This window comes from Adhaeribacter pallidiroseus, assembly GCF_003340495.1.
Taxonomy (GTDB): Bacteria; Bacteroidota; Bacteroidia; order Cytophagales; family Hymenobacteraceae; genus Adhaeribacter; species Adhaeribacter pallidiroseus.
Map to the genome: position 1 here is coordinate 865,069 of NZ_QASA01000001.1, position 115,343 is coordinate 980,411.

General features: G+C 42.9%; 106 protein-coding genes and 1 pseudogene (2 of these 107 only partly in view). 63 read left to right on the plus strand and 44 right to left on the minus strand.

Features of this window, described 5'->3' with window-relative positions:
* Positions 1–655, plus strand: the 3' portion of a protein-coding gene (locus tag AHMF7616_RS03225) for a 2-C-methyl-D-erythritol 4-phosphate cytidylyltransferase (RefSeq protein ID WP_115375437.1). The gene continues 29 nt to the left of window position 1, outside the view; only the last 655 of its 684 coding nucleotides appear in the window; the start codon falls outside the window, past its left edge; the stop codon is at positions 653–655.
* A gap of 37 nt (positions 656–692) precedes the next feature.
* Here the strand turns inward: AHMF7616_RS03225 and dinB are convergent, their stop codons facing one another.
* Complete coding sequence (gene dinB / locus AHMF7616_RS03230) at positions 693–1,772, minus strand: DNA polymerase IV (RefSeq protein ID WP_115371576.1); 1,080 nt, start codon at positions 1,770–1,772, stop codon at positions 693–695.
* Positions 1,773–1,980: 208 nt separating this feature from the next.
* Here dinB and AHMF7616_RS03235 point away from each other — a divergent pair, with 208 nt between their 5' ends.
* The 4 genes from AHMF7616_RS03235 to AHMF7616_RS03250 all read left to right on the plus strand — a co-directional run bounded on the left by AHMF7616_RS03235 (position 1,981) and on the right by AHMF7616_RS03250 (position 5,982).
* Complete coding sequence (locus tag AHMF7616_RS03235) at positions 1,981–3,786, plus strand: MutS-related protein (RefSeq protein WP_115371577.1); 1,806 nt, start codon at positions 1,981–1,983, stop codon at positions 3,784–3,786.
* 102 nt (positions 3,787–3,888) lie between these two features.
* Positions 3,889–4,449, plus strand: coding sequence for a hypothetical protein (locus AHMF7616_RS03240; protein WP_115371578.1), 561 nt, complete (start codon positions 3,889–3,891; stop codon positions 4,447–4,449).
* A 110-nt stretch (positions 4,450–4,559) separates the two neighbouring features.
* Positions 4,560–4,802, plus strand: coding sequence for a hypothetical protein (locus tag AHMF7616_RS03245; protein ID WP_115371579.1), 243 nt, complete (start codon positions 4,560–4,562; stop codon positions 4,800–4,802).
* Between the two features lie 85 nt (positions 4,803–4,887).
* Positions 4,888–5,982 (plus strand): SHOCT domain-containing protein, encoded by a 1,095-nt coding sequence (locus tag AHMF7616_RS03250; RefSeq protein ID WP_115371580.1) that lies wholly within the window; start codon positions 4,888–4,890, stop codon positions 5,980–5,982.
* A gap of 328 nt (positions 5,983–6,310) precedes the next feature.
* Here the strand turns inward: AHMF7616_RS03250 and AHMF7616_RS03255 are convergent, their stop codons facing one another.
* Positions 6,311–7,444, minus strand: coding sequence for a hypothetical protein (locus tag AHMF7616_RS03255; protein ID WP_233507305.1), 1,134 nt, complete (start codon positions 7,442–7,444; stop codon positions 6,311–6,313).
* A 161-nt stretch (positions 7,445–7,605) separates the two neighbouring features.
* On the opposite strand from AHMF7616_RS03255, the gene recA reads away from it, so the two are divergent.
* The 6 genes from recA to AHMF7616_RS03285 all read left to right on the plus strand — a co-directional run bounded on the left by recA (position 7,606) and on the right by AHMF7616_RS03285 (position 13,800).
* Positions 7,606–8,640: a recombinase RecA gene (recA, locus tag AHMF7616_RS03260; protein WP_115371581.1), complete on the plus strand. Its 1,035-nt coding sequence runs from the start codon at positions 7,606–7,608 to the stop codon at positions 8,638–8,640.
* Between the two features lie 159 nt (positions 8,641–8,799).
* Entirely contained in the window at positions 8,800–9,597 is a 798-nt protein-coding gene (locus tag AHMF7616_RS03265; RefSeq protein ID WP_233507306.1) for a DUF3108 domain-containing protein, read from the plus strand.
* 205 nt (positions 9,598–9,802) lie between these two features.
* Positions 9,803–10,495 (plus strand): response regulator transcription factor, encoded by a 693-nt coding sequence (locus AHMF7616_RS03270; protein WP_233507307.1) that lies wholly within the window; start codon positions 9,803–9,805, stop codon positions 10,493–10,495.
* Between the two features lie 6 nt (positions 10,496–10,501).
* Positions 10,502–11,539, plus strand: a complete 1,038-nt coding sequence (locus AHMF7616_RS03275) for a sensor histidine kinase (protein ID WP_115371582.1) — start codon at positions 10,502–10,504, stop codon at positions 11,537–11,539.
* Between the two features lie 168 nt (positions 11,540–11,707).
* The gene (locus AHMF7616_RS03280; protein WP_115371583.1) at positions 11,708–12,421 is read left to right on the plus strand and encodes an RluA family pseudouridine synthase; all 714 of its coding nucleotides are present in this window, start codon (positions 11,708–11,710) and stop codon (positions 12,419–12,421) included.
* Positions 12,422–12,729: 308 nt separating this feature from the next.
* Positions 12,730–13,800 carry an aminotransferase class I/II-fold pyridoxal phosphate-dependent enzyme gene (locus AHMF7616_RS03285; RefSeq protein ID WP_115371584.1) on the plus strand — a complete coding sequence of 357 codons (1,071 nt, stop codon included), beginning with the start codon at positions 12,730–12,732 and terminating at the stop codon, positions 13,798–13,800.
* A 24-nt stretch (positions 13,801–13,824) separates the two neighbouring features.
* Here AHMF7616_RS03285 and AHMF7616_RS03290 read toward each other — a convergent pair whose 3' ends face one another.
* Positions 13,825–15,150, minus strand: a complete 1,326-nt coding sequence (locus AHMF7616_RS03290) for a D-alanyl-D-alanine carboxypeptidase/D-alanyl-D-alanine-endopeptidase (protein ID WP_158546086.1) — start codon at positions 15,148–15,150, stop codon at positions 13,825–13,827.
* Positions 15,151–15,469: 319 nt separating this feature from the next.
* Here AHMF7616_RS03290 and AHMF7616_RS03295 point away from each other — a divergent pair, with 319 nt between their 5' ends.
* The 3 genes from AHMF7616_RS03295 to pnuC are packed head-to-tail and all read left to right on the plus strand — an operon-like array spanning position 15,470 to position 17,787.
* Positions 15,470–16,702, plus strand: coding sequence for a nucleoside recognition domain-containing protein (locus tag AHMF7616_RS03295; RefSeq protein ID WP_115371586.1), 1,233 nt, complete (start codon positions 15,470–15,472; stop codon positions 16,700–16,702).
* A 13-nt stretch (positions 16,703–16,715) separates the two neighbouring features.
* Complete coding sequence (locus AHMF7616_RS03300) at positions 16,716–17,174, plus strand: SRPBCC family protein (RefSeq protein WP_115371587.1); 459 nt, start codon at positions 16,716–16,718, stop codon at positions 17,172–17,174.
* A gap of 37 nt (positions 17,175–17,211) precedes the next feature.
* Positions 17,212–17,787: a nicotinamide riboside transporter PnuC gene (gene pnuC / locus AHMF7616_RS03305; RefSeq protein WP_115371588.1), complete on the plus strand. Its 576-nt coding sequence runs from the start codon at positions 17,212–17,214 to the stop codon at positions 17,785–17,787.
* Here the strand turns inward: pnuC and AHMF7616_RS03310 are convergent, their stop codons facing one another.
* The 3 genes from AHMF7616_RS03310 to fabG all read right to left on the minus strand — a co-directional run bounded on the left by AHMF7616_RS03310 (position 17,788) and on the right by fabG (position 21,747).
* On the minus strand, positions 17,788–18,456 hold the full coding sequence (locus AHMF7616_RS03310; protein ID WP_115371589.1) for an ABC transporter ATP-binding protein: 669 nt from the start codon (positions 18,454–18,456) through the stop codon (positions 17,788–17,790).
* 277 nt (positions 18,457–18,733) lie between these two features.
* Complete coding sequence (locus AHMF7616_RS03315) at positions 18,734–20,818, minus strand: VWA domain-containing protein (protein WP_115375441.1); 2,085 nt, start codon at positions 20,816–20,818, stop codon at positions 18,734–18,736.
* A gap of 182 nt (positions 20,819–21,000) precedes the next feature.
* Positions 21,001–21,747 carry a 3-oxoacyl-[acyl-carrier-protein] reductase gene (gene fabG / locus AHMF7616_RS03320; protein WP_115371590.1) on the minus strand — a complete coding sequence of 249 codons (747 nt, stop codon included), beginning with the start codon at positions 21,745–21,747 and terminating at the stop codon, positions 21,001–21,003.
* Between the two features lie 549 nt (positions 21,748–22,296).
* On the opposite strand from fabG, the gene AHMF7616_RS26300 reads away from it, so the two are divergent.
* Together AHMF7616_RS26300 and AHMF7616_RS03325 are read left to right on the plus strand one after the other, a co-directional pair.
* Positions 22,297–22,473 carry a hypothetical protein gene (locus tag AHMF7616_RS26300; protein WP_158546087.1) on the plus strand — a complete coding sequence of 59 codons (177 nt, stop codon included), beginning with the start codon at positions 22,297–22,299 and terminating at the stop codon, positions 22,471–22,473.
* A 1,363-nt stretch (positions 22,474–23,836) separates the two neighbouring features.
* The gene (locus AHMF7616_RS03325) at positions 23,837–25,057 is read left to right on the plus strand and encodes an alginate lyase family protein (protein ID WP_115371591.1); all 1,221 of its coding nucleotides are present in this window, start codon (positions 23,837–23,839) and stop codon (positions 25,055–25,057) included.
* Between the two features lie 266 nt (positions 25,058–25,323).
* Here the strand turns inward: AHMF7616_RS03325 and AHMF7616_RS03330 are convergent, their stop codons facing one another.
* Positions 25,324–26,031, minus strand: a complete 708-nt coding sequence (locus AHMF7616_RS03330) for a tetratricopeptide repeat protein (RefSeq protein WP_115371592.1) — start codon at positions 26,029–26,031, stop codon at positions 25,324–25,326.
* Between the two features lie 283 nt (positions 26,032–26,314).
* Between AHMF7616_RS03330 and lpdA the strand changes: the two genes are divergently transcribed.
* Positions 26,315–27,709, plus strand: coding sequence for a dihydrolipoyl dehydrogenase (gene lpdA / locus AHMF7616_RS03335; protein ID WP_115371593.1), 1,395 nt, complete (start codon positions 26,315–26,317; stop codon positions 27,707–27,709).
* A 290-nt stretch (positions 27,710–27,999) separates the two neighbouring features.
* On the opposite strand, the gene AHMF7616_RS03340 is transcribed toward lpdA, so the two are convergent.
* Positions 28,000–29,253 (minus strand): exo-beta-N-acetylmuramidase NamZ family protein, encoded by a 1,254-nt coding sequence (locus AHMF7616_RS03340; protein WP_115375442.1) that lies wholly within the window; start codon positions 29,251–29,253, stop codon positions 28,000–28,002.
* Between the two features lie 334 nt (positions 29,254–29,587).
* Here AHMF7616_RS03340 and AHMF7616_RS03345 point away from each other — a divergent pair, with 334 nt between their 5' ends.
* The 5 genes from AHMF7616_RS03345 (at position 29,588) to AHMF7616_RS03365 (ending at position 40,360) form a co-directional block, all read left to right on the plus strand.
* Complete coding sequence (locus AHMF7616_RS03345) at positions 29,588–30,859, plus strand: replication-associated recombination protein A (protein WP_199474073.1); 1,272 nt, start codon at positions 29,588–29,590, stop codon at positions 30,857–30,859.
* A 149-nt stretch (positions 30,860–31,008) separates the two neighbouring features.
* The gene (gene sppA / locus AHMF7616_RS03350; protein WP_115371594.1) at positions 31,009–32,775 is read left to right on the plus strand and encodes a signal peptide peptidase SppA; all 1,767 of its coding nucleotides are present in this window, start codon (positions 31,009–31,011) and stop codon (positions 32,773–32,775) included.
* A gap of 127 nt (positions 32,776–32,902) precedes the next feature.
* The gene (locus AHMF7616_RS03355; RefSeq protein ID WP_115371595.1) at positions 32,903–33,739 is read left to right on the plus strand and encodes a purine-nucleoside phosphorylase; all 837 of its coding nucleotides are present in this window, start codon (positions 32,903–32,905) and stop codon (positions 33,737–33,739) included.
* 593 nt (positions 33,740–34,332) lie between these two features.
* Complete coding sequence (gene gltB / locus AHMF7616_RS03360; protein ID WP_115371596.1) at positions 34,333–38,886, plus strand: glutamate synthase large subunit; 4,554 nt, start codon at positions 34,333–34,335, stop codon at positions 38,884–38,886.
* Positions 38,879–40,360, plus strand: a complete 1,482-nt coding sequence (locus tag AHMF7616_RS03365) for a glutamate synthase subunit beta (protein WP_115371597.1) — start codon at positions 38,879–38,881, stop codon at positions 40,358–40,360. Before gltB ends, AHMF7616_RS03365 begins: the two co-directional genes overlap by 8 nt.
* 286 nt (positions 40,361–40,646) lie before the next feature.
* Here the strand turns inward: AHMF7616_RS03365 and AHMF7616_RS03370 are convergent, their stop codons facing one another.
* From AHMF7616_RS03370 to AHMF7616_RS03390, 5 genes are all read right to left on the minus strand, one after another.
* On the minus strand, positions 40,647–41,507 hold the full coding sequence (locus tag AHMF7616_RS03370; protein WP_115371598.1) for an alpha/beta hydrolase family protein: 861 nt from the start codon (positions 41,505–41,507) through the stop codon (positions 40,647–40,649).
* Between the two features lie 68 nt (positions 41,508–41,575).
* Complete coding sequence (locus AHMF7616_RS03375; protein WP_115371599.1) at positions 41,576–42,145, minus strand: Crp/Fnr family transcriptional regulator; 570 nt, start codon at positions 42,143–42,145, stop codon at positions 41,576–41,578.
* Positions 42,146–42,265: 120 nt separating this feature from the next.
* Positions 42,266–43,090: a DUF4249 domain-containing protein gene (locus AHMF7616_RS03380; RefSeq protein ID WP_115371600.1), complete on the minus strand. Its 825-nt coding sequence runs from the start codon at positions 43,088–43,090 to the stop codon at positions 42,266–42,268.
* Between the two features lie 6 nt (positions 43,091–43,096).
* A complete protein-coding gene (locus AHMF7616_RS03385) occupies positions 43,097–45,409 on the minus strand; it encodes a TonB-dependent receptor (protein WP_115371601.1) in 2,313 nt (770 codons plus the stop codon).
* Positions 45,410–45,687: 278 nt separating this feature from the next.
* Positions 45,688–47,535 (minus strand): M61 family metallopeptidase, encoded by a 1,848-nt coding sequence (locus AHMF7616_RS03390; RefSeq protein WP_158546088.1) that lies wholly within the window; start codon positions 47,533–47,535, stop codon positions 45,688–45,690.
* A 317-nt stretch (positions 47,536–47,852) separates the two neighbouring features.
* Here AHMF7616_RS03390 and AHMF7616_RS03395 point away from each other — a divergent pair, with 317 nt between their 5' ends.
* Both AHMF7616_RS03395 and AHMF7616_RS03400 read left to right on the plus strand, forming a co-directional pair.
* On the plus strand, positions 47,853–48,461 hold the full coding sequence (locus AHMF7616_RS03395) for a hypothetical protein (RefSeq protein WP_115371602.1): 609 nt from the start codon (positions 47,853–47,855) through the stop codon (positions 48,459–48,461).
* A gap of 139 nt (positions 48,462–48,600) precedes the next feature.
* Positions 48,601–48,978, plus strand: coding sequence for a hypothetical protein (locus AHMF7616_RS03400; RefSeq protein ID WP_115371603.1), 378 nt, complete (start codon positions 48,601–48,603; stop codon positions 48,976–48,978).
* Positions 48,979–49,038: 60 nt separating this feature from the next.
* On the opposite strand, the gene AHMF7616_RS03405 is transcribed toward AHMF7616_RS03400, so the two are convergent.
* Positions 49,039–49,494: a tellurite resistance TerB family protein gene (locus AHMF7616_RS03405; protein WP_115371604.1), complete on the minus strand. Its 456-nt coding sequence runs from the start codon at positions 49,492–49,494 to the stop codon at positions 49,039–49,041.
* A gap of 351 nt (positions 49,495–49,845) precedes the next feature.
* On the opposite strand from AHMF7616_RS03405, the gene AHMF7616_RS26305 reads away from it, so the two are divergent.
* Positions 49,846–50,016 (plus strand): hypothetical protein, encoded by a 171-nt coding sequence (locus AHMF7616_RS26305; protein WP_158546089.1) that lies wholly within the window; start codon positions 49,846–49,848, stop codon positions 50,014–50,016.
* 59 nt (positions 50,017–50,075) lie between these two features.
* Here AHMF7616_RS26305 and AHMF7616_RS03410 read toward each other — a convergent pair whose 3' ends face one another.
* The 4 genes from AHMF7616_RS03410 to AHMF7616_RS03425 form a co-directional block, all read right to left on the minus strand.
* The gene (locus AHMF7616_RS03410) at positions 50,076–50,672 is read right to left on the minus strand and encodes a hypothetical protein (RefSeq protein WP_115371605.1); all 597 of its coding nucleotides are present in this window, start codon (positions 50,670–50,672) and stop codon (positions 50,076–50,078) included.
* Positions 50,673–50,878: 206 nt separating this feature from the next.
* Positions 50,879–51,121: a hypothetical protein gene (locus AHMF7616_RS03415; protein ID WP_115371606.1), complete on the minus strand. Its 243-nt coding sequence runs from the start codon at positions 51,119–51,121 to the stop codon at positions 50,879–50,881.
* Between the two features lie 92 nt (positions 51,122–51,213).
* A complete protein-coding gene (locus AHMF7616_RS03420) occupies positions 51,214–51,696 on the minus strand; it encodes a hypothetical protein (protein WP_115371607.1) in 483 nt (160 codons plus the stop codon).
* A 418-nt stretch (positions 51,697–52,114) separates the two neighbouring features.
* Positions 52,115–54,511: an ABC transporter permease gene (locus AHMF7616_RS03425; RefSeq protein ID WP_115371608.1), complete on the minus strand. Its 2,397-nt coding sequence runs from the start codon at positions 54,509–54,511 to the stop codon at positions 52,115–52,117.
* Between the two features lie 510 nt (positions 54,512–55,021).
* On the opposite strand from AHMF7616_RS03425, the gene AHMF7616_RS03430 reads away from it, so the two are divergent.
* Positions 55,022–56,398, plus strand: a complete 1,377-nt coding sequence (locus AHMF7616_RS03430; protein ID WP_115371609.1) for a sigma-54-dependent transcriptional regulator — start codon at positions 55,022–55,024, stop codon at positions 56,396–56,398.
* Complete coding sequence (locus AHMF7616_RS03435; RefSeq protein WP_115371610.1) at positions 56,388–57,755, plus strand: sensor histidine kinase; 1,368 nt, start codon at positions 56,388–56,390, stop codon at positions 57,753–57,755. Before AHMF7616_RS03430 ends, AHMF7616_RS03435 begins: the two co-directional genes overlap by 11 nt.
* Before the next feature lie 78 nt (positions 57,756–57,833).
* Here the strand turns inward: AHMF7616_RS03435 and AHMF7616_RS03440 are convergent, their stop codons facing one another.
* Together AHMF7616_RS03440 and AHMF7616_RS03445 are read right to left on the minus strand one after the other, a co-directional pair.
* Complete coding sequence (locus tag AHMF7616_RS03440) at positions 57,834–58,235, minus strand: response regulator (RefSeq protein ID WP_115371611.1); 402 nt, start codon at positions 58,233–58,235, stop codon at positions 57,834–57,836.
* Between the two features lie 13 nt (positions 58,236–58,248).
* On the minus strand, positions 58,249–59,595 hold the full coding sequence (locus AHMF7616_RS03445; protein ID WP_115371612.1) for a sensor histidine kinase: 1,347 nt from the start codon (positions 59,593–59,595) through the stop codon (positions 58,249–58,251).
* A 295-nt stretch (positions 59,596–59,890) separates the two neighbouring features.
* Here AHMF7616_RS03445 and AHMF7616_RS03450 point away from each other — a divergent pair, with 295 nt between their 5' ends.
* Positions 59,891–60,127, plus strand: coding sequence for a hypothetical protein (locus AHMF7616_RS03450; protein ID WP_115371613.1), 237 nt, complete (start codon positions 59,891–59,893; stop codon positions 60,125–60,127).
* A 235-nt stretch (positions 60,128–60,362) separates the two neighbouring features.
* Here the strand turns inward: AHMF7616_RS03450 and AHMF7616_RS03455 are convergent, their stop codons facing one another.
* Together AHMF7616_RS03455 and trxA are read right to left on the minus strand one after the other, a co-directional pair.
* Positions 60,363–61,262: an alpha/beta hydrolase gene (locus AHMF7616_RS03455; RefSeq protein WP_115371614.1), complete on the minus strand. Its 900-nt coding sequence runs from the start codon at positions 61,260–61,262 to the stop codon at positions 60,363–60,365.
* A gap of 331 nt (positions 61,263–61,593) precedes the next feature.
* Complete coding sequence (gene trxA / locus AHMF7616_RS03460) at positions 61,594–61,911, minus strand: thioredoxin (protein ID WP_115371615.1); 318 nt, start codon at positions 61,909–61,911, stop codon at positions 61,594–61,596.
* A gap of 215 nt (positions 61,912–62,126) precedes the next feature.
* Between trxA and AHMF7616_RS03465 the strand changes: the two genes are divergently transcribed.
* Positions 62,127–62,678 carry a SixA phosphatase family protein gene (locus AHMF7616_RS03465; RefSeq protein WP_115371616.1) on the plus strand — a complete coding sequence of 184 codons (552 nt, stop codon included), beginning with the start codon at positions 62,127–62,129 and terminating at the stop codon, positions 62,676–62,678.
* Between the two features lie 118 nt (positions 62,679–62,796).
* Here AHMF7616_RS03465 and AHMF7616_RS03470 read toward each other — a convergent pair whose 3' ends face one another.
* Together AHMF7616_RS03470 and AHMF7616_RS03475 are read right to left on the minus strand one after the other, a co-directional pair.
* On the minus strand, positions 62,797–63,489 hold the full coding sequence (locus AHMF7616_RS03470; RefSeq protein WP_115371617.1) for an MCP four helix bundle domain-containing protein: 693 nt from the start codon (positions 63,487–63,489) through the stop codon (positions 62,797–62,799).
* 221 nt (positions 63,490–63,710) lie between these two features.
* On the minus strand, positions 63,711–64,142 hold the full coding sequence (locus AHMF7616_RS03475) for an EamA family transporter (RefSeq protein WP_115371618.1): 432 nt from the start codon (positions 64,140–64,142) through the stop codon (positions 63,711–63,713).
* Positions 64,143–64,352: 210 nt separating this feature from the next.
* Between AHMF7616_RS03475 and AHMF7616_RS03480 the strand changes: the two genes are divergently transcribed.
* The 6 genes from AHMF7616_RS03480 to AHMF7616_RS03505 all read left to right on the plus strand — a co-directional run bounded on the left by AHMF7616_RS03480 (position 64,353) and on the right by AHMF7616_RS03505 (position 71,374).
* Positions 64,353–65,093 carry a DUF92 domain-containing protein gene (locus AHMF7616_RS03480; RefSeq protein ID WP_199474089.1) on the plus strand — a complete coding sequence of 247 codons (741 nt, stop codon included), beginning with the start codon at positions 64,353–64,355 and terminating at the stop codon, positions 65,091–65,093.
* Between the two features lie 235 nt (positions 65,094–65,328).
* On the plus strand, positions 65,329–66,366 hold the full coding sequence (locus tag AHMF7616_RS03485) for an LLM class flavin-dependent oxidoreductase (RefSeq protein ID WP_115371619.1): 1,038 nt from the start codon (positions 65,329–65,331) through the stop codon (positions 66,364–66,366).
* 210 nt (positions 66,367–66,576) lie between these two features.
* Positions 66,577–67,038, plus strand: a complete 462-nt coding sequence (locus tag AHMF7616_RS03490) for a RidA family protein (RefSeq protein ID WP_115375446.1) — start codon at positions 66,577–66,579, stop codon at positions 67,036–67,038.
* A 129-nt stretch (positions 67,039–67,167) separates the two neighbouring features.
* Complete coding sequence (locus tag AHMF7616_RS03495) at positions 67,168–68,289, plus strand: D-TA family PLP-dependent enzyme (protein WP_115371620.1); 1,122 nt, start codon at positions 67,168–67,170, stop codon at positions 68,287–68,289.
* Between the two features lie 328 nt (positions 68,290–68,617).
* Positions 68,618–69,691 (plus strand): dipeptidase, encoded by a 1,074-nt coding sequence (locus AHMF7616_RS03500; RefSeq protein ID WP_115371621.1) that lies wholly within the window; start codon positions 68,618–68,620, stop codon positions 69,689–69,691.
* A gap of 276 nt (positions 69,692–69,967) precedes the next feature.
* Positions 69,968–71,374 carry an APC family permease gene (locus AHMF7616_RS03505; RefSeq protein WP_115375447.1) on the plus strand — a complete coding sequence of 469 codons (1,407 nt, stop codon included), beginning with the start codon at positions 69,968–69,970 and terminating at the stop codon, positions 71,372–71,374.
* A 290-nt stretch (positions 71,375–71,664) separates the two neighbouring features.
* On the opposite strand, the gene AHMF7616_RS03510 is transcribed toward AHMF7616_RS03505, so the two are convergent.
* The 8 genes from AHMF7616_RS03510 to AHMF7616_RS03540 form a co-directional block, all read right to left on the minus strand.
* Positions 71,665–72,069, minus strand: coding sequence for a DoxX family protein (locus AHMF7616_RS03510; protein ID WP_115371622.1), 405 nt, complete (start codon positions 72,067–72,069; stop codon positions 71,665–71,667).
* A gap of 166 nt (positions 72,070–72,235) precedes the next feature.
* On the minus strand, positions 72,236–72,589 hold the full coding sequence (locus AHMF7616_RS03515) for a DoxX family protein (protein WP_115371623.1): 354 nt from the start codon (positions 72,587–72,589) through the stop codon (positions 72,236–72,238).
* 324 nt (positions 72,590–72,913) lie between these two features.
* On the minus strand, positions 72,914–73,420 hold the full coding sequence (locus AHMF7616_RS03520) for a hypothetical protein (RefSeq protein ID WP_147275598.1): 507 nt from the start codon (positions 73,418–73,420) through the stop codon (positions 72,914–72,916).
* Positions 73,417–76,011 carry a thiol protease/hemagglutinin PrtT gene (locus AHMF7616_RS03525; protein WP_115371625.1) on the minus strand — a complete coding sequence of 865 codons (2,595 nt, stop codon included), beginning with the start codon at positions 76,009–76,011 and terminating at the stop codon, positions 73,417–73,419. The genes AHMF7616_RS03520 and AHMF7616_RS03525 overlap by 4 nt, the downstream gene beginning before the upstream one ends.
* Positions 76,012–76,084: 73 nt before the next feature.
* On the minus strand, positions 76,085–76,687 hold the full coding sequence (locus AHMF7616_RS03530; protein ID WP_115371626.1) for a hypothetical protein: 603 nt from the start codon (positions 76,685–76,687) through the stop codon (positions 76,085–76,087).
* Between the two features lie 598 nt (positions 76,688–77,285).
* Positions 77,286–77,462 (minus strand): hypothetical protein, encoded by a 177-nt coding sequence (locus AHMF7616_RS26310; protein WP_158546090.1) that lies wholly within the window; start codon positions 77,460–77,462, stop codon positions 77,286–77,288.
* A gap of 608 nt (positions 77,463–78,070) precedes the next feature.
* A complete protein-coding gene (locus AHMF7616_RS03535) occupies positions 78,071–79,366 on the minus strand; it encodes an MFS transporter (RefSeq protein ID WP_115371627.1) in 1,296 nt (431 codons plus the stop codon).
* A 271-nt stretch (positions 79,367–79,637) separates the two neighbouring features.
* The gene (locus tag AHMF7616_RS03540; RefSeq protein ID WP_199474093.1) at positions 79,638–80,129 is read right to left on the minus strand and encodes a hypothetical protein; all 492 of its coding nucleotides are present in this window, start codon (positions 80,127–80,129) and stop codon (positions 79,638–79,640) included.
* Between the two features lie 382 nt (positions 80,130–80,511).
* Here AHMF7616_RS03540 and AHMF7616_RS03545 point away from each other — a divergent pair, with 382 nt between their 5' ends.
* The 7 genes from AHMF7616_RS03545 to AHMF7616_RS03575 all read left to right on the plus strand — a co-directional run bounded on the left by AHMF7616_RS03545 (position 80,512) and on the right by AHMF7616_RS03575 (position 86,455).
* The gene (locus tag AHMF7616_RS03545) at positions 80,512–81,936 is read left to right on the plus strand and encodes an MATE family efflux transporter (protein WP_115371628.1); all 1,425 of its coding nucleotides are present in this window, start codon (positions 80,512–80,514) and stop codon (positions 81,934–81,936) included.
* A 331-nt stretch (positions 81,937–82,267) separates the two neighbouring features.
* Positions 82,268–82,813, plus strand: a complete 546-nt coding sequence (locus AHMF7616_RS03550) for a YfiT family bacillithiol transferase (protein WP_115371629.1) — start codon at positions 82,268–82,270, stop codon at positions 82,811–82,813.
* Between the two features lie 188 nt (positions 82,814–83,001).
* Positions 83,002–83,370, plus strand: coding sequence for a type IIL restriction-modification enzyme MmeI (locus tag AHMF7616_RS03555; protein ID WP_199474096.1), 369 nt, complete (start codon positions 83,002–83,004; stop codon positions 83,368–83,370).
* Positions 83,371–83,569: 199 nt separating this feature from the next.
* Positions 83,570–84,715: a DNA cytosine methyltransferase gene (locus AHMF7616_RS03560; protein WP_115371630.1), complete on the plus strand. Its 1,146-nt coding sequence runs from the start codon at positions 83,570–83,572 to the stop codon at positions 84,713–84,715.
* A gap of 24 nt (positions 84,716–84,739) precedes the next feature.
* The gene (locus tag AHMF7616_RS03565) at positions 84,740–85,501 is read left to right on the plus strand and encodes a NotI family restriction endonuclease (protein WP_115371631.1); all 762 of its coding nucleotides are present in this window, start codon (positions 84,740–84,742) and stop codon (positions 85,499–85,501) included.
* Positions 85,502–85,546: 45 nt separating this feature from the next.
* Complete coding sequence (locus tag AHMF7616_RS03570; protein WP_317047635.1) at positions 85,547–85,807, plus strand: type IIL restriction-modification enzyme MmeI; 261 nt, start codon at positions 85,547–85,549, stop codon at positions 85,805–85,807.
* 246 nt (positions 85,808–86,053) lie between these two features.
* The gene (locus AHMF7616_RS03575) at positions 86,054–86,455 is read left to right on the plus strand and encodes a GxxExxY protein (RefSeq protein WP_115371633.1); all 402 of its coding nucleotides are present in this window, start codon (positions 86,054–86,056) and stop codon (positions 86,453–86,455) included.
* Positions 86,456–86,507: 52 nt separating this feature from the next.
* Here the strand turns inward: AHMF7616_RS03575 and AHMF7616_RS28015 are convergent, their stop codons facing one another.
* Positions 86,508–87,305, minus strand: a complete 798-nt coding sequence (locus tag AHMF7616_RS28015; protein ID WP_317047580.1) for an MFS transporter — start codon at positions 87,303–87,305, stop codon at positions 86,508–86,510.
* The gene (locus tag AHMF7616_RS28020; RefSeq protein WP_317047581.1) at positions 87,245–87,736 is read right to left on the minus strand and encodes an MFS transporter; all 492 of its coding nucleotides are present in this window, start codon (positions 87,734–87,736) and stop codon (positions 87,245–87,247) included. The genes AHMF7616_RS28015 and AHMF7616_RS28020 overlap by 61 nt, the downstream gene beginning before the upstream one ends.
* A 358-nt stretch (positions 87,737–88,094) precedes the next feature.
* Between AHMF7616_RS28020 and AHMF7616_RS03585 the strand changes: the two genes are divergently transcribed.
* Entirely contained in the window at positions 88,095–88,241 is a 147-nt protein-coding gene (locus tag AHMF7616_RS03585) for a DUF2256 domain-containing protein (RefSeq protein ID WP_115371634.1), read from the plus strand.
* A complete protein-coding gene (locus AHMF7616_RS03590; protein WP_115371635.1) occupies positions 88,214–89,755 on the plus strand; it encodes a cryptochrome/photolyase family protein in 1,542 nt (513 codons plus the stop codon). The genes AHMF7616_RS03585 and AHMF7616_RS03590 overlap by 28 nt, the downstream gene beginning before the upstream one ends.
* Positions 89,756–89,862: 107 nt before the next feature.
* Here the strand turns inward: AHMF7616_RS03590 and AHMF7616_RS03595 are convergent, their stop codons facing one another.
* From AHMF7616_RS03595 to AHMF7616_RS03605, 3 genes are all read right to left on the minus strand, one after another.
* On the minus strand, positions 89,863–90,354 hold the full coding sequence (locus AHMF7616_RS03595; protein ID WP_115371636.1) for a hypothetical protein: 492 nt from the start codon (positions 90,352–90,354) through the stop codon (positions 89,863–89,865).
* 30 nt (positions 90,355–90,384) lie between these two features.
* Entirely contained in the window at positions 90,385–90,648 is a 264-nt protein-coding gene (locus AHMF7616_RS03600) for a hypothetical protein (RefSeq protein WP_115371637.1), read from the minus strand.
* Between the two features lie 169 nt (positions 90,649–90,817).
* Entirely contained in the window at positions 90,818–91,090 is a 273-nt protein-coding gene (locus tag AHMF7616_RS03605; RefSeq protein ID WP_115371638.1) for a hypothetical protein, read from the minus strand.
* A gap of 214 nt (positions 91,091–91,304) precedes the next feature.
* Between AHMF7616_RS03605 and AHMF7616_RS03610 the strand changes: the two genes are divergently transcribed.
* Positions 91,305–91,799 (plus strand): DUF4126 family protein, encoded by a 495-nt coding sequence (locus AHMF7616_RS03610; RefSeq protein WP_115371639.1) that lies wholly within the window; start codon positions 91,305–91,307, stop codon positions 91,797–91,799.
* A 146-nt stretch (positions 91,800–91,945) separates the two neighbouring features.
* On the opposite strand, the pseudogene AHMF7616_RS03615 reads toward AHMF7616_RS03610, so the two are convergent.
* The 3 genes and pseudogenes from AHMF7616_RS03615 to AHMF7616_RS03625 form a co-directional block, all read right to left on the minus strand.
* Positions 91,946–92,346 (minus strand): annotated as a pseudogene (locus AHMF7616_RS03615) (GlcG/HbpS family heme-binding protein).
* Positions 92,347–92,441: 95 nt separating this feature from the next.
* Entirely contained in the window at positions 92,442–93,752 is a 1,311-nt protein-coding gene (locus tag AHMF7616_RS03620; protein WP_115371640.1) for a hemolysin family protein, read from the minus strand.
* A 203-nt stretch (positions 93,753–93,955) separates the two neighbouring features.
* Positions 93,956–94,654 carry an MBL fold metallo-hydrolase gene (locus AHMF7616_RS03625; RefSeq protein WP_115375449.1) on the minus strand — a complete coding sequence of 233 codons (699 nt, stop codon included), beginning with the start codon at positions 94,652–94,654 and terminating at the stop codon, positions 93,956–93,958.
* Positions 94,655–94,770: 116 nt separating this feature from the next.
* On the opposite strand from AHMF7616_RS03625, the gene AHMF7616_RS03630 reads away from it, so the two are divergent.
* From AHMF7616_RS03630 to AHMF7616_RS03710, 16 genes are all read left to right on the plus strand, one after another.
* Positions 94,771–95,496, plus strand: coding sequence for an endonuclease III domain-containing protein (locus AHMF7616_RS03630; RefSeq protein ID WP_115371641.1), 726 nt, complete (start codon positions 94,771–94,773; stop codon positions 95,494–95,496).
* A gap of 110 nt (positions 95,497–95,606) precedes the next feature.
* Positions 95,607–96,011, plus strand: a complete 405-nt coding sequence (locus AHMF7616_RS03635) for a hypothetical protein (protein ID WP_115371642.1) — start codon at positions 95,607–95,609, stop codon at positions 96,009–96,011.
* Positions 96,012–96,280: 269 nt separating this feature from the next.
* On the plus strand, positions 96,281–97,381 hold the full coding sequence (locus AHMF7616_RS03640) for a glycosyltransferase (protein WP_158546091.1): 1,101 nt from the start codon (positions 96,281–96,283) through the stop codon (positions 97,379–97,381).
* Positions 97,372–97,980, plus strand: coding sequence for an RNA polymerase sigma factor (locus AHMF7616_RS03645; protein WP_106929905.1), 609 nt, complete (start codon positions 97,372–97,374; stop codon positions 97,978–97,980). Before AHMF7616_RS03640 ends, AHMF7616_RS03645 begins: the two co-directional genes overlap by 10 nt.
* Positions 97,981–98,149: 169 nt before the next feature.
* Entirely contained in the window at positions 98,150–98,770 is a 621-nt protein-coding gene (gene rsmG, locus AHMF7616_RS03650; protein ID WP_199474099.1) for a 16S rRNA (guanine(527)-N(7))-methyltransferase RsmG, read from the plus strand.
* A 189-nt stretch (positions 98,771–98,959) separates the two neighbouring features.
* Positions 98,960–99,529, plus strand: a complete 570-nt coding sequence (locus AHMF7616_RS03655; protein ID WP_115371644.1) for a hypothetical protein — start codon at positions 98,960–98,962, stop codon at positions 99,527–99,529.
* A 162-nt stretch (positions 99,530–99,691) separates the two neighbouring features.
* Entirely contained in the window at positions 99,692–100,603 is a 912-nt protein-coding gene (locus AHMF7616_RS03660; protein WP_115371645.1) for an FkbM family methyltransferase, read from the plus strand.
* A gap of 151 nt (positions 100,604–100,754) precedes the next feature.
* Entirely contained in the window at positions 100,755–101,456 is a 702-nt protein-coding gene (locus tag AHMF7616_RS03665) for a formylglycine-generating enzyme family protein (protein WP_233507310.1), read from the plus strand.
* Between the two features lie 184 nt (positions 101,457–101,640).
* Positions 101,641–102,009, plus strand: coding sequence for a VOC family protein (locus AHMF7616_RS03670; protein ID WP_115371647.1), 369 nt, complete (start codon positions 101,641–101,643; stop codon positions 102,007–102,009).
* A gap of 137 nt (positions 102,010–102,146) precedes the next feature.
* A complete protein-coding gene (locus tag AHMF7616_RS03675) occupies positions 102,147–102,518 on the plus strand; it encodes a DUF1304 domain-containing protein (RefSeq protein WP_115371648.1) in 372 nt (123 codons plus the stop codon).
* A gap of 347 nt (positions 102,519–102,865) precedes the next feature.
* The gene (locus AHMF7616_RS03685; RefSeq protein WP_115371650.1) at positions 102,866–103,813 is read left to right on the plus strand and encodes a homocysteine S-methyltransferase family protein; all 948 of its coding nucleotides are present in this window, start codon (positions 102,866–102,868) and stop codon (positions 103,811–103,813) included.
* Positions 103,814–104,012: 199 nt separating this feature from the next.
* The gene (locus AHMF7616_RS03690; protein ID WP_115371651.1) at positions 104,013–104,921 is read left to right on the plus strand and encodes an arginase family protein; all 909 of its coding nucleotides are present in this window, start codon (positions 104,013–104,015) and stop codon (positions 104,919–104,921) included.
* A 3-nt stretch (positions 104,922–104,924) separates the two neighbouring features.
* Entirely contained in the window at positions 104,925–105,383 is a 459-nt protein-coding gene (aac(6'), locus tag AHMF7616_RS03695) for an aminoglycoside 6'-N-acetyltransferase (protein ID WP_115371652.1), read from the plus strand.
* Between the two features lie 395 nt (positions 105,384–105,778).
* Positions 105,779–108,775, plus strand: a complete 2,997-nt coding sequence (locus AHMF7616_RS03700; RefSeq protein WP_115371653.1) for a TonB-dependent receptor — start codon at positions 105,779–105,781, stop codon at positions 108,773–108,775.
* A 172-nt stretch (positions 108,776–108,947) separates the two neighbouring features.
* Positions 108,948–109,553 (plus strand): LbetaH domain-containing protein, encoded by a 606-nt coding sequence (locus AHMF7616_RS03705; protein WP_115371654.1) that lies wholly within the window; start codon positions 108,948–108,950, stop codon positions 109,551–109,553.
* A gap of 100 nt (positions 109,554–109,653) precedes the next feature.
* The gene (locus AHMF7616_RS03710) at positions 109,654–110,199 is read left to right on the plus strand and encodes an N-acetyltransferase (protein WP_115371655.1); all 546 of its coding nucleotides are present in this window, start codon (positions 109,654–109,656) and stop codon (positions 110,197–110,199) included.
* Positions 110,200–110,250: 51 nt separating this feature from the next.
* Here the strand turns inward: AHMF7616_RS03710 and AHMF7616_RS03715 are convergent, their stop codons facing one another.
* From AHMF7616_RS03715 to AHMF7616_RS03730, 4 genes are all read right to left on the minus strand, one after another.
* Positions 110,251–111,147: an SdiA-regulated domain-containing protein gene (locus AHMF7616_RS03715; RefSeq protein ID WP_115371656.1), complete on the minus strand. Its 897-nt coding sequence runs from the start codon at positions 111,145–111,147 to the stop codon at positions 110,251–110,253.
* A 215-nt stretch (positions 111,148–111,362) separates the two neighbouring features.
* Positions 111,363–112,157: an SDR family NAD(P)-dependent oxidoreductase gene (locus AHMF7616_RS03720; protein ID WP_115371657.1), complete on the minus strand. Its 795-nt coding sequence runs from the start codon at positions 112,155–112,157 to the stop codon at positions 111,363–111,365.
* 24 nt (positions 112,158–112,181) lie between these two features.
* The gene (locus tag AHMF7616_RS03725) at positions 112,182–112,553 is read right to left on the minus strand and encodes an SPW repeat domain-containing protein (protein WP_115371658.1); all 372 of its coding nucleotides are present in this window, start codon (positions 112,551–112,553) and stop codon (positions 112,182–112,184) included.
* A gap of 94 nt (positions 112,554–112,647) precedes the next feature.
* The gene (locus AHMF7616_RS03730; RefSeq protein WP_115371659.1) at positions 112,648–113,814 is read right to left on the minus strand and encodes an alpha/beta hydrolase; all 1,167 of its coding nucleotides are present in this window, start codon (positions 113,812–113,814) and stop codon (positions 112,648–112,650) included.
* 352 nt (positions 113,815–114,166) lie between these two features.
* Here AHMF7616_RS03730 and AHMF7616_RS03735 point away from each other — a divergent pair, with 352 nt between their 5' ends.
* Positions 114,167–114,931 (plus strand): AraC family transcriptional regulator, encoded by a 765-nt coding sequence (locus AHMF7616_RS03735; RefSeq protein WP_158546092.1) that lies wholly within the window; start codon positions 114,167–114,169, stop codon positions 114,929–114,931.
* 113 nt (positions 114,932–115,044) lie between these two features.
* A protein-coding gene (locus AHMF7616_RS03740) for a nuclear transport factor 2 family protein (RefSeq protein WP_115371661.1) crosses the window boundary here: on the plus strand, positions 115,045–115,343 show its 5' portion. Its footprint extends 130 nt past the window's final position; only the first 299 of its 429 coding nucleotides appear in the window; the start codon lies at positions 115,045–115,047; its stop codon lies beyond the right edge, outside the window.

The following is a 115,343-nucleotide window of genomic DNA, read 5'->3' on the forward strand; positions in this document are numbered from 1 at the left end:
ATTGGTAGCCGGAGGATCTGGCACGCGTATGCAAAGCCATTTGCCCAAACAATTTATTTCAATTGGCGGCTGGCCCATTTTAATGCATACTATTCAGCGATTTTTTAGCTATAATCCGCAGATAAAAGTAGTGGTGGTATTACCGGCCGATCAGATTTTATTTTGGAAGCAGCTCTGCACTGAAAACAATTTTACTTTACCGCACCAGGTAGTGGCCGGAGGCAACTCGCGGTTTGCCTCGGTCAACAATGGATTGGCCGTAATAACCGGGGAAGGAGTTGTGGCGGTACACGATGGTGTCAGGCCTTTTGCTCCGGTTAACATCATTAATGAAGCTTTTGCCGTGGCGGCTCAAAAAGGTAATGCCGTGGTAGCCGTTCCTTTAAAAGAATCTATCCGGAAAATTACGCATGATGGCAGCCAGGCACTCGACCGTGATATGTATAGACTCGTGCAAACTCCTCAATGCTTTCAACTTTCGTTGCTCCGACAGGCTTACCAGTTACCCGAAGAAGCCGCCTTCACAGATGATGCCTCGGTGCTAGAACGCTTAGGTGAAAAGATAAATCTGGTACCGGGGGCTTACGAAAATTTAAAAATTACTACTCCCGAAGACTTAATTTGGGCCGAAAGTTTTCTGCAATCCGGCAACTAATATTGCGTAATCCGTGTAAGCCGCGAAAATCCGCGATTCAGAAATCAAAAGTTAGTTGCCGCACAGCGGGCTGGTCGTGGGCAGAAAGTAGGTTAGATACAGAAATACCTAGTAGCCGGACCGGGTAGAGCGGTAAAGCCGGTGTGCGGAGCAAATCGCGGGCTACGGTAAATAATGCATCCGCTGAGTTTAAATAACTCAGTAAGGTTTTACTGCGGGTTTGGAGGGTAAAATCAAAGTATTTTAATTTTACGGTAACGGTTTTAGCCGCTGTTTGCAGGCGCACCATGTCTTCGGCTACTTCCTGGGCCAAAAATTGTAAACGCTCCAGCAAATCTTCTTCCTGAATTAGGTCAACCTCAAAAGTACGCTCTGAACCAATGGATTTCCGAAGACGGTGCGGTTGCACGGGTCTATCGTCTTGTACCCGGGCAATGCGGTAATAATACTGGCCGGTTTTACCAAACAACTTTATTAATTCTTCTTCCGGGCGCTCCCGCAATTCGGCCCCGGTATTAATGCCCAATTGCTGCATTTTAGCGGCTGTTACTTTACCAATGCCATGAAATTTCTCGATGGGTAAACTGGCTACCAGGGCATCGGCCTTATCGGGGGTTACCAGCGTAAACCCATTGGGCTTGTTCAAATCAGACGCAATTTTAGCCAGAAATTTGTTAAACGACACCCCCGCCGAAGCTGTTAAACCAGTTTCGGCTAAGATGCTGGCTTTTATTTCTTTGGCAATAATGCTCGCCGAAGGCATTCCTACTTTGTTTTCGGTTACGTCCAGGTAGGCTTCGTCCAAAGATAGCGGTTCCACTAAGTCGGTGTAGCGGTAAAATATTTCCCGGATTTGCCGCGATACAGCGCTGTACACTTCAAAGCGGGGCTTTACAAAAATCAGTTGCGGGCATTTTTGTACCGCAATCCGGGAGGCTAAGGCCGAATGTACGCCAAACTTACGAGCTTCGTAACTAGCCGCTGCCACTACGCCCCGGGCTTTTGAACCTCCCACCGCCACAGGTTTGCCGCGCAAATCCGGATGGTCGCGCTGCTCCACCGACGCGTAAAAAGCGTCCATGTCGATGTGAATAATTTTGCGGATGGCAGTGTTCAAAAAGTAAAAATTTTAAAAATTACACAGTAAATGTAATTTAGAAAAAGAGCAGATAAAAGCGGTAATTAAGTTGCCTGTGAAATATTAGCTATCGGTAAATCCCCACTTCCGATTAAATTAACTAACATTGCTGAATTTTTAAATTTTCCCTGCTTTATCTTATGGGCACTTATATATTCCTCTTAAATCTAGTCGTTATCCGATCAGCATGCAGCCAACTCCTTCCGAAATATTTCAAAAACTTACCGAAGAAAACCGGCAACAAGAACAACATTATCGCCAAAAGTGCAGCCAGGTAGGTTGGTTGCGGTTATTTATCTTTTTAGCCGGTGTAGGTAGTGTAGTTTACTTTTTCCGGCAAGATTTAACTTCGGTTGCCTGGATAGCAGTGATGGCTTTTTACGTCCTTTTTTTAGTGGTAATGCGATGGCACCAGCGTTTGCGTTATCGCCAGTTTCATCACGAATTTTTAAAAAAAATTAATGCGGACGAGACCGAACGCCTCCAGGGTAAACTTTTAAGCTTTGATAGTGGCGAACGTTATGCTAATTCGCAGCATTTATACACCTCAGATTTAGATATTTTTGGCAAACACTCCTTGTTTCAGCTACTTAACCGGGCAGTAACTTCTATCGGGAAAGATAAGTTGGCGGATTGGTTAAAACACCCGGCTCAGGAAACGGTAATATTAGAGCGACAGGAAGCTGTGGCAGAATTAACCTCGCAACTGTCGTGGCGGCAAGAGCTGCAGGCAAAAGCCATGCATTACAAACACGATAAGCAAAATTCTAACTTGTTCTTCGAGTGGCTGCACGCTCCCGACTTTTTCCGGAATAAAGCCTGGTTAAAAGTTTTGCTGTTTGTCTTGCCTATTTTAACCGTAGGCAGCATTTTTTATTGGTGGTTTGTGGAGGATGCGCCGTCTTATCCGATACTTGGTTTTATGCTGGTGCAATACATCTTAAATGCCCGTTATGCTATATTCCGGGAGCAGTATTACGAACAAAGCAGCGGCATGTACGAAGTGCTTAAAAGTTACACCGCCCTCCTGGCTCAGATTGAAACGCATTCCTTTACATCCACAAGACTTCAGGCACTACAGCAGCAACTACAAATCAAACTTAAAACGGCATCGGGTTATTTAAACGAACTCGCGGCTATTATTCAATACATTTCGGCGCGGCTCAATGTGTACATGAATATTCTCCTGAATGGTACCCTCATGTGGGATTACTACTGGATGTACCGCCTCGAAAAATGGAAAAAAAATATGGCCGCCAACCTGGAGCCTGTGTTGCTGGCCGTAGCCGAAATGGAAACGCTCGCTAGTTTAGCGGCTTTTCAATTTGCCAATCCGGATTATACTTTACCCGAAATCAGTAAACAGCCATTTGAAGTAGAGGCTACTGAACTGGGGCATCCGCTTATTTTTTTAAAAAACCGGGTAACGAATAACTTCAGGATGCAGGGCGCCGGCCAAACCTTAATCATTACGGGGTCTAACATGTCGGGTAAAAGTACTTTTTTGCGTACGGTGGCTATTAACTTGGTATTGGCTTTTGCAGGGTCGGCGGTAAGTGCCCGTCGATTGCGGGCTTACCCGGCCCAGGTATACACCGCTATGCGCACCGAAGATAACCTGGCCGAAAGTACTTCATCGTTTTACGCCGAATTAAAACGTTTAAAAATGCTGCTGGATGTTACGACTAGCGGCACGCCGGTATATTACTTTCTGGATGAAATTCTGAAAGGTACCAACTCCCGCGACCGCCATTTAGGTGCACAAGCCTTAATCCGACAATTGCACGAGCAAAGTGCTTCCGGTTTGGTATCCACCCACGACCTGGAATTAGGAAACATGGCCCAGCAAAATTCAGATTATATTCAAAATTACTCGTTTAACAGTACCATTGAAGAAGATAAAATATTGTTTGATTACAAGTTACACCCGGGCGTATGTAATAGTTTTAACGCCAGTAAATTAATGCAACTCATGGGTATCCGGATGGAGTAAGCCTTGGTTTAGTTGAATGGGTATGAAAAAGGAGGCAACCTTACTCTTGCTAATTACATCCGTTAACCAGAATGGTTAACAATAATTTTACCCGAAAACGGTATGGTTAAATTTTTACTAGTACTCGCTTTTATTTTGCCCGTTGGTGCTTTTACCTGCTTTAGCCAAACCGCAGATTCCACTCAAATAAATTCTGCTGAAAACAAAGTGCCGGCTGCTCCCAAATATTTCCTGGCGCTGGATAAACCGGGTAAAATAAGCCGTATCCGGTTTTTTACGGGCAACAAAATTACTTTTAAGCTGGTCGACGAAAAAAGAACTTACTCCGGTCAGATTACCGATATTAAAAAAAACTCGTTAGTCATGTGGGATACCGAAATTCCTTTGCGCGATATCCGGAAAATACGGTTAACGAATACCAGCCCGGTATCCTCGGGGCTGCAGTTTTTAGGACGACTTTTAAAAAGTGGTGGGCTATTGTTTACGGTAGTAGGAGGGGGTAATTATTTGTTAGACGTAGAGCCCGGCGAAAACACGCTTACCTTTTTAACCTACACGGCCAGCGCAGTGGTGGCCGGACAAATATTAACCAGCACCAGCCGTAACCGAACTTATAAAATAAACCAGCGTAACCGCCTGAAAACCATCGAGCAATTCTGGTAGAGATCAGATATCAAGTATCAGGTATTGAGTATCATGTATTACGATTTAAGTGATGCATTAATCTAATTCCGAACTTACTACCTATAACGTATAACTTAAAACAAAATACTATGCGCGTAGTTGCCGAAATTCCGCATGCAGCGGTTAAAATAACCGTTTTTGCCTGGAACGGAAAATACCTGATTAAGCTGGAACGAGGGCCATACGAACAAACCTACAAAATAAGCGAGATGGAAGTCGCTACCGATGAAGCCATCAAGCAACTATTAGACGAAACCTTTATAAACGAAGCAGTAGGCTTGTTTCAGCAGATGCATCATAATTTAATGCTGGCGCTAGAGCGGATAGAATAAGGATAACGGTTTATTATAGAGGCTAAGCACCTTTGTCTTTAGGAAATTCGTATTAGCGTATAGACCAAGCTGAAAATTTAAAAATATGGACCACGAAAATTCCACCATCCGATCCCTGCACGAACTTAAAACATTGTTGGATTCGGGCGCAATAACTTCGGAAGAGTACGAGGCTTTAAAAAAACGAATTATTTTTGGCGGCCCGGCAGCATCTGAAACGCGGACTGCCGAACCGGTAAGATCTGATTCACCCGCATCGGTAAACCCCATTGAATCCAAAATAATTTACCCAACTGGGTCGCAGATAACAGAACCAATTGTTTCAGAATCAATTGCACCTGAACCAATTACCCCGGAGCCGCCGGTAGCCGAACCACCACTAACCGACCAAAGTAACTTTTACGAAGAAGAGGAATCGGTAGCCGGCGTAAGACCCGCACCCCAAAAAGATTGGCTTTTAATTTCGTTAGCCATTCTGGGGGGGTTGTTATTGTTAGGTTTACTGGCCTACCAATTTTTAAATAAACCTACTTCCGAGCGATTAACCAGTATATCAGGTCCGCAAACCGAAGAAGAAATACCAACCGGACCTGGTGCCGAAGAAAATCCGGCGCAAACAACCGACACTTCCTTAATGCGTTCGGATCGTATTCCCATGGCGAACCCGGATTCTGTACCCACTACAAATGCGCCGGCAGCAGACCCAATCGTTACTACTGCTGAACCAAGCCCCGAAGCTTCTGGTACCGCAGCCACTAACTTAATTACCGATAAAGACGAAATTATCCGCAAAGCGCAGCAGCAGCTAAACGCCTATTACGCCGATATGGAAGCTGCTCCATTTGAAGCCGGTAATTACTTTGCCCCGCAGGTAGAACGGTACTATACCTTGTCCAATACTACTCCGGTTGCCATAAACGAGAACATTAACACGTACCATTTTCCCGAATTTATAGATGGAAAAAGCAGCATTCAGGAAGGTTCTTTAACCGTAGTGAATGCGGGCAATAACAGCTACGAACTAACCTATCTCGAAAACGGATCGGCGTTCCGGAAGTCTAAAAATCAAAAACAGGAAACTAAAGCTGCCGTGCGCGTAAAGTTTAACCCGGATTTTAAAATTACCTATTTCCGGCAAGAACAGTTATTGGAAAACCGGTTTATCACAGAGGAGCAATAGCAGATATCGTTTTAGTAAATGAAGTAAGACACCGAAGTAATTTCTGATCCATTAGAAAGTAACATCTGGATCAGTAGTTAAAATATGTAGCTCAGGAATCTTCCTGCAACCATCCTTAAGCCATGTTGAGTTTGTCAGTAAAACTAACCCGTACCCCTTGGTAAAAACCATACATGATGACGGATAATTTTTATGGCAATCTCAACATAGCTTTATTTTGGATTTCCTTATCCTAAGATTTTTGTTAATCTGGAGCTGGAAGAATTGAGTAAAGATCCTACAGCATTGATTGTTGAAACAACATCAAATTTTAGAAAATTTAAAAAAACTACTGCTTTACCTTACTAACAAACAAATCCGTGTAGTAATGAATGTAAAAACCATTCGAAAACTCGAATGCCGGATTCTGAAAATCGTAGATTGGCTCCAATCGCAAAGTCAGGAATAAATTATCCAGCAGTTTTACATCCGTCAAAAACCGTAAAATCAGCAATTTCCGATCCGGTTCCTGGTAGCCCGGGTGCAAAAACGAAGTAGTAGCCGATTGGAACAAACGCCCGCCTTTTTCGGCTACGTAATTTTTCCCTTGCCAATAGCTCAGCATTACGTTGGCTAATCTGGTTTTAACGCCAGCATTCAGGTATAAGCCGTGTCCTTGTTCAAAAGCTAATTGGGGTACGTTCGAGAATTCTTTATTAACAACGTAGTAATTTTTAGTATAAACGCCTTGCCAGAAACGCCCCGGTAATTTCTTCTCCAGGTTAAAACCTGTAGCGCCGTTAAAAACGGTTAGCAAAGGCAAGTCGCTGGAATCAATCTGGCCGCCTTTATGCTGGGCCGTAAACTGAATTGGTAAACCTAAGCGCCAGCCATTTTCGGTTTGCCAGGCCGTATGTTCAAATATTAAACCGCCGGCAATTTCCTCCCGGAAGGGATCGCGCGGGTAAATCATGCGTTCCCAGTCGATGTAGGCATCCAGTTTGGTGCGCTCGCGGGTTAACAAAAACTGCACGCCGGTTTCCAGGTTATCGTTAATTACTTTTTCAAAATCGTAAAGCGGTTCAATGTAACCGTGGTTCAGATTTCCTTCCAGGTTTCCGAACAACAAGGAATAATTCTTCTTCTGAACTTTTAAAGTAAAAGTAGGCCGTATTTGCGTGAACTGGTTATTGCCGAAATCCTGCCACAGAAAAACGCCGGCTTCCAGGCGCACAAACTCGGCCGGAAAATACACCAGTTTCGGATTCAGATGGTAACCGAATAAGGTATAACCATCGGCAATGTCGTTGAAGTACTCGTTATTGCGCGTAAAGCCAAAGGCATTCAAACCAATCCGAAAATCCTGGTTGTATTCCGGTTTAACGGTTAAGCGGTATTCCAGGGCGGTATTATCTAATTGGGCTTGTAGTTTGCTGGTAATCAGCAGGCTGAACAAGAGCGAAAATAACTGGTATTTCGGCATAAAATAACCCGGCTAAATGGCACAAAAAGCACCCGTAATCTGTTTAAATTTGACCTTATTTGTGGCGTATGAGTGGGCGTAAATACCCTTTATAATGCTTGCAAGTTGGTGCAAAAAAATGTAATTTCACCTAAAAATAAGCAATTATTAAAACCACTGACATGAGTGCAAACAACGAAAAATTAAAAGCTCTCCAGTTAACCATGGACAAGCTCGACAAAACCTATGGCAAAGGTACTGTTATGAGATTGAGCGATAATAAAGTAGAAGATATTCCGGCTATCTCCACGGGCTCGCTTGGACTGGACATTGCTTTGGGTATCGGGGGCTTGCCCCGGGGCCGCGTTGTAGAAATTTACGGCCCGGAATCGTCTGGTAAAACAACCTTAACCTTACACTGTATTGCCGAAGCGCAGAAAAAAGGTGGTTTAGCGGCTTTTATTGATGCCGAGCACGCCTTTGACCGGGCTTATGCCGAAAAACTGGGCATCGATACAACTAACCTATTAATTTCGCAACCCGACAATGGCGAGCAAGCCCTGGAGATTGCTGACCATTTAATTTCTTCCGGCGCCATTGATATTATTGTGATTGACTCCGTAGCTGCTTTGGTACCAAAAGGTGAACTGGAAGGCGATATGGGCGATAGCAAAATGGGTTTACAAGCCCGTTTAATGAGCCAGGCCTTGCGTAAATTAACCGGTACTATTAACAAAACCGGCTGCTGCTGTATTTTTATTAACCAGTTACGCGAGAAAATTGGGGTTATGTTCGGTAACCCCGAAACAACTACCGGTGGTAACGCGCTTAAATTTTATGCTTCGGTACGTTTAGATATCCGTCGGATTGGCCAGATTAAAGAAGGTGCCGATAATGTAACCGGTAACCGTACCAAAGTAAAAGTAGTTAAAAACAAAGTAGCGCCTCCGTTTAAAGTAGTGGAGTTTGACATTATGTACGGCGAAGGAATCTCTAAAGTAGGCGAAATCCTGGACTTAGGCGTGGAGTTAAGCATTATTCAGAAATCAGGTTCCTGGTTCTCCTATAATGGCGAGAAACTAGGTCAGGGCCGCGATGCCGTGAAGAATTTACTGCTGGATAACGAAGGTTTGATGGATGAAATTGAAACCAAAATCCGGAACATGATTAAAGGTGAGCCCGAGAAAGTAGCCGCCGCTTTAATGGATAATGAATAATTGTTTTAATTGTATTTAAAGTAAAAGGTGCCCGAACAGGCACCTTTTTTTATGTTTTAAGTAAGAGAACCAATACGAACATGCAAAATTCGTTATACCTTTACTTTAATTTGTTGGTACACTAGTTGATGAATACTGGTACATGATACGCTGTTTTCTATGAACAAATTTTATCTGGCCCTAGCCACCATGTTCTTGATTATCTCGGGCTTTGTGGTGCAGCAGCCTATTGAACCTTCCGCAGATCGCCCCAGTTTTGCAACGGGTGAAGTTTTAAAATATAAAGTGCATTATGGATTAATTAACGCCGCCGAAGCCGAAATAGAAATAGCGCCCGAAATTCACCGGGTAAACGACCGGCCGTGCTACCGGGCCAATGTGTTCGGTAAAACGGTAGGATCTTTTGATTTTTTCCTGCGCATTCGCGATACCTGGCGTTCGTTTATTGATACGAGCTTAGTTGTGCCGCAAAAATACCACCGGAACGTGGAAGAAGGGAAATACCGCAAAAAAGAGAATGTTACCTTTGATCATAAAAACCACATGGCTTTGGTGGAAACCAAGCAGACCTTAAATTTAAAAATTCCGGATCGGGTGCAAGATGTGGTAAGTGGTTTTTATTACCTGCGCACTATAAATTTTGATCGGTACAAGGTTGGTGATGTGATCCGGATGAAAGGTTATTTCTACAAAAAAATTTACGACATGCAGGTGGTTTATAAAGGTCGGGAAACCGTAGATACCAAAGCCGGCACCTTTAAAGCCTTTAAGCTGGTACCCAAAATGCCGGATACTGATTTGTTCGCCGGCGAAAGTTCGGTAAGCGTTTATTTATCCGATGATAGAAATAAAATTCCGGTTATGATTAAAGCCGATTTATTAGTCGGCGCCGTTAAGGTTGACTTATACGAATACAGCGGTTTAAAACACCGTTTAAACCTGGCAAAAGGATATTAACCAAAAAAGACGATCTAACGAATCGTCTTTTTTTATGTACATGCCTTCCGGAATATTAAAGCAAAGTAGAAGAACTTAACCGCTTGCTACTATAATCAGCGAATTCCTGTATCTTTGTTTTACAATCAGAGACTACTATTGTAAAATTTAAAATTATTCTCACCGCCCACTTGTTGAAATTAGTACTTACTTAACCAATAAAAACGTGCAGAATACAAATCAGTACAAGGTAATGGTAGTGGACGATGATCCGGACATAACCGAATTGTTGCAATACAATTTAGAAAAAGAAGGCTACGAGGTAACTACCGCCGAAAACGGGAAAGAAGCTTTGGAGGTAGCTATTAAATTTAACCCGGATATTATTTTGATGGACGTAATGATGCCGGTAATGGATGGTATTTCGGCGTGCCGGCAGTTACGCGAAAAACCGGAATTCCGGGAAACGTACATCTTGTTTTTAACGGCCCGCTCCGAAGAATTCTCGGAAATTGCCGCCTTTGATGCGGGCGCCGACGATTTTATCACCAAACCCATTAAACCCCGGGCTTTAATCAGTCGTTTGGCGGCTCACGTCCGGCGCGATAACCAGGCAACCGGTGAGGAGCATAAAGTGATTCAGATTGGTAATATCCGCATCGATCGCACCAGTTTTTCGGTTTTTAAGAACGACGAAAAAATTACTCTTCCGAAAAAAGAATTTGAATTACTGTCGTTCCTGGCGGCTACGCCCAACAAAGTATTTAACCGCGAAGAGTTGTTAAATAACGTTTGGGGCACCGATGTGTATGTAATTGCCCGCACTGTAGATGTGCATATCCGGAAAGTGCGCGAAAAAATTGGCGAAGATCATATTAAAACCATTAAAGGCGTCGGGTACAAGTTTAACACCGATTAATCATTTATGGGTATTTCTTCCCGCACCATTGCTATTCTTATTTCTGTAGCGGTGGCCGTTGTTATTTTGGCGGGCTTATTCTTTGGTCCTTACCTGCCTTTCCGGACGCGGGTGTTAACATTGGCCATTGCTTTTTCGGCTTGCTTTTTACTTATTTATTTTTCTTTTGAAATCTTAATTTTTAAAGAAATCAATAACATTTACGCCGGACTCGAGCACATCAAACGCAAAGAATTCCGGAAAATGAGCAATAAGTTTTTGTTTCGGCCCGATCCTTTACAACGGATTAAGGACGAAATTTTGTTTATGGCCGAACAAAAACAAAAAGAAATAGACGAGTTAAAGCGTTTACAGGTATTGCGGCGCGAATTTTTAGCCGATGTATCCCACGAGCTGAAAACGCCGATTTTTGCGGCTCAAGGCTTTATCCACACGTTGCTGGATGGAGCCATTGATGATGAACGGGTCCGCGATAAATTTTTAAAAAAAGCCGCTAAAAGTCTGGATGGCTTAGATGCCTTGGTGCAGGATTTAATTAGTATTTCGCAACTCGAAAAGGGCGTGGTTAAAATGAATAAACGCCCCATGGATATGCTGCTGCTTTGCCGCGAAGTGTTTGATGAACTGGATTTAAAAGCCCGCACCCGGAACATTACGTTGCACCTGCAGCAAAATGGCCACCAACACATTATGGTTTACGCCGACCGTAACCGGATTAAGCAAGTATTAATTAACTTAATGGATAACGCTATTAAATACGGTAGTGAAAACGGTAATATTTGGGTAGCCTTGCTAAATGGCAAACGAAAAGTATTGGTATCGGTAACCGACGATGGTCCCGGTATTGCCAAGGAACACCAAAATCGTATTTTCGAGCGTTTCTACCGCATCGATAAGAGCCGTTCCCGCGAAAGTGGCGGCTCGGGTTTAGGTTTAGCCATTTCTAAACATATCTTAGAAGCCCACCGGTCGGCCATTCTGGTAAATAGTCAATTGGGCAAGGGTACTTCATTGCAGTTTAAATTATCAAAGCCCAAGGTTTAATTATTTTTAAAATTCTACAATCCCGGCAACTTTCTTATCCTAAAATTATTAAACTGTTTGTACAGTTCTAACTGTTACTTTTGTACTTAAAATAAATTGTAACTGAAAACGCCGTAACAAAACTTGGCTGGGTGCTGTACCCCATAGTTTGTCGGTAAAATTTAAAATATGAAGTACCCGGTTTTTAAAGACTTAATTATATTTGAGAACAACGATTATATTCTGATAAATAAACCTCCTTTTCTGGCAACGCTCGAAGACCGAGCGTTGCATACCACCAATGTTTTAAAGCTGGCCCGCCAGTATAACCCCGATGTACAAGCTTGCCACCGGCTGGATAAAGAAACTTCCGGCGCTTTGGCCTTGGCTAAAAATAACGAAGCTTACCGCCATTTATCGATGCAGTTCGAACACCGGGAGGTGGCAAAATTGTACCATGCGGTAGTTTGGGGCGTGCACCAGTTCGAGGATCAATTGGTTGACCGGTCTATTCAGCCCGGCTTAAAAGGTACGGCTAAACTGGCTTACAAAGGCAAACCCGCCGAAACGTATTTCACTACCCTCGAAAAATATACCAAACACACTTTAGTAGCCTGTAAACCTATTACGGGCCGCATGCACCAGATTCGGTTACATTTGGCTTACCTGAATGCTCCTATTGTGAGCGATTTATTGTACGGCGGCGAACACGTGTATTTATCGGAGTTAAAAAGGAAGTTTAATTTGAAAAAAGACGCCGAAGAACAGCCTTTTATTAAGCGCTTTGCTTTGCACTCCACCAAACTTGGCTTTACGTTATTAAACGGCGAATTTGTAGAAGTAAATGCTCCTTACCCGAAGGATTTTCAGGTGCTGGTTAAAACCTTGCAACAGTATGCCTGAAATGGAAAAATATAATTCTGAAATTAGAAAAGCTGCTCTTAAGGCAGCCTTTCTGGTTTTTTAGCAGACAGCTTTTCTCCTTAAATGATTTACTCAGCCAACGGTACGATTAACAGACTGCTAATCCTATGAAATTTTAAAAATTTGTCAATTTGAAAGGCAGATTGCAGGCTGGCTAAACTGTTTTTTTACGAAAAAAGAATATTTTTTTTGAAGTAATTTAAAAGTGAAAAAAATAGCTACTTTCAAAAAGAAAAGCTGGTAAAAACTTACCGGCATTCTTAGTGTTACCACTGTTATTTACCAGATTGGAAAACTCATTCGTAGTTACCGAGTTGCCCGGTCGTACTTTAATCACCGAAAGTGCTACTTACCTATATTTTAGTGGTACTTCTTATCTGGGAATGGCCCGTAATAACGCCTTGCAAGATTTGGTGCAGGCGGGCTTTGCAAATTACGGTACCAACTACTCCAGTTCCCGGCTATCGAATGTACAGTTAAAGATTTACGCTGAGGTTGAAAATTACCTGGCAACCCGGACCAAAGCAGAAGCAGCTCTAACGGTTTCGTCGGGTTTACTGGCTGGGCAGATGGTTGTAAAATCCTTGGATGGAACGGGAGCATATTTTTATAGTCCGCGGGTGCATCCGGCATTATGGCGCACTGCCACAGATTGTTACCAAGGCCATTATACAGATTGGGCCGAAAGAATAGCAACCCTAACTAGTGAAGTACCGGATTCAAACATAGTTATATTAACTAATTCGCTCGATGCCTTAACTGCCCAGGCGTATTCTTTTGCCTGGATTACGCAACTATCGGCTGCTAAAACCTACACCATTGTTATTGATGATTCGCATGGTTTTGGTTTAACCGGAGTGAACGGCACCGGAATAATAACCATGCTGCCGCCCTTGCCAGACTACGTGCAGGTTGTAGTGGTAAGTTCGTTTGGCAAAGCGTTGGGTATTCCGGGAGGAGTTATTTTGAGCAATGCTCGATTATTGGAAAATTTAAAAAAACAGGCATTTTTCGGCGGCGGATCACCGGCTATTCCGGCTTATTTAACGGCATTTATACAAGGAGAACACCTCTACCAGCTAGCCCGCCAGCGCTTACAGGAAAATATTGGCTATTTCACCAGCTTATTGCACCAGCCTGCTTTGTTTTCGTTTTTTCCCGGTTACCCCATTTTTTATACGAAGCAAAATCAACTGTATTATTTTCTCCTGGAGCAGAAAATCCTGATCTCGCATTTCTCTTATCCCACACCCACCGATTCCCCCATAACCCGGATTGTCCTTAACAGTTTGCACACCCCGGAAGACTTGAAAGAACTTGCCGGAGCTATAAATGATTATTGTTCTTCTGTTAGTTAGAAAAACAGTAAAATTTTAAATTTTTTAAAAATTCAGGTGAATTTGCGTCACGATGCGCTCCATTTCCAGTTGGATCTCTGCTGATGGCCGGGTATAGTTGTTATTCATTAAAGCAAAAATGTACGTTTTACCACTTTTACTTGTAATAAATCCACTTTGGCTATAATTGTTACTCAGCGAACCGGTTTTACCAAATACAAAAGGTATCTCGGATTGATAAAATCTTTTCAGGGTGCCGGTTTTACCCCCAATGGTTAACAACGAAAATAGCCGTTCGCGGGGCACTTCCTGGTAAATTTTTAACCACAAAGCTACCAGACTACGCGGCGTACATAAATTAAACCGCGACAAACCCGAGCCATCTACCCAATTTGGCGGATCAGGCAAATCCGTTAAGTACGTTTTCTTAACATGGTTTATAATCAGCGAAGTATTCAGAGAATCAAAAATTGTGGCTGAACAAAGAAGTAATAGATGTTCGGCAAACATGTTGTCACTTTCCTGCATCATGCGTTTGTAAAGCGTATCTACGGGGGTAACGTACAATGTGCGTGCCGTTAGCGGCAACCGTTTGTTAATTAATTTTACGGTTTTTTGTAATGTATCGCTTAACAATCTGGTAGTTAGCTCCGGCGAAAGCTTGATAGGCACATCCACTATAAAATCTTTGGTTACCCGTTTCGGGAAAAAAGTAAACTGATTTTTATCAGGTTGCCGCAGTACAATATTGTTCTTTGATTCAACTAATAGGCTGTTTTTTACTTGCTTATGAAAATACCGGGGTTGTACTTGTACCTGCGAAGAACCTAACTTACCGGTAAAACGCACAATGTTGCCGTAAACCGGTAGCGCCGCTCTTTCCGCAGAATAATAATCATTATAATCGTCCCAGGACCAACCCGGCCCCAAAGGTTCTACGGCAAAATTAGCCGCGGAGAAAAACAATTTTTCCCGTCTGGCTTTTAAAAATTGCCATACGCGGTTATTTTGTAAATCCGGGTGCAGCAGGGTAGGGTCGCCGGTTCCCCAAAAAAACAACGAATCGTGTTGCACCTGGTAGCGCAAGGCCGGAATAGAATCTTTTAAAATTTTTAAGCCGGCGAAAAAAGTTAAAATTTTAGTATTTGAGGCAGGCGTAAAATATTTATGCGCATTATGCTCCACTACCATCTTACCAGAGTCCACGTCGAACAAAGCAAAACCGGTAAAATGCTGGGCAAAAACCGGTGATTGCTCCACTTGCGCTTTTATCTGATTCCAGGTTGGATTAGCCGACGCGGTTGGTATTGCCGCTTTAGGGGCAGAAGTAGCTACGGGCTTAGTTGTTTGGCAAGCACCTGTTAAAAGCAATAAGAAAAATAGACAGTGAGATACAACATAAAATGAGGATGATTTAAGGTTATGTAAATTAAATATAAGTTGTATCATGAAAGTTTTGGAATGCAAGTGTAAGCGCGAAGTAAAAGCATTATGCTTTAAATTAGCTGAAAATTTAAAAAAACAGCCTAAAGCTGAGTGCCTAGCACCTTATTTTTAAATTTTTAGGAAGCTATACTCTAATTATGGTGGTAAATTATGACCAGTATAAACTTCTCATCTAGTACCTCAACTTTACAGCATAAGCTGTATATTGGCTCGTATTCTGTAAGTCTTACCGGATTGCCCGTATATGGTTTTAAATTACCTCTGGATTGCTTTTTTTCTTATTGCCTTTGCGATTGCCCTTTTTAAATTAATTTTTTTCCAGGATACGGAAATTTTTGCCGCTTTGGTAACCAGCATGTTCGATATGGCCAAAACCGGTTTCGAAATTTCGCTGGGTTTAACGGGCGTCATGACTTTATTTTTGGGCTTGATGAAAATAGGCGAAAATGCCGGCGTAATTGCCATCTTTGCCCGCCTGGTAGGTCCATTCTTTAACCGGCTTTTTCCGGATTTACCGAAAAATCACCCGGTGTTCGGTTCCATTCTCATGAACTTTTCGGCGACTATGCTGGGTCTGGATAATGCGGCTACTCCCTTAGGCCTCAAAGCCATGAAGGAATTGCAGGAGTTAAACTCGGTAAAAGATACGGCCAGCAACCCGCAGATTATGTTTCTGGTGCTAAACACCGCCGGATTAACGATTATTCCTATTAGCGTAATGGTGTTCCGGGCGCAAATGGGCGCTAAAGATCCCTCCGATATTTTTTTACCTGCGCTAATTACTACTTTTTTGGGTGCCTTAATTGGGTTGATTACGGTGGCCATTTACCAACGCATTAATTTATTCGATAAAGTTATTTTTGCTTACATCGGTACCATCAGCTTTTTTCTGGGCGCGCTTATTTATTACTTCTCTACCATCCCGCAGGAGCAAATTGCAATAATCTCGCGGGTAGCCAGTAATTTAATCTTGTTCGGGCTGTTCGTGGCTTTTATAACGCTGGCGTTAATTAGAAAAATAAACGTGTACGATGCTTTTATTGAAGGCGCCAAGGAAGGGTTTCAGGTGGCCATTAATATTATTCCGTATTTGGTTGCTATTCTGGTGGCCATCGGCGTTTTCCGGGCTTCGGGCGCTTTGGATATGCTGGTAAACGGCATAGCCTGGATTTTTGCGCAGCTTGGCTTTAACACCGAATTTGTGCCCGCTTTGCCCGTAGCTTTTATGAAACCCCTCAGCGGCAGCGGCGCCCGCGGCCTGATGCTGGACGTTATGAAAACCTATGGCGCCGATTCCTTTGTAGGCCGGGTAGCCTGCACCATTCAAGGAGGCACCGAAACTACTTTTTATATCCTGGCGGTTTATTTTGGTTCAGTAGGAATCCGGAAAACCCGTTACGCTGCCGCATGCGGATTACTGGCCGATTTGGCCGGCGTTATAATTGCCATTTTAATGAGCTACTTGTTTTTTCATTAAAGAATAGGAGAAAATGCCAATAATCCAACTGCAAACAAATATTCAAGCACCAAAAGAGGTTTGTTTTAATCTGTCACGCAGCATTGACTTACACATTAAATCAACAGAACATACGAGGGAAAAAGCTGTTGCTGGCAGAACCAGCGGCCTTATAGAATTAAATGAGACGGTGACCTGGAGAGCTAAACACTTATGCGTCTGGCAAAATTTAACCACTAAAATTACCGAGTTTAAATACCCGGAATATTTTGTAGATGAAATGGTTGCCGGTGCATTTCGTTTCTTTCGGCACGAACACTATTTTGAAACGGCTGATGAAGGTACAATAATGAAAGATATATTCCATTTTGAATCACCTTTAAGTATTCTTGGAAGGCTGGCGAATACTTTGTTTCTAACTCGCTACATGCATAATTTGTTGATAAAGCGCAATCAGGTAATAAAAGAAACTGCTGAAAGCCAATTACCATAATATTTAAAAAAGGGGTATTTCCGGTACTAATAGAAAAATGACTTTTTACGAAATTGTAGGAACAGTAACCGGAGTGGCGGGCGTGTGGTTGGCGGCACGGGAAAATATCTGGACCTGGCCGATGGGCATGCTCAGTACCCTTATGTTAATATACGTGTGTTACGATGCCCGTTTGTACGCCGATGTGGGGTTAAATATTTTTTACTTTATTACCAGTGGCTACGGGTGGTACGCCTGGCTTTATGCCAACCCGGATAATACCCGCGAAGAGTTGCCGGTTACCCGTACCCAGCCGTTGCAATGGCTAAGTTTGCTGGCTTTTTCCTTATTTTTTACCGGAGCTTTGGGCTACTTTTTAACCCATTTCACGAATGCCGATCTTTCGTACACCGATTCAGCTACTACTGGGATAAGTTTGGCCGGTTACTGGATGATGGCGCGCAAAAAATTAGAAAATTGGCTGGTATGGCTCCTCGTGGATTCGGTTTACGTGGGCATTTATCTGTACAAAGAACTTTACTTGCTAGCCGGTTTATATTTTGTATTTCTGATTTTGGCTACCGATGGTTATATAAAATGGCGGCGGGCCTTTCGAGTGGCCCAGCCTGCCTGATTAACTATTTTGTTCGATACGGCCATCTAATAAATTCAAAATTCGGGTGCCGTAGGTCGCATTTTTTTCGGAGTGCGTTACCTGAATAATGGTGGTACCTTCCTGGTTTAACCGTTTAAAAAGCTCCATTATTTCTTCGCCTTGCCGCGAGTTTAAATTACCGGTAGGTTCATCGGCTAAAATTAGTTTGGGTGTGGCTACTACGGCCCGGGCAATACCCACCAACTGCTGCTGCCCACCCGAAAGCTGGTGCGGAAACAAATCTTTTTTACCCACAATTTGAAAACGGTCCAGAATATCGGCTACCAGCGATTTGCGCTCCGACGATTTCATGTTTTTGTATAACAGCGGCGTTTCGATGTTTTCGTACACCGTTAACTCATCGATAAGGTGATAACTCTGAAAAACAAAACCAATAAAATTTTTATGCAGCTCGCTTTTCTCCGAATCTTTAATTTTATGCACCGGTTTGTCCAGGAAAAAATATTCGCCGTCGGAGGGTTGCTCCAGTAACCCGATAATATTTAGCAAAGTAGATTTGCCCGACCCGGATGGACCCATAATAGAAATAAATTCGCCTTCCTGTACTTCTAAATTGATGTGCCGAAGCACGTACGCACGGGAAAAACCGGAAGTGTAATACTTTTCAATATTGCGTAAGGATATCATAATTGGCGTTAGTTTTAGCGGGTCTTAAGGTACAGATATTTTTGAAATGTATTAATACTAAAAGAAGAAGGCAGCCTATAAATTAGAAAGTTCTGCCTCTTACCGTAATTCCTCTAAATTAAACCAGTTTAGAAGCATTTTTTAAATTTTTTAATTTTACGAAGCCTAATATGCCGCAATGCAGCATAATAAACTTTTACTGCGTCGCTACTAGGCGCCTATCAAAAGGAAGAATTTAGTTTTGGAGTAAATATTAAAAGAAAACGAAGGGTGAATATCAAACAGCGCCGTTATACTTCCTAATCAGCCATTCGACGGTTATAAAAGCCAGCAGAATAAAGAAAAGCCATTTTTGATTAATTAACTCCTGAATGTTCTCCGAAGAGTAAATCACGTTTTTAAAGTCGGCTTTTAAAATATCTTTTTCCAGCTGATCAATTTGATGGGGATAATATACCCGGGAATCGGATTTTTGAGCAGCCTGGTGCAATAAGTTTAAATCGGCTAAAGAGGCTACGGCTTCCAGTTGCACATCTTGTACTACAAACTCACCGCGGTCGCGGTACAAACGGCCATCGTGGGTAGCGGAGCCTTCGTATTTATATACGCCACCGGGTAAATTGCCAATGTTTAAACCCGAAAAGCCTTCGCCGTTTTCGAAAGAAAAAGACCGCACTTTGTTTTTCTCGTCGGTTAACTTTAACGTTATTTTTTGCCCGTAAATTTTCTCGTAAATAGAATTATAAGTTTCAGCTTCAAAGCGGATGTCGTCGTGCACCAAATATTCATCTTGCACCGGGTATACATTCAGGCGTTTCTTATCGCTGGCCGAAGTTAAAAGCTGGGCGGTGCTCACGATGATTTTATCGAAAACATCTGGTTTGTCGTAATTAGCGGCTTCGGTTAAACGCCACTGCCAGGAGCCATCGGCCAGAAGAGTAGCCGAGCGCGTTTCGCCGGAAACTTGCGCAATCAGTAAAGGACGGGTAGTTTTTAATTTTCCAATTTGCTGCGACAAAATTACTTCGGCGTTTGGCGCTAGCTTAATATCAGCAAAAGGAGCTTCAGCCGGCGGGTATTTAGAAAGTCGTTCCGGAGCCGAGGCATCAACCTTAAATTTAGTAAAACTCACATTAAATACCGGCACTACTTCATCTACCTGGTTGCTTTTGCGGGTAATGGCTAACCCGGCATTTTGGTGGTTAAAGCCCGCTAAATCGCTTTGAGCTCCTATAATGTAAAAAGCCGGTACTTTCTGTTGTTTGATTAATGCTAAAACTTCGTTACCGGTACCTAACCGGGAAGGTAATTGGTGCAAGATTACTAAATCGTATTTAGTAGCAGCCTTTAACGGAAAAACGCCCGGAATATAAAGTTCGGTTTGAAAATTCTCGTTGGTTTCAATGGCGCTTTTAATGGCTTTAATATCGGGGTGTGGGGTTGCTGCGGCCAGCAAAATTTTTAATTTTCCTTTTACAATATCCAAATAAGCGTGCTTCAGGTTATTAAGTTTGGTGAACTCACCGTTTTTGGCTTCCAGTACAACTTCGTAATGTTTTTTACCAGGTTGGGCCGCTGTTACTGCAAATTCTACGTTGGCGGGTTTATCAGTAAGTTTAACTGTTTTCCGCTCTAACGTTTTGTTATTTTCGCGCAGCAGCACGGTGGCGGTTTGGCCCGTAAAGCCTTGGTTACTAACTTCAGCAATTATAGGAAAGCGGTTGCCGCTATAGGCTACTTTATTATACGATAAAGCCGGAATACTTAAATCTTTCTTTGGAATGGTATCGCCCACTGCCACCGGAAACAACCGAAAATTATAATCCGAAAAAGCAGGAGACTTGCCTTGATTTATGATCCCATCTGATAGTAACACCACCCCAGCCAGGTTACGGCTTTCGTATTCTTCCTGCACCCCGGATAGCAGTTGATCCAGGTTGGTAGCCGGTGCGGTAAAAGCCAGTTTGGCTAAATTATCGTTGGTGTTAGAGCGACCACTTAACGTACGAACCGCAATTTGCAAATCTTTATCGCCTAAGGAGGCTTTTAACTGATCTAAACGATCGAGTAAAGAATTGAGTAGAGTAGGTTGGGTAAATAGTTTAACCGATTCTGAGTTATCAATGGCCAGCACCAAAGTTGGTTTCTGAGTTGTATTGGTGATAGCCCGCACAAAAGGTCCCAGCAGCAAAAATGTTAGAAAAGAGACTACTACAAACCTAAGTCCCGCCAGTAAATAATTTATGGATTTTGGCCAGGTAGCTGTTTTTGAATACAACAGCCAAGCATAAATCGCCCCCAGTAGCAGGCAAACAACAATAAGCCAGGGCGAATAGGTTAGCGAAAGTTTAAATTGATTCAAAATTTGGTTGTTAGTTATTCGTGGCTCGTTGCATGCTACCAACGAGTAGGTCTATTTATTATCTTAAACGCAGAAAATTAGTTTTAATTGATAATAAACCTTGAAATTAGGTAGTAAGATAAAAAATAAATTTTATCTCCAGCAACAAATCCCCAATAACTAACAACCAAATAAGTATAAACCTAGGTCAGTAAACCGCCATCTACCTGCAATACTTGTCCGGTAATGTAGGCCGATTGGTCGGAGCCCAGGAAAACAGCGCAATTAGCAACCTCTTCGGGGGAGCCGCCACGTTTAAGCGGGATTGCTTTTTTCCATTCTTCTATCACCGCTACCCCAAGTTCGCCCGTCATTTCGGTTTCAATAAAACCGGGAGCAATGGCGTTGCAGCGAATATTGCGAGAGCCCAGTTCCAGCGCTACCGATTTAGTAAATCCAATTATTCCCGCTTTAGAAGCCGCGTAGTTAGCTTGGCCCGCATTGCCTTTAATTCCTACTACGGAGGTCATGTTTATAATAGAACCATACTTTTGGCGCATCATTACCTTTGTGGCTGCCTTGGTAAGATTGAAAACCGATTTTAAATTCACGTTTAACACCGAATCCCATTGTTCTTCGGTCATGCGCATGAGTAAACCATCCTTGGTAATACCGGCATTGTTAATCAATATATCCAGGCGGCCAAAATCAGCTACTACATTATCAATCAGTTTTTCAGCTTCGGTAAAAACCGAGGCGTCGGAGCGATAGCCTTTTACTTTGGCGCCGCTGGCAGCTAACTCCTGTTCCAGCGCTTGTCCTTTTTCTACGCTGGATAAATAGGTAAATGCCACTTGAGCACCCATTTCGGTAAATTTTTGAGCAATAGCGCGGCCAATACCTTTAGAGGCACCTGTAATCAAAGCTGTTTTTCCTTCCAGTAATTTCATAGTAAATCATTTGCCATTAAAACGTCGGTAAGAAATGAGTAAATGCTTACTCATGGTTTTCAATAGTGTTTTAAAGATTAAAGGGGTTATTACTTAAACTTAACTTTATTTCTGGCTACTCACAGAAACTAAAATGCAAATTAAAGCAAATCTAATTAATTGTTTGCATCCGAATTAAAAAGCGACCGAATGGCAATAGCTCCTTAGCAGAATATGCAAAGACAAATTTTTTTAAATAAACTATGATAACTACACTTAATTTAACCTTATCGTGAGGCAAAACTCTAATGAAACAAGGTGTTTATCTGGTAAGACAGTGCTACGCATTCTGGTACTTTATTGGTAATGCGGAAATGCTGCTTAAGAGCTTTTTTGCTGTTTAAACTGCTCTTATAGGTTCGGATTTCGTTTGCTGGTTACTAAAATTTTAAATTTATAAAGATAAGTATTGCCTTTATTTGTTGAAACCTCATATTTTAATAAATAGGACAAAATGCTAGAACGATAAAGTTTAGATTTGTTGTATCAGAATTATAAATATAAAAATATATGGAATCAAAGTTTTACACAATCACAAAAGAAGCTGAATACGACGCGATGGATGAGCGATTAAACTTATTAGCGGAGGCCTTAGTTAATGTACACCCAGGTGCTAATTTTTTAAACATAAAATCCCGGAAAAACCCCAAAAGAGAAGTTCTGCAATTTTTGAAACGCTTTAAATAATTAAAAAGCCCCTTCTTAGGGCATTTTAATTATTTGTTTTTTTTCTGAAAACAGTCTTATTGCATGCTTAAACCGGAAAAAAGCTAATTATACTTATTGCATACAGTTTTTCAGAAGCAATTAAAGTCAAATATAAAAATTTTAAGTTTTGTAAATAGTTTAAAATCAGGTTAATTAATAACTAAAATATTAGTGTGCTTATTTGGCAAAATTAAATAGGATAATAATAATGGCGAAATATTGTTTCAGTCTGGAGTTTAATTGTATATATAAGTTAATTAAAGCTATTTGCTGTTTTAGTTTCTAAAGATTAGATGTAACTAATTTAGAAACTAGGTACAAGTCCAGACTAATCAATTTTATTTGCCGTTACAATTTGTTTTCACCCGCTGTTTGCCTAGAGGAAGAGGCTACTTTATTCTATTAAATTACCAAACTAGAACTAGAATTTTCTTTCGATTACAACCATTCATTAATTTTTAACTTCTTTTTCTCGCTACACCTCTAATAGGTTGGTATAAATACGTGGTTAAGCCGTATGGGCGTAAGGCTTTCTTTTATATTTCGTTGTATTTCCTACGTTTTCCTGCTTTTATTCTTCCTCGTTGCTTTATCCATTCGTACACTGCCCGTACTGCCCCTGCTACAAAAATGAGCGTTAAAGGCCATTGCAACCATTCCATAATATAGTCTATTTAATTTTGGTGGTTGTGGATATTTAAGCAAAAATTTGGTAGCTTATTAGTCTGCCATTTTCTTGTTAATTTCTTATTAGTAGTTGTTTTACCGCTTACTTGTTTGGATAAGTAGGTGTTGAAGAAAAATAAAATTCTACTAAGAATACTTATGTTCCCCTTTGTTAACAATTTGCCTCGTTCTATAACCGAGTTATTAACTTGTATGGAATAATCCAGTTGGTAATTGGTTGAGTTCATTATGAAAATTCGATGTTAATATTATATATTATATATATAATATTGTGCCATTTTTCAATAAACCTAAATAGATACTTTTTAGAACAAACCAAAACTTCTTGCATCAAGGAGCTAGCAGGCCTATAAATGGGTAGCCGATAACTAGCATTAGAATGGAAAAACTGATCAAATACGCATAAGAATGGTAATTGAGTTTATAAAGCAGGTTTGTAGAATTGACTTTTACTGACATTGATTTAAAGTGCTGTGGGATGTCGTGCTGTGATTAGTGATAAATAAAATTGTTAAATAATGGCTAAAAGGGTAATAATAGGCAATTTGTGCATTTGATTTTACTTTAAAGTACAATTTTACCTACATAATTTATTTTGATGATATATGATTTAATTTGTATTTTTGCATTGTCATTCAGGTTTTAATAATTAGTTATGAAGAAACTTTTACAATTTATTTCTCTTTCACTAGCATTTACTTTAGCTTTCTCATCTCACATTATAGCTCAAGTAAGGCCAAATACCTTTATTTTGAATGGGGATGTTTTGATGGAGAATAAGTATAAAATTAATGCAGGTAATGAGCAATGTTTAGCCGCTCTTAAAGTACTTATCTCCTCTGCAGGCCCTTCGCTTACCAGAATCCCTACTTCGGTGGTTACAAAATCCCTTACTCCGCCTAGTGGAGATAAAAATGATTATACCAGCTTAGCTCCTTATTGGTGGCCGAACCCTAATACTTCTAATAAATTACCTTATATCCGGAAGGATGGGCAGCCAAACCCGGAAGCAAATGCTATAAAAGATAATACTTATTTACGGGACCTCTGTAAGGATATTCGTTTGTTGGGACTTTGTTATTACTTTACCAATGATGAAAAATATGCTCAGAAGGCAGCCGAATTATTAAAAGTATTTTTCCTGAACAGCGCTACTCGTATGAATCCTCACTTAAAATATGCCCAGATGATTAGAGGAGACAATAAAGTATATGGCACCGGTACGATTGATACCGAACAATTACCTGAGTTACTGGATGGGGTACAGTTACTAGCGGGTTCTAGCTCCTGGACTTCTGATAACCAAGCAGCTCTACAAGGTTGGTTCAGTCAATACTTAAACTGGCTGATAACAAGTGCGGGCGGTATAGAAGCGAGTTTGGCTCCAAACAATATTGGCACCTATTATAATCTTCAGATTGTGACCTACGCTCTTTTTGTCGGTAACAGAACATTGGCAAAATCATTACTAGAAACGCAGGCTTACAATCGTCTGGATGCCCAATTAAAGGTAACCGGAGAACAAATTTACGAGCTAGCCCGAACTAAGTCTTGGACTTACTGCAATAAAAACTTAAAAGGATGGTTTAATCTAGCGAGTGTAGCCGAGAGTGCAGGAATTAACTTGTGGGAGTATACTTCGCCTAGTGGTAAGAGCTTAAAAAAAGCATTTCAGTGGATGGTGCCTTATGGTGCTAAAATAAAGCCTTGGTCTTTCGATCAGATAGGAGAATTTAAGGAAGAATACTTTACTCCGGCAGCCAGAACAGGTTCTGCTATTTACAAAGATTTAAATTTAGAGTCAGTTCTTTCTAGTGACCACGCTCGTTTTATGGCGGGCTCTTATTCAGAAATGTTAACCTCTCGTTACTACTAAAAATAAGTAATGTTTCTGAAGGAAAAAATTCTTTAGAATCTTATAATCCAATAGATGAATCATTAAAAAATGTTTTTATGCTCAACTATTGCAGTATTGCTTCCTCTCTTCCATAGTCTTTAATAAAGTTAAAAGGGTTACCGTTAGTAACCCTTTTAACTTTATTAAAGACTATCTTGGTTTTAAATTTTTTGAAATCTAAGAGGTTGTTTATTAATATTTAAAGCACTATAAACCAAATGCGCCGTATTTGTTTAGTTTTTTTATCATTTACAATAGCGCTTCCGATAATCTCCAGCCTTAGGAACTCCTAATTCTTCCGCTTTAGCCCAATCCCGGCAGGCATCCTGATTTTGCTTTAAAGTTATATTAATCAGGGCACGGTTAAAATATGCTTCGGGCAAGTTACTGTTGTAGTTTAACGCTTTATTGTAGTCTTCCAGCGCTTCGCGATAAGCTTTTACCCGGAAACGGGCGTTCGCTCTATTCTGATAAGCAACAGCATAATCTGGTTTATACAAAATAGCACGGTTATAATCGTTTACTGCACCAGCATGGTCTTTTAATTTGGCCTTACAAATTCCGCGATTATTGTAGGCATTGGCATACTCGTTATTTAACGTAATTGCTTGATTGTAATCCTGAATAGCTTCTTTTAATTTATCTAATTTCATTTGAATATCACCTCGGTATTTAAAAGACTCTGAATCATATTTATTTAAGATTATAGCTTGATTTAAGTCCAGTAAAGCATTCTGATAATCATTTAATTCGTAATAGGCAATTCCTCGCCGCTTGTAGGCAGTGGCGTAATTAGATTTTTTTTCAATAACCTTTGTCCATTCTGTTATGGCTCCTGAATAATCTTGTTTTTGAAATTTAACTGCTGCTTGCCGGGAATGATATTTATAGTTACGCGGCGAACAGGCCGTTAATAAAACTAAAGCTAAAAAAGTAATTAAAATGTACTTCATAAATATTGTAAAGAAATCAATATAAATCGTTAGTTGGACTAAATACTACAGGCTTATGTAAAAAGGAAATTTTCGTGCCAGCGATTTTTAAAATAAAACACCATAGTAATTAATTTCACTCAAATTGTACGTACTATATTTAATCAATATTAGTTTCTTTAAATATAAGGTTTTTTCTATAAAATTTACATTTATTCAGATTGTAGAGTCTAAATATCTGTTTGGGAAATACAGATTATAGCCTAACTTTGCGCCACTTAATCAGAAACATAATTCCAAAAAAATGGCATCAGCATACGATTTGATAGTGATTGGCAGCGGACCGGGTGGTTACGTAGCCGCTATCCGTGCTTCGCAACTTGGCCTGAAAGTAGGTGTAGTAGAAAAAGCAGAATTAGGAGGAATTTGCTTAAACTGGGGTTGTATTCCCACCAAAGCTTTATTAAAAAGTGCCCAGGTTTTTGAATATATTAAACATGCTCAGGATTACGGTATTAAAGTTGGCGATGCTTCCGCTGATTTTGCCGCTGTAGTTGCCCGCAGCCGCGGCGTAGCTAATGGCATGAGCAAAGGCATTCAGTTTTTATTCCGGAAAAATAAAATAGATCATATTGCCGGCACGGGAAAATTACTCGGCAACAAAAAAGTAGAAGTTACGGCTGCCGATAATAAAAAAGAAACGTACGAAGCGGCGCACATAATACTGGCTACTGGTGCCCGTTCGCGCGAATTGCCTAACTTACCCATTGACGGAAAGAAGATTGTGGGCTACCGCCAGGCGATGGTTCTGGAAAAACAACCTAAATCGATGGTTGTAGTGGGTTCTGGGGCGATAGGAGTAGAGTTTGCTTATTTCTACAATGCTATGGGCACCAAAGTAACCATTGTAGAGTACATGCCCAACGTAGTGCCCGTAGAAGACGAAGAAGTGTCGAAACAACTCGAAAAGTCTTTTAAAAAATCGGGCATTGATATATTAACCAACTCTTCGGTAGAAGCGGTAGATACCAGTGGCGAAGGTTGTGTCGTAAAAATCAAAACCCAGAAAGGCGAAGAAACCATTACTTGCGATGTAGTATTATCGGCGGTGGGCGTAGCTACAAACCTGGAAGGCATTGGTTTGGAAGAAACCGGCGTTAAAGTAGAAAAAGGCCGGGTAGTAGTGGATGAATATTACCGGACCAATGTGCCGGGCATTTACGCCATTGGCGATATTGTAATGGGGCCCGCTTTGGCGCACGTGGCTTCGGCCGAAGGCATTATTTGCGTAGAGAATATAACGGGTCATCATCCGGAACCGCTGAATTATAAAAACCTGCCTGGTTGTACTTATTGCGCTCCCGAAATTGCCTCGGTGGGCTTAACCGAAAAGCAAGCCCGCGAACAAGGTATTGATATTAAAGTAGGTAAATTCCCGTTCTCTGCTTCGGGTAAAGCCAGTGCTGGCGGTGTAAAAGATGGCTTCGTAAAAGTGATTTTTGACGCCAAATACGGCGAATGGCTGGGTGCCCACATGATTGGGGCGAACGTAACCGAAATGATTGCCGAAGTAGTAGTAGCCCGCAAACTGGAAACTACTGGTCACGAAATTATAAAATCGGTGCACCCGCACCCTACCATGTCTGAAGCTATTATGGAAGCCGCCGCTGCCGCTTACGACGAGGTAATTCATTTATAAATTAAAGGTTGTAAGTTACAGATTTAATGTTATTTAAAAAGCCGGAGGAGTAATCTTCCGGCTTTTTAAATAACATTAAATCTGCTTTAAAATTTAAAAATTTGGTTAACAGATAATACTTACATAATCAATTCTGTAATCGTAGGTTTATTAGGAAGTAGGCAAATACTAGATTCCAAGGTTTTACTGCTTTACTCATCCCGGTTGAAACAAAAGCGCACTTTGGTGCATTCTTAAATTTTCAATATTTGTAAGATTTGTCCAAATAAAGACTACAGCCGGATTTAAATTTAATTGTCCGGATATAGTAAGTACTTCTTTCGGAGTTGTTTGTAATTACTTAAGCCTGGCTCCCAGCTTTTCCGGATATCTGCCTCAGACACACCGGCTATGATTTGCTTTCGCAATTGCGTAGTACCAGCCAGCTTGTCAAAGTTGCCCATTTGCTTGCTTTGGGTAAAATCAAAAAACTTTTCTTTCTCCGGGTAGGCTTGATAAAGCTCCATTAACCATTTTAAGTTTACTTGTTTGTTTTTGCGAAGCAGGCCGGTATCGTAATTACGTAAATCCAAGCCGTAACAATCCTGGTTTTGGTGCAAAGGCGTTTCGGACATGCCCGGAATACTCACCGGCCGAAACGAAAATGGGAATTTACCTTTTAAAGCGGGCGCTCCCAAAACCGTAAAAGGCATTTGAGTGCCCCGGCCCTGGCTGATAATAGTACCTTCGAATAAACACAAACTGGGGTAGAGCAGGATAGATTGTGGCGTATTTAAATTAGGCGATGGTTTTACGGGTAGCTCATAAGGCATAGCGTGGGTGTAATTGGCAATTTTAATAATTTTAAGTTTACACTTTGCCTTACCTTCGATGTAACCTTCACCATTTAAAAATTGCGCAAATTCCCCAATAGTTAAGCCGTGCGTAATCGGAATCCGGTGCTTACCAATGCCCGACCGTAAGGAGTCTTCCAAAATGGGTCCATCAACAAAGTAACCGTTAGGGTTAGGCCGGTCCAGAATAACCAGTTCTTTGTTGTTCTCGGCGCAGGCCTCCATCACGTACTCCAGGGTATTGATATTGGTGTAAAACCGGCAACCTACATCCTGAATATCAAAAATTAGCACGTCAATATCGCTTAAATGTTCTTTGGTAGGTTTAGCTGTTTTACCGTATAAAGAAATAATGGGTAAGTTGGTTTTGGCATCCACTTCATCTTGTACTTTAGCGCCGTTACTAGCATTGCCCCGGAAACCATGTTCCGGCCCAAATACTTTTTTTAAGTTAATGCCCAAGGCCAGTAAACTGTCGGCGGTAGCTTGTTTCCCGATAACAGACGTGGGATTAGCCACCAGTCCCACCCGCTTGCCACGTAAATAGGAAATATACTTATCCGTTTGGTCGGCGCCGGTAATGGGTTTAGCTGCTGTTTGAGGTACGATAGGTTTTGCGGTAGGAGTGGCCGTTTGGCGGCAAGTGATAGAGGCCGTCAGGAAAAAGACCAATAAGATCAAGCCGCTGAAGAATATTTTGTTTACTTTCATTTTTACAATTTTAACCAAAGCCGTTTTAAAAACAATACCAGAAATTTACCCAGGTTTACCAGCGAAGGTAAAGAAATTTATTTTTTAATTTCATGCACTTTTAAGCCTACTTGCTCTTATTCAAAAATAGGCAGACCGGTTTAATAAGGAAGAAGTTTATTTTATAGAAATTTTAATTTTTTGCTCCGGAGCAAAGTTATTCCGGTTTATTTGGGCTTCCGGATGATGTGCTTTTTAGTAAATATTTAAAAAAACAGCCAGAGCCGGCGAAGTGGCTAGCCCGTTTGTTATTTAGACCCAGCCACTTTTTAAATAAATTATACGCAAACTTTACATGATAAATACCGCTAAAATACCGTTGGCCGAACGCATGCGTCCGCATTCCCTGGAGCAGTTTGCCGGTCAGCAACACTTAGTAGGACCTAACGGCGTATTACGCCGTTACCTGGAATCCGGCATGATTCCGTCGATGATTTTGTGGGGACCGCCGGGCGTGGGTAAAACCACCCTGGCCAACATTATTGCTTCGCAGTTAAAGCAACCTTTTGTAGCCTTAAGCGCCATAAACTCCGGCGTAAAAGATATCCGGGAAGTAATTGACCACGCCAAAAAGCGCCCCGGTACGGTTTTGTTCATCGACGAAATTCACCGGTTCAATAAATCGCAGCAGGATGCTTTGCTGGGCGCCGTAGAAAAAGGAATTATAACGCTGATTGGGGCTACCACCGAAAATCCGTCTTTCGAGGTTATTTCGGCTTTACTTTCCCGGGCGCAGGTTTATATTTTAAAATCACTGGGTAAAGACGAGTTAATTGAGCTCATAAACAAAGCGATTCAGGAAGACGAATACCTGCAAAAGAAAAATATTACGGTAGAGCAGTACGAGGCCTTACTTACTATTTCGGGTGGCGATGCCCGAAAACTGCTGAACTTGCTCGATATTGTGGTGGAAGCTTCGCCTGGAACAGACGTAATTATTACGGATGAAAAAGTTAAAGAAATCGCGCAGCAAAACATTGTGTTGTACGATAAATCCGGCGAAAACCATTACGATATTATTTCGGCTTTTATAAAATCCATGCGCGGCTCCGACCCGAATGCAGCGCTTTACTGGTTGGCCCGCATGATTGAAGGCGGCGAAGATCCTAAGTTTATTGCCCGGCGCATGCTCATTCTGGCTTCCGAAGATATTGGCAATGCCAACCCCAATGCTTTATTAATGGCCAATGCCTGTTTTCAGTCGGTAAACGTTATTGGTTACCCCGAGAGCAGCATTATTTTGTCGCAAACAGCGGTTTTTCTGGCTACTTCGCCCAAAAGTAATTCGACGTATACGGCTATTTGGGCGGCGCAGGAACACGTCCGGAAAAACGGTGCTTTGCCGGTACCTTTGCATCTGCGCAATGCGCCCACTAAACTCATGCAGGAAATTGGGTACGGCGAAAGTTATAAATACGCCCACGATTACGCCCACAACTTTGTGGCCCAGGACTTTTTACCCGACGAAATAAAAGGCAAGGTTTTCTACGAACCTGGTAATAACCCACGCGAAAACGAAACCCGCAAAATTTTGCATAACATGTGGGGCGATAAATACAAGTATTAAAAGGCGGTTGCCCAGCAAAAATTTAAAAAAATTCGGGTTTTGCTTCCTCCGGAATATTATAAGACTAAAACTACTATTTTCGTTAAACTATTAGTAGCTTGAGCCGGTATTGCTACCGGCAGACATGCTGCCGTTAAATATAAATTATCATGGTACAGTTTCTAAAATACACCTTAGCCACCATTGTGGGCTTATTTTTATTTTTCTTCTTATTTTTTCTCATCATTATCGGTATTGCGGCTTCTTCTGCTTCCGGCGACGAAGTCACTATTAGCAAAAATTCGGTATTGGAGTTAAAACTCGATCAGCCGATTACCGAACGGCAAGCGAAAGATCCTTTCGAGGATTTAGGATTACCCTTGGGCGGTTTTGGCTCGGGCGGTTACGGCCTCGACGAAATTAAAGCTTCCATCCGCAAAGCGAAAAGCGACAAGAACATCAAAGGCATTTTCCTGAATGTAGAAATGGTTGATGCCGGCATGGCTACCTTGGAAGAAATCCGGAAAGAATTAATTGACTTTAAGCAATCCAAAAAGTTTGTGGTGGCTTATAACGATATCTGCTCCGAAAAAGCTTATTACTTAGTTTCGGTGGCCGATAAAATGTATGTCAATCCGCAGGGAGCTTTTGAGTTAAATGGTTTAAGCGCCGAAACCATGTTTTTTAAAAATATGCTCGAAAAGCTGAATATTGATGTAAACATTTTTAAAGTAGGTGAATTTAAAAGCGCCGTTGAACCCCTGTTCCTCGATAAAATGAGCGAGCCCAACCGGTTACAGGTTACTTCTTTTTTAAATTCTTTAAATAATTATTACCTGCAAAATGTAGCCAAATCCCGGAACAAGTCGGTAGCCGAACTAAAGAATATTTCGGACTCGATGCTGGTGCACAGCCCCGAAGATGCTTTAAAATTTGGCTTAATTACCAACGTAGGCTACTACGACGAAGCCCTGGATTACATGAAAAAGCGGTCGGGTTTAGACGCAGATTCTAAAATGATATTGGTTTCTTTAAAAAAATACCGCAAAGTAGCCGGTACCGCCGAAGGAGATTATTCTAAAAACCGCATTGCCGTAATTTACGCCGCCGGCGATATTGTAAACGGCGAAGGCGACGACGAATCGATTGGTGGAACCAAGTTTGCCAGCGAAATTAGAAAAGCCCGGAAAGACAAAGCCGTAAAAGCCATTGTATTACGTATTAATTCGCCGGGCGGTAGCGCCATGGCTTCGGATGTAATCTGGCGGGAAGTCATGCTGGCCCGGAAAGAAAAACCGGTTATTGCCTCCATGTCGGATTACGCGGCGTCGGGTGGTTATTACATGGCGATGGCTTGCGATACCATTGTGGCCCAACCCAATACCATTACCGGTAGCATTGGGGTTTTTGGTGTTGTTCCTAACTTCCAAGGTTTCTTAAACGACAAATTAGGCATTACCCTGGACCGGGTAAAAACCGGCAAATTCTCGGATCTGCCCACGGTAACCCGCCAAATGACCGATTTTGAAAAACGCATTGTGCAACGCGAAGTAGAAAAAATTTATACCGATTTTACTTCTAAAGCCGCTAAAGGTCGCGATATGCCCTTAGCTCAGCTCCAAAAAATTGCTTCCGGTCGGGTTTGGTCGGGCATCGAAGCCAAAGAACGGGGCCTGGTGGATGTATTAGGTGGCTTGGATGAAGCCGTTAAAATTGCTGCGGCTCGGGCCAATTTAAAAAATGACTACCGCCTGAAAAAGTTACCGGCGCAGCGTTCTTTCCTGGATGATTTTATGGGTGAAGCCACTAAAGAAGTAAAAACCCGCAGCATCCGCGCCGAACTAGGTGAGTTATATCCGTACTTTGAGCAACTGCAAAAAGTATCGCGCCTGCAAGGCATTCAGGCCCGCTTGCCTTTTGAATTGAAAGTGCAATAATTATTGGCTAATAGGTTAGATTGCTGAATTGTTATTTTTTTAAATTATGTAATAATAACCATCCAGCTTTTTAAACTTGTAACCTGCAACCTGCAACCTTCTAACCTTAAAACCTTCCAACCAAATCATGCAGCAACTGCAAGACGCTACCGATTTCCTGATACAACAAACCAATAGTTTTGTGCCGGCCTACGGAATTATCCTGGGAACCGGTTTAGGCGCTTTGGTGAACGAAATTGATATCCAATATAGCATCCCTTACGACGAGATTCCGCATTTTCCGGTTTCTACCGTGGAGAGTCATTCGGGTAAATTAATCTTCGGTCAGATTGCCGACCGTCCGGTAGTGGTAATGCAGGGGCGCTTTCATTACTACGAAGGGTACAGCATGGAACAAGTAGTATTTCCGGTGCGGGTGATGAAAATGCTGGGCGTGCAAAAGTTATTTGTGTCTAATGCGGCAGGCGGCTTAAATCCGGAATTTAATACCAGCGATTTAATGGTTATTACGGACCACATAAATTTACAACCTACTAACCCGTTAATTGGGCCCAACAAGGATATACTTGGTCCGCGATTTCCGGATATGAGCGAGGTGTACGATGCCGAAATAATTGCTCAGGCTCAGCAGATTGCTGCTTCTACTCAGCTTACCCTTCGCACCGGCGTTTATGTAAGTGTGCCCGGACCAATGCTGGAAACAAAAGCCGAATACCGTTACTTAACCTTAATCGGAGCTGATGCCGTGGGCATGTCTACGGTGCCCGAAGTCATTGCCGCCCGCCACATGAATTTGCGGTGCTTTGCGGTATCGGTAATTACGGACATGTGCGTGCCGGGTAAAATTAAAAAAGTAATAATTGCGGATATTCTGGCCGCTGCCGCTAGAGCCGAACCCAACCTTACCCTATTAATAAAAGAATTAATAAAATTACAAGGGCCGCCTCTGGTAAAAGAATGGTAATAGATTTTAATATAAAAAGAAAGGCAGCTACGTAATCTGTCTTTCTTTTTTATGGCTCTCTTAAAATAGGGCATACCCGCAGGCTAACTAAAATAATTCATAGAATATTCTTACTTAAAGGCACTATTCTAAGTGGTTTTTCCTTCTGTAATTAATAAAACACAAATTCCACTCTGGCTGTAATAATAAAAAACAAGCGCCTGTTTTTTGTTTGATTTTAAAGGAAAGTATAGGGTTAGCTAAAATTTTAAAAAAATTTAAAAACTGACTTGTAGAAAAATGGTTTTTGTAATTTAAGATAAATTTAGTAGCCGTTTTTGCAAATTTTTTATCTTTTTGCTGGAAAATATTCTGCTAAATACCCATTTTGTTCAAAGTAGATTATTTTAAAATTTTTGTTTCCGTATTTTTATCATTAGTTTAAGGTTCCAATAAAATTATTATACTGTTCGCATCACTGCACCCAGGATATAAAATCAAATCTATAATACCGAAAGTAGCCTTATTTTGTAACTGTAAGGAAACCAAGCATTAATGGATGTTTTCACTAGATAGAGATTAGTTACTGCAAGATATATTAATTAGATAAGTTCATGTCTGATCAAGAAAAAACCGGTTTGTACGATCCCGAGTTCGAGCATGACTCGTGCGGTATCGGATTTGTTGCGCATTTAAAAGGCAGAAAGTCGCATGATATAGTAGAAGAAGCGTTGCACATGTTGGCCCGCATGGAGCACCGCGGCGCCTGTGGTTGCGAAAAAAATACGGGCGATGGCGCCGGGATTCTCCTGCAAATTCCGCACGAATTTTTTGTGGATGAATGCGTAAAGTTAGGTATTAAGCTGCCGGCCTTTGGGCAATACGGGGTAGGTTTAGTGTTTTTCCCGCAAGATAAACGCTTGCGCGAAGAGTGCCGCTCTATTATTAACCGGAACATCGAAAAACTAGGTATGCAGTTGTTAGGCTACCGCCAGGTGCCTACGAATAACAGCGAAATTGGTCCGAGTGCGTTAGCGGTAGAGCCGCAAATGGAGCACGTTTTTGTAAAGCGTCCTGACCATGTTACCACTAACGATGATTTTGAACGCAAATTATTTATTTTGCGCAACTATACCACGCGGCTCGTGCGTGAATCGGTACAGATGCCGGATGTAAATAATGCTTTCCACATTGCGTGTTTATCTTACAAAACCATTGCTTACAAAGGCCAGTTTACTACTTCTCAAGTACGTTCGTATTTCCCGGATTTACACCATAAAAACGTGTGTACGGCTTTGGCGGTAGTGCATTCGCGTTTTTCCACCAATACTTTCCCTGCTTTCCGTTTAGCGCAGCCTTTCCGGTATATCGCCCATAATGGGGAAATTAACACGGTTAAAGGTAATATTAACTGGATGGGCGCCCAGGAAGCGGTACTTTCATCGAAGTACTTTACCCGCGAAGAACTGGATATGGTATTGCCGCTGTGCGATCCAACCCAATCCGACTCGGCTAACCTGGACAACGTAGTAGAACTGCTGGTACTAGCGGGCCGTTCCTTACCCCACGTCATGATGATGTTGATTCCGGAAGCCTGGGATGGCAACGAAGACATGGACGAAAATAAACGGGCCTTCTACGAATATCACGCCGCTTTAATGGAGCCTTGGGATGGTCCGGCTTCTATCTCTTTTACCGATGGTAAGATTGTAGGAGCTACCTTAGACCGGAACGGTTTGCGTCCATCGCGCTACTTAGTTACTGACGACGATAAAATTATAATGGCTTCGGAAGCAGGGGTACTGGAAGTAGATCCAGCGCGAATTGTGAAAAAAGGCCGTTTACAACCGGGTAAAATGTTCGTGGCGGATTTAGAGCAAGGCCGTATCATCTCGGACGAAGAACTGAAACAGGATATTTGTACCCGCCAACCTTATAAAGAATGGCTGAAGAATAAAATGAAGATCAAGGACTTGCCGGAACCGCTGGGTGCTTTTCACCAACCGGGGCAGCAAGCCTTATTAAAACGCCAGCAAGCCTTTGGGTATACTTCCGAAGATTTGCAAACCATTATTGCCGAGATGGCCGAAACGGGCAAGGAACCGCTTGGTTCTATGGGTACCGATACGCCTTTAGCTATTTTATCCGACCAAAGCCAGCATATTTCGAGCTATTTTAAACAACTTTTTGCCCAGGTAACGAACCCCCCCATCGATCCGATTCGGGAGCGCATGGTTATGTCGTTGGTATCGTACGTAGGAGGGGGGTTAAACTTACTCGAAGAAAGCCCTTTGCATTGCCGCCAGGTAGAATTACATACCCCGGTTTTAACCAACAACGAACTCGAAAAATTACGGTTCCTGGATCAATCTTATTTCCAGACCAAAACCATATATACTTATTTTAAAGCCGATGGCCAAGCCGATTCGCTGGAACGTGCTTTAAAAAGAATTTGCCAGTACGCGGCCGATGCCGTAGAAGATGGTTTCTCCATCATTCTGCTTTCGGACCGCAGCATTGATAGCAGTCACGCGCCAATTCCCACTTTATTGGCTACTTCGGCCGTGCACCACCACTTAATGCGGAAAGGTTTACGCGGCCGAGTAGGTATTGTGGTGGAAGCCGGCGATGCTTGGGAAGTTCATCATTTTGCGACCTTAATAAGCTACGGCGCTTCGGCTGTAAACCCTTATTTGGCTTTTGAAACTATTGTGCAAATGCGGTCTAACGGTTTAATAAAAGCCGATTTAACGCAGGAGAGAATGTTCTATAACTACATCAAAGCAATCAGCGATGGGTTATTGAAAGTATTCTCCAAAATGGGTATTTCTACCCTGCAATCATACCAAGGCGCCCAGATTTTCGAAGCTTTGGGCATCAGCCAGGAAGTAATCGATAAATATTTCCCGCGTACCGTATCGCGGATTGGGGGCTTAACTCTGGAAGGTATTGCCAAAGAAGCTTTGGTGAAACACCGCCTAGGTTACCCCGAGAAGTTCATCCCGAATCCGAAGCTGGAGGTTGGCGGTCTTTACCAATGGAAGCGCCGCGGCGAATTCCATTTGTTTAATCCCCAGACGATCCACTTACTGCAGCACGCTACGAAAGCCAACGATTATCAGATTTTTAAAAAATACTCTAATCTGATAAACGAGCAAAGTACAAAAGCCGCTACGCTGCGGAGTTTAGTAAAATTTAAAAATACCGGCAAATCTATTCCGATTGAGGAAGTAGAGCCAATCGAAAATATATTCAAACGATTTGCTACCGGCGCCATGTCCTTCGGCTCTATTTCGCATGAGGCCCATACGACTCTGGCCATTGCCATGAACCGGATTGGTGGTAAAAGCAATTGCGGCGAAGGTGGCGAAGACGAGATCCGGTTTGAGCGTAAAGCTAACGGCGATTGGGAACGTTCGGCTATTAAGCAAGTGGCGTCGGGTCGTTTTGGGGTAACCAGCTATTATTTAGCTAACGCCGAAGAATTACAGATTAAAATGGCGCAGGGCGCCAAACCGGGCGAAGGTGGTCAGTTACCTGGTCATAAAGTAGACGATTGGATTGGCCGGGTGCGGCATTCAACGCCGGGGGTAGGTTTAATTTCGCCACCGCCGCACCACGATATTTATTCCATTGAAGATTTGGCCCAGCTGATTTTCGATTTAAAAAATTCCAATCCCAAAGCCCGTATTAACGTGAAGTTGGTATCGGAAGCGGGGGTAGGCACGGTAGCCGCCGGAGTAGCGAAAGCTTTCTCGGATGTTGTTTTAATTTCGGGTTTTGATGGTGGTACCGGGGCCTCGCCGATTTCTTCGATTAAACACGCGGGTTTGCCTTGGGAATTAGGGGTGGCCGAAGCGCACCAGACCTTAGTCCGTAACAAACTGCGTAGCCGCATTGTGCTGCAAGCCGATGGCCAGATGAAAACCGGCCGGGACTTAGCGATTGCGGCTTTATTAGGCGCCGAAGAATGGGGCGTTGCTACTGCCGCCTTAATTACCGAAGGTTGTATTATGATGCGCAAATGCCATTTAAATACCTGCCCGGTGGGAGTGGCTACGCAGAATAAAGAACTACGCGCCTTATTTACCGGCAAGCCGGAGCACGTGGTAAATTTGTTCCATTTCTTAGCCCAGGAATTACGCGAAATTATGGCGGAATTAGGTTTCCGGACGGTAAACGAAATGGTAGGCCAGGTAGACATGCTGGAAATGCGCGATAATATTACCAATTGGAAACACAAATCCATTGACTTAAGCCGCGTGTTGTACAAAGAAAACGTAGGTCCGGGAGTAGGTATTTACAAGCAGGAAGAGCAGGAACACATGTTAGATGTGGTGCTGGATGTAGACTTGATTGAAGCAGCTAAAACCGCTTTAGAATATGCTGATCCTGTAACCGGTGATTTTAGAATTACCAACACCGACCGCGCTACCGGCACCATGTTGTCGCACGAAATTTCAAAAAAATACAAAGGGGTAGGTTTACCAGCCGGTACCATTCATTTTAAATTTATTGGTTCGGCTGGTCAGAGCTTTGGGGCTTTTGGTGCGCCGGGTATTAAGTTTGAATTAGAAGGGGAGGCGAATGATTACTTCGGTAAAGGTTTATCCGGCGCGCATTTAATTCTATACCCACCTAAAACTGTCCGCTTTAACGCCAACGAAAATATCATTGTGGGCAATGTGGCCTTCTACGGCGCTACCGCGGGCGAAGCGTACATTCGCGGCCAAGCCGGTGAACGATTCTGCGTACGTAATTCCGGTGCGAAAGCAGTAGTGGAGGGCGTAGGCGACCATGGTTGTGAGTACATGACAGGAGGGGTAGCCGTAATTTTAGGAGATACCGGCCGCAACTTTGCCGCGGGTATGAGTGGTGGTATTGCTTACGTGTTCGACCCGAACCAACAATTTGCCGGTCGGTGCAACATGGAAATGGTGGAATTTGATACCATGGAAGAAGAAGATTTGCAGGAACTACACCGTTTAATCCACAACCACCACCAATTTACCGGCAGCGATGTTGCCGCCGCTTTATTGGGCGACTGGGAAAATACTGTTAAACAATTTATTAAAGTTATGCCGAGCGACTACAAAGTAGTACTGCAGAACCGCAAACTGGTACACGAAGTAGAAGTAGGCAATATGGAGGTAGCAATCAATGGGTAAGCCAACCGGATTTATGGAATACGGCAGAGAACTGCCGAAAAAAAGAGACCCCAAATTACGGGTTAACGATTATAACGAACTGTACGAACCATTCGGGGAGGATAAAGTGCAAACCCAGGCCGCTCGTTGTATGGATTGCGGCGTGCCGTTTTGCCACAGTGGTTGTCCGCTCGGCAATATTATCCCGGATTTCAACGATGCCGTGTACGAGCAAAACTGGGAATTAGCCGCTGAAATATTATTTTCGACGAATAACTTTCCGGAGTTTACTGGTCGTATATGCCCGGCTCCTTGCGAGGCGGCTTGCGTACTAGGTATCAACAAGCCACCGGTAACGATTGAAGAAATTGAAAAAAGCATTGCCGAAGTAGCTTTTGAAAAAGGTTATGTGCGTGCTAAAGAGCCCGCCGTACGCACAGGTAAAAAAGTAGCCGTAATTGGTTCCGGCCCGGCTGGCTTAGCCGCAGCAGCGCAGTTAAATAAAGTAGGCCACTCCGTAACTGTTTTCGAACGGGCTGATAAAGTAGGTGGTTTGTTGCGTTACGGTATTCCGGATTTTAAACTCGAGAAATGGGTAGTAGACCGTCGTTTACGCGTAATGGAAGACGAAGGTGTGGTGTTTAAAACCAATGCTAACGTAGGCGATAACATTAAAGTAGCCGATGTAATGCGTTCGTTTGATGCGGTGCTGTTAACAGGAGGATCTACCGTACCCCGGGATTTAAACATACCGGGCCGCAATTTAAAAGGCGTGTATTTCGCTATGGATTTTCTGACCCAGCAAAATGGCCGTATCAGCGGTAAAGCATTTGCCCCGCAAGAAGAGATCTGGGCTACTGATAAAAACGTGGTGGTTATTGGTGGGGGTGATACGGGTTCTGACTGCGTAGGAACTTCAAACCGGCACCGGGCCAAATCCATCACCCAGATTGAAGTATTAGCCAAACCGCCGCAGGAAAGAGATGCTTCTACGCCTTGGCCTAACTGGCCCATGCAGCTGCGCACCTCTACCTCCCACGAAGAAGGTTGTGATCGGAATTGGGCTGTAACTACCAAAGAATTTATGGGAGATGGAAATGGTAACCTGACAAGCGTTAAGATTGCGCAAATGGATTGGGTAACTGCCGCTCCCGGCGAAAAACCAAAGTTTCAGGAAGTGCCCGGCTCAGAACGCGTTATTCCTTGTGAATTGGCCTTACTAGCGATTGGTTTTGTGCATCCCCAGCATAATGGCATGATTCAGGAATTAGGAGTAGAACTAGACGAACGGGGTAACGTAAAATCAGGCGATAACTTTCAAACTACCGTTCCAAAGGTGTTTGCCGCCGGGGATATGCGCCGGGGCCAATCATTAGTGGTTTGGGCCATTTCCGAAGGCCGGGAAGCCGCCCGTAACATTGATATTTACTTAACCGGTACCACCAAGTTAGAAGCCCGCGATATCTCGATGCTGAACACCGCTATGTTTGCTTAAAAACAACTAAAATTTTAAAAATATAAAAGGCTTCTGATAAATACAGAAGCTTTTTTATTTTTAACCAAGTGGAAGTGTTTTTTAATAGTTATTAAAGTACGACCGATAACCATCTGCCTTATTTCCATATTTCGTTTAAGAAATTGCTGGCTAAAACGCCTACTATAACGTGAACCTGATTCCGGTTTACACTCTTATCATCCGCAAAATAGGTGGGTTCAGATTTTTTAACTTCCGATATGGCCTCATTAAGCATTACATAATGCCCGGTTTTACCCGGAAATTCTTAGTATTTAGAACCAACGAGGAGTTGATGATAATGCCTCGCGTTGGTTTGAACGGGTGCCATACTATCACTTTGCATAACAACAAGGTATACCGGTTGATTTACCGCCTGAAATTGTTTTTTCGTCGTAAATCCTGCTCCTAGCGCTGGAGCAATCGCAAAATAAGCTTTTATCCGGTTGTCCTTTAAGGAGGGAAGGTGTTTTTTTGCTGTTAAAAGTGCATTGTCATCCAAATGGTTGGCTAACCCGGGAAGTTCCGGTATTTCTAATTCTTTGTGCCCGGTGGTTTTATAAAAAGTAACTAACGTTTTATAATCCAAAATAGCACCTGCCAGAGCTATAACGGTGTAACCGCCGTAAGAATAACCAGCAGCTCCGATTTTTTGCGGATCAATTATTTTACCAAATTCGGGATCCCGGATCAAGCCGCTTAAAGCAAAACTGATATCTAAGGGCCGCTCCCACGGTTTTAAAAATTCTAAGGGTATTTTGTTATCGTAGGTATTGCCCCAATGATCTACGGCCGCTACGATAAAGCCATTCTGAACTAAAGCTTGGGCAAACCACTCGAGCGTTAGCCGGCCACCCCCCGTGCCATGAGAAAGCAAAATCAATGGCTTTTTACCGGCAACTAATTTGCCATTCCGCACCGTATACCGCCGTGTAAAAGGGGAAAAGTGTTTGTCGGTTTGCCGCAAGGTATCCGGTGTAGGGTACCAAACTTCGGTTATCACCGGGCGATTTCGGGATGGATCGTGGAAAGTAAAGGTTCGTTCTCCAATAGGAACTTCCGGATTTGTAGAAGCAAAAGTAGCGGAAGGAACTAAAAACAAGAATAAAATTATAAGTGCTGGCTGCATAGATGTAGGTTTTGACTACCTAAAACAAGGCATTGTCAGCTTTAAGAAAAATGACAAATGTCAAGAAATTATTTTTTGGCTTTTAACCGGCTCAGAGTTTCCGGAGAAATGCCCAGGTAATCCGCCACAATTTTGGCCGGTAACCGCTTAATCATATCCGGATGGCTCCGGAGTAGGTCCTGGTAACGGGCTTGGGCATCCAGGGTAATAAAACTTTCAATTCGTTGGATAGAGGCAATGTAATCGCGTTCGATGCCGATCCGGTTCATGGTTTCCCAGCCGGGTACTGCTTGGAACAGCATCTGCCGGTCGGGGAAATTAAGGGCCAGTAATTCCGAAGGTTCCAGGCTTTCCACAGTAGCCACGGAGGGCTGCTGTAAGATAAAACTGGGAAAAGCAGTACCCATGCGTCCTTCAAATACTAAAAAGCGTGTCGATTCGCTGCCATCTGTCCCGGTTAAAAAAACGCGTAAACAACCTTTCACCACAAAGTACACGTGTTTGGCAATGGCTCCTTTAGGCACCAGAATTTCGTGCCGCTTGGTAGACTTGGGTTGGAAACAACGGTTAATTAATTCCTGATGAGCAGCAGAAAGATTGATTTTGCCTTCCAAGAATTTGCATAAAGCAGGATGCATGCAGTAATATAGTACTTAGGTGGTGCAAACTAAGAAGACTAAATGGTTTAATTTAAAAGTTGTTTTTGGCAGGGCTTAGTTTACCAAGTACCAGTATAATTTTTAAAAATAGGGCAAAGTTTACTTCTTAGGAGGTACCACTAATTTCCGGCGATCGTAAACCAAATTCGTAAAAACGCCCAATCCGCCCTGTACCGTAGATTTAACCCGGCCCGGTTGCGCAAAAGGGTTGCCGTTAGCATCCTTGGCTTCCTCCACTGATTCCTGAAAATCAAAAAACGCCTGGTCTAAATGCTGTAAAGTTACAATCACGGAATCGCCGGTTTCAAAATCGTAGCCGGTGCCAAATACAAATGGTTCGCCGTTATTTAACTCATCCGAAGCCGTATAGCTGATCTCGGTTTCTCCTTCCAAACTGTCGCGGTGAATAGAATAACGATAAAAGTTAGCCGTATTGGCATCATCTTTAAACTTGGTAACAATTAAGGCTTGATTACGATCATTAAAATTAAACTCAACGGTGTCGATGGGTACGGGGGGTAAAATAGTAGTGGTGCCCGTTAATTTTCTTCCTTTCGGATCGGTGATGGACAGCGCAAAAACATCGCCGGGTTGCCCTTGCACGAGGTAGTCGGAGGTGTGGGTGTAGTATTTACCGGTGTTCCTATCCAGCGCTGGCTGATAAGTTAAATTTTCGGTAAGGCCGTGGTGCGAAATGGTAACGGTGGCGTCCTCGATCAGATTAAGCGAAGGGGCCTCCAGGTAGCCGGTGCTTTCCAGAAGCGTTAAACGAGCGGGTTTTCCTTGTTCCAGGTAACATTCCACTACCATTTGCTTTTCGTAGGTGGGCAAATCAATGTCAATTTCTTTTTCCAGGTTACAACTGGTTCCGGCAAAGGTAGCTAGCCCTAATAGTAAAAAGTATATTCGAACGCGAAGACGCATAAAATTTTAAAATTTAAAGTTATAGGTAACGGAAGGAATTACTGGAAACAAAGAAACTTGTTTGGCTTTGAATGACAACGGCAAGTCAGTCTGCTTGTCTTTCTCTTCGTCGAAATACACAAAATACGGATTGCGCCGGTTATAGGCGTTGTACACGCTAAAGGTTAAATCAGATTCCCCGCGGCGTGGTCGCAGTTTGTAAACCGCACCCACATCCAGGCGGTGATAGGGCGCTTGCCGGAAGGCGTTGCGGTTCAGGTAAACCGGCACAATCGAGATGTCGTCGCCCGGCTGGCCCTGTAACCCAAACCGGCCTACAGGCAGAGAATAAGCAACCCCGGTACCATATACCCAGGTGCCGGTTAGGTGCCAGCGCTTGTTTAACTGGTGCAGTACCACCGCGGTAATATCGTGGCGGCGATCGGCCCGGGTGGGGAAACGTTTGCCGTTGTTAATTTCGGCGAATTTACGGTTAGACCACGACAAGGTGTAGCCCAGCCAGCCCGTAGTGCGGCCTTCTTTTTTTTCTAAGTAAAATTCGCTTCCGTAGCTATCGCCGCGGCCAAATAAAAATTCTTCGTCTAAATTATCGTTCACAAAAAGCTGCGCCCCATCCCGGAAATCAACCTGGTTTTTCATCCATTTATAATACACTTCGTGAGTAAACAAATACTCGCCCCCGTTAAATAAATGACTCAATCCCAGGGCTACCTGCGTAGAACGTTGTGGTTTTACCACTGGGTTAGAGGGGTACCAGATATCGGTGGGTAAGCTTGCTCCGGAATTACTTACCAAATGAATGTACTGGCGCATGCTGGTAAAGCTGGTTTTAAGTGCCGTGTTCTCCGAGAGGCTGTACCGCACCGCCGCTCGCGGTTCCAAGGCATGAAAATACGTGCTGCCGTTTAAAAATCCGGAATACCGCAAGCCGTACTGCAACGACCAAACGGGCGAAGGTTGATAATCGTCGGCGAGATAAACGCCTATTTCGCTGCCCCGGTACCGGGAACCCGCGCCAAAATTAAAGCTGTTGTCTTCGGCTCCCGCCTGAAACCGGCCTACCAGAAATTTATGATAGGTGTAATGGGTCCCGAATTTTACTTTATGGGCATTATTGGGTAAATAATCAAAATCAAGCTTGGCTGCGTAATCCTGAATATCGGAGCGGAGGTTAAAGCTAAAAATATCGAGTTTATTGGTGATGGTATATTTGTAACTGGATGTAGAAAAGCTGGTGTTGGCGTATAGTTTAGGATGGAAGGCGTGGTTCCAGCGAATGGTAGCCGCTTTGTTGCCCCAGCCAAAATCAAATTTAAAACCGCTGTTCCTAAAACCGAATACATCGTTGCCTAAATAACCGCTCATAAACAATTTGTCTTTAGGCGAAAGATCAAAAGTGGCTTTGGCGTTCAGGTCGTAGAAATAATAATCCGGGATGGGATTGTATTCCGGATCGTCTTCGTTAGCCCGGTTGGCCAAACGGGTAAACACGTCGGCGTAAGTGCGCCGACCCGAAACAATAAACGAAGATTTGCCTTTTTTAATAGGTCCTTCCAGGGTTAATCGCGATGCAATCAAACCGATACCACCAGTCGCGCCAAATTTTTCTTTGTTGCCTTCCCGCAGCTTTACATCCACCACCGACGATAAGCGGCCCCCAAACTGCGCCGGAAACCCGCCTTTGTACAAATCAACGCTGCGTACGGCATCGGAATTAAAAACACTGAAAAACCCAAACAAATGCGAGGCATTATACACGGTAGCCTCGTCGAGCAAAAATAAGTTCTGGTCGGGGCCGCCACCCCGCACGTACAAGCCCGAAGTTCCTTCGCCGCCCGATTGCACGCCCGGTTTTAACTGTAACGTTTTTAAAATATCTACTTCTCCGAACAAGGCCGGGAGTAGTTTGGCTTCGCGGGCGGTTAATTGTTCTACGCTCATTTGCGCACCCGAAAATTTTTGCTGCAAACCACTACCTTCGATTACCACTTCTTTTAGCTGGTTACCAGCCGTGGGCAAGGTTATATTTAGTTTTACGTTGCGTGCCACCGTAATCTGGCGCGAGATGGTTTCGTAGCCGATATAAGAAAATTGCACGGTGTAGGTACCGGGGGCTACCCGAAAAGAATAAAAGCCAGCGGCGTTGGTAGTGGCTCCGGTATTGCTACCGGCAATATAAGCGGAAGCACCAATTAAACTTTCCCCGTTATCATCGGCCCGGATGGAGCCGCTTATCGTGTATTGCCGCTGGGCCGAGGCGCGTAATGCACTTGTGCCAAACAGGAGTAATGTACAAATAAAATAAAAGGTAAAGCGCATGAGAGGGTTTTCAGAGAATATATAAAACTGGTAGGTAGTTGAGAGATGCTTTCATTATAACGCGTTCAAGGGCTAGTTGTTTGCGCCGTTAACTCAATTAATAATAAAATATATAAGTGGGTTGATTATAATTCTTGTAAAAGACTGGCAGCTCTATGGCCTTAAACTATCGGACGCTGTTAATTTAAAAAAAAGCCTTAGAAGTGCTTTCTTTTAGTTTTTTTGCCTGATTGGAGCTTAAGTTTACTTTGCCCGGAGGAGATGTTAGCCGGATTAAATTAATTGCCATACAACCAAGTTTCCCGAATTATTTTTTGTAGCGGTGTAGCGGCTGGATCAATGGCTAATACATATTTCTTTTCTTCCCTGGTTTTTACCAGGCGGGTTGTTAATTTTTTAAATTTTATCTTTCCTTGTTTGTTAGGCCGGCCCACCAAAATTTTTACTTTGTCGTTGGGCTGATGGGAATAAACTTCTGTTTTTAGAATAGCTGATGCTGTTTCGCGGGTAAATGTTTTTTTGTTGATAGCCAATAGTTGATCGCCAGAACGTAAGGCTGCTTTTTGCGAAGAGGCGCCAACCGCATCTATTTTTTCCACTACAAACTTCTGCGTTTCCGGATCGTAATTTAACCGAAATGGACCTAAAGAAACTCTTTCTTCAACAGATTCGGGCTGGTAGGTGATACCTACTATTTTAAAAAGATCGGTATACGGCAATGGTTTGTTCCCTTCTACAAATTGCCGGAAAAACTCCCGAATTTCTGGGTAAGTAAGGCCGGCAATTTTATCAAATAGCTCTTCGTCGTTAAAAGCTTTTTGCTTGCCGTAAGCCGCGGCAAGACTATTCATGAGGTTGCGTACGCCGTATTTGCCATTTGATAATTCGCGTAATTTTAAATCTAAAGCTAATCCAATTAAGGCTCCTTTTTGATAAACGTTGCCGTACTCCTGAGAATAAGCTTCGAGTACGCCTTGACTCATGGTAGTAAAAGGCAGCGTATCATTATACCGATTGGCGCCAATAATGTAAGCGCGGAGTTTGTTTAGATAATTGTCTAGTGCAATGATTTTTTGATTTACCTGCACGTGGGTAGCGGCGTACTCCGTTACTCCTTCGTAAAGCCACAAATGCCGCGACATTTGCGGATTGTTAAAGTCAAAATCATGTATTTGCTCGGCATGAATGCTTAAAGGCGTAACAATATGAAAAAACTCGTGGGCCGCAATGCTGACAATTTGTTGGGCAATCCGCTCCGGAGCCATTTCGGGCATGTAATAAACCGATGAATAAGAATGTTCTAAAGCGCCGTAAGCGCCGGTTTTGTTAGGTTTATCCGATAAATAAATGAGAAAAGCGTAGCGGTCTACGGGTAATGTGCCGCCTAAATAATTTTTTTGAGCTTCGAGCGTGGACCGGATAGTAGCTCCCACGTAATGGGCGGTTACCATTTTACTGGGCGAATAAATTGAAACTAATACCTCAGCTCCCCCAATTTTTAAAACCGTAGTATCGGGTACGTTGTACATCATCGGCGAATCTACTAATTGCATGTAATCCGGTACCACGTAAGTGTCGGCAGTGGCGGAGGTTTTAGTAGCTTTTAAAGCCGTTGATCCGTAAAAATTTTTTGGTTTTAAAACGGTTACCTCGTAGGGTAACCGTTTTAGGTCGTCGAAATAACCCATAAAGCCGTGCGTGTTAATTAAAAAGTTCTGGTTGGCTTCGATATTGGTACCGGCTGGTTCAAATATTTGGTGTCCGGCCACCTGATCCTGAAAAGTATCGTCGATCAGATAAGTTATTTTAGTTAGTTGCGGCGCGTTTTTTATTTTCCATCGATTATCATCGATTTTCTCTGTTTCTAGTAAACGGTTTTGCTGGTCGTAGGCGGCAAAATCGGATACATAGCGGCCAAAATTATCGACGGAGTAGGTGCCCGGCACCATTTTAGGAATATTATAAATAGTTTCGGCGGCAAGAATGGTTGGAGTTTGTAAGGTAACCTGAATTTTATCGTCCTGTACTTGAATCAGGTTCAAAGTAAACCGATAAGAATTAGGCGCTGCTCCCAGTGTGTGGATAGATAAAGCAACGAGAACGGCTAAAACATAAATTTTATTCATGTATCAAGTAATAAGTGAAACAAATACTAAGTTTATTTTTTCACAGGCGGTACGTAACCGCAGAACGGCAAGCAGGTCGTTTGTTTTGCGTACAACAGGTCGGCAACATCTGCCAGGCAGATGCAGTAGGAAGAAAAAGCAATATAAAATGGCTTTTCTAAACTCAAATATACGCTTTTGCCCGGATTATATTTTTTTAAGCCTTTAATTATCTATCCTGGGTGTACCTTTTAAACGCGATCGCTTTTTTAAAAAAAGCTTTATTTTAAAAAAAAGGCCGTTGTTTCGTTTGATTTTCATTTGTTAATTAACCTTCTATGAATAAAGTAATTTTAATCTTTTTTTTGCATTTACTATTTACATTTTCGGTGCAGGCGCAAAAATACCGGTCGGCCGTTGGGGTGCGCATAGGGCGAAATGACTTTGGCTTTACCGGCCAACAAAAAATTTTAAAAAAAACCACATTAGAGGCCATTGGTGCCGTAAGTGGCCGGGAGGTAAGTGCTACCGGTTTAATAGAGCAGCATTTCCCGATTCTGGGCCCGGGGTTTAATATTTATCTTGGCGCCGGCGCCCACATTGGCCACCTGAAAGATAATGGTACGTATTACGGGGGCGATTTGATTGCCGGAGCAGAGTTAAAATTGCCCATTGTTCCTTTGGTATTATCGCTGGATTTAAAACCAACTTTCCATATAAACCACGAAGAATGGGGTGGTGTAGGGAGCGGCTTTTCAATCAGGTACATTTTAGTAAAAGAGAAAAAAGAAAAGAAAAAGCTCTTCGGCATTTTTAACCGGAAAGATGATAACCGAAATAGCCGAAAAAACAAAAAAATAGATTCGGGGGGCTGGTTTAGACGTAAAAAGAAAGAAGAAGAAAAACCCAAAAGCTGGTTTAAAAGAATATTTGATAAAAACGAATAGTTAAATCAGAAGCTTACTCCGGATTCATCCTGAAATTTATAAAATAGTTTATTTTTAACGAAAGAGCTTTTCTATTTAGTAAAACATTTAAGCTTGTAATGCGGTAAAGAGGTACTCTGACCAACTAAATTTTTAAAATATGGCTACCACCACTTCGTTCGATGAGTTATTAAATACCCCGCAAAAGAAACTTGCTTTTTTTCAGAATCTGATTCTGGTTGCGGTTGCCGATAAATATTTAGATAAGCAGGAAAGCGATTTTTTAGTAGATATTGGGCGAAAGTTACATTTGACCGAAGAAGATACCCGGCCTATTGCCGACAATTTGCCGCTACTCAGTTTTATAATTCCGGAAGAAGGTTTGCAAAAAACCATGGAACTACAAACCTTGGTAATGATGGTAGTGCAAGATGGTCATGTGGCCGAAGCGGAATATAATCTATGTTTAGATTATGCGCGCCGCATTGGTTATAGTAAAGAAATGCTCGATGATTTTTTAAAAGAATTAGGGCACTAAGTTTTTAACTAATTATAAGGGCAAGACAAGCTGGTAATTAGGTTTTAGTGCAGGCTTTGTTTAAAGAATAACATTGCCTTTATTTTTAATCAGTATAACTTCAATAATTTTAGTAGCCACACTTTCGTCTAAATCTAAAGCGCTGGCTACGTAATCCGTTATTTCTTTTTCTTTATCCGCTAAAATCCCATCGGCTAATAAGAGTTCTACAATCAGAGCAAAAAGAGTTGGCTTATTTTCTAGGGATACCTTATCTACGCTACGGTCGATTAGTTCTTTGCTACCCAGTTGCAACTGGCGGGTCATGGCTGTTTTATACAGTTCTACCTTATCATAGTCGTGGAATAAGGTTTTGTAAACAATCATTTGAGAAAGTTTTTCGGTTTCTGCATCTGATATTTCCTCGTCGGCGGCCATGCAACTGAACATAATGGCAATCCAGGCTTCGGCTTCCGATTGCGGCGCGTAAATAACAGGCGGGTGAGTTGGTTTTAAAACAGTATCAAAAAGTCCCATAATTGTTTATAACAATAGCCTAAGTAACTAAAAATTTTATAAAACTGAAAAATGCTTCAATAGAATTTTCTTTTTAACAATAAAAGACCAGGGTTGTTTAACCGGGATGGTTGCTCTAAACTAAAATTAGTAGTATGAGTAGAAAACAAAAGCTTATTATGTGCTTTGATTATGCCTACTGGAAAGGGTAAAATTTAAAAAAACAATGAGCCTTTTGAGTTAGCCTGCACTCACCGAGTAAATAATCCGGTTTACTTGATAATAGTAAAGGTTAATCTAAATATATAAATGTTTAATTAAATTTAGCCTGATTTTAGTTGTACTTGTCGTTCACATGTAAACTCTACGCAAATGAAGGACTACTCTGTTTTAAAAGAAGAAGAATACGAAGCGGTGTCCCGCGGGCTAAATATTTTAGCGAATGCATTCATGAATCGGCAGCAAGCACCAGAACCATATGACCCGAAAGAGTTGAACCAGATTTCGCAGGAAGTGCTTCAATTCTTAAAACACTTATTATAGAAAAAGCCCCAATTAAGGGGCTTTTTCGTTTCTGTTCCTACAAAAGAGCGCGGTAGCTTTTACAAGCTATTTATAAAATAGTGTTTATTAGATTTAAACTTACCGGTAATCCAGAGCAGAAAAATAGCCTCAAACACCAGCGTAAAAGGAATAATGGAAATATTTTTAAAAAACAGCAGTATGGTCCATTCGGAACTAGATTCAGCCAAAATCTGATGACTTTTTAACGTAAGATAGAGACATGTTTGGTATGCCAATAAATCAATCAGAAAATTAACACCTGCCGCAATTAGTAAAAATCCAAAAAGGTTTATTATCAACGACAGCCGCTCTTTTTTTAAATTTTGCTTGGCCAAAGCCCAGTTTAGCTTGCGGGTATTTTTATGGATAAATAGCCGCTTCAGCCGTAATAAGCCATCTTTTACATTGGCAAAACCTAAAACGTACAGAAATAAAATGACTCGGGCTAATTCAATAATTATTTCTAATAAAATGAACTGAAAAGAACTAATTTCCCCAAAGCTACCTAGCTGAATAACGCGGCCAATCCCAGAAAGAAGACCAAGGCCCGCAATTACCAAAAAATGCTGCCGGATAAAATGTACAGATCCGAGTAGCCAGGTTAACTTATTTGCCGCAGGTGGTGGCGCGTTCATAGACTGTAATAATTATATGCCGCTTTAAACCCATTGAGCTATTACGAGTATTACTAAATTTTAAAAATTAATATTTCAGATTAAAACTTTATCGCGGGTAAAAGTAAGGCCGTGCAAAACACGGCCTTACGATAAACACCAACCAACTAATAAAGTATACTAAAAAAACTTTTTATAAATACTGCCCCATTAGGCAATTATTATTTTTAATAGGAGTTAACCGCTTTATTTACCTGTTCCGGTGTTTGGGAAGGAATAACCGATTCTCTTTTATTTTTAAGCTCCCGATTTAAGTAATCATTAGTTACTAGACCAGGCCAGGTTTTATCTAAATTTGGTAATAACCTGGTTTGAATTTCATTATCTGACCCTATTTTAAAATCATTTGTATTTAGCAAAAGCATAAACACTAGTAACATAAAGCGTGTTTTGAGATTTTGCCTATTCATTTTTATTCATCCCGGTAAAAAACTAACCTTACTAATCTCAAAACTTCCTGATAATTCTATTTACACTAGCGGCGCTGGCTAGCTACATAAAATTAACAGGCGGTTGCCTCACAAGCGTGCACAAACTGCAATCCAAACGGCGTAATCTGGGCATAAACCGTAGAGTCTATGCCTTTTATCTTTACAAAATTCTTTTTTAACAAATATTTTGTTAAATCGCCTATCAGATTCCAGTCTTGATCTTGTAATGCCGGGATGGTAGTTAAATCAAAGTATTCATTTTTAGAAACTTTTAAATGAGCCAGAACTTTTAGAGTTAAAGCCATTATTTCGGCCGAAGTACCTAGCTGTTGACCAGTAGAAATACCTTCGGAAGTAAAAAGGCAGTAACTCTGATTCGTATTCTTGGTATTAAAAGTACTCTGTTTACCCAACTCCAAACATGCTTGCTCCTTACTGGATGGCAGGCCGAGTGACTTCACAAACTGCGAGATATCCCACATGTTTGTGTGGTTCTCTTTATGCTTGTTGTAAAGCCAAACTAACGATTCTTCCATTATTTCCAGCGTTGCCATATTGCAGCTTCAGGTATTGTTTGTTTTTGACGTTATAAACTTACCAGCATCCTTGATCTAAAAAAAGGAAAACAAGTACTAAAAAGTAACATGGTTTTTAAAAGAATATTCAATTAAAAAACAGCTATCTATACGTTTAAACGAGCTTTTCAGGCTAATAAAAATTCGTAAAAGCGTCATTTTGTAACAAATAAATAGATTGGTGCGGCTGTTTTAATTTACAAAAATGCGGGGCTACACGAGACTACGTTAATTTTAGGGCAAAAAAAATCCCTCTTTCAGGAGGGTTTCTTATTTCCCCGGCGATTACACAAGCCCAGAAGGCTTGTGCAAATCGGTGGGGTTCTTAACAAAAACAAACAAATTTTATGTTTACAATGGCTCTTTTTTAAAAAACCAGAGAATCAAATCAAATAAATTACTCCGATCGGAGCGCCTTTACCGGATTCAGCCAGGCCGCTTTTGCCGCCTGAAAACTGACGGTAAGCATAGCAATGAGCAGTGCGGCTACGCCAGCCAGCACAAAAATCCACCACTGAATAGGCAACCGGTAAGCAAAATCCTGCAACCAGTAATGCATACCGTACCAAGCAACCGGGCAAGCCAGCACCATGGATATAAACACCAACAAGGCGAAATCCCTTGAAAGCAAAATAACAATATCGGTTACCGAGCTACCCAGTACTTTGCGGATACCAATTTCTTTGGTGCGCTGTTCGGCGGTAAAAGAGGTTAAACCAAATAAACCCAAACAAGCAATTAAAATGGTGAGGCCGGCAAAATAGCCAAATACAGTCAACATCTTTTCTTCAGAACGGTATTGCCGGGCAAAGTTTTCATCTAAAAAGTAATACTCCATCGGGTGTTTCGGATCAAAATTCTTCCAAATCGTTTCAATTTTTTTTATGGTTCTGGGTAGATTATCTGGTTTTACCCGAACCAGCAAGTAAGCCGGTGTGGCGGGTATTAGAGCAATTACCAAAGGTTCGATTTTATGGTGTAGCGACGTGTAATGAAAATTTTTAACCACGCCAATCACATAACTGGAATCGTTATCGCCCATTACCAGCAGTTTACCCAAGGGCTTTTTCCAGCCAAGCTCCCGAGCGGCTGCTTCGTTTATGATGTAGGAATTTTTATGGTCATTCGTATGGTTCCGGGAGAAATTACGGCCCTGCGTCAGTTTAATACCCATCAGATCCAGGAAATCATAGTCTACAAACATGGCGGCCATGGTTTTCTCGATAATCAGGTCATTCTGTTTGGTTTGTACTAAAGCCCTAGAGGCGCGTTCGCCCGGAATCTGGACGCTCGTTGAGACTTTCTCCACATCTGGCTGCTGCAATAACTCGGCTTTTACGGCGGGTAAATGGTTGGTTAAAATAGTGTCGCCGAGAGGTACTTCAATCACCAGCAATTGCTCTTTCCGGAATCCCAGCTCTGAATTTTTTAAAAATTGCATCTGCCGGTAAACAATTACGGTACCACTGATTAATATAAGCGAAATAGTAAACTGTACTACCACTAAACCTTTCCGGAAAAAGGCATTACTGTTGCGCGGATTTTTATCGGACTTTAATACTTCTACCGGTTTAAAGTTTGATAAATAAAAGGCCGGATAACTACCGGCAATTAAGCCCACAAATAGCACGATTGCCGCCAGGGTGGCAATAAAAGAAAACTGCACAAAGGCCCCGTGCGTAAAATTTTTGCCGGTTAGGCTATTAAAAAAAGGTAGCATAATTTCTACTGAGGCCACGGCCAGCAAAATAGCCACTAAGGTGAGAATTACCGATTCGCCCACAAATTGCCAGATGATCTGCGACCGATGCGCGCCGACCACTTTGCGCAATCCTACCTCCCGGGATCGTTTCGTAGAACGGGCCGTTGCTAGGTTCATGTAATTAATACAGGCAATTAACAAAATAAACACGGCTACCAGCCCAAAAATATACACGTACGATTTGTTGCCCGCTGGCGAAATATCGTAGGTCCGGTCCGGATTTAAATGAATGGTTGTTATAGGTTGTAACATAAAGCGCAGGCGGGCGCTTACTTTGTACTTCTCCGACCAGGGGGCAACTTCCTGGTTGTAAAGCTGATCCAGTTTCTGCTGAAACGATTTTTCTTGATTCGGGCCATCCAATAAAACATAGGTAAACCAATTCATGCCAAACCAGCTATAATTAGCCGAGTCAACGGTATTGTACTTTAAGGTACGTTCTGCCAAAAACATGTTCGCCTTAATGTGCGTGTGCCCCACATCTTTAAAAACGCCGGTTACCACGTGTGCGTTTTTGCTAAACTGTAATACCTGGCCCAAAGCCTCGTTTACGGAACCAAAGTATTTTTCGGCTAACCGGTCGGATATAACCACGGTGCGGGGATTCTGCAAGGCGGTTTGGGGATTACCTTTTAAAAATTCGTAAGAAAAAATGTCAAAGAACGTACTATCGGCGAAAAACAAGTCTTCTTCGTTAAAGGCCTTGTCCTCGAGCCATACGGTTTGTTTCCCAATGGGTAAAAGCCGGGCTACTTTTTGTATTTCGGGGTAATCTTTTTGCAGAGCCGCCGCCAGCGGGGCCGGCGAGCGGGCAAATTTATCTTGCTGGCCCTGCAGGTTAATATCGGTTACTACCCGGTAAATTTGGTCGTATTTATCAAAATGTTGCTCGTAGGTAAGCTCATCTTTTACATAAAAAAAGATTAAAATACATGCCGAAATGCCCGTTGCTAATCCCGCAATATTAATAGCCGAGTACGCTTTGTTGCGTAATAAATTACGCCAGGCTATCTTTAAGTAGTTCTTTAACATAGGCCGATTTTTTATTCTCTGAAGTAATTACTTCTCCGATAATCTACCGGGTTTGGTCCTAGTTAGATTTGGGCGCGGAGCAGGGCAATTTAAATACAGAACTTAATTTTTCTCGCAACAAGCGGCATTATATTTATCTACACTTCGATAGCTACATCTAAATTAATTGCAGTTTAAACAAGCGAATGCCAATTAAAATGCCACTTTTTAATTGTTGTTGATTATGAGCATTTTATAAAAGCAACTAACGCATACAACCCGGAATACTGTACGATACCGAACATATATTGCCTGAAAATGGACACTTGCCTGTTTAAATTATTATATTTGAACCTAAAGAATTTACTAAAAGCTTGATTGCGAGTTAGCTACTTTACCCAATGATTGGTGGCACCGTAGTTGTGCTGCCTATTCACCAAAACAAGGCTGCTACAAATTCACCGATTACGTTATAGTATTTCTATAAAATAGCAATATCATTATAATCAGACTTATCAGACATGCCTTTTTATGGCTAAAACCGACGCGAAGATTTTAATTGTAGACGACCAGGAAGATATTTTAACGGCTGGCCGGATTTTTTTAAAACAGCACTTTACCTACGTGCGCACCGAGTCTAACCCTAACCGCATTCCTTATCTGATGCAAAACGAGCATTTTGATGTAATTATGCTGGACATGAATTATTCGGTGGGAGCTACGTCCAGCAAAGAAGGGTTCGATTGGTTAAAAGAAATTTTGGAACGCGACGTCAATGCCGTAGTTATATTAATTACCGCCTACGGCGACGTGGAAATTGCGGTAAAAGCTCTAAAAGAAGGCGCTACCGATTTTGTGTTAAAGCCCTGGCAAAACGAAAAATTGCTGGCTACGCTTTTATCGGCTACCCAGTTACGGAAATCCAAAAACCAGGTGCAGCACTTAATGGCCCGCCAGCAGCATATCACCCAAACCATCGAGAAAAATTATGGTGAGTTTATTGGGGTTTCACCAGCCATGCAAAAGGTTTATCAAACCATAGAAAAAGTAGGACCTACCGACGCGAATGTTTTGATTTTGGGCGAAAACGGAACCGGAAAAGAGTTAGCCGCCCGGGCCTTGCATCGTAAATCGGCGCGCAGCACAGAAGCTTTTATTAACGTGGACTTGGGAGCAGTGAGCGAAACTTTGTTCGAGAGTGAGTTGTTCGGGCACGCCAAAGGCGCCTATACTGATGCCAAAGAAGACCGGGCGGGTCGTTTTGAAACGGCTTCGGGAGGTACCCTGTTCTTAGATGAAATCGGTAACCTAACGCTCCCCTTACAAGCCAAATTATTAACGGCGCTGCAAAGCCGCCAAATAATCCGGTTGGGTACCAATAAGGCTATTCCAATTAACATCCGGTTGGTGAGCGCTACTAATATGCCTTTGCACGAAATGGTAGGGCAGGGGCGCTTCCGGCAAGACTTGCTGTACCGCATTAATACCGTAGAAATTCAATTACCGCCCTTACGGGAACGCAAAGAAGATATTAAGTTATTGGCGGAGCATTTTTTAACCAATTACCGTCGTAAATATCAAAAACCAAGTTTAGAGCTGGAGGCAGAAACCATTCAAAAATTAACGCAGTACCATTGGCCGGGCAACATCCGCGAACTCGACCACGCCATTGAGCGCGCGGTTATCATGAGTGATGAAAAAGCTTTACAGATTTCGGATTTTGGCTTTGCACCGGCTCCTGTTAAAAACGAGCCCAACCTGGATGCTGATTTAACCCTGGATGCTCTGGAAAAATTAATGGTCCAGAAAATGCTGGCGAAATACGCGGGCAACATTACGCACGCGGCCCGCGAATTAGGCATTACCCGCACTGCGCTTTACCGTCGGATTGAGAAGCATGGTTTATAATAACTTTCGCGCCCGCCTGCTTCTAAAAATTGGTAAACTGGTACTTACGATCAGTTTGCTGGCCTTTATCTTATTTTATCCGCATTGGTACGTTTCGGCATTTTGCCTGGCTTTGCTCATTGCTGCCCAGATTTATTTTTTAATCGAGTACGTAGAGCAAACTAACCGCGAGTTAACCCGGTTTTTTAGCGCCATCCGGTATTCCGATTTCACTCAACGATTTTCGCCGGAAGGTAAAAACCCCACCTTTAAATTACTTTACCACGAGTTTAACGAAGTAATTGAAGCCTTTCAGCGGATAAAAGCCGAAAAGGAAGCCAATCATTTGTATCTGCAAACCATAGTGGAGCACATGAGTATCGGCGTAATGACTTTTAATGCCGACGGTGAGGTTAAATTGTTTAATAAGGCGGCTAAAGAGTTATTGCGGTTGCCCTATTTAAAAAATATCAAGTCGCTGGAGCGGATAAGCCTGGAACTAATGGCTACGCTGCACAGCCTGGAAACCGGTGATAGTAAGTTGGTTTCCATCTCCCGCGAAGACGGCGCGGCTTCTTTGGTTTTACGCGCGACGCAATTACAACTACAGGGCGAACAGTTAAAAATTATATCGCTGCAAAATATCCGTTCCGAGATGGAAGAACAGGAACTGGAAGCTTGGCAGAAATTAATCCGGGTGTTGTCGCACGAAATTATGAATTCTATTACGCCGGTGGTTTCCTTGGCTTCCAGCATTCACGATTTAGTAGCCCAGGATTTAATTACCCAAACGGCAGGGGGGCACTTAGCCGTGGACGAAGAAGTAATGGCCGATGTGCAAACGGGTTTATTAACCATTGAGAAACGCAGCGAAGGATTGTTGCATTTTGTGCACGATTACCGCAAACTAGCCCGGGTACCTAAACCTAACCTGAAACCAGTAAAAGTAAAATCTTTATTTGAGCAACTCGATTCGTTGATGCGCACCGAAATGGGCTACCACCAGGTAAAATTTGCTTTGCATGTACCTAAAGAAGACATGGAAATAGCTGCTGATGCCGAATTAATAAGCCAAGTACTCATTAATTTGGTAAAAAACGCGATGGAAGCCTGCTCCGGATGCGAAAACCCGCAAGTAGAAATTTTTGCTTATTACGATGCCATGGAAAATAACCGCGTGCGGATTGATGTAAAAGACAATGGCCCAGGCATTCCGGAAGAAATTATAGATAAAATCTTTATTCCTTTTTACACTACCAAAAAAGAAGGTTCGGGGATTGGTTTAAGTTTATCGCGCCAGATAATGCGCTTGCACCGCGGTACTTTGCGGGTGAACAGCACGGCGGGTAAGCAAACCATTTTTTCTTTACTATTCTGAGCAGATTAATTAAAAGCCTTTAAGTTTAAAAATTTGAAGGAACAAAAGAGGTACGTGATTGATCTGCTTCCGGATAATTTAAAAATAACTGTTTATAATTTCAGAAAGCATTTCCACGGTTAAAGGTTTGCGCCGGAATTCGGCTACTTCAGCCATGGCCTTTGCTTTTTTTTCATCGTCGTAATTTACCGATGCGGAAAGGATGATAATAACGGGCGGATTATCATTGCCGGACTCTATTTTTTTATACTCCTCAATAAAATCCCAACCGGTGAGTCCTGGTAGGTTCAAATCCAGAAAAATAAGTTCTGTTTTTTCCTGTTCGGCCCAACCCGGATTTTTTAAAAGAGTTATGGCTTCCTGTACCGTTTCGGCCACCTGAATAGTCCGGGTTAGTTGGGTACTGTCGAGCGTACGTTTATGTAAAAAATTTGTGATCGCATCATCGTCAATTAACAAAACATTTAGCTTTCTACTCATACATTTATGGTATCTAAATAACAGGTAACTTAAAACGAAAAATACTGCCCCCGCCCGGATTAGCTTCCATCCAAATTTTACCCCCGTGTAAATCTACAATTTTCCGGCAATGGGCCAGTCCAATACCCGTACCTTCGTAAGCTGCTTGCGGATGTAACCGGTGAAAAATAACGAATATCTTCTCCCGGAACCGTTCATCAATACCAATGCCGTTATCGGCCACCGAAAATACCCAATAATTAGCCTCTTGTACGGCAGTTATGTTAATCTGTGGAAAAATATTTTTCCGACGGAATTTGATCGCATTTGTAATAAGGTTCTGGAATAATAATTTTAGTTCTAAACCATAAGCCTGTAATTCAGGCAATGTACTACTCGTAATTATAGCCTGATTTTCCTGAATGTACGTTCTTAAATCAGCTAAGCATTCTTGCAGAACCTGATTGCAATCTACTTTATCCAGCAATTTATCTTTTCCCAAACGAGAATATTCTAGCAGACCGGTAATTAATGCGCGCATCTTAACAGCCGATTGAGTTAAAAAGCCGAGGTAAACCGCGGTTAATTCGTCCAGCTTGCCTTTGTTATGTTGTTCCAGGTTCGAGACCACGGTGGTAATGGTACGCAAAGGTTCCTGCAGGTCGTGCGACGTAATAAAAGCAAACTGCTCCAATTCCTGATTTTTAATTTTTAAGGTTTCCACCAAGTGCTCCAGTTTAGTACTTTCTGCCTTTAACTGCATTTGTAGGTATGCTTCCTGGGTAATCGTCTTTTGTAAACCCGTTACCAGCATATCCAACAAGGCTACACAAACCACATTCAAACAAATAAGATTAGAAGAAACGGCTATCCAGGATGCTGGATTATATAACTGCGTTAAAGAAGAGTTAAGTGGCTTAAAATGAATAATGAGCGCAAAAACCACGCAAATAAGAACATTCAGGCAGATACTTTGATAAGCAACGGACACCGGAAAAATGAGCGCCGTAAAAATAGTAATGGTTAACAAATATAATAAGCCGGGCCCAAAAGAACCCAAAAAAAGCAGCAATATTACGGCCAACAAGTACAACATGGCCACCGCAATAACTTTCCGGATTGCTAAATTTAAATAAGGATGAAAAGCAATTAGCGCAAATGAAAGAACGGTTACAATATCAATAAAAGCTAAAAATAATAAACCTTCCTTTAAAGACACCCAAACCCCCGGGATTAAGGCCACTAAACTTACTGGTAAAAAAAATACAATGGCATTCGTAAACACTTTATCGCGCCAATAAGCCAAATCTTCTATTTCTGGTTTATTCTTACCCAATAAATTCTTTTCCGTGAATTGCCTGTATTGCAGCCAATAACTCATCTGAATTTCTGTAACATAAGTGCAAGTCTTTCCACGTGCGCTAAATTAGTATATAAATGTTATAGAAATTCCGGAATTTAATTAATAATTCTATATATCCGGAATGGGTTAGTTAAGTATAATTTAAATTAAAAAATTGCTGCAAAGCACCAAACATTGCATAAATACCTGATTTACTCTAAATAAAGTAAATCAGGTATTTAATTTAAAAACGCTCTGTTTTAAAAGGTAGTCGCCTGGGTATTAGCAGAATTTCAGCTCCTTCCCTGATCGTACTGATTATCCCGACTTCCGGATGAAACAAAACTATACTACTCGTCAGTATTTGTATGCGCTAGGTGGTAGTGCCGCTGAGTGCGGATGTAAAAACCCAAACAGGTTAGTAACTACGGGTGTGCACGCTAGCCAGGTACCATATTTTGAACCTTCTAAATGGATAGCCAAACTGCGCAAGTATAAAACCGATAAAAGCTTGTTGCTCCAACATAACCCATATGGCGTATCGGCAACGGGGAGCTACGAGCCGTTTTAATTATTTAAAAGATAAAGCACAGGCTAGCTCGTTTATGTTGTCTTTAAAAAATAAGGCCATCAGAAAGTAGGCGTAAGCCTTATATGTAGCAAAACTTCCATTACCACAGCTTATTATTTTTTAAATTTTTGTTTTTCTGAAAGGATCAATAGGCGTTATAAAGGCTTAGTTTATTTAAAAAAAACAAAAACTTAAAGGGCGAAATAATAATCCGGAGCGTACTTCTACTTTAAAATTATTCTGGTTTTTTGGCCTGAGCGCTGCCGGCAGGTAATAATAAATTAGAGTCAGATAGCCAATCGGCCAAACGTTGCGGCCAGCTACTTACCGCGTTTAACTTAGACCGTTGCCCCATATTGAAGCCGTGGCTGCCTTGCGCCAAAATATGCGCCTCTACGGGTACTTTAGCCGCCCGGTATTTTTGTAAAAGTTCTATGGTGGAGCCGGAACAGCAAGGATCATTGTTGGCTGTTATCAAAAATACGGGTGGCGCATCGGTAGGGATAGCCGCCGGAATAAACCCCGGGCCCGGATAGATCAGCATAAGAAAATTGGGCTTGCTATTCAGACGGTCAATTGGGTCAGTGGCTTTAGGATCACCATTTCCGGGGCCATAAGCCACCATATTGGCCACTTCGCCGCCCGCCGAAAAACCTAAAACGCCAATGCGCATGGGATCAATTCCCCAGACAGAAGCTTTGCTGCGAACGAGCCGGATGGCCCGCTCGGCATCTTGCCGCGGATGCTTTTCCACGTTGTAGGGCGAGTTTTCTTCCCGACCTAAACGGTATTTTAGCACAATAGCCGCTATTCCCAAATTATTTAAAAAAGCAGCGGGTTCTACTCCCTCGGCGTTAAAAACCAGTTCGCGGTGGCCGCCACCCGGCATAATAATCACGGCTGTTCCGGTGGCTTTAGTTTGGGGGGGTAAAAAAACCGTTACGGATGGGTTATGAATATTTTTTACCCACCAATCTTTGGCTTGCTCGGGCTCGTTCCGGCGGTTTTCAAAACCAGGGGCTCCTTGGGGCCACAACGGTATTTTCAGGCCATTATTCTGCGCCTGCGCAACCGTGGACAAACAATGGAGCAGCAGGCAACTTGCCCATATTTGGGAGAAAGCTTTCAAGAGCATTTTTTTAAATTTTTTAAAAGACCAAACGTGATAACTACCGGAATAGCTTTCAAACCTTCCGCTTTAAATGTAAATAGATTTTTTTACTTAGGAAGCAGAAAAAAAATCTAAATAGTACCGGCAGAAAAGATAAAAAGTAAAAAATTAATGTGTCCAGCGGTAATGAAAACGGTCGTAGGCTATCTTGGTAAAAAGATTAATGCACAAAAAGTTGTTTCTATTGTAACCAGATTAGGTTAATTTACCACCCTAATCAAAAACAACCGGATTATGACCTCCTATAAGTTTGGCCCCAGGTAAGCCACTTACCAAAAGGCAGGTATGGTACTAATTACGCCACATTGGCTACCTGTTGCTCAATAATCTGGTGGAGCTGCTGGGCCGGAACCACTCCCGATTGCCGCCACAGAATACGCCCTTGGTAAAACAAGATGAGCGTAGGAATACCCTGAACCCGATATTGTTGCGCTACCGCCTGGTTATGATCCACGTTTATTTTAATTACTTTTACTTTACCGGAGTGGTTTTTAGCAACCTGTTCCAGAATAGGAGCCATGGTTTTACAAGGTCCGCACCAATCGGCGTAAAAATCTACCAAAACGGGCATACCGGGTGCCTGGATTAATTCCTGAAACGATTTTTTCGGCATTTTTTTAAAATTATACAGGTGAAAAAATTAATACTTTACGCACTTACTGCTTTTTTATGTTACTGATAGTAGGGTGAAGGGGTTGTTTGTTGTTTTACTAATTAGATAACTCTTAGTTCAGGAACCCGCATAAACCTTGACGAGCAAAAATTGCTTTACTTAGTTGTGCTGGACAACCTTATAAAAGATTGTACATTTTACTTTAGTCTATCTGTATGAAAAAGATTGTATTGACTGTTACGCTTATACTGAGTTTTTGGCTGATTTACCTGCCGGGACAGGCGAGTAACACGTTTCCGTTTCAGCAAAATAAATCGCAAATTACGGTAGTGTACCTGGTACGCCACGCCGAGAAAGTTACGGCTAACCCCAACGAGCAAGACCCCGATCTAACTTCAGCCGGTTATGCGCGGGCACAAGCTTTACAGAAATACTTGCAAAACACACCCATCGATGGTTTTTTAGCTTCGCCTTACAAACGCACCCGGCTTACCTTAGAACCTTTAGCCGCCGGGCGCGAAATTAGTACCTACCCGGCCCATGGCTACGCGGCTTTAAAAAAACTCATCAACGAGAAATATGCGGGCAAAACCGTGATTGTAGCGGGCCACAGCAATACCTTGCTGGATATTATTGAAACCTTGGGCGCCGCTAAGCCGGTACCAGCCATTGCTGATGCCAAGTACGATTATATTTTTAAGATAACTTTGCGGCCTGGTAAAAAGGCCAAAGTAGAAACTGCCACCTTCGGAACGCCCACTTCTTAGCTGATTACCAGCGGCACAGTTTAGAAAGAAACGCTTTTTATGGGCTATCCAGAAAACCCAGCTATCTTACGGGTATACGGGTAGGATTGCGGGGTTTTTAATTACAGATTAGCTAAAACTAATTTAACCGGAAATTTTTTAAATTTGGGGGTAAGAGCGGGTGTTTATCCAACAGTAAGGCCTGCTGCACTACCAGCGTAATGATGATAATAATAACTATTTGTAAATTACTTAAAATCCGGGCATTGCCCTGAATGGCATCGGAGCTATGGAGTAATTCTTCGCCTACTTTAATTTGAATATCGCTTAGTAAAACCAGTTGCCCGTGGATGGCTTTGAAAACCTGGGCTATTTCCTGGTTAGCGCTACCGGGCACTGTTGCCGGTTGGCTTAACACTTGTTGTTCCAAGGTGTTGTAGCGACTCATTTTTGCTTTAAACTCCTGCAAACTCCGGTTTTCTTCGGCTACCAGGTAAGTAGCCTCAAATTTATGAATAGTAGAGTCGATTTGTTGGGTATATACCATTATTTGCTGCTTGGCCTTTTTTCTTTGATAAGCCGTTGGGTGCGATAGATATTGTTCCAGGATTAATCTTCTATTGTACATGAGATCATTCATGTAAAAAAGTTCGGCGGCCGGAATTAAACGGTCTTTGTAGATAGAAGAAACCGAACTATTCATCTCGCGCATATATCTTTTTTCCAGAAAACTGCTCCCCAAAACCATTAATACCACTACCATCAAAAGCAAGGCAGGTTTGGTTTTATTATGGATTTTATACAACCAATTTATACTTTTATCTTTCCCCATTATTATCCTAATATAATAAAACTCTACCGAAGTTCCTGCTTTTTATTCCAGGCCAGGCGGAATGAGTACCATAAAGCATTAAATAATTTAAAAAATGCAGGTCGCAAAAGGAGGAAATTAAGCCTTAGGGAGAAGGTGCCCGGAAGCAGGATTGGGGAAGTAATTGGTTTACTACTAAATTTAAATACTTAGAAACTGTTTTAAAAGAAAAAAGCCCGCTGCTACTTAGAGGGTTGACTATAAACAGCAATAATGATCGCACCGCCTGCCATCAGCAACGCTCCCAATATAATGGGCCAGTCTACCCGTTCTTTCAGAAAAATAACCGCGAAAATAATCGCAAATACCAAAGATAACCGTTCCAGGGGTGATACCCGGGAAGCATCGCCCAGCTTTAGTGCGTAAAAAGCTAACAAAGACGAAATGCAAGTTAGAATACCCGCAATGCCCAAAAACAACCAGTTACGCCGCTCAATTTGTCCTACATTCGGCAAGTTTCCCTGGAAAGTAACTACCGCCCAGGATATTACCAGAATAAATACGCCTTGGATGGCAAAAGCCAGACTGGAATCGACATTTTTAATGGCTGCTTTTGATAAGGTAACAACAATGGCAGAAGTAAGCGCGGCAAGTAAAGCAAAAAGAATCCACATAAGCAGGTTAGATATTCCGGGAAAAAAGCGGCAAAATAAGTATCTAGTGGTAAAGTTTCTTCTAACGGCACCTGCATGAGTAAGTTGTATGCTTCTTACGAAGCAATGCAAACAAGTGAAATTTCTAAATTTTCGCCGTTCTTAAGCCACTTGAAATATAAATTTTAAAATTATTTAACAGAGAGCTCATAACCTGTTTTCTTTTCAATTATGTATAGTTCAGTAGCGGCATGTAGCCCTAATATCTGGTTTGTGTTAGCCTTTTTGGGATTGGGTATGTACTTGAGCGTGGCCGTTCAAAAATTAACCGTTGCCGGCGCTATTACGGGTGGTACGTTGGGTTTCGCTATTTTTCTAGGAGCCGGCTATGCGGGTTTGGTTATGTTGGGTGTTTTTTTCGGGTTGGGCTCGGCCGCCACCTCCTGGAAGTTAAAATACAAACAAAGTCAGGGCCTGGCCGAATTAAACAAAGGGCGGCGCACCGCCGGCCAAGCTTTTGCGAACGCCGGCGTTGCCGCTATCACGGGTTTGCTGGCTTGGCTTTTTCCCGCAAATGCGCCTGTTTACCAGGTAATGCTGGCAGCTAGTTTTGCCGCAGCTACCGCCGATACGCTTTCATCGGAGCTGGGTAACGTGTACGGGCGCCGGTTTTACCACGTGCTTACGGGCCAAAAAGCTACCCGGGGCTTAAATGGGGCGATCAGTTTGCAAGGCACAGGTTTTGGCATTCTGGGAAGTTCTATAATTGGTTTTTTGTATGGTATCGGATTTGGGTGGAGTTATCAAGTTTTGAGTATTGTATTGGCCGGTACCATTGGTAACTTCTTTGATTCCATTTTAGGAGCCACCCTGGAAAACCGCGGATATTTATCGAACAATGCGGTTAATTTTTTAAATACGTTGGTGGGTGCTTTAGCCGGTGGCGCTTTTATCTCCTTCGTTAAAATTTAAAAAAACACACAAATTCTCTTGTGTTGAATTACAGGTAACGTGTTCACGCCAACGGAACCTAAACTTTATCTGATAATGGGCTGTTTAATAACACACAGGTAGCAAATCAGGCAGGTTAGAGTAAAGTTTAGTTTATAGTAACCATTGATTTATTCTAAAGCAACCAGCCGGTATTCTTAAAAAGAGAGCTGCTATCTGCATACAAAATTTAGATTTCTAAAAATCAAATAGAAAAATGAAACAGTCTAAAAAACTTTCCGAAATACCCATTTCAGTTCTGGACCTGGTGCCCATCTTAGCAGGTAAAACGGCCACCGATTCGTTCCAGAACAGTTTACAATTGGCGCAGCAAGTAGAGCAGTGGGGTTATAATCGGTATTGGATGGCCGAACACCACAATATGGTAGGCGTGGCCAGTTCCGCCACCGCTGTGTTAATTGGGTTTATTGCCAACGGTACTTCTACGATCCGGGTAGGTTCCGGCGGTATTATGCTGCCCAACCACGCGCCGCTGGTAGTAGCCGAGCAATTTGGTACTTTAGCTTCGTTGTACCCCAACCGCATTGACCTGGGTTTAGGCCGGGCTCCTGGCTCCGACCAACTCACGGCTATGGCGCTGCGGCGCAGCCTGCAAGGTTCGGTAAACGATTTTCCGGATAACGTAGAAGAACTGCGTACGTATTTTTCCAAGGATAATAGCACCTCGCCGGTGCGGGCCATTCCGGGCGAAGGTTTAAATATCCCGATCTGGATTTTGGGTTCCAGTACTTTTGGGGCGCAGTTAGCCGGTATGATGGGCTTACCCTACGCTTTTGCCAGCCATTTTGCGCCCACTTACTTACAAGCCGCTTTACAAACATACCGCGACCATTTCCGGCCATCAGAATTTTTAAAAGAACCTTACGCCATGGTGGGAATTAACGCTTTTGTAGCCGACACCGAGAAAGAGGCGCATTATTTAGCCTCCAGCTTATACGCTACTTTTGTAAACGTAATCCGGGGTAAATCGCAGCCCCTGCAACCACCCGTAGAAAACCTGGATGCTATTTGGGACGCGAACGAAGAATATGCCGTGCAGCAAATGTTACGGTACACGTTTATCGGGGAGCCGGGGCAGGTAAGAGAAAAATTACAAGATTTAGTGGATCTTACTCAAGCCGATGAATTAATTATTTCTTCGCACATTTACGACCAGGCCGCCCGCTTGCGTTCCTACGAATTAATTGCCGAGTTAAAACAAACTCCCGCCCGGGCAGCTTACGCTACGCATTAATTTTTAAAAAATATTTAAAAAAGCAATCCGGAAGTTGATACCCGGGTTGCTTTTTTGTTTTTAGTAAAATTCAGTAAGTATTTACCCGGCTATTTTGCAAATTTGTTTTGGTTTAGCTGTAAAGATTTGTTTTTACCCGAATCATTTACCTTAAGTAAAAGACTGAACAATTACCTGGATTCCTATATTTGCAAAAACAACCAGGCCACCATGACACCAGAAGCGTACTTCGAAAAATTAGGATTAGCGTTACCGCCTGCTCCCCAGCCATTAGGCGTATATAAACCTTTGTTACTAGACGGAAAATATTGTTATGTGTCGGGGCACGGTACGGTGCAAGCCGACGGTAGTTTAATAATCGGTCGCATTGGTCAGGATTTATCACCGGACGAAGGAAAATTGGCAGCCCGGCAAGTGGGATTAGCGATTCTGGCTACCTTAAAAGCAAATTTAGGCAGCTTAAACCGGGTGAAACGGGTGATCAAGGTTTTGGGTATGGTTAATTGCGTGACCAGTTTCGAAAAGCATCCGTTTATTATTAATGGCTGCAGCGAGTTATTTGCGCAGGTTTGGGGCGAAGAAAACGGCATTGGGGTACGTAGCGCCGTGGGCATGGGATCGTTGCCCGATAATATTCCGGTAGAGATTGAAGCTTTGTTCGAGCTGCATTAATCACTAACCACTCGCCCGGAAGCTCCCGAAAATCAAAAAAATTAAAAAAGTTTTTCAGTCGTTAAAATAGATCAATTACTCCGCAATCAGAATTCTAATTTTATTACGTACAACTAATAACCAGCCAATATGAGCGAAACTGATTCTCTTCCCTGGTATACCATTACTAACATGGATACCGTAGATACGCCGGCGCTGATTGTTTTTCCGGAGCGGGTGAAACAGAATATTCAGATGCTCACCAAGCTGGTAACGGGAGTAGAATGGCTGCGCCCGCACGTGAAAACGCACAAAATGATGGAGGTAACTACTTTGCTTTTGCAGGCCGGTATTACTAAATTTAAATGTGCTACCATTGCCGAAGCCGAAATGCTGGGGCAGGCCGGTGCGCCAGATGTGTTACTGGCTTACCAACCGGTGGGTCCAAAAATTTACCGCTTACAGTTGTTGGTGCAGAAGTATCCGAAAACCAAGTTTTCGTGCTTAGTGGATAATGAAACCATTGCGCAAAGTATTGCCATTACCTTTGCCCGGGAAAATTTAACCTTGCCGGTATTTCTGGATTTAAACGTAGGCATGAACCGGACCGGCATTGCTCCGGGTTCCGAAGCATTGGCCTTATATCAGGCTTGTAACCGATTAAAGGGCATTATAGCAGTAGGGTTACACGCCTACGATGGCCATTTGCGCCACCCCAATATAGATGAACGCCAGGCCGCTTGCGATGCATCTTTTGAACCCGTGCAATTATTAGCTAACCAGATTACAGCGGCGGGTTATCCAACTCCCATTATTGTGGCGGGTGGTTCGCCCACTTTCCCGATTCATGCGCGTCGCCCCGGCGTAGAATGCAGCCCGGGCACTTTTGTGTTCTGGGATTATGGCTACAGCACCACTTTAACCGAACAGCCTTTTATATATGCGGCCATAGTAGCTACCCGCGTTATATCGCGGCTGGATGCGCAAACCCTTTGCCTGGATTTAGGCCATAAAGCCATTGCCGCCGAAAATCCTTTACCCCGCGTAGTTTTCCTGAATGCGCCAGAGGCGCAACCCATTTCGCAAAGCGAAGAGCACATGGTGGTGCAAGTGCCCGGCTCGAGTACTTATCAGGTCGGCGATGTGTTTTACGGCATTCCGGTGCATATTTGCCCTACTTGTAATCTGTACGACAAAGCTTTTGTGGCAGAGGACCACCAGGTAAAAACCAGCTGGGCCGTCGTTTCCCGGAACCGGTTTATTACGGTTTAAAATTATTTTTTGAGGTTATATTTTTGTATTGAAAGCATAGTATAAGCTCTCCTCCTAAGCTTAGGAGAGGCAAGGGTGGTTAACTTGCGGTGGATAGTAGTACAAACTTTAATTTACTCGTTACCTAACTAAGTAACAGGACAAAATTGAGTTGATAAAAACCTGAGTTTAAGTAATTGATTATTAATTTATTAACGATCGAACAACGAACAACTAAAAACGACCAACTACTTATCTTACCATCCCCTGAATAAAAGAATTATTTAAAAATATTCCTTGAACCATCCGGTTGTCGAACCACTAACAACCAAAAACTATTTGCTAGAACATGTTTACAATCGATGCCCACCTCGACCTTTCGATGAATGCTTTAGAATGGAACCGGGATTTACGCCAACCCGTATCTGTTATTCGGGAGCGGGAGAAAGAAAAAACCGATTTGCCCGATCGTGGCCGAGGCACAGTAGCCTTTCCGGAGCTTTGGCAAGGAGATGTGGGTTTAATAGTGGCTACGCAAATTGGCCGGTATGTAGCGCCGGAAAATTCTTTGCCCGGCTGGCACTCACCGGAGCAAGCCTGGGCGCAAACGCAAGGCCAATTAGCCTGGTACCGCGCCATGGAAGAAGCCGGAGAATTGGTGTCTATCACGGATTTACCTGGTTTAGAAAACCATTTGCAAAACTGGCGAAGTACGGATAATTCGGATAATACAAAGCCGATTGGGTATATCCGGAGTCTGGAAGGCGCCGACTCGTTAGTTACCGTGGGGCACCTGGAAAGAGCCTGGCAACAAGGTTTGCGCGCCGTGGGTCCTGCCCATTATGGCCCTGGGCGCTATGCCAACGGCACGGATGCTACCGGTGGCTTGCAACCTGTTGGTAAAGAATTGTTACGTGAAATGGAGCGCCTGAACATTATTCTGGATGCTACGCACCTCTGTGACGATGCGTTCTGGGACGCGATGGATTGCTTTCAGGGACCGGTGTGGGCCAGCCATAATAACTGCCGGGCGTTGGTAAACCACAACCGCCAGTACAGCAACGAACAGTTAAAAGAATTAATCGCCCGGGGTTCCGTAATCGGGGCGGCCTTTGATGCCTGGATGCTGGTACCAAACTGGCAACGCGGTCAATCCACGCCGCAGGCTATGAATTGCTCCCTGGAAACCGTGCTGGACCATCTGGACCATATCTGCCAGGTGGCCGGTAATGCGCACCACGTCGGAATTGGTTCGGATTTAGACGGAGCTTTTGGCCAGGAACAAAGCCCGTACGATTTGGAATCTATTGCAGATTTAAAAAAAATACCCGATTTGCTGGCTCGTCGTGGTTACTCCCCCGAAGATATTCAGAATGTGATGCACGGTAACTGGCTGCGTTTCCTCCGCCGGGCTTGGGCTTGATTTTTTAAAAATTCCTTAAAAGTACTTGTGCCTAACAAGCTTTTTGCTGCGCTATAACAGAGTTCTGAAGCAGGTAAAAATAAGTAAAGTTTTGCTTAGCCGTAGCTTTTTGGTATTCTAGTGCAGCAATTAGCCCGCTATTTCGTGCCTCGTTCCGGAGGCAGTTTTTGAAATAGAACGATCCTTTTTTAACAGGTAAGAAGATATAATTTTCAAGTGGCCGCTTTGGTTGTTATTAATTCTTCTATATTTCAGGAAACTTCTTTAGATTTTAAAATGAGTACAACAAAGCAACTCCAACGATCGCTGGGGCTCCGGTTAGTGATTGTAGTAGTAATTGGGAACATAATTGGCTCGGGCGTTTATAAAAAAGTGGCGCCTATGGCGAACGAGCTGCATTCGTCGGGTTGGATTTTAATTTGTTGGGTGCTGGGTGGCATTATTACTTTATTCGGGGCGCTCAGTAACGCCGAAGTGGCTGGTTTACTAGCCGATACTGGGGGAGAATACTCGTATTACAAAAAAATCTATAACCGGTTTTTTGCATTTATTTTTGGCTGGTCGTTGTTTACGGTTATTCAAACGGCTTCCATCTCCTCGTTAGCCTACGTTTTTGCGCAATCCTTTAGTAGTATTGTGGCTTTGCCACCCTTGCTACCCGGTTTAGCCCAGGTAAATATAGGCGAGGTTTTTTACCCCTTGGCCGACCTGAACGTGAAAGTGGTGGCCATTATTCTAATTATATTACTTACCTGGCTGAACACCAAAGGCATTAAAACCGGCGCAAATGTGAGTACCGGCATTTTATTACTGGTGTTTACGGGTATTTTGATTATTGTACTTTTTGGCATCAGCAGCCCTGCTGCTAACCTGATGCAGCCTTTTCAAATGCGTACTACTACCGGCGAAGCCGTTACCGTAAGTGCCATATTTACCGCCATGTTATCGGCCTTTTGGGCCTACCAGGGTTGGGCCGCCATTGGCTACGTAGGCGGCGAAGTGAAAGATGCTAACCGTACCATTCCCCGGGGGATTGCTATTGGCGTATTACTAATTATAACTATTTACTTGTTGGTTAACGCCACCTATTTATCGGTTTTATCTGTTCCGGAGCTAACTCAAATTCACCTGGCCGGAAATAAAATTGCCGCGGTAGAGGCCGTGCAAAGTTTCTGGGGCAGCAAGGGCGCGGTGTTTATTTCCATTTTAATTCTGGTAACTACTTTGGGTTGTACCAATGCTACTATTCTGGCCAGTTGCCGTACGTACTTTGCTATGGCCCGCGAAGGCTTATTTTTTAAAAATGTGGCTAACTTAAACAAAGAAAATACCCCGGCTAACTCCTTGTGGTATCAGGGCGTTTGGGCTTGTTTGCTGGTGCTTTCCGGTTCTTTCGACCAGTTAACCGATATGATTATTTTCGCGGTTTTTATTTACTACGGCGCTACCACTTTGGGCGTATTTATTCTCCGGCGCAAAATGCCCGATGCGCACCGGCCTTACCGGGTGTGGGGTTACCCCATTGTGCCCGCTATTATGATTTTATTTTGCGCGGTGCTGGTGTTAAATACCTTTTTTATCCGTCCTCGGGAAGCGGCGATTGGCTTAGTGCTAATGTTTACCGGCGTGCCGCTGTACTGGTACTTTACCCGCCAGGAAGTAAAAAAAAGTAGGAGTAATTAATGGAAATTTAAAAAATACCCAAACCAGTAGTGAGCCTGTGATTTATTTGGGGCTCGCTATTGGTTCGGATTAAAATTAAATATTTAACGTGCGTTCGAGCTAAGCAAAGCCTCCCTGAAATACAAGCTAATCTTCTTTATTCCAGTTATTCTGGAAGAATCTAACCAGTAAGTAACCGGTTAGATTTTTCCAGAAGGACCGGAATAGACGGGAAACACGATCGTATTATCATTTTGGCAAATACAGGGATGTTCTTTTGTTGTTAAGGGCTTCGCTCGAACGCACGTTATTTAGTAAGTAACCGCGGGTTTTGGTTGGCGTAGGGCATCGAGGCTCCAGATACCGGCGCCGTGTGCCGCAATGTATAAAAACAAAAAGCAATACAACAGCGCTAGTTCGCCCTGGTTTAGCAAAGGATTGGGGCCCTTCGGCACATGAGCTATAAAGAAAGCCGCCGCCATTTGGCCACTGGCAATAAAAGCGGCAAGGCCGGTAAATAAACCAAAAGCAATCAGTAAACCGCCTACTAACTCAACCACGCCGGCAAATCCCATCATGGAAGCCAAGGGCATGGCGGTACCATCGCCGGGCCAGCCAAATAACTTTTGCGTACCGTGCATGGCAAACATTAAACCAGCAACAATCCGTAATAAGGCAAAGAAATAGGGGGCAAAATTTCCGAAGATTCTAGTCATGGCTTTAGGGTTTATTTTACAACAATCTCTTTAAAATAAGTTAATTTTAAAAACAATTCTAATATTTACCTAATAAGAAGCTCGTTAATTAAAAATTAAAAAAACGACTGGTTAATAAACTGGTCTAACTACCGGCTGTCATAAACAAAAGTTTGTGCCACACCAGCTATTTCGTGAAAGTGTAAGCCCACCAGATTAATACACCTTGCAAGGGTAAGCGAAGCCAGGTGAGCCACCAACCGGTCCGGTGTTGTTCGGTAAATTGCAGCGCCATTTGCACGTTGGCCGGAAACACAGCAATTAATAACGCAATAATCAACCAGGCGGCTACAGGGCGGGTAGCGGCCGGTAACAACAAAATACCGAAAATTATTTCGCAGGCGCCACTCGCTAAAACCAGGAATTTAGGAGCCGGCAGCCACGATGGCATAATACCCACGTACATTCCTGGCCGGACAAAATGCAAAATACCGGCTCCTACGTAAAGCAGTGCCATCAGGTAAAGCGAAAAATATTTCATAGTTAATGCTTACAAAGACTCGCCCATGGTTATTAGTCTTAAACTACGCAGAGAAATATTGGTTGGGCTGGATCTTGTTATGGCGCGAACTACAACTTATTCGGGTAAGGTAAAAAGCAAAATTTAGCCTCCAAGGCACTAAATTTTTTAAAAAATACATTAGTTTGGGCTTAAATCTTCCATATTTTTAAAAATATAACCAGCGAACACGCATTGGCTGCTAGATGTCAATGCGCGTTCGCTGTTTTAAGGAAAACCAGCCGCGTATTCTGATATCTACCGGCTCAATCTATTCCTACTAAGTGCGGTTACAAAAGGTAAATTCTATTTTAAGGTTTTGCAAGGCGCTAATTTTTGCGCAATTAAATTGTTCATGGAGGCAGCGATATCCCCGTACTGATTCCGGTTACCGCAATTACAGATGTACGCCAGCGGATCGGCATTAATAATACTGTTTTTTAACTCTTCCAGACTGGGCGCTTGGGGTAAGGCCGCGTATTGCGCAAAAGTATAACTGGTAAAAGCCACATTGGGGTTAATGCCTTGATTATCGAGTAAATAACCATTGGCCAACAAGGTAGGTTTCACTTGATTACCTTTGTTGGCAATGTCCTGGGGGTGCGGGTAAGCCGCAATGCTGGTTTTATCCGGGGTTAAAATAACGGCTACCTGGTTGGTGTAATCTTGCTTGGTTTTATAAATAATGGTAGGTGGCCCCGCGGAAAAATCGAGTGGAGCAGCCAGGGTGGAATTTGGGGTCATGCTTTTTTGGTTAATTTGGCAACCGCCGGCTACCCAGGTAGCCAGCGTCATCAGCAAAACGATTCTCATTGCTTCACAATTTTTTGCATCTGGTAACCGGTTTTAGATTGGGTGCGCAACATATAAATACCATTGGGTAAAGGCGCAATATTTATCTCGGAAGTGTTTTTGGGAATAGAAAGCAATACTTTGCCCGTTAAATTAAGCAATTCGTATTGGGTATATTCTTTTTTGGCCTGAATATGCAAAGTGCCGGAAGTAGGATTGGGGTAAGCTTGTACCGCTAAGTCCTGGTAATTGTCTTTGGTACCAGTAGGCAGTAATTCTTTAACGGTTATATCCAGCGAATACGTACCGGTTTCTCCCTGAAAGTAAGGCGATACATTCGCGTAAATTGTTTTACCACCTTCTACTTCTACGGTTTCCATTTCCTGGTCGTACGCCTCGGTCCAGTTTTCGCCGTCCGCCGACATAGTAAAGAGTACGTCGTTGGTGTAGGTTTGATTATCTTGGGAGCCGTAGGAATCATTTACGCGCGCCGTGATCTCGAATTTGCGCCCGGCTGGTAATTCAAATTTATAGTAGTCGTAATCGGTGCCTTCGTGAATGTTGGCTTGGGTGGTAGTTACGTGAGCGGTGTTACCCACAAAGTTTAAGGCTAACGGCGCGGCTTCGGTTACGGTATTATTGTTTTCGTAGGCATCGCCCCCCATTGGAGCCGCTTTAACGACTACTTTAATCGGGTTTACGTAATACTCCGATCCGGTGATGCGCCAGTTATCGGTTTCGTTGTAATGTAAAACCGCCAGCAAGTAGGTGCCGGGTTCTACGTTCAGGTTGTTGTTTTCAAATACAATTTCGCCCGATTCGCAGTTATAACACAATTGGTTTAGTTGTTTTTGCCCGATTTCAAAAGCAAAATTGCCTTCCAGGTCGTACAGGTTTACGGCCATTATACCGGTAAACGCCTCCATTTTTAAATTTTTAGCAAACGTACTTACCGCAATTTCTTTGCCTTGGTATAGCTCATTTGGTTTTTGTACTGCCACGGCTTGGTACAAGTCTAAATTATTTTGGTTAATAATTTCCAGGTTTACGTGATCCGAGTAGGTATTACTTTTAATTTGCTGCCACTGGCTACCTTCGGCGCGGGAGAAAATATAAATATTGTATTTGCCGGGTAAGAGCGAGAGCAGGCCTTTGGTATCAAAGTCCACCCCATCGATATAGTAATTATCGGGTTCTAATGCGTTGCCGGTGTAAGTTTTTACAAAATCAATAAAATTACCGTTCTCGTCGAACGCGGCGGCGGCGTAGTCGCCTTTAAAAGTGCCCTGGCCCTTGTTGTGGATGTTGGTATGTACCGTAAACTCCGTACCGAAACTCACCACGTTGTAATCAACGGTAACGTGATCGAACAATTGCAAATCGGCACTTTCCTGGTTAGGAGCATCCGGGGCTTTTATGCCAATTAAAGCTTGTTGGTTGCTGTTGTAACTGCCGGTTCCACCACCAGTTCCCTGACCATCGGGGTTTAACGCCGATATGGCAAAAAATCCGTCGTAGTAACCGCCCCAACCCCAGTTCATATGAAACAAATTGTTCTGGTCGTAGCCATCGCACACAAAAGCATGGCCACCGCCACCCCCAAAACCCGCGTACAAAATAGGCTGACCGTTCGACAGTTCGGTTTTTAATAAATTTATCCAATCGGCTTCGGTATAATCAGCGCGCTGTACCCCTTTTACATCTTTATATCCGAAATACGTTTTTAAAGCGTACTCCGAGCAATGCTCGCTTTGGCTGGCCGCCGAAATTACGTAGGCGCTGCTGCCGCCATCGGCGGCTACGCCGTAGCTCATTTCCACACTTACACCCACGTCTTTCATTAAAGCAGCAATGGCTTGGTTCGGGCTATTTATGGCATTGGGCATGTTGTTCCAGTCGTAGGTGCTGTTGCTGAAATTAGCCGATAAAGTACCGTACTTTTCGTGATTATACGAGTGAAACCCGCTGCCCTGCGCGGGGTATTTCCAATAGCGCATTATTTGGGCCATGGCCGTAGCCACGCAACCCGTTACCGCTTGTTCGCCGGCTTCGTTATCGTAGGGGCACAGGGCGTTGTAGTACGGCGATTGGTTCCAGGTGGTAGTAATTAAAGGGTCTACAGCTTCCACTAAAGTACCCCGTGTGCGGGCAACCGGCGAACTACCATTTTGTAAAGCTTGCCAGGCTAGCTGCGTTTTTTGGCTGGTTTTGTTTTGGCGGGCCGCATACCGGATTTCGTTTTTGTAACCTTCCAGCCATTTTACCAAGTTAGCCGGCAATTTTGCGGAATTATAAGTACCGGTGCGGGTGTAGCCCAGTACTGGATTTACATGATCGTCGGCAGAAATAAACACCATGCCGCCGTTAGCCGGAGCCGAGAAAACGTAATAAAACGTAAACGGTGCTTGCCGGGCATTGGGGGAGACTTGTTTGGCAACTTCCTGGTGCACCAAGGTTAAGGTGCGCTGGCTCTTACCCGCCCCGGAAACCGGAGCTACTTGCGACCAAAAGTTAGTTGCTACTTGTAAAGCGCTTTCGGCCGGAACGTGTTTGGCTACGCTGCTCAGCCAACTAAAGCAGCTGAACAGCGTTAGGAGATAAATTTTTTTCATAGTTGGATAGATGTAATTGCTTGGTGGACTCAAAATTTAAATGGGAACCGAAGAAAATCGGGCAAACTACTTTTTAGAGGAAAATGGCCAGAACCACTGCCGTTACTAAAACCGCACTGGCCAAAATACCCGTGCCGGTGCCGGCAGCGGTTTTACCAACTTTGCGCAGATGTGCTTGTTTTCGGTAGCCTTTCAGGTAATCCGGATTTTGCGCCAGATTGGCGTCGGGTACACCTAGCGTGCCTAAACGGGGGGGAGTAACCGCCATGGCTACCGGAATGGTTAAGGTAATACCACCGGTAAATAAACTGGTGGCGCCGGCCGCTGCGGAGCCCCAAAAAGCACCCCGACCTTTATAGTACAAGCGAGCATCCCGGCGGCCCTGCTGATATAGGCTCTCGGGGGATTGCCCGGGTTTACCGGAATCATCGGTAGGGAAATCCAGCTTTATAAGTTCGGTGTTGCCATTGGCGTACTGAACCATAAATACCTCGGCTTTGGCTAGGGATAGGGTTGGGCCCTGCAGAGAATCGGTCGTTTGGTATAAAATGGCCGAAGGAGTAATTTCTTTTACCCGGGCCGTTACTTTATCGCCCGAAGTTTTATAAATAATATCTTGTGCTTGAGTGGATAAAACCAGGAGCAGAAGAAATAAAAATAATACTGTTTTTTTCATGCGTTTATTTTGGATGGAGTTGGCTACTAATAGGCTCGGATGATTACTTTACAGAAAAATTAACCATTCGGCAAGTATATCCTTTAAAATCAGGAAGCAAAGGTAGAGTAGGCCCGGTCTTTTCTGAATAGGTACTACTACTTAATTATGTAGGCAATACCACTCAAACTGGATTGGGAAACTCGTGATAAGGAGGCGTACGAAGGATTTGAAAGCAGTTTTTTTAAATATTAGTCATGCAGGAGTTCGGCAAGCCTGTATGGAAAAGGCTTATTTTAACTTTTAAGAAGGGCAAGGTTAAGTAAGTAAATTATAAATATAGTAAGTAATCTCTTTTACTATAAAGATGTATGTGGAGCTAATACCTCTTAATAACAGGGGTATGCTCCCGCCATAAACTATAAATTTTAAAGGCTTATGCCCCTATTACCGGATAGATGATTGCCTTTTACCAGGGCAAAATTAAACACTAAAGCCGATACCATAAGTCAACAGCTATAATGCCCACCGGCATTCCGCAACTAAATTAAAATTAAAAAAATCGTATTAACCTGCTCAATGGTTTCAGTGCATCCGGCAAGAGAATAATTTAAAAAAATTACTGATTTTGGGAGTTTACGGCTTGGTTGGGCTGCGACAAAGGCTCTTTCACCCGGTGCCGTTCGGCACTCCGCTTTAGTGCCTGCGAAGTTAGTACCACGAATATGATAATAGCCAGAATGGTAAAAATTGCGGTAGTTTTACTAATGCGGGAATTAGTTTTATTTTCTGGCATACAGGTAAAAAGATAGTAAAATGAAAAAACAGAAATTAGCTATAACTGTTTTTGAATAAATAAAAACGGAAGGGCTTAAATGGAGGATTCGTTTGGCTAAAGGCAGGTATTTATAGGACTAGGTATTATAGGTAAAAAAAAAGGGTACTACCGCCTGGCTAGTAGTACCCCTTTATCTTTATTTCTGAATTCTTACGTAAGCCGGTTGTAGTTTTTTGTCGCCGTACTTACTATTTAAAGAGGTAAAAATCCGAATGAGCGCGTTAACTAAATATCTAAATTCTTGCATGATCGTTTCGTTTAATTGTATACTGTTAACGGTTATTTAATAGAAAAGACTAAAATTATTTTAAGATAATTTGTGTTTATTTAGTAACAACCTTTTATAGCAAACAGTTTGTTGAAAATCATAATAGTTTGCTTATTTTCTGAATTAAATTTAAATAGTGTTCTTACGCTTTAGATAGCCTGTTTTGCAAACGACGGATTTGATAAAAGCTCCCGGGAAATCGGGTAACTAGTACTAACACTCGCCTGATTTTTTAAATTTTTGGCTGCCTTCTGCTTTTACGTAGATCTATTAGGTTAAATTACCAATGAGTTGTTACTTAAGCTTGTTGTATTCGGTTAAAAGTTGGTTGCCCTTGCACCACGGGCTGGTTACCCGACGATTTTACAGCGATTAAAGTTAGTATGGCAGAAAGTAGAAGGGAGCCCGACATAAAAAGGTACGAAGCCCCAAAACCACCGGTAGAACTATTTAAATAACCCACTAAGTACGCGCCAGCAAATGAACCTAAGGCCCCCATGCTGTTAATTAAGGCCATGGCGCCTCCGGCTACATTGCGCGGTAAAAGCTCCGGTATAATCGCGAAAAATGGTCCGTAAGGCGCGTACATGGCGCCACCCGCCAAAATTAACAAGCCAAACGACAGCCAGAAATTATTCGGACCAATGGCGTAAGAAGCATAAAAAGCCAGTGCCCCGATTAACAAAAACGGCCACACAAAAGCTTTGCGGTTTAATGTTTTATCGGAAAAATAGGAGGCGCATAACATGCCAATAATGGCCAATACGTAGGGTACCGACGCTAACCAGCCGGTTTTAACAATATTCATATCGGGCGCGGCTTTTATGATAGACGGCAGCCACATGACAAAACCGTACACGCCAATGCTCCAGAAAGCGTATTGTAAACTCAGCAGAATAACCGTGCGCGATTTAAAGGCTTGCGCATAATTTTTCACGGGCTTAATGCCTTGTTGTTCGGCTAGCAATTGAGCCGCTAAACCTTGTTTTTCCGATTCAGATAACCATTTCGCATTTTGCGGCTTATCATCTACTAATCGCCACCAGAAAAAGGCCCAGACTACGGCGGGTAAACCTTCCAAAATAAACATCCAGCGCCAACCCACCGAATTAATTAAGTAACCCGATAAAATGGACATCCATAGAATAGTGGCGGGATTACCTAAAATTAAAAAAGTATTGGCCCTAGAACGCTCGGCCTTGGTAAACCAGTTGCTTAATAAAATCAACATCGAGGGCATAACCGCGCTTTCTACAATTCCCAGCACAAACCGGATGACAATAAGCACCTGTACATTGCTTACCATACCCGTGGCGGTAGCTAATCCGCCCCAGGCAATTAAAGACCAAAAAATAAGTTTTTTAGCGCTGTTTGTCGCCGCGTAATGAGCTCCCGGAATTTGAAAAAAGAAATAACCTAAAAAAAACAAAGACCCTAATAACGACGACATGGCCGGCGTAATTTTTAAATCGGCGGCCATGCCGCTAGCGGCCCCAAACCCAAAATTGGCCCGATCGAGGTAAGCCAAGCTATAAGTAATAAAGGCAACTGGAATTAAACGGTACCACCGCGATGCGGCCATTGTATTTTCCATAAGAATCAAAATTTCGGCAGGTTGTAGAGTTAATTTAAAATGCTCGGCATAAGTTAATCTATTTTCGCGGGAAAAAAGAAAAATGCGGTGTAGTTTACTCGGCGAACCATATTTAAAAAATATATACCTCTGTAAAACAAAAGGTAGTTTTTCCGAAAAAGCGCCTTTACATCAAAAAGCCACTGGTTATTTTAAACCAATGGCTTTTAATAAAACTGCCGGGGTTAATAACTGAAAGTAGTTACTGCGCCAGCAAAAAAATTTAAAAAACTTACGCTTTTTCTCCTACAGTCCAGCCCGGGCGATGGTCGGGTGAGCCGGGAGGACCAGCCACTAATAAATCGGCCACTGCGCCGGTCGTAAACGCGTAAATTCCTTTGTGGATCAAATCAATTACCTGCTCGTCTTTGGGCCAGGTCCAAGGGAGAGCACCTACGCCAGTCGCATTTTCCAAAGTCTGATCGTTAAGCAAACGTAAATTTAAAAAAAGAAAAGATCCAACCGGTCCTCTTATGCCACGCTCAGCCATAATGCCCCGCACGATGCCCATTATAATGCCCTGGCCCCAGTGCATGGTCCAGTTAAGGCCGAGTCGTTGCTCATCGGGTTTATGGGGTAAGTTTAGTAAACGCTCCAGGGTATGAGCGGGTACGTACGAATTTGGCCGTTTGGTAATAAGTTGTTCTAATTTTTCCGCCAAAGTCATGGCGGCTACGCCGGCCAACCCGGCAGCTAAACCATTTAATATTGCTTTACCTGTCATGTTCGTATTCCTCTTTTTATAATAATAGTAATTCCTTTTTTCGCTTACCCGTTATTCTGTTTTATGGCGGAACAACCGGTAAAATGTTTCTGCATGTACGTGCCAGATGGGTGAGGGTTCCGGCATTATCGCGGCCTTAAATAAGAGTATTTAGCTTATTTTCAGAAGGTTGCCTGGCGTTGTGGCTAGGAATATTTTTAAAAAAATTAAAAAAATGCTTGCACTACAACAATTTAATACTTTATATTTGAACCTCATTTTGCGACGAACTATGATTGTTTTAGCAGCCCGCCCCGTAACTAGGGCTCGTTTCTCTTCTTTACTTTCTTAAGGTTGTGCTTCCGCACAGCGCATTTCTTTTTGTTTTAATTATTTTTCAATCATGTCGCAAACTGTTATTACGCAGAGCAAACGCACTGCTTTCTTTTCTATTCTCAAACAATCGCTGCAAGGCGGCGAAATAGATTATACCGTGGGGAGCATCCGGCGGTCAGTGATTTTACTGGCTATTCCCATGATGCTCGAAATGATCCTGGAGTCGGTATTTGCCTTGGTAGATTTATACTTCGTCGGGCATTTGCACGACAGTAGTTACGCCATTCAGACGGTGGGTTTAACGGAATCGGTGTTAACGGTTATTTATTCTTTAGCTATTGGCATGAGTATGGCCGCTACAGCGGTGGTTTCGCGCCGCATTGGCGAAAAAGATGCGGTAGCCGCTTCTAAGGCGGGTATGCAGGCTATTCTAATTGCGGTGGTGCTGAACACGGTTATCAGCATTCTGGGGCTAGTTTTTGCCACCCAAATTTTAACCTGGATGGGAGCATCAGCCGAAGTGGCTCAGCGGGGTACGCCGTTTATGCAACTCATGATGGGCAGCAGTGTTTTTATTGCCTTACTTTTTTTAATTAATGGTATTTTCCGAGGAGCCGGTAATGCTGCCATCGCCATGAAAAGTTTGTGGGTCGCGAATGCCGCTAATATTATTTTGTGTCCGGTGTTTATCAATGGCCTCGGGCCTATTCCGGCTTTTGGCTTAACGGGAGCCGCTGTTGCTACGGCTTTGGGGCGTGGTTTAGGTGTAGTGTACCAATTATATCATCTTTTTAACGGCAAAAATGCAATTAAAATCTTGGCAATTCATTTTACCCCGGATTGGGATTTAATCAAATCTTTAATCAAAATTGCTTCGCCGGCCGTGTTACAGTTCGTAATTGCTTCCTGCAGCTGGATTTTTCTGGCCCAATTAGTGGCTACCACTGGCGGCGACCACGGCTCGGCCGGCTACCAAACGGCACTGCGGCTGCTCATGTTTTTTATGTTGCCCGCCTGGGGTTTGAGCAACGCGGCTTCTACGCTGGTAGGTCAAAACCTGGGAGCCCAGGAAATTCAGCGCGCCGAGCAAGCTGTTTTTAAAACCGCGAAGTATAATGTGGTATTTATGGCGGTTATCACGGTTCTCAGTTTGGCCGGAGCGCACTGGTTTGTTTCCTTTTTTACCAACGATGCGCATATCCAGGAAGTAGCCGTACAGGCCATTCAAATTATGAGTGTTGGTTATATTTTCTACGGCATCGGCATGGTACTCATGAATGCCTTTAACGGCGCCGGCGATACCTGGACGCCCACCTGGGTTAACCTTTTCGGCTTCTGGTTTTTTCAGATTCCGTTGGCTTACTTTTTAGCTAAGTTTTTACAAATGGGACCTACCGGCGTATTCGTCGCTATTCCGGTCGCCGAAACGGGCCTTACGTTAGCGAGCATTATTTTATTCCGGCGGGGCAAATGGAAAAAGATAAAAGTTTAAGGCTTTATTATTATAACTAAGTAAATGGACACAAGTAGTAAGACACAAGTATCAAGACAAAATAAAACGTAATAATTTAAATATCAGTGATTTAACCTTGTATTTTCAATATTGGAATGTATCTTTTAATTTGTCCTTTTACTTATTGTATTCTTTGATTTAAAAATCCGGTGAGTTTTAAAGCTTACCGGATTTTTAATTATTATTGATTCCGGTTAAGCGTTGGTGTAAATGGCTACCGATTTTCTTAAAAAAATAGGACACTTGAATCGCGGAAGAAAAACGGAGCAGAAGAAAGAAAATTTAAAAAACTGATTTACCATAAAAACTGATGGAACACGTGCAATACCCGGTGGGCCGGTTTCAACCGAAACCCGATTATACGCCCGACGAAATAGTGGGCTTGCTGCAATTTTTAAAAAATGCCCCGCCTCGCTACGAAGAATTAATAACCAATCTCGCCGAAACCAATCTTAACAAAACGTACCGCCCGGGTGCCTGGACCGTGCGGCAATTGGTGCACCACGTTGCCGATATTCACCTGACTAACTTCCTGCGCCTGAAAAAAGCGCTCACCGAGGAAAACTACGAGATTACGATTATTCGCATGGATGATTGGGCGGCATTACCGGATTCTACCCAAGAACCGATTGGTAGCTCCTTACTTATTTTTAAAGGCGTTAATGAGCGCTACGTGGCCTTATTTAAAACCTTAGATGAGCAAACGCTCAGCAAAACCTACTACCACGCTACCCGGCAATTGCATCTGAGTTTAAAGCAAATGCTGTACATGGCCACCTGGCACGTAGCGCACCATCTGGGGCATATCCGGATAGCCTTAGGCCGGGAGCCGGAAAAGTTTAATTTAAAGTCTTAAACCCGGATTAACCTGATTTTTTTGATTAACTAGGGTAGTGTAATTAAATAGTTTGAACTGTGATTTAAATGATTGATTTGATTATTATAATTTTTATTTCTTGCTGATTTTTAGTAATCAGGGTAATCAAAATAATCGAATAAATCATAGTTCAGACTTTTTATTAGGTTATAAACAAACGCGTAAACATGGCCGCTCTGAGCTGGAACGAAGTAAAAGACCGCGCGGTGCGGTTTAGTAAAGAATGGGAAAACGAAACCAGCGAAGATGCCGAAGCCAAATCGTTTCTGGATGGTTTTTTTAACGTGTTCGGTATTAGCCGACGGCGTTTAGCCCAGTTTGAGCAACGGGTAAATAAGCTAGGCAACAAAGCCGGCTTTATAGATTTGCTCTGGAAAGGCGTAATACTGGTGGAAATGAAAAGCCGGGGCCGCGATTTAAGCAAGGCGTACCAGCAAGCCATTGATTATTTTCCGGGCCTGAAGGATTACGACTTACCCAAATACATTCTGGTGTACTTAAGGTTTTTCATTCTAATTTATAATATATCTAAGTAATATGCTCTAAACTAGTACTTCTTCAAATTAGAAATGATGAATTAGAAGTTCAGAACCAAAGATTCTTTAAGTTGCTATAAATTTTGATTGTATTTTTATCAATTAAATTAATAGTGACCTAGCTAATCTAATTAGCATTATAAAATTTATTTCTTATGTTTGATAATATTACCATAGAACTATCAATTAACTTTACAAAATGGAATTGACCGCTATCGACTTATTTGCTGGAGCAGGAGGCTTATCCGAAGGATTTAAGAATGCTGGTTTTAAAATTCTGGCTGCTAACGACTTTGATGAATTTTCAGCTCAAACATTCAAAGTTACTCATCCAGATACGTTTTTTTTAGATGGACCAATTCAAGATATAGATGCTCAAGATTTTTTAAATGTGACGAACTTACAGCATGGTGATTTAGATTGCCTTGTTGGTGGGCCACCTTGTCAAGCATTTAGTGTGTATAACCACCAACGAGGAATGCATGATGAGCGTAGCGGGTTATTCAGAGAGTATTTAAGAATAGTTGAAGGTCTATTTCCAAAGTATGTAGTTATTGAAAATGTTACTGGAATGACCTCAGTTGCTAATGGTCAAGCTATTAAAGAAATTACGAGAGGATTATTTGCTTTAGGATATTTCAATATTGAAAGTAGAATATTGAAAGCTGAAGAATTTGGAGTTCCTCAGGAACGTAGAAGAATTGTTATAATTGCTAATAGAATTGCTAATCCTATAACTTGGCCAAAGCCCTTACATAATATAAGTAATTTTACAACAGTTAAGGATGCAATTTCTGATTTGCCAGAAATTGAAAATGGACAAGGAACTGACTATGGTGTTAATTATAAGATACCTTTTGATCAAGCTTCCAATTTTCAAAAAACGATGAGAAAAAAATCTATTTTTATAACTAATCATGAAGCTCCTAAGTTATCTGAGATTAATTTGAAACGAATGCATTATGTGCCGCAAGGTGGAAGTTGGCGCGACATTCCGTATGAACTATTACCAACAGGGATGAAACGAGCTAAGAGAAGTGATCACACGAAAAGGTATGGCAGGCTAAAGGAAACTGGTCTATCATCTACTATTCTTACTAAGTGTGATATTCATTGGGGAACATTTTATCACCCTACTCAAGAAAGAAGTATTACAGTAAGGGAAGCCGCACGTCTTCAATCTTTTCCTGATCATTACATTTTCCAAGGTCCACGCACGGAACAATATAGACAAGTAGGTAACGCTGTTCCTCCACTTCTGGCTGAAGTAATAGCAATTGAAATAAAGAAACAGCTTACATTCACTCAATTAAATGCAAATAGATCCAGCCAATATCATCTGTGAAATCCTTGGTGAACCGCGACACAGATGCGCAATCCTGCTAATGCAGATTACCTATGTCCCTTTCTTGAAGGGGTATGCACAAAGAGATCTCAACAAGTTTCTGGTCCTTTTCCTGTTTGTACTGTTTTTAGAACTCAGTATAATAGAACTCCAATTTGTGTTTGCCCAAAAAGATTTAATGATATTGATATTGTTAAAGATATAATAGAAAATTGTTGGCCTGGACCTAAGCCTGCAATCGAAAGAGTAAAAATCATAAATGAGGTTAAACTTGGCCATTTGGGAAACATGGACATGGTTCTAGCTGAAATGGACGAATGGGGCGAAATACATAAATTTGTTTCTGTTGAGCTTCAAGCTGTGGATATAACAGGTAGTTATTTTCCTGCTTATAATGCATTGACTAATAGTGAAATGCTTGAACGAGCGCCTACTTACAGCTTTAATTGGAAAAATGTTTATAAAAGATATGTTACACAATTGATTGATAAAGGCTTTCAACATTCAATGTGGAAGACCATAATTGTTTCTGTTATGCAAGATACCGTACTTGAACGTATTCTTCAGATAGGAAATATAGCATCTAGTCCAATCAATGAGAGTAATGTTGTTTTCTTAGGTTATAAATTTGTTGAGGATGAGTTTAATGGTAGATTTACTCCTGAATTATCTATAATAAAAGGTACTACTCATGCTAATATTGTAAGTGGAACATTGTACAAGAATTCTATAGATATTAATGATGTTAAACGACGTTTAAAGGATAAGTTGACTTCGCGTCATTGATATTACAACAACTTCCCCTGGCTGGAGAACCCGAGCGAAAAGCAAATAAAAGCCGTAGAAGTAGCCGCGCAAAAAGTGCTGGATGTTCGCGCCGCCTTCCCCACCAGTTCCCTCGCCGACCTCTACGACCCGCTCACGATGCCGCCTACCCTAGTAAAAGCCCACCAGGAACTCGATAAAGCCGTTGATTTATGCTACCGTCCGCAAGCCTTCGCCTCCGAAGCCAAACGCATGGAGTTTTTGTTTGAGCTCTACGAGAAATACACCGCCGGTTTGTTTGTAAAAGAAAAGAAGGGGAAGTCTTAACCACAGATTAAACTGATTTTTAAGATTAACTATGATTTTTAATTTTGATTTTCTCTATTTATTTCTGATTTTTTAAATTTCGGTAATCCTATTAATCAAATTAATCTATTTAATCATAGTTCAGACATTTCGGTAATCCTATTAATCAAATCAATCAGTTTAATCTGTGGTTTAGACATTTCGGTAATCCTACTAATCAAATTATTCTGTTTAATCACAGTTCAGACATTTTTCAGACATTGACAAATGACAACAGGCCCATATAAGTATTCGGAGATTACCGGTAAAATTATTGGTTGTGCCATGGAGGTGCATAAAATTCTGGGTAATGGTTTTCAGGAAGTAATTTACCAGCGGGCTTTAGCTCAAGAAATGCATTGGCAAGGAATAGAATTCAGCCGGGAATTTGAAATGCCTATTTTTTATAAAGAAGAACAAATTGGCACCCGGCGCGTCGATTTTTTAGTAAAATCGGTTATTGCCGTGGAATTAAAAGCTTTAACTAAACTAGAAGACGTACACCTGGCGCAAAGCATTAATTACCTAGAAGCTTATGATTTAGAAGTTGGATTATTAATCAATTTTGGCCAGAAAAGTTTAGAATTCAAGCGTTTAATTAATGCAAAATACCGTTCTAAACCAAGCTGATAAGGGTTGGCTCATTGTCATTTTATTTGAAAATAAAAGCTAAATTATTTTGTCAATTTTTATTTTTACTATTCTCCAGATTCGGTAAAAAGGCGGTTAGTAAACCAATTAAAGGTAAAAACGAGCAAATTTTAAAAACAAAATTAATACTGGTGTGGTCGGCCACTTCGCCAAGAACCGCGGAACCAATGCCGGCAATGCCAAAAGCAAAACCAAAAAACAAACCGGCAATTAACCCGATTTTACCCGGTATCAGTTCCTGGGCATACACCAGAATGGCCGAAAAAGCCGAAGAAAGAATAACTCCAATTAAAACAATAAGTACACCAGTCCAGAATAAATTGGCATAGGGTAGGAGCAAAGTAAAAGGAGCAACGCCCAGAATAGAACCCCAGATCACGTATTTACGGCCGAACCGGTCGCCAATGGGTCCGCCGATAAACGTACCCGCCGCCACCGAAAATAAAAACACGAACAAGTACATTTGGGAGCTTTGCACCGAAACATGAAATTTATCGATCAGGTAAAAAGTAAAATAACTCGTCATACTGGCCAGGTACACGTGCTTCGAAAAAATTAAAATCAGTAAAATACCTAAAGAAAAAACAACCCGGTTGCGGGAAAGCGTTTGGGTAAATTCTACCGGGGCGGCTACTATTTTCTTTTTAATAGCAGCGGTATGTTTTTTCTGCCAGGTGCCTACCCAGCCCAATACCAGCATGGCCAGCAAAGCTGTAAGCGAGAACCAGGCGAGTTTGGTTTGGCCGTACGGCACAATAATTAAAGCAGCTAAAATGGGCCCCAAAGAACTACCCGCATTGCCACCCAATTGAAACAACGACTGCGCCATTCCGCGCCGGCCCCCGAAGCTAAATGCGCCATCCGGGACGCTTCCGGGTGAAAAATAGAGGATCCTACCCCTACTAAACCTACCGCCAGGAGCATTAAAGGAAAACTACCAGCGCGCGATAAAAGCAGTAAACCAATTAAAGTAAAGCCCATTCCCAGTACCAGGGCGTAAGGCTGGGGCTTTTTATCGGTGTAAAACCCGACGAAAGGTTGCAAGATAGAGGCTGTTAACTGGTTCGTTAACGTAATTAAGCCAATCTGCGCAAAATCGAGCCGGAAACTTGTTTTCAGCAAAGGGTATATAGCCGGAATCAGCGATTGCATGGTATCGTTGAGTAAATGCGAAAAGCTAATGGCAAATAAAATCGGGAAAACAGTTTGCTGAACTACTTGCTGCGGCAAAGAAGTTTCTGGCGTTAAGGTACTTTTCATAATCTAAAATAATGCGGGTTATACGGGCGGGGTAGGTAATCCGGTAATTTAATTTTTTAAAATTTACTCTAAAAAATCAAAGCTTTTGGCCTACTTACCCGATTCAGCAACCCGGTATTAGAAACAAAGGTAATTATTTGTATTTAACTCAAAAACGGCGTTCCGGTGAATCTATATATTTATAAATAAACTGTTTATTCTGAATCGGCTAGTTGTTTTTTTAAGGCAAAGGAATTCGCCGTTTAAACTAAACATAACCGAGTTGGTTTCAAGCTTATCTTTTGGCTAATTCTATTTCAACTAAAATACCTGGGTTGCTAAGATGCTGGGTGCTACCTAAATACCCGTTATTAGTATTATGAAAGGTGTAAAGAAACAACATTTACCCGTTAAAGTTTGTATCGTTTGTAACAAGCCCTTTACCTGGCGCAAAAAATGGGAAAAGGTATGGGATGAAGTTACATATTGCAGCGAACGATGCCGGAAAACAAAACCCTCCGCCTGATACTAGGCGACCAATTAAACAGCCAGCACTCCTGGTTTTTACGTACCGATGCTTCTGTTACCTATGTGCTCATGGAGGTTCGGCAGGAAACCGATTACGTGGTGCATCATATACAAAAAGTAATGGCTTTTTTTGCCGCCATGCGCCAGTTTGCCGCTACCTTGCAGGAACAAGGACATCAGGTTATTTATTTCAAAATTTCTGATCCAATCAATAAGCAATCGTTTGAACACAATCTGCAAGACTTACTTACCACTCATTTTTTTAAAAAACTGGAATACTTACTGCCCGATGAATACCGCCTGGACCAGGAGCTACAACGCATTGCGCAAGCTTTACCCATACCAACCGAAGTTTACGATACCGAACATTTTTACAGTACCCGCGCCGAGTTAGGTAACTTTTTCAAGAATCGGAAAACCTTTGTAATGGAAAATTTTTACCGGTACATGCGGCAAAAGCATCAGGTGCTCATGGCCGGCGACGAACCCGAAACCGGACAATGGAATTACGACCAGGATAATCGCCAGAAAATGCCGGCCAACCATTTGCCCACGGCGCCCTTGCTGTTCGCGAACAATATTGCCGAGATTAAACTGGAAGTAGAAACCGCCGGCATTGCCACCATGGGTTTTTTGCCCGAAGGCGATTTTGGCTGGCCCATTAACCGGGCGCAAGCGCTGGCGTTGCTGGAATACTTTGTGCAGAACAGTTTGCCTTTGTTTGGTACTTTCCAGGATGCCATGACACCGCATTCCTGGTCGTTGTACCACGCGCGGCTTTCTTTTTGTATGAATTCTAAAATGTTAGCGCCCCGCGAAGTAGTACAACGCGTAATCCGGGAATGGCAAGAAAGCGCCGGCCAGATAGCATTTCACCAGGTAGAAGGATTTATACGGCAAGTTTTAGGCTGGCGGGAGTTTATGCGCGGCATGTACTGGTTAAAAATGCCCGACCTGGAAAAAGCAAATTTTTTAGAAAATACCCAGAAATTACCGGTTTGGTACTGGACCGGGAAAACCAAAATGAATTGTTTGAAGCACGCAATTTCGCAGTCGCTCCATTATGCGTACGCCCACCATATTCAGCGGTTAATGGTAACCGGTAACTTTGCTTTACTAGCCGGTTCGCACCCCGACGAAGTAGATGCCTGGTACCTGGGTATTTACATTGACGCTATTCAGTGGGTAGAAATTACTAACACCCGGGCCTTAAGTCAGTTTGCCGACGGCGGACAAATCGGTACTAAAACGTACGTGAGCACGGCGGCCTATATTAACCGGATGAGCTCCTATTGCCAAGGCTGTTATTACGATAAAAATAAAAAGATTGGCGACCGAGCTTGTCCGTTTAACAGTTTGTACTGGAATTTTTTGGACCAGCACGAAAGCAAACTGGCCAAGAATCCCCGCATCAGCATGATTTATAAAGCCTGGTACAACATGGAACCCGAAACAAAAGCGGCCATTCTGGAACAAGCGCAACAGTACTTAGAGAATATAGATCAGCTATGAAGTAAGCGTAGCTTTTTGACCTTTTTTTAAATTTTGAGCTTTCTTAGGATTAAAAATTTAAAAAATGGCTGTACTCCAGCCTTAATCAATCTGGTTTAAACGAACGTTCACGACGGAGTTATTGGTAGAACCAAAAGTATAACTAATGCCAACTTGGGAGTAATACGAAAAATTGGTGGATAACTGCCGATACCCAGTAAAATAACATCTTCCGATCCTTCGGCTTTGGCCAGCGCTATTTGGTTGTTAATTAAAGAAACAGATCCGGAAAGCGATACCGATAAACCTTCCGCTACCCGCACGGTAAGTTGGTTATCCGGGCTCAGGCGATTGCGCTGAAAATCGTTGAGAAAAGTGGCAAAATTTAAAATAGTGTTCATGTTTCCCCAGGTTTGGGTATAATCCACTACCACCGAAAACTTTTGATAAGGTACCAGCTGTTTGGTGCGGTTGTGAATAGTTTCTTCCAGAAACGAAAACTGGTTATACCCAATTTGGTACGCTAACCGGAACTGCCGCCGGATATTTTCGGAGTAAGGAAACAAATGATACTCCAGGGCCGGCGACAACCGGTGCGACGCTTTAATATTTTCATACACGGAGTGATAAAACGAATAAATCAGACCGCTCTACCAATGCTCCTTAAAACTTTTCACGTAGCGGGCATCTAATCCGTAACTGGTATAGCCAACGGCAACATCTTTCTCATTTACTTTAAACTTCTTGTTATCGTAGTTAAAATACCCGTCCAGGCTGGCCCGCGACTTGGTTGTTATTCGTTTTGCCGAAAAAGAGTTATCCAGCGACATGGATTTGGAATTACTTTCTCCTTGAAAAGTACCGCTGATGTTCGGGGTAAATACCCAATAGTTCCAGTTATCTTCCGCCACCATGGCTTCTTCGGGAGCCCTTTTTTTAAATTCTACGGTAATCTGGTCTTCTAACCCGGTGCGGGCCAGGTAGCGAATGAGCCCTTGTTTTAATTTTTGGAGGAGTTGCTTTTGAATAATAGCTTCGGTGTCGGAGGCTTTGGTTGAAAAGGTGAGGGTATCCTGAAGTTCTTTAAAATAATTTTGACCAATAAAAAGTTAAGGTATACAGTTTACCGCCCCCGGCATTATCGGCATCGATTACCAGCACCTGAATGTCGGCTTGCACCTGGTCGCGCACAATATCAAATAAAGAAAGTTCGGTCTTCACAAAATCCTGAAAGCAATTGCCCGGGCAGTTCAAAAATAATTTCGGCGGTTCGGCATGAGTAGTATCGGTAGTTTGGGCCCAGAGTAGTTGGCCTGAAAATAAGCCAAAAATTAAAAGTACTAGTTTTTGGTTCATACGCCGTCCCCGCTGTGATTGCACCAGCCTGTAACAGGATAATTATGAACATGTTACAGCGTTAAATATGGCCTTTTAAAACGTAAAAAGCCGAATGAAGCTGCGTAAAGGCAAAATGCAGGTATTAAGGATGACTATTTTTAAAAAAAATAAAATTAATACTCCCATAAACTACTATTGCCGTATAGGTAGCTGATTTACATACTACAATTATATGGCAAATACTGATATTATTTCTGCCTGGCCCGCATTTAGCTGGGGCGTTATTGCGGGCATGCGCAGCATGTCGGCTCCGGCTTTGGCGAGTCATTTTTTATCCCGTTCTTTTTCACCGGCCTTAGCGGGTTCACCTTTGCGTTTTTTACAATCCGCGAAAGTAGCCACCGGGCTAAAAGTACTAGCTGCTACCGAAATTATTGGGGATAAATTACCGGGTGCGCCCAACCGGATTGCTGCCCCCGTATTAAGTTTTAGAATTTTATCCGGAGCATTGGTGGGAGCTGGCTATAGTCAGCAAAACAAGCAATCTAAGTGGGTAGGGGCTCTTCTGGGGGGAGCTGGCGCAATTGCCGGATCGTATGCTTTCTATTTTCTCCGGACGCGTTTAGTTAAAAATACCGCGGTGCCCGATTGGGTTTATGCATTGCTGGAAGATACCATGATGTTAACCAGCGGCATTCGTTTAGCCAATGCTACTTTAAAAAAGTAAACGGATTAGTTTTCAATTGCGAAAAGCTGGGAACCGATATAAAAATTTAAAAAATCGATCGGCCTGGTAACTAATCATGGTAAGAACTGGCTAAAATAAGAAAGCCGGAGAGAAGCCTTTATGCGCAGAATTTCTCTCCGGTTAATTTATTGAATGCCTTGTACGCCCGCTTCGGCTACGGTATGGTCGTTTTCTACGGAATCACCGGATACTCCAATAGCGCCAATTATTGCATTGGAACCATCGCGAATAGGAATGCCCCCGGAAATGTAATTAGGCCGTTGTTGGAATGTTCGATGTTATATAATGGGCCACCCGGCTGCGATAATTTACCAATCTCGCCGGTGTTCATGTCAAAAAAACGCGCTGTTTTCGCTTTTTTAATGGAGATATCCAAAGAACCTAGCCAGGCGCCATCCATACGGGCGAAGGCCGTTAAATTGGCACCAGCATCTACCACCGCAATATTCATTTTTACACCTAATTCGGTGGCTTTTTGCTGAGCTGCCTGAATAGCTGCTTCGGCTTGTTGTAAGTTAATGTTCATAGACTTATTTTGGTTAGCTATAGTTTGAATGCAACAAATTTTAACAAAACGGAAAGGGTTTTAAGCGAAAATTTTAAAAATGTTCTTACAAGGGGTTAAAGAATATCGTCTTGTTTGTCTTCGGTAACTTTAAGCAACACAATTTCAATGTTACGTTGTGATTTTTCGAGTACTTTAAATTCATATTCATTGTAAACCACGGTGTCGCCCACTTCCGGAATAGCGCCGTAAATCACGTTAAGTAAACCGCCCACGGTTTCATAATCTTCGCCTTCGGGTAAAGGATAAGGCAAAAAGTCGTTCGCATCCAGGATGGAAGCGGCGGTGCTTACCCGGTATTCAAACTCGTTGATTTTCTCGACTACCGGAATTTCTTCATCGTACTCATCCTGTATTTCGCCCACCAGTTCTTCCATAATATCTTCCATGGTAACCAAACCGGAAACGCCGCCAAACTCATCCGATACGATGGCCATGTGCATGTGGCTGCGCTGAAAATGCTGCAGCAACCGGTGAATTTTTTTAGTTTCCGGCACAAAATACGGCGGCCGCATTAATTTTGTCAGGTCAATAACTTCGTTGCGCCGGATAATGACCAGTAAATCTTTCACGTACAATACGCCCACAATATTATCAATGGTTTCTTTGTAAATCGGAATGCGCGAGTATCCTTCGGTAAAAACCATGTCCAGGATTTTTTCTTCCGGCGATTCAATATCCAAAGCGGCCAGTTTGGTACGCGGCACCATGATCTGTTTTACCATCCGGTCGTTGAACTGAAAAACATTGTCCATTAACTCGTGCTGCGAATCCTGGATAGCGCCACTTTCTTTACTTTGCTCGAATAACAACCGCAATTCTTCCGAAGAATGTACTTCGGAACCGTGCATGGGCGAAATACCAAACGCCCGCAGAATCAGGTTAGAGAAGCCGTTCAGGAACCAGATAAAAGGCCGGAAAATAAAATAAAAAACTTTTAGCGGAATAGAAACCGCTAAGCTGGTGGCTTCGGAGCGCTGAATAGCCAACGATTTAGGCGCTAGTTCCCCGAACACAATGTGCAGAACGGTAATTACCGCAAAAGCAATCGGAATGGCAATGCTGTGGGCCAAGGCATCGTTGCCCTGAAAACCAGCCCATACCATGATGTTAATAATAATACTGGCAACTACCTTTTCCCCAATCCAGCCTAAACCTAAACTGGCCAGGGTAATACCCAGCTGGGTAGCCGATAAATACGCATCCAGATTATTAATCATGGTTAAAGCTACCTTGGCCAGGCTATTGCCCGCTTGGGCGCGGAGCTCAATTTGGGAGGCCCGTACTTTTACAATCGCAAACTCGGCAGCAACAAAAAAACCATTAAGTAACACCAAAAGAATAGTAAGCAGAACATCAGCTATCATAGTCGGGCAGCGGAACCGCGCAGGCGGCTTGGTACAATATAATTCAAATATACAGGTCTGGCAGAAGTATCAAAGGAAATAAAAAGACTTGTACGCGGAATCGCGGACATAGATTTACAGACGCCTGGTTTTATTTACCAGCTATTAGTTTATGATTGAGCGCAATAATGAAAATAAAGTAATAACCCGTGGTGAAACCAAACTTAATATGAATAACATAAACCGGGTTGCTGATAAACCAGCGGGATGGTGTTATCGGCCGGTTGCTGGGTCGGGTCGCAGTGATAACCGAAAATAGGATACTTGTTCTGGTAAGGTCTTAATGCCGTGTAAAAGGCGTGGCCTTTGTTTTCGGGGTTAAACGAAACATCATGGTATACTGTGGTGGCAAGCTCCGGCAGCGTACCCAGGTAGTCAAATAAAAATTTGCTGTCACCCAGATCGCCGGAGTACACCAGGCGTTTGCCATTCTCCTCCAGAATAAAACTGTACGTTTGGAATTCAATAGAATGGCGGCCATAGGTGTCCAGGTAAATAAGGCCGGTTAGCTCGGTAAAAGGTTTAAATTCGGTGTACAGCGTAGCGTCTTTTAGTTGAAAATTTAAAAAATCTACAATTTGCTGCTTAAAATCTTCGGTTTGGTACAAAATAACGGGCCTCTTGCCTTGGCCGTGAAAAACGCAATGCAATAAAATATTAGCCAGGCTGCCGCAATGATCGTTGTGTAAATGCGTGAGTAAAATATAATCCAGCTGCTGCCAAAGATTTAGTTCTACTAGTTTCGGGTAAACGGTAAAACCTGCATCCAGCAGCAGATTTTTCCCTTGAAATTCTATAATAGCCGCTGAGTTGCCATACGTGGGTTCAAAAGCACCGCCGGTGCCTAAAAATTTTATTTGCATAAAATAAGTATAAAACAAGGTTTGGGTTAACTAACGTAAACCCCTCTTGCCGGGATACTCGCTCCTTAACTTTCTGGCAAGTAGCACGTTTGTTGAGTTGTAACCTGATTGTTAACATGAACCCAGCAAATGAGCAATTAAGCCCGGCCGAAAAAACCTGGCAGACCCACGAAACGCTAAACGAACTTTACGGCGTACTGGACTTGCGCAAACCCCGGCGCGAGCCTATCCACGAGTTAATCTCCACCATGTTATCGCACCGGACTACCCACGCCAACGAAGAAACGGCTTATTACCGCATGCGCGAATTGTTTCCTACCTGGCCCGAGGTAATGGTAGCCCCTCTGGAAGAATTAACCCAAGCTTTGCAAACCGCCCAATATCCGGGCCCCAAAGCCATTAACATTCAAAAAACGTTGCGGCTAATCCAGGAAAAAGCGCCGGATTTTTCCTTGCATTTTCTGGAAGAAATGTCGGTAGATGAAGCCATGAAATGGTTAATGGATTTGCCGGGTGTAGGTTTAAAAACGGCTACTTTGCTCTTGCTTTTTAATTTTCATAAGCCGGTATTACCCGTGGATACCCACGTGTTCCGGGTAAGCCAACGAATAGGGTTAATCGGCGCTAAAGTTTCCGCCGAAAAAGCGCACACCATTTTGCTGGATATGCTGCCCAAAGAAGCGCCTTTGTTGTTTAATTTTCACAAACACCTGTATTGGCACGGCCAGCGTATCTGCACCTGGAAAGGACCAAAATGTGAGGAATGCCCCGTATGCCCCATCTGTAACTACTGCCAGGAAGTACGACAGAAAGGCATCGATAAGAAAGCACGGAACAGTTGAGAAAGTTAATAAGGTACTTCGTTTCGTAATACTATAAAGCATTAAGGTGCAGCCAAACGCTCATTTCCAGACTCTTTGTTGTAGCTTCTTTTTTATTTAAAAAAACAACTATGCAGTCTTTATTTAAAATGATAGGTTCTAATGCTCGCAAAAGTGTTTTTGCGAAAAGCATTTTCCGGAACAAACTTCAACTATTTGGGTTTGCCTTATTTCTCCTGCTGGTTAGTTCTTGTGATAAGGAAAAGGAAGAAGAGGTGCCTGGGAAAAACTGCCTTGCAGAAATAGAAACCGTAAGAGAAATAAAAAATAAACCTGCCATAGTAACAAATGCCGGTTCGCAGTACTACCTGGTGGAAGAAGGAACCATCGACACAAAACTGAAACCATGCTATTTAAGTCAAGAGTTTCTAGTGGATAATTTACTGGTTACCATCAGCGGCGAAGTTAAAAAAACAAATCAGGAGGGTATTTGCTGTACAGACAACTTTAAAGTAACCCAAATTTTTAAAAGATAAAAAATCTAAAAGGCATTCGTTTAATTTAAATTAATACTCGCTACAGTTTTAAATAGGTTAATTTAAATATTGCCAATAAAATGAACCATGCGGATAAACAAGTGAAATTTCTAATTATCTTATTCTCATCATCTGTAATACCAATTCCCAATACCTTCCTTTGTATAAAAGTTTAAAGTGCCTTAAAAGTTAATTTCAAAAACGCGAATACCTTTTTGGTTTCCATAACTTCGTGCTACCTTTAAACGCAAATTATAACCGCTTCCTTCTTGCTCTCTCTACTGTTGATTTTGCTTTTGTGCGTGTTGGTGCAGGTGGGTTATACCTTTTATTACTTTTATTCTTTAGCGCATTATACGGCTCCCGAACCTACCGCTAACCAGTTACCGGTTTCGGTAATTATCAGTGCTCACAACGAGTACCAGAATTTGCAACAGCTTTTACCGGCCTTGCTCGCTCAGGATTACGCAATCTTCGAAGTAGTAGTCATTAATGACCGGTCTACGGACGAAACCGCCGATTTACTCCGGGAATGGCAGGCGCAATATTCCCAGATTCGGGTCGTAACTGTTTATGATACGCCGGCCGAATTTAATTCAAAAAAATATGCCTTAACTTTAGGTATTCGGGTAGCCCGTTATGAGTACTTATTACTAACCGATGCGGATTGTAAACCTTTAACCAATAAGTGGATAGCGGCCATGCAAAGTAGTTTTTCTACTGGGGCCGACATAATCCTGGGGTACTCGCCGTATCTAAAATTACCGGGTTTTCTGAACAATTTAATCCGTTATGAAACATTGCTGACGGCAATTCAGTATTTATCATTTTCCCTGAAAAATAATGCCTATATGGCCGTTGGCCGAAATGTAGCCTACACGAAAACATGTTTTTATCAAACCAAAGGATTTGCTTCTCATATTAAGTTTTTAGGAGGTGATGATGATTTATTTGTGCAGAATGCCGTAGCTCACAGCTCCCCAGCCATTGCCATCAGTACCAATGCCCAAACGGTAAGTATACCCAAGCAAACCTATTCCGAATGGATAACCCAAAAGCGGCGCCACCTGCGGGTTGGATTACAGTATAAATGGACCGATAGGTTACGAATTGGAACTTTTATGCTGTCGAACATTATTTTTTATATAATTTTGTTAGTTATGCTATTATTGCAGCAATATTTATGGCTGCTCGGCATACTTTTTTTTGTACGAGGCATCGTTCTATTAACAGCTTATGCCCGTATTGCCCGGAAACTAAATGAAAAGCTGCCGGTTATAGGAATAGTATTCATGGATGCGGCTTATTTTTTGCATTACCTTTTTCTGGGCGTATCTGTTGTATTGTTTAAAAAAGTAAGATGGAAGTAAATAAGCAATTCTCTGCGAAAGCAAAACACGATTTTAAACTCATTCAATCGGCGGTTGAAGATGGTGACGAAAAAGCCTACGCCGAACTGATGAGTATTTATAAAAAACCCGTATACCACGTGGTTTTAAAAATGGTGCGCAACCCCGACGATGCCGAAGATTTAACCATCGAGGCTTTTGCGAAAGCATTTCGGAACCTGCACAAATTTAATCCGGAGTATGCTTTTAGTACCTGGCTCTTCCGGATTGCCACTAATAACTGCATTGATTTTATCCGCAAGAATAAAATCAAAACCATGAGCATCGACTCCGCCATTAAAATTGATAACGGCGACGAGATTAATATTGATTTTAAAGATACCAATCTTACTCCGCAGGAAAACGCAATTAAAAACCAAAAAATTGAAATCATGCAGTTTGTAGTAGCCAAACTGCCCGATAAATACCAGCGTTTGGTAACCTTGCGCTATTTCGACGAGTTATCGTACGAAGAAATTGCCACCGAGCTTAATGCGCCACTGGGAACGGTAAAAGCCCAGTTACACCGCGCCCGCGAGTTGCTCTATGACATGATCAAAAACAAAAAGCACCTGATTTAATAAATTAGAAATTTCTGGTTCTGAATAGTAAAAGAACCCTGGCGTTGGCTGGGGTTTTTTCGTTTAAGGTGTATGGTATTTTTTGAAAAAACAATGAGGTTGGCTGCGGCAAGCTAAATCCCAGAATTTAATTTCTAATTTTGGCTTTCTAATTTTGAATTAAAATAAAGTGGATATCATACAACATTATTTTCCGGAGGTAAGTGTGCACCAGCTGAACCAATATGCCCAATTAAAGCACCTGCTGCGCGAGTGGAATTTAAAAATTAACGTGATTTCGCGCAAAGATACGGATGCCATTGCGGTGCATCATATTTTACACTCCTTGGGCATTGCCAAAGTAGTGCAGTTTCCGGCGGGTTCGGCGGTGTTGGATGTAGGCACCGGTGGCGGTTTGCCTGGCTTGCCTTTAGCCATCTTGTTTCCGGAAGTAAAATTTCACTTGATTGATTCCATTGGTAAAAAAATCCACGTGGTGCAAAGCATTGCCGAAACCTTGCATGTAACCAATGTAAAAGCTACGCATACGCGCGCGGAACAAGTTGCCGAAAAGTACGACTTTGTGGTGAGCCGGGCCGTAACCCGGCTGGCCGCCTTTCATCCCTGGATCCGGACCAGTTACAAAAAAGACCCGACCTCCACCCACGGATTGTACTACCTCAAAGGCGGCGACCTCACCGATGAAATTGCCGAATCCGGGTTAGTAGCCACGGTGTACGATTTGAAGGATTACTTCACCGAAGATTTTTTCGAAACCAAAAAAGTAGTGTTTGTACCGGTTACGCATTAACCAAATTCACTTTTTAGTGGCCCTGGAAAAGCTAAACCTAGAAGTATAATGCCACAGAAGTTTCCGGAATGACTTTCAGTATATAAGCCAGCTTACCTTACAAATCAAAAACAATCAGCTAATCTGGACTTAAGCCAGGTTTTTTGTCGGGTTTAAACAAAGCTCCCTGCTTAAAATTTAAAAAAACAGTTGAAAGCCAAACAAACCTACTTAAAGGGTAAGTCCGTTTTTATTGTTTCGCTGCTCGTTATTGGCGTTACAACTAGCTCTGTTTACTTATCTGGAACCAGCGATAACCGCAGCTTAACCGCTAATCTTTATTGGTCTTTAGGCATTGTAGCTACGGCTCTGTTTCTTTTTATAACTACCGGCCTATATCTGGGAGTGGGAGTAATAAATGATTTTCCGGCGTTTAGAAGCTTTAAGACCGGAGAATTTCTGGCGAACTCCGGTACCATTCCGGAATTACCAGATGTGGAAGCCGGCGATGGCTTGGCCGGGGTTGTTTTAGCCATTTTATGGTGGCTTGGCATGACTATTTTATGCATTATTTTATTATTGGTGGTGGAAGCCGTTTTTTGGTTCGCGCTCTTCGTGCTGGTGGCCATGCTTTACTGGGTCTTTTTCCGGGCCTTAAAATTTGTTTTTAGTAAATCGCCTCGTACCAAAAACAAATTTGCCGTTTCCCTACTTTATGCACTTGCCTACACCATTTTGTACACCGGTTGGATTTTTGGAGTGGTATATGTCAGCGCTTAATGGCGGTAAAAGGCACTGGCTAGTATGGTCTGTAGCTGATGGCGGGAAAGCGATTAATCGAATCTTGTTCGTTCTTATTTATAAAATCTTCAGGATAGTCTGTAAATTACGGTACTTACCAAGGTTCCTGCACCAATTAGTTTTCCGGATAATCATTCCTTTATGATATTACTTTCCCAATTAAATCAAGTAGAAAAAATTGCCACAAGTTCTAAGTTAAGCAGACTTGCTGCTAATCCTTATCGCTATGCGGTTGCCATTGGTTTCCGGAAACTTTTCTACCCTTTGCAAAAAAAAGGTTTGTTGGTGCAGGCGCAAACGTTCTGGGAAGAGCCTTTTCTGGTAGAATTACCGGCGGGAACGGATATTTATTTAACGGGCGGCAAAGCCGATGAGTCCGAGATCCGGTTGGCCCGCTATTTAATTAAAACGCTAAAACCTGGCGATATCTTTATCGATATTGGGAGTCATTTCGGCTATTTCTCCCGCCTGGCCCTCCGGATTTTACAAGGCCACGGGAAAATAATGGCCATTGAACCTTCCAGAAAAACTTTTTCGCTGTTGCAGAAAAACCTGGCAGGTTATGCCGCGGCTACGGCCCTTAATTGCTTAATCGGGGCCGAAAATACTACCAAGGAATTTTTTGAATTTCCCACCACCTATTCGGAGTATAATACGGCCTTTCCGGAGCAGTTTAAAGAAAAAGATTGGTATCAAAAAGCAGTTGTTCAGCGCTACGCCGTAGCTTGTAAAACCCTGGATAGTCTTGTGGCGGAATATAACATGAGTCCAACGCTCATTAAAATAGATACAGAAGGCTCGGAATTAGCGGTTATTCAGGGAGCCCAGCAGCTGCTTGCCCGGAACAAAACAGTAGCCCTGGTGATGGAGCATCTGAGTAAAGCGCGCCATAACCAACCCCACGTACAGGCTACCGCCCTTTTGCAAACTCATGGGTTTCGCCCTTTTGTAATTGCCCCGGATGGAACTCTGGTTAGCTGTGATGATGTGGAGCAACATCTGGCTAAAACCAATAGAGATAGCGATAATATAGTTTACACCTACCGCCATTAACCGCCGCAACGCAATCCCGGGAAGTAACTTCTCACAAAGGAGCGCTCTAATTAAATTCTTCGGGTAGTTTTTAAAATTTACATAGTCGCGTTTTTACCTGGCCTGATCTGCCAAAACGGATTACGGTGGAAATAGTCAAATTTAAAAATACGTGAAAACTCATTTTAGGCCGGTTGATCTTGCCTTGATAAGCGACGGGATGATTCAAATACCCGCCGGCATTGTAGACATGCGGGACGACCGGATGAAAGAGCAATGGCTGGTTCCCATCGAGTCGTTTTACCTGGCCAAGTTTCCGGTAACGCAGGATTTATATTTTTCGGTTACCGGACAAAACCCCAGCGCATTCTTAGGGGAAAAGTTACCCGTCGAAACCGTTTCGTGGCAAGAGGCCGTTATTTTTTGTAACCGCTTATCTGAACTACTGAAGCGTACGCCGTGCTATTCCCTATATCCAGAGGCAGAATCTATAACATTTAACGCTCAAGCAGATGGGTTTAGGTTGCCAACCGAAGCTGAATGGCAGTTTGCTTGCCAGGCAAATGTAAAACAAGTGCGCTACGGCGAAATTAACGACATGGCCTGGTATAAAGAAAACGCTCACCGGCAAACCCAGCCGGTTGGTAGAAAACAACCTAACCCCTGGGGACTATACGATATGCTGGGCAACGTGTGGGAATGGTGCACCGATATTTACGATGAAACGGTTTATGGCTCCTATCGCATTTTTAGAGGTGGCGGCTGGTGCGATGAGGAACGTAGTGTAATGGCCACTACCCGGCGCAGAAGCCACCCGGGAGCTTTTAAAATTGATGACTTAGGATTTAGAATTGCGGCGAACCTGGATTTTTAAAAAATATCCCATCCGCAGTAAACAAGTGGCGTAAAATATTTTGCAGTAAGCAAATACCGGTTACCTAGAAAAATACCGGCGCTATGCATGGCAAGTATACATCTATTTGGTTTACGCTAAGTAAGATTTGTGCTTTTGTTTTTACCCAATACCATTTTTTAACTATCTTAACCTAAAACTAAAAATGGAGCCCAAAGCTCTCTCTATTCGTCCGTTTATTGGCGCAAAAGATTTTGCAGTATCCCGAAGTTTCTACCGCGCGCTGGGTTTCGAAGAAGTGGTTTTATCTTCAAATAGGTCTTTGTTCAAAATTGACCAAATGGGTTTTTATTTGCAAGACTATTACGTAGAAGATTGGATAAATAATTCCATGATTTTTCTGGAAGTAACTAACGTAGAGGATTACTGGAACAAACTTGTCCTTTTAAATTTACCGGCTACCTACCGCGGCGTAAAAATAATGCCTATTCAAAATCATGATTGGGGCCAAGAATGCTTTTTGCACGATCCGTCCGGGGTTCTCTGGCACTTCGGCCAGTTTACCAGTCGGTAATTTCACAAAAGGTAAATAGAGGGTAGTCTAAATTTTAAAAAATAGAAGTAATAAAACACGGTTTTCGAAGCGTATTTTACCGGTGTTTTGGTATTACTTACCTTCACCGATAAAGTATATTTCTTAATTTAAATAGGATGGCGCTTCTGGCAAAAATAATGATTGGATTAATTGCTCTGGAGCATGTGTATATTTTATGGATGGAAATGTTTGCCTGGGAAACCGCCGGAAGAAAAACTTTTAAAGGAGCGCTACCCGACGATTTATTTAAAAAAACAAAAATTTTGGCGGCCAATCAAGGCCTTTATAATGGTTTTTTAGCCGCCGGTTTAATCTGGACGTTCTTTATTGCCGATGCTACCTGGCGCGTTAACGTAGCCGTTTTCTTTTTAGTTTGCGTGAGTGTGGCGGGCGTCTACGGCGCCTTTTCGGCCAGCCGGAAGATATTTTGGGTGCAGGCTTTGCCCGCGCTTATCGCCTTATTATTGTTGTTCCTGGCAAACTTTTAGGAAGGCTGTTACCAGTGAGGTGACCCAGATAAAAACGAAAAAAGCAGCTTTTGAGTTAATAAGCCAAATGTACCCCGACCAAAAAGCCGCTGGATTACAGCGTAATAGTGGATTCGGAGCAGAAATAACGAACCCTCCTGCTTGAAACGGGCATTAGGAGCAACTAAAAAATTACAGGAATTTGGTTGAGAAAATCTTGCTGAACGTAGGTAAGTTATTAATTGGCAGGGTTTAACTAACTTGTAGCTGGCGCAATGCGGCTGTTTTTGTTTTTTATACAAATCTAAATTTAAATACCTGCCTAACATACTAAAGCAAAATATGAAACAAATTTAAAAAATTACGGCATGGCAAAGTACCGGGACCACTTACCACAACTACAGGAATCTACTTTTTTAACGGACGGCGGTTTAGAAACTACCCTGATTTTTCACGAGGGGATAGCGTTGCCCTTTTTTGCCGCCTTTCCTTTGCTTTTAACTCCCGAAGGAAAACAAATTTTACAAAAGTACTACCGCCGCTATTTAACTATTGCGCAGCACTATCATACTGGGTTTGTATTGGAAACCCCTACCTGGCGCGCTAGCCTGGATTGGGGGCAAAAGATGGGTTACTCCACCGGTCAACTAGAGAATATAAACCGGCTCGCGGTAACAGAACTGGAATTACTACGGCAAGAATTGGAACAGTCCGATCTGTCCATTGTGATCAGCGGGTGCCTGGGGCCGCGGGGCGATGGGTACGCTATTTCCACCAAAATGACTGCTTTGGAAGCGCAGGAGTACCACCTACCCCAAATAAAAACCTTTAGCCAAACCAACGCCGATGTGGTTTCGGCTTTTACCTTAAATTATACCGAAGAAGCCACCGGCATAATTAATGCGGCCAAAGCGTGTAATATGCCGGTCGTGATTTCTTATACCGTAGAAACCGACGGCAACCTACCCAGCGGGGAACCTTTGAAATACGCAATTCAGGAAGTAGATAAATTAACGGATCAATACCCGGTTTATTACATGATCAACTGCGCGCATCCAGATCATTTTAAAAATAAATTTACCGCTCCGGAAGCATGGGTTAGCCGCATAAAAGGTATTCGGGCCAATGCGTCCGCCAAAAGCCACGCCGAACTGGATGAAGCCGAACAGTTAGACATTGGTGACAAACAGGAACTGGCTAACGGCTATCAACTACTAAAGTACCTGTTACCGCAGCTTACCGTAATAGGCGGGTGCTGTGGCACCGACCATACCCACTTGGAAAAAATCTGCCAAACCTGGTTTCAAGCTTCTTAAATCTTCTATCGCCTGCTTAAAATTTACAGATTTGCGTTTTAACGTTAACAGTAGTTGGTAAAATTGTTAAATTTTAAAAAACGGCCAACTAATGTGGGCTATTCCTGAAACCCACGATTAACTTTAATAAAAATTTAAAATTTTAAAACTTCATGAAAGTTATTGGTGCTTTCATAAACATCTGTAAAAAATAACAATAATGAATGAGGTAGTTATTGTGGAATTTCCTTCTAACCTGGGTTTAAAAGAACCAACTCCGGGCCAAGAGCCGGGTGTTAGAAACCTGCCGGATTGGTTAAATCAACAGCAATTTCACGAGAAGTTAAAACCCAAACAAGTGTTCCGGCTGGCAGCCCCCACGTATTGCGCGCTACCTGATCCGGAAACCGGGGTTTTAAATATAAATGCTTTAGCTCAATATGCCCAGGATCAGGCGAGCATGCTCTTCCCCTTACTGGAGCAGCAGTTTTTAGTAGTAATTGGGGGCGATTGCAGCATTTTACTCGGCAGCGCGCTGGCCTTAAAACAAAAAGGTACCTACGCTTTATTTTACCTCGACGGCCACACGGATTTTATGGAACCCACGCTTTCCCGTACCGGTGGAGTAGGGGGTATGGCCGCGGCCATGGTGGCGGGGTATGGCCCCGCCAAACTTACCCAGATCAACCAGCAAGGTCCGTACATTCCGGAAGAGTTTGTGTGGTGCGTGGGTAACCGGGAGTACGACGCCGAATACGAAAAAGTAATTCAGGATTCCCGGGCAACTTACGTAAGTTTAGCCTTATTGCGGCAGACCGGCGAAATACATATGGCAAGTGCATTTTTAAAAAAAGTTAGCGCGCTTAAACTTGATGGTTTCTGGCTGCATCTGGACGTAGATGTACTGGATGATGCCCTAATGCCAGCCGTGGATAGCCGCTCACCCGGTGGTTTATCCTATCCGCAACTACATAATTTACTTACTCCCTTAATTGCCAGTCCGAAGCTGGCCGGGTTAGAAATTACTATCCTGGACCCGGATTTAGACCCAACAGGCCAATATACGCAAGCCTTTGTTACTAATTTTGTAAGTACTTTTATTAACGCCCGCAAATCGGTTATTTATTAAATTATGCATTTAGCAGCCAAAGAATTTATCATAACGGCCCAACCCGAACACTTAGAAGAACTGGTAACCATGGGTATCGATTTATGGCCGGATTATACCGCGGCCGATTTAAGAACTACCTTCCGGCAAATTTTAGCCTCTGAAAAGTTTATTGTGTTTTTGTATAGTTACCAGGAAGCATTCGTGGGTTTCTTGTACGTCGGCCTTCGGACCGATTACGTAGAAGGATCGGAGAGCAGCCCCACGGGTTACGTGGAGGGTATTTACGTGAAACCGGCTTTCCGGCGGCAGGGCATTTCCCGGCAACTACTGCAGGCCGGCGAAGCATGGGTAAAAGCTAAAGGTTGTACACAAATGGGCTCCGATATTTATTCGAATAATACGGTTAGTTACGATTTTCACACCCGCGTGGGCTTTCAGGAAACCGCCCGGTTAATTACGTTTATCAAAGATTTAAATTAAATTTTTGTTGGCCGCCCGCTAAACAAAAATTTAAAAAAAGCTACTTATTCCGGCCTACCTGATTATGCCACGTTAAATGGCTATTCTTTTCAGCCTTTTTTGATTAGCCCGCCAAAATAAATCAGTCAATTTTTTATCTTTTTTATGTATTAGCGAGTAAACGGTTAAAGCCGGCTGGCAATCACGCACTTCGGGCAAAGGGCCCATTCTGTATTTTTTAAATTTTTAATAAACGGCGCGTAATATTTTAATTTATTTATCTTAAAATAAATCTACTTAAACAAAAAGAATAAGTGCTTTTAAATTGTTATAAAATCGAAATAAGTAAAAGCTACAGATTTACTTCAGATTTTACCTCTACTTTCAGGCTTTCTTATTATAGACTTATAGTAACTATGAAAAAACGTTTATTCCTTTTGCCTTTTTTAACCCTGGTGCTTGGAGCCCAGTTGGCGACGGGACAGAATCCGACTGGTCAGCCCAGTTCTAACCGGGCACCCGGTAATTCAGGGCCGGTTGGTTCCCTGGCTCCCAAAGGTAACAGCAAAATTTCAGGCATGGTGCTGGATGCCGCCAACCAGCAGCCGGTGAGTTTTGCTACCGTAACTTTAAACGATCCGGCATCGGGCAAAGCTTTAGACGGAGCATTGGCCGATGATAAAGGTAAATTTACGATTTCAAACATTGGCAGCGGCACCTACCAGGTGGTAATCACCTTTATTGGTTACCAAACCCGCACCCTCAACGAGGTGCGCGTGAGTGGAGGTGATGTGAACCTCGGGGAAATTAAAATTAATACCAGCACCCAAACCCTGAAAGAAGTAACCATTGAGGCGCAGCGGGCCATGATCGAAGAAAAAGTTGACCGCACCGTGTACAACGCCGAAAACGACCAGACTAACCGGGGGGGCGATGCGACCGATGTACTGCGCAAAGTGCCCATGCTTTCCGTAGATTTAGACGGCAACGTATCCATGCGGGGCAGCCAGAATATTAAAGTATTAATTAACAACAAACCTTCTACCATTGCGGCCAGCAGTGTTTCCGATGCTTTAAAGCAAATACCAGCCGATATGATTAAGTCGGTGGAGGTCATTACATCGCCCTCGGCCCGCTACGATGCCGAAGGATCCGCGGGGATAATTAACATTGTCACTAAAAAGAATAACTTATCGGGCTTTTCTTTAAATTTAGATGGCAGCGCCGGCTTGCGGGGCTCTAATTTGGGTTTACGCGGCTCGTACCGCAAAGGTAAAATGGGCTTTTCGCTGGGCGGCTTTGGCCGGGCCCAGTATAACGTAAAAGGCGACTTTAATAACCAGCAAACCAGTATTTTTAACGATGCTGCTACGGGCACTGAATTCCGGAATACAACGGAGCAAAGTTCATCTACCCGCAACCGCAACATGTTCGGCCGCTATACTTTAGGCTGGGATTACGACATCAACAAAACTAACTTTTTAGCGGCCTCGGTAATGTTTGGGGTACGCAATGGCCGGCAATTTCAGGATTTCCTGCGGACCAATACTTTCCGGAACAGCACGCCTTTCAGCAGTATTCTGGAAGACAGCGAAACCAAAGATAATTCCAACAACGTGGATGTTAGTTTAAATTACACCCACACGTTTGCCAAACCGCAGCAGGAATTAAATATTCTAACCTTATTTAGCCGCAATAACCGCATGAACGACTTTGTCCGGGATTCCTTGAATCAGGATAACAACGACATTCTGCATCGTTTACGCAACGATAACTCCAGCTTTAATCAGGAATCTACCATCCAAATCGATTACCAGAACCCAATTGGGAAAATGCAGCTGGTGGAGTTTGGCGGAAAAGTAATTAACCGGAAAGTTACCAGCGACTATGATTCGTACGAAGCCGATGGCGAAAATAGTCCGTTTGTGCCTTTATTAAACCAGCGGTTCGCCAACGTTTTTGATTATAACCAGAACATTTCGGGAGGATATACTTCTTATACTTTAACTACAGCCAAAAATTACAGCTTAAAAGCCGGCGCCCGCTACGAGTATACCACCATCGATGCGAAGTTTAAAACCGGTACCAACGGAGAACAAAACATTCCGTCGTACGGGAGTTTGGTGCCGAGTGTAAACTTGTCGAAGAAGTTGAAAAGCGGCAATACCCTGAAGGTGGCCTATAACCGCCGTATTCAGCGGCCATCGTTGCAATATTTAAACCCGAACGTACAAAGCGCTAACGCCCGTAACATTACGGTAGGTAACCCGGATTTACGGCCCGAGTTTACCAATAACTTTGAACTAGGTTATAACACCTACATTAAAAGCACATTTTTAACTTTTTCTACTTTTTTCCGCAATACTAATAATTCTATCCAGAGCGTGCGGGAACCTATTCGGCCGGGTTCCGATACCATCCGAACTACTTTTGCCAACATTGGTCAGGAAGATGCCTACGGTTTTGGCGTGTTTGGTAACGTAAATTTGTCGAATAAACTTTCTTTAAACGGCGGTACGGATGTGTATTATTCTGTTTTGGATAACAACATCTCCGATCCCCGGCTGGCAGCCAGTAACCAAGGTTGGGTAGCTAGTGTACGGGCCATGGGTTCTTATAATTTCGCGAAAGACTGGGGCCTGCAATTATTTGGTTTTTACCGCGGGCGCCAGGTACAATTGCAAGGATATCAGGGTGGTTTCGGAATTTACTCTTTAAGTATTAAAAAAGACCTGAAAGATAAACGCGGCAGCATTGGTATCGGGGCCGAAAACTTCTTTACCAGTTCTATTAAAATGAACAGCAAATCAGAATCTCCTACTTTTTATCAGCGCAGTACCAATACCATGTACAACACCAGCGTAAAAGTAAACTTCAGCTACCGCATTGGTAAAATGAGCATGGATGACCAGCCGCGTCGCCGGCGTAAATCCGTAACCAACGACGATTTAAAAGAAGGTGGTGAAGGTGGCGGTGGCGGCCAGGAAGGCGGCGGAGCACCAGCCGGTGCCGGTAATGGCGGCGGACAGGCACCTCGTGGTGGAGGCGGTCCCGGCCAGCGGCCAGGTGGCGGCCAGGTTCCCGGTGCCGGCGGACGGCCAGTGGGTCCGGGGCAGCAAACTCCCGGAGGAGCTCCTTATCAGCAAAACCCAGCAAATACTCCGGGAACAATAACTCCCGGGCAAGCACCCGGAACTAGTCCTGCGCTAACGCAGCCCGGAGTTGTACCTACTGATTCTACAAACCAGGTGCCGGCAATAAACCCAACGCAACCCGCTGATTCGCTGCGGCCAGCGGTACCCGCTGATTCGGTACGGCCCGCTACGGCACCTACCGATCCGTTGCGGCAAGTGCCGGTGAATACTCCGGCCGCCTTACCCAGTACCACCAAACAGCCGGCAAAACCAGAATAGCCGGTTACTGCCGTTTACAAGTAAAACAATAAAAGCCGGACCTTCTTTGTCCGGCTTTTATTGTTTAAATTTAAAAAAATATTATTTAAAGACAATTATTGGTTAAATTTCGTTGTTAAAAAAAGCGCCGTTCTGAACATACCCCCTTGGCTAACTAAACAAACCTGTATCCATGATTGCCATCAACCAGTACATTAAAGATTTTTCAATTTTATTTAAAACCTTACCCGAGGTTAAACCGTGGGATTTAACTAAAGATTTACCTGCTATCCTCCTGAACATGATAGCGGAATTAGATTCAGATTACGCAATAAAAGATAACATTGCTATTCATAAAACAGCCGTAATAGAAAGGAGTGCCGTCATTAAAGCGCCCGCGGTTATTGGCGAAAATTGCTTTGTGGGCGGAAATGCTTACCTCCGGGGTGGTGTTTATTTAGCTTCGTCGGTAACGGTGGGCACCAGTTGCGAAATAAAATCCAGTATCATCTGTGCCAACAGCGCCATTGCGCATTTTAACTTTATCGGCGATAGTATTATTGGGCACCAGGTAAACTTCGAAGCCGGTTCTATCACCGCCAACCACCACAACGACCGGTCGGATAAACGTATTTTTGTTTTTTATAACGCTAGTGTTCTGGAAACAGATAGTCAAAAGTTTGGCTCCCTGGTAGGCGATTATTCTAAGATCGGGGCGAACGCGGTATTGTCGCCCGGAACCCTGTTGCTGCCCAATACCATTGTTAGAAGACTGGAGTTAGTGGAGCAGGTGCTTTAAAAACGGGTGAAAATTTAAAAAATCCACGTAGACTGATTTAAAACAGCCCTAATCGTAGGGCGAGCTGCACGTCCTGCCCCGGGAATTACAAAAACTCATAATGGCTCATTACCAGATAAAACCCGCCGCAGATTTACAAGCCCCGGAAATCGAAACTATTCTGAAGCATTGGGCAATAGCCGGTTGGGAAGACTTGGGCGAAAAAGAGTTTAAAGCAAATTTTGCATTCTCGGAGTTTCACTTGCTCACCGATGAAAATTTTAAAATTTTAGCCGTGGCCCGCCTTAACTTTGCTTTTAAAATTAAAGTTGCGGACCAGGTCTACGAAATAGCAGAATTGGTGGGTTTAGTAGCCATGCAAAAACGCTGCGGCTATGGCCGGAAATTAATGCAGGAGCTTATCACTAATGTAAAAACCAGGAAGGTGGAGGTAATTGGATTTTGCGTGAAAGAAAACCGGCCTTTTTACCAGCAGTTGCAAATTCCAATCTTGAGAAATCAGGCTAAGCAACTGCGCGAACCAGCCGGTGAACAATGGCTGGTTCCGGAAGATGACGACTTGTTAGCTGTAAACTTGTCCGCAAGCCATACTTTTCTGTTTAAAAGCTTAAATTTTAAAAAGTTGGGGTTTTTGCTATTTTCCTAAAATTTTTATCGAATTACCGGGGTATTTTGCCAGCCAGTAGTCCGCCAAAATTTACAGCTGCGGAATTTTTACCTGCAAAATATTACCGGGTTTTTTCTTGCCTTCGTTCGAAATAAATAAATCGCCGGCCGGACTAAAGGTAATGCCTTCGGGCTGCGAAAACTCACTGGAACTTAAAAGGAGTAAAGTTTTAATTTTACCGGTATTATCCAGAATTAGTAACTTGGGTTGGGTGGCTTCGGTAATGTAAATATCGCCGGTTTCTGGGTGTACGTTTATTTCGGAAGGTTGCATCACGGCGTTTGCTTTTTTGGCCGAAACGCTTGCGAAAGCAGGATCGCGCAAATCAATCCGGTAAACGGGCTCTGGATTTAATTTTTTGCTGGCTAAATCAAAAGCGTAAATTCCTTTGTAATCGGTGCTATTAGGTTCGCTGCCTTTAATGGCTAACAGCAAGCGGTTTTGTTTTTTATCGTAGCATAAACCTTCTACGTTTTGTTCCGCGGTTAAGGCAGTGGTATAGGTTTTTACGGGCAACGAAGCATTACCCAGCAAATCGGGTATTTCAAATAATTTGCCGTCGCTGCGGGCGACGTAGGCGGCTTTACCAACTACCGCAATGCCTTCGTAATCGCCGGAACTGGCAAAGTCTACTTCATCTTCTATTTCTTTGGTGGCGGTATTGTAAATAAACACGATCCCGGATTCGTCTTGCACGCAAGCAAAGCGGTTTGGGCCCAGGTAAGCAATCCCCGAAACTTCCTGAAGCACACCGGGCATGTTCCATTTATTTAAAATTTCTACGGAAGCGCTGCCCGCTACTGCTTCTTTTTTAGATTTTTTCTTTTTGTTCTTTTCCTGTTTGCCGTCAGCCTTCGATGCATTTTCACAATTAACGAGACTCAAAAAAATTAGCAGAAATAGCGTATTCACAAGTACCTTTTTCATGGGCGTTACAATGGAGCAAAATATAATAGTGTACAGGTCCGCGGCAAACCTGAGGCCGCCGGTTACGATGTTTTAACCTTAAAAACGGAAAATTGTTGCTTTAAACCGGATATCTATCTGGCCAGGCTTAATTTGTAAACCCGATGGATCATAAAAAATCCCCTGACTGGTTCTACCGCAGGGGATTTTAAAACATAACAGATTAAGTTTTTAAATTATTGACCACTGGGCTTGGCTTGTTGCTGCATATTTTCAGCTACCAGGCTGTCGGGCATTAGCTTACTGGCCGCTACCATGACCTTGTTTTTCAAGCCCGATATAATTTCTGCTTTACCAGCCATTAAAGCCTGATATCCATCCCGGGCTACTTCGGCTGGGTCGGCTTTGCTGCCTTCTTTTACCATTTTGGCTTCTTCCATGTCGGCTTTATTAAAAAAGTCGGTGTCGGTAACGCCGGGTAAAAGTTTCGTGATGGTAACATCGGTATCTTTTATTTCATTCTGGATGGCCTCCGTAAAAGTAGATACAAAAGCTTTGGTAGCGTGGTAAACGGCTTGCCAAGGGCCGGGTAACTCGCCGCCGATAGAAGAAACCATCAGGATTTTTCCTGCGTTGCGGGTTACCATGTCTTTTAGGAAAAGTTTAGTAAGCACCAGGTAAGCCTTAATGTTTAAATCTACAATTTCTAGTTCGCGATCAATATCGGTATCTACAAATTGGCCGTACTGGCCCTGGCCGGCATTATTTACCAACACCTCCACGTTTACTCCTTGCGCTTTTACGGCTTCGTACACTTTAAACGGACCTTCCGGCTTCGCTAAATCTTGCTCCAGGGTAATTACATCTACTCCGTACTGCTGTTTAAACTCCGCCGCGCGGGCGCTAAGCTCCGCGGGGTGGCGGGCTACTATTATTAAGTGGTACTGATCCTGGGCCAATAATTTGGCCAGTTCGTAACCAATGCCACTGGTTGCCCCGGTAATTAAAGCGTATTTTGAATTTGCGGCCATACCTGGTTGTTTTTTTAAAATTTACTAGTATTCCAATGGACTCAGTTCTTCGGGTTGCGAAAGGCTGGCAGCCGCTACACTGGTGGCTCCCATGGCCAGGAAGGTATTCCGGGCTTTGGTATTTTCCGCAAAATCAAAAATCCAGGGCGCACTCATGGTAAATAAGCCCACGGCGAAATCCAAGGCTAAGTGTGCTTTAAACGGAATTACTTTTACGACGCCCCACTCGGCCCGGGTCATCAGGGTAGTTAACAAAATGCCGCCGCTGAGTACCCGGCATAAGGTAGTGGCTGATTTTTCTTCGGTAAAACCGATGGCTTCGGGAGCTGCGGCAATGGCTGGGATATAGCTGTAATCGGCAACGCCATGCATTTGCCTGGTGATTGGTTGTTTCATCGTTTTTAGCTGTTTAAAATAATTGTTGAATAAAAAGTTAATTTCCGCTGTATTCCTCCAAGAGAGGTATTTTTAAAATTTTAACAGTAAGGCGTTATTGTATTTTGCTGAAAGCGGCTTTCAGCTCATCGGCCGCTAATTTCTGTGCTTCTTTGGCTTGCGGTACTACGGTGGCCATCCCGAAAAACTCGTGTGTAACCCCGGGGTATACCTTAGAAGTAACCGGCACGCCCGCGGCTTTTAACTTAGTGGCGTATTCCTGACCCTCACTCAGTAAAGGATCTATCTCGGCGTTTATTACCGTGGCCGAAGGTAAACCAACCAGGTCGGGCGCATCTACCAACGAAATCCAGGGACTATCGCCCAAAAACGGAGAAGGTATGTATTGCGCAAAAAACCATTCCATTAGCGGTTTGCTCAAAGGCTTGGCGTTGGCGTATTGGAGGTAAGACGGAGAACTGGTGTCGTTGTCGGCAATCGGGTAAACCAGCAGCTGGTGCACCGGCAAGTCTACGCCATTTTCCAGCGCCATCATACTAACCGCCGCCGCTAAATTACCACCCGCACTTTCGCCGGCTACGGCAATTTTTTTCGGATTGATGCCAAGGGTTGCGGCATTTTGTATTACCCACTGATACGCGGCAAACGCATCTTCGTGGGCCGCCGGGAATTTATTTTCGGGCGCTTTCCGGTATTCTACCGAAACCACTACTGCTCCCACTTGTTCGGCTAAAGCCCGTGCCGAAGCATCGTAGGTATTAATAGTGGCAATTACCCAGCCACCACCGTGGTAGTACACAATACCGGGTAATGCGCCGGCGGTATTTTTGGGTTTATAACTTCTAACGTGTATGCTGCCGCCAGCTACGGGTACGGTATAGCCCATGGTATCTACTTGCGAAGGAGGCATCGGAATGCTATTTTCCTGCATTACCGCCATAACCGCATCGGTAGCCGTGGGCGCGAGGCGTGCTTGCTGGGGCGTCAGCGTATTTAAGGCTTTGCCACCGCTCAGTTCATCTAGTTTTTCAATTACCCGCAACATTTCGGGCGCGATGGTGGGCCCCCAGTCGGGTTTCGGTCCTTTGGGCGTAATGCCGGAGTTTGATTCGTCATCGTCCTGGCAAGAGGCCAGTAAAAGCGTCAGGCACACGAATGCAAGGGCACAAACTTGCCGGCCAGCTCGTATAGCAGATTGTTTTTTTAAAAAAGAAAATAGCCCGATAAAATTAGTTTTGGTTTGGTTGGTTTGTAAAGTCATGATGAAATAAGGTGCGTATACTTAAAATTTAAATTGATAAGTAACATGTACTTTACAAAGGAGGAAAGGTTGCTCCCGATTCAGAAAATAGTACTTATACGGAGAGGATCTTACGTAGAAAATAGTTGCTTGCCCTGCCAATCAAATGTGAGCGTAAAACAAATTGCATTTATTTCATTACCGGCATTTCAGGTTTTGTGAAGCCATAACACCCGGTAAGAAGCCCGGTTTAGAGTTTACGCTTACTAAAGCGGTAAAATTTTAAAAAATAACTTAACAATAAGCAACGTTGGCCTGCATTATGGGCTGGCCTGCACGCTATATCTTTTATTTTAATAAAAAGCGGTTGCTGATGTTTTACAGAATTATTCCGCCGGACCGGGTTTTGCAAGATTATGTTCAATATTTCTGGATCTTGAAAGCGGATGAGAAAATTCCGGTCCGGACGTTTGTGGATGATTCTTCCGGATTTCTTTTTGAGTTTACCGCGGATGGTACCAGCCTGCGCCGGAATATGGTGTACGGACAAACTACCCAACCCACGCTCAACCCCGACCCAGCTTCGTTTTTGGCGTTAGGAGTACTTTTTTACCCATGGGCCCTGCAAGAACTGTTTCGGGTAAATGCCAGCCACCTGACTAACCAACGGGTGCACCTGGATGAATTTTTAAATTTTTCTTTTTTGGAAATGCTGGAAGCGGAGAAAGATTTTTCAGGTAAAATCCGGCTGCTAGCGCAAGTTCTCACTACCCAGGCAGCTTTGGCGCAACAGCCAGATCAATTAATGCAACAAATGATCCGGTATATCAAGCAAAGTAAAGGAATGCTTTCGGTGAAATCAGTACAAGGTTTTGGCCACCTTTCGGAAAAACAACTCGAACGAAGATTCCGGATTACGATTGGGGTTTCGCCGCGGCATTTTATCAAAATTACGCGTTTCAAAGCCGCTCTCTCTTTTATGGCAAGTCAGCCCCGGCATTCCTTAACGGATATCGCCTATGCTTTTAATTATTTTGATCAGGCGCATTTTATAAAACAGAGCAACGAGCTCACCGGTTTAAGCCCGAAGGTTCTGCGAGAAAAAAGGCATCCGGGTTTGGCCAATATTATACTCTGATTTTTTCTGGTATGGTCCGCTGCTGGCGGAAACTTACAATCTCCGGCTTCCGGTGGCTTTTATATTTGTGGAGCAGACCAGTTTAAAAATCAAACCTGAAAACCACCCGTTTTATGAACGAAGAAACCATGCAAGCCCGGCAGATCATTGAAAAGTGGCACCAGGCTTTAAATCAAAAAGACAAAGCGCAATTAGCGGCCTTGGTACAGGCAGATGTAAAAATAGGTGGTCCAAAGGGAGAAACCGAAGGAATTCCGGTTTTGCTGGAATGGGTAGATCGGGCCAACATTTCGCTTTTTCCACAGAAGTATTTTCGGGCGGGTAACACTTTTTTAGTGGAAGAAGCAGCAGCGTGGCATCATCCGGAAACGGGCGATCTGGTAGGTTCTCAGGTGGTCGTTTCGGTATTTAC

What these genes read in the sequence shown, in the direction of transcription:
- AHMF7616_RS03235 (WP_115371577.1), top strand. Translation starts at nt 1,981, where the DNA reads ATGCAGCCAACTCCTTCCGAAATATTTCAAAAACTTACCGAAGAAAAC.
- AHMF7616_RS03240 (WP_115371578.1), top strand. Translation starts at nt 3,889, where the DNA reads ATGGTTAAATTTTTACTAGTACTCGCTTTTATTTTGCCCGTTGGTGCT.
- AHMF7616_RS03245 (WP_115371579.1), top strand. Translation starts at nt 4,560, where the DNA reads ATGCGCGTAGTTGCCGAAATTCCGCATGCAGCGGTTAAAATAACCGTT.
- AHMF7616_RS03250 (WP_115371580.1), top strand. Translation starts at nt 4,888, where the DNA reads ATGGACCACGAAAATTCCACCATCCGATCCCTGCACGAACTTAAAACA.
- AHMF7616_RS03255 (WP_233507305.1), bottom strand. Translation starts at nt 7,444, where the DNA reads ATGCCGAAATACCAGTTATTTTCGCTCTTGTTCAGCCTGCTGATTACC.
- recA (WP_115371581.1), top strand. Translation starts at nt 7,606, where the DNA reads ATGAGTGCAAACAACGAAAAATTAAAAGCTCTCCAGTTAACCATGGAC.
- AHMF7616_RS03265 (WP_233507306.1), top strand. Translation starts at nt 8,800, where the DNA reads ATGAACAAATTTTATCTGGCCCTAGCCACCATGTTCTTGATTATCTCG.
- AHMF7616_RS03275 (WP_115371582.1), top strand. Translation starts at nt 10,502, where the DNA reads ATGGGTATTTCTTCCCGCACCATTGCTATTCTTATTTCTGTAGCGGTG.
- AHMF7616_RS03280 (WP_115371583.1), top strand. Translation starts at nt 11,708, where the DNA reads ATGAAGTACCCGGTTTTTAAAGACTTAATTATATTTGAGAACAACGAT.
- AHMF7616_RS03295 (WP_115371586.1), top strand. Translation starts at nt 15,470, where the DNA reads ATGGTTTTAAATTACCTCTGGATTGCTTTTTTTCTTATTGCCTTTGCG.
- AHMF7616_RS03300 (WP_115371587.1), top strand. Translation starts at nt 16,716, where the DNA reads ATGCCAATAATCCAACTGCAAACAAATATTCAAGCACCAAAAGAGGTT.
- pnuC (WP_115371588.1), top strand. Translation starts at nt 17,212, where the DNA reads ATGACTTTTTACGAAATTGTAGGAACAGTAACCGGAGTGGCGGGCGTG.
- AHMF7616_RS03310 (WP_115371589.1), bottom strand. Translation starts at nt 18,456, where the DNA reads ATGATATCCTTACGCAATATTGAAAAGTATTACACTTCCGGTTTTTCC.
- fabG (WP_115371590.1), bottom strand. Translation starts at nt 21,747, where the DNA reads ATGAAATTACTGGAAGGAAAAACAGCTTTGATTACAGGTGCCTCTAAA.
- AHMF7616_RS26300 (WP_158546087.1), top strand. Translation starts at nt 22,297, where the DNA reads ATGGAATCAAAGTTTTACACAATCACAAAAGAAGCTGAATACGACGCG.
- AHMF7616_RS03325 (WP_115371591.1), top strand. Translation starts at nt 23,837, where the DNA reads ATGAAGAAACTTTTACAATTTATTTCTCTTTCACTAGCATTTACTTTA.
- AHMF7616_RS03330 (WP_115371592.1), bottom strand. Translation starts at nt 26,031, where the DNA reads ATGAAGTACATTTTAATTACTTTTTTAGCTTTAGTTTTATTAACGGCC.
- lpdA (WP_115371593.1), top strand. Translation starts at nt 26,315, where the DNA reads ATGGCATCAGCATACGATTTGATAGTGATTGGCAGCGGACCGGGTGGT.
- AHMF7616_RS03340 (WP_115375442.1), bottom strand. Translation starts at nt 29,253, where the DNA reads ATGAAAGTAAACAAAATATTCTTCAGCGGCTTGATCTTATTGGTCTTT.
- AHMF7616_RS03345 (WP_199474073.1), top strand. Translation starts at nt 29,588, where the DNA reads ATGATAAATACCGCTAAAATACCGTTGGCCGAACGCATGCGTCCGCAT.
- sppA (WP_115371594.1), top strand. Translation starts at nt 31,009, where the DNA reads ATGGTACAGTTTCTAAAATACACCTTAGCCACCATTGTGGGCTTATTT.
- AHMF7616_RS03355 (WP_115371595.1), top strand. Translation starts at nt 32,903, where the DNA reads ATGCAGCAACTGCAAGACGCTACCGATTTCCTGATACAACAAACCAAT.
- gltB (WP_115371596.1), top strand. Translation starts at nt 34,333, where the DNA reads ATGTCTGATCAAGAAAAAACCGGTTTGTACGATCCCGAGTTCGAGCAT.
- AHMF7616_RS03365 (WP_115371597.1), top strand. Translation starts at nt 38,879, where the DNA reads ATGGGTAAGCCAACCGGATTTATGGAATACGGCAGAGAACTGCCGAAA.
- AHMF7616_RS03370 (WP_115371598.1), bottom strand. Translation starts at nt 41,507, where the DNA reads ATGCAGCCAGCACTTATAATTTTATTCTTGTTTTTAGTTCCTTCCGCT.
- AHMF7616_RS03375 (WP_115371599.1), bottom strand. Translation starts at nt 42,145, where the DNA reads ATGCATCCTGCTTTATGCAAATTCTTGGAAGGCAAAATCAATCTTTCT.
- AHMF7616_RS03380 (WP_115371600.1), bottom strand. Translation starts at nt 43,090, where the DNA reads ATGCGTCTTCGCGTTCGAATATACTTTTTACTATTAGGGCTAGCTACC.
- AHMF7616_RS03385 (WP_115371601.1), bottom strand. Translation starts at nt 45,409, where the DNA reads ATGCGCTTTACCTTTTATTTTATTTGTACATTACTCCTGTTTGGCACA.
- AHMF7616_RS03390 (WP_158546088.1), bottom strand. Translation starts at nt 47,535, where the DNA reads ATGAATAAAATTTATGTTTTAGCCGTTCTCGTTGCTTTATCTATCCAC.
- AHMF7616_RS03395 (WP_115371602.1), top strand. Translation starts at nt 47,853, where the DNA reads ATGAATAAAGTAATTTTAATCTTTTTTTTGCATTTACTATTTACATTT.
- AHMF7616_RS03400 (WP_115371603.1), top strand. Translation starts at nt 48,601, where the DNA reads ATGGCTACCACCACTTCGTTCGATGAGTTATTAAATACCCCGCAAAAG.
- AHMF7616_RS03405 (WP_115371604.1), bottom strand. Translation starts at nt 49,494, where the DNA reads ATGGGACTTTTTGATACTGTTTTAAAACCAACTCACCCGCCTGTTATT.
- AHMF7616_RS26305 (WP_158546089.1), top strand. Translation starts at nt 49,846, where the DNA reads ATGAAGGACTACTCTGTTTTAAAAGAAGAAGAATACGAAGCGGTGTCC.
- AHMF7616_RS03410 (WP_115371605.1), bottom strand. Translation starts at nt 50,672, where the DNA reads ATGAACGCGCCACCACCTGCGGCAAATAAGTTAACCTGGCTACTCGGA.
- AHMF7616_RS03415 (WP_115371606.1), bottom strand. Translation starts at nt 51,121, where the DNA reads ATGAATAGGCAAAATCTCAAAACACGCTTTATGTTACTAGTGTTTATG.
- AHMF7616_RS03420 (WP_115371607.1), bottom strand. Translation starts at nt 51,696, where the DNA reads ATGGCAACGCTGGAAATAATGGAAGAATCGTTAGTTTGGCTTTACAAC.
- AHMF7616_RS03425 (WP_115371608.1), bottom strand. Translation starts at nt 54,511, where the DNA reads ATGTTAAAGAACTACTTAAAGATAGCCTGGCGTAATTTATTACGCAAC.
- AHMF7616_RS03430 (WP_115371609.1), top strand. Translation starts at nt 55,022, where the DNA reads ATGGCTAAAACCGACGCGAAGATTTTAATTGTAGACGACCAGGAAGAT.
- AHMF7616_RS03435 (WP_115371610.1), top strand. Translation starts at nt 56,388, where the DNA reads ATGGTTTATAATAACTTTCGCGCCCGCCTGCTTCTAAAAATTGGTAAA.
- AHMF7616_RS03440 (WP_115371611.1), bottom strand. Translation starts at nt 58,235, where the DNA reads ATGAGTAGAAAGCTAAATGTTTTGTTAATTGACGATGATGCGATCACA.
- AHMF7616_RS03445 (WP_115371612.1), bottom strand. Translation starts at nt 59,595, where the DNA reads ATGAGTTATTGGCTGCAATACAGGCAATTCACGGAAAAGAATTTATTG.
- AHMF7616_RS03450 (WP_115371613.1), top strand. Translation starts at nt 59,891, where the DNA reads ATGAAACAAAACTATACTACTCGTCAGTATTTGTATGCGCTAGGTGGT.
- AHMF7616_RS03455 (WP_115371614.1), bottom strand. Translation starts at nt 61,262, where the DNA reads ATGCTCTTGAAAGCTTTCTCCCAAATATGGGCAAGTTGCCTGCTGCTC.
- trxA (WP_115371615.1), bottom strand. Translation starts at nt 61,911, where the DNA reads ATGCCGAAAAAATCGTTTCAGGAATTAATCCAGGCACCCGGTATGCCC.
- AHMF7616_RS03465 (WP_115371616.1), top strand. Translation starts at nt 62,127, where the DNA reads ATGAAAAAGATTGTATTGACTGTTACGCTTATACTGAGTTTTTGGCTG.
- AHMF7616_RS03470 (WP_115371617.1), bottom strand. Translation starts at nt 63,489, where the DNA reads ATGGGGAAAGATAAAAGTATAAATTGGTTGTATAAAATCCATAATAAA.
- AHMF7616_RS03475 (WP_115371618.1), bottom strand. Translation starts at nt 64,142, where the DNA reads ATGTGGATTCTTTTTGCTTTACTTGCCGCGCTTACTTCTGCCATTGTT.
- AHMF7616_RS03480 (WP_199474089.1), top strand. Translation starts at nt 64,353, where the DNA reads ATGTATAGTTCAGTAGCGGCATGTAGCCCTAATATCTGGTTTGTGTTA.
- AHMF7616_RS03485 (WP_115371619.1), top strand. Translation starts at nt 65,329, where the DNA reads ATGAAACAGTCTAAAAAACTTTCCGAAATACCCATTTCAGTTCTGGAC.
- AHMF7616_RS03490 (WP_115375446.1), top strand. Translation starts at nt 66,577, where the DNA reads ATGACACCAGAAGCGTACTTCGAAAAATTAGGATTAGCGTTACCGCCT.
- AHMF7616_RS03495 (WP_115371620.1), top strand. Translation starts at nt 67,168, where the DNA reads ATGAGCGAAACTGATTCTCTTCCCTGGTATACCATTACTAACATGGAT.
- AHMF7616_RS03500 (WP_115371621.1), top strand. Translation starts at nt 68,618, where the DNA reads ATGTTTACAATCGATGCCCACCTCGACCTTTCGATGAATGCTTTAGAA.
- AHMF7616_RS03505 (WP_115375447.1), top strand. Translation starts at nt 69,968, where the DNA reads ATGAGTACAACAAAGCAACTCCAACGATCGCTGGGGCTCCGGTTAGTG.
- AHMF7616_RS03510 (WP_115371622.1), bottom strand. Translation starts at nt 72,069, where the DNA reads ATGACTAGAATCTTCGGAAATTTTGCCCCCTATTTCTTTGCCTTATTA.
- AHMF7616_RS03515 (WP_115371623.1), bottom strand. Translation starts at nt 72,589, where the DNA reads ATGAAATATTTTTCGCTTTACCTGATGGCACTGCTTTACGTAGGAGCC.
- AHMF7616_RS03520 (WP_147275598.1), bottom strand. Translation starts at nt 73,420, where the DNA reads ATGAGAATCGTTTTGCTGATGACGCTGGCTACCTGGGTAGCCGGCGGT.
- AHMF7616_RS03525 (WP_115371625.1), bottom strand. Translation starts at nt 76,011, where the DNA reads ATGAAAAAAATTTATCTCCTAACGCTGTTCAGCTGCTTTAGTTGGCTG.
- AHMF7616_RS03530 (WP_115371626.1), bottom strand. Translation starts at nt 76,687, where the DNA reads ATGAAAAAAACAGTATTATTTTTATTTCTTCTGCTCCTGGTTTTATCC.
- AHMF7616_RS26310 (WP_158546090.1), bottom strand. Translation starts at nt 77,462, where the DNA reads ATGCCAGAAAATAAAACTAATTCCCGCATTAGTAAAACTACCGCAATT.
- AHMF7616_RS03535 (WP_115371627.1), bottom strand. Translation starts at nt 79,366, where the DNA reads ATGGAAAATACAATGGCCGCATCGCGGTGGTACCGTTTAATTCCAGTT.
- AHMF7616_RS03540 (WP_199474093.1), bottom strand. Translation starts at nt 80,129, where the DNA reads ATGACAGGTAAAGCAATATTAAATGGTTTAGCTGCCGGGTTGGCCGGC.
- AHMF7616_RS03545 (WP_115371628.1), top strand. Translation starts at nt 80,512, where the DNA reads ATGTCGCAAACTGTTATTACGCAGAGCAAACGCACTGCTTTCTTTTCT.
- AHMF7616_RS03550 (WP_115371629.1), top strand. Translation starts at nt 82,268, where the DNA reads ATGGAACACGTGCAATACCCGGTGGGCCGGTTTCAACCGAAACCCGAT.
- AHMF7616_RS03555 (WP_199474096.1), top strand. Translation starts at nt 83,002, where the DNA reads ATGGCCGCTCTGAGCTGGAACGAAGTAAAAGACCGCGCGGTGCGGTTT.
- AHMF7616_RS03560 (WP_115371630.1), top strand. Translation starts at nt 83,570, where the DNA reads ATGGAATTGACCGCTATCGACTTATTTGCTGGAGCAGGAGGCTTATCC.
- AHMF7616_RS03565 (WP_115371631.1), top strand. Translation starts at nt 84,740, where the DNA reads ATGCGCAATCCTGCTAATGCAGATTACCTATGTCCCTTTCTTGAAGGG.
- AHMF7616_RS03575 (WP_115371633.1), top strand. Translation starts at nt 86,054, where the DNA reads ATGACAACAGGCCCATATAAGTATTCGGAGATTACCGGTAAAATTATT.
- AHMF7616_RS28015 (WP_317047580.1), bottom strand. Translation starts at nt 87,305, where the DNA reads ATGGCGCAGTCGTTGTTTCAATTGGGTGGCAATGCGGGTAGTTCTTTG.
- AHMF7616_RS28020 (WP_317047581.1), bottom strand. Translation starts at nt 87,736, where the DNA reads ATGAAAAGTACCTTAACGCCAGAAACTTCTTTGCCGCAGCAAGTAGTT.
- AHMF7616_RS03585 (WP_115371634.1), top strand. Translation starts at nt 88,095, where the DNA reads ATGAAAGGTGTAAAGAAACAACATTTACCCGTTAAAGTTTGTATCGTT.
- AHMF7616_RS03590 (WP_115371635.1), top strand. Translation starts at nt 88,214, where the DNA reads ATGCCGGAAAACAAAACCCTCCGCCTGATACTAGGCGACCAATTAAAC.
- AHMF7616_RS03600 (WP_115371637.1), bottom strand. Translation starts at nt 90,648, where the DNA reads ATGGTGGCGGAAGATAACTGGAACTATTGGGTATTTACCCCGAACATC.
- AHMF7616_RS03605 (WP_115371638.1), bottom strand. Translation starts at nt 91,090, where the DNA reads ATGAACCAAAAACTAGTACTTTTAATTTTTGGCTTATTTTCAGGCCAA.
- AHMF7616_RS03610 (WP_115371639.1), top strand. Translation starts at nt 91,305, where the DNA reads ATGGCAAATACTGATATTATTTCTGCCTGGCCCGCATTTAGCTGGGGC.
- AHMF7616_RS03620 (WP_115371640.1), bottom strand. Translation starts at nt 93,752, where the DNA reads ATGATAGCTGATGTTCTGCTTACTATTCTTTTGGTGTTACTTAATGGT.
- AHMF7616_RS03625 (WP_115375449.1), bottom strand. Translation starts at nt 94,654, where the DNA reads ATGCAAATAAAATTTTTAGGCACCGGCGGTGCTTTTGAACCCACGTAT.
- AHMF7616_RS03630 (WP_115371641.1), top strand. Translation starts at nt 94,771, where the DNA reads ATGAACCCAGCAAATGAGCAATTAAGCCCGGCCGAAAAAACCTGGCAG.
- AHMF7616_RS03635 (WP_115371642.1), top strand. Translation starts at nt 95,607, where the DNA reads ATGCAGTCTTTATTTAAAATGATAGGTTCTAATGCTCGCAAAAGTGTT.
- AHMF7616_RS03645 (WP_106929905.1), top strand. Translation starts at nt 97,372, where the DNA reads ATGGAAGTAAATAAGCAATTCTCTGCGAAAGCAAAACACGATTTTAAA.
- AHMF7616_RS03660 (WP_115371645.1), top strand. Translation starts at nt 99,692, where the DNA reads ATGATATTACTTTCCCAATTAAATCAAGTAGAAAAAATTGCCACAAGT.
- AHMF7616_RS03670 (WP_115371647.1), top strand. Translation starts at nt 101,641, where the DNA reads ATGGAGCCCAAAGCTCTCTCTATTCGTCCGTTTATTGGCGCAAAAGAT.
- AHMF7616_RS03675 (WP_115371648.1), top strand. Translation starts at nt 102,147, where the DNA reads ATGGCGCTTCTGGCAAAAATAATGATTGGATTAATTGCTCTGGAGCAT.
- AHMF7616_RS03685 (WP_115371650.1), top strand. Translation starts at nt 102,866, where the DNA reads ATGGCAAAGTACCGGGACCACTTACCACAACTACAGGAATCTACTTTT.
- AHMF7616_RS03690 (WP_115371651.1), top strand. Translation starts at nt 104,013, where the DNA reads ATGAATGAGGTAGTTATTGTGGAATTTCCTTCTAACCTGGGTTTAAAA.
- AHMF7616_RS03700 (WP_115371653.1), top strand. Translation starts at nt 105,779, where the DNA reads ATGAAAAAACGTTTATTCCTTTTGCCTTTTTTAACCCTGGTGCTTGGA.
- AHMF7616_RS03705 (WP_115371654.1), top strand. Translation starts at nt 108,948, where the DNA reads ATGATTGCCATCAACCAGTACATTAAAGATTTTTCAATTTTATTTAAA.
- AHMF7616_RS03710 (WP_115371655.1), top strand. Translation starts at nt 109,654, where the DNA reads ATGGCTCATTACCAGATAAAACCCGCCGCAGATTTACAAGCCCCGGAA.
- AHMF7616_RS03715 (WP_115371656.1), bottom strand. Translation starts at nt 111,147, where the DNA reads ATGAAAAAGGTACTTGTGAATACGCTATTTCTGCTAATTTTTTTGAGT.
- AHMF7616_RS03720 (WP_115371657.1), bottom strand. Translation starts at nt 112,157, where the DNA reads ATGGCCGCAAATTCAAAATACGCTTTAATTACCGGGGCAACCAGTGGC.
- AHMF7616_RS03725 (WP_115371658.1), bottom strand. Translation starts at nt 112,553, where the DNA reads ATGAAACAACCAATCACCAGGCAAATGCATGGCGTTGCCGATTACAGC.
- AHMF7616_RS03730 (WP_115371659.1), bottom strand. Translation starts at nt 113,814, where the DNA reads ATGACTTTACAAACCAACCAAACCAAAACTAATTTTATCGGGCTATTT.
- AHMF7616_RS03735 (WP_158546092.1), top strand. Translation starts at nt 114,167, where the DNA reads ATGTTTTACAGAATTATTCCGCCGGACCGGGTTTTGCAAGATTATGTT.